Below are 115343 nucleotides of genomic sequence, written 5' to 3'. Positions count from 1 at the left end.
AAAGCCAATAAGCCGGCTACAGCGAAATGGTATCAAGATTCCATTAATGCTTTCACACAATTCAACAATGGTAAACCGGTAAAGCTTTATCAGATAACGGTTTCCTTTCTTAAAGAATTTGAAATGGAACATGTTTCAAGAGGAAACTCCAACAATGGAATAAGTTCCTACATTCGAGCTGCTCGTGCAATTTATAATAGTGCCATCAAGGAAGATAGGTTTATACCAATAAAAAGCCCATTTTTTAATTATAAAATTCCAACTACTGGTAGGACTAAAAAGAAAGCTTTATCAAAAGAAAAGATTATTGCTATAAGAAATTTGCGATATAAAGAAAACTCTAATCTTTGGCATACAAAAAACTATCTTCTGAGTATGTTTAATGGTAGAGGGATGAATCTTATAGATTTAGCAAAATTGAGAGTGAAAAATATTACTAATAAGAGGATATTTTACGGTCGAAGTAAAACAGGCGATCCGTTATCGGTTAAGATAACTACCGAATTTGCTGAAATACTCAGTTATTATATTAAAGGTAAAGATAAAGATGATTTTATTTTTCCAATAGGTTATGATGGTTCAGTAAACAATTTTACAAAATACAAATCTGATAGAAGATTGGTGAATAAATTGCTTAAAAAAATTGCTGAAGATGCAGGAATTGAAGAAAAAATCACTTCATATTACATCCGGCATTCATGGGCTACTATTGCTAAGAACATGGGTGTTTCGACTGAAATAATCAGTGAGGGCTTAGGCCACCATTCCTTGAAGACCACTGAAATTTACCTTAAAAGTTTTGATAATTCTGTTTTAGATGATGCTAATGATCTAATTGTGGGGTAAAAGCTCTTTATTCTTAGAGGTTTTTAGCACGATATAGATTCTTTTTAAAGAATACTATTATTCTTTTTTAAACTTATGATATAGTATTCACTTTTTTTATAAATTTGATAGTTATCAAATTATTTACAAAGCTACATACTTTAAGTATATTTCCTTTCTCCCCCAAAATAACATCTATTTTCCCCAATAGATAGATACATAAATTTTAGTTGAATTTACCGTCATTTATAAATGGATAGTTAGTTCGTCTACAGATATCATTTTTCTAAATTAATTTAGTGTTCTGACTTTCAATTTTATAATATGTTTGGAGCTAATAATTTTCCCGTTTATCGCCAGCTCGATCAGATGGACTGCGGTCCAACCTGCCTAAAGATAATTACAGATTTTTATGGTGGAAATTATAATTTGAATTATCTCAGAGAAATATCTTGTCTTCAAAAAGGAGGTGTGTCCTTGGCGGGTCTTTCAGATGCCTTAAAAAGAATAGGGATGGATTCCATAGGGATTAAGGCAACTGTTCAGGAGCTTCTTCATGAAGTCCCGCTTCCTGCAATCGCTCATTGGTCAAACAATCATTTTCTGGTAGTTTATAGAACAGATAAAAGGAATGTTTTTGTATCAGATCCTGCTCTAGGACGAATGAAATACTCTCATACTGAATTTCGGAATAGCTGGGTTGAAAAAAATAATGAAGGCGTATTGCTCTTGGCCGAACCTAATCAAAATTTTGGCGCTCTAGATTTAGAAGAAAACAAAGCACAGGGTTTAGGATTTCTAATCGATTATCTGAAACCGTATAAGAAAAATATCTATCAGGTTTTTTTAGGATTGTTCATCGCTTCTGTTGTTCAGTTAATCCTACCTTTTCTAACTCAAAGTATCGTTGATTACGGTATTAATTACGAGAATATTGATTTTATATCCCTCATCGTTATAGCGCAACTTTTTTTATTTCTTGTAAGATCTGCTTCAGGAATTATAAGGGATTGGATATTATTACATATTGGAACTAAGGTTACAATCGCAATGATTTCCGATTACCTTGATAAGATTCTAAAACTTCCCATAACCTTTTTCGATTCTAAAACTACCGGGGATTTTATGCAGCGTATTTATGATCATCAAAGAATAGAGGAATTTTTAAGTGGAAGATCACTTACAATTCTATTTGATCTACTCACAATTTTCATTTTTGCTATTATCCTGGGAATTTTTAATACTTCCATTTTAATGATTTTTATTACCGGAACCATTTTGTTTATGGGATGGTCATTGTTATTTATGAAGAAAAAGGAGGTGCTGGATCATCAGCTATTCGATTTAAATCGAAAAGACCAGTCCTTATTCCTTCAAATAATATTAAGTGTTTTGGAAATCAAACTAAATAATTCTGAGGAAAGAAGAAAATCTGAATGGAGAATCAACCAAACCCAGCTTTTTGGGCTGCAGTCAAGTATTTTGAGAGTAGATCAGGCACAAATCAATGGAGGTAAATTTATTAATGAATTTACGAGTATCCTTATAATATTCTGGTCTGCAAAGGCTGTAATAACAGGAGAAATTAGCTTAGGTACTATGCTTGCGATTCAATTTATCGTTGGAAGTTTATATGTTCCCATTTCAAACAGCATGGATTTCCTTGTAGGTTATCAAAGAGCCAGACTTTCTTTAGATAGGTTATCCGAAATTCATAATCAAGAACCTGAAGTTAAAAATGCTTATAGCGGATTTTATATGGATCCTGGTGACATAGTGTTTAAAAACGTAAGTTTTAAATTCAATCCCATAAGTTCAAGATCTATACTTCATAATATTTCTATAACCATAGCTCAAGGTAAAGTTACTGCCATTGTCGGTGCCAGTGGTTCGGGTAAAACAACACTTCTGAAATTATTACTAAAAATTTATAACCCCATTGAAGGAAAAATTAGCATTGGAGATCAAAATCTTGAGAATATTAAAGCAGACAAATGGAGACAGGTTTGTGGCGCGGTATTACAAGATGGAATACTTTTCAATGATACCATAGAAAGAAACATTACAGAATCTAAATCCCAAGAGCCTGTGAACCAACACGAAATTGAAAAAGCAGTGAAACTGGCAAATTTGTCGAATTTCATTGATGAACTGCCATTTAAATATCAGACTAAAATTGGGGAGCAAGGCCAGCTATTAAGCGGAGGAGAAAAGCAAAGATTACTTATTGCAAGAGCAATTTATAAGAATCCTGATTATCTGTTCTTCGATGAAGCAACTAGTTCTCTGGATGCGGAAAATGAAAAAGTAATTACTGAAAATTTAAATCAGTTTTATAAAAACAAAACTGTAGTCATAATAGCTCATCGATTGTCCACGGTAAAAAATGCTGATCAAATTCTAGTCATGCATAAAGGTAAGGTAGTCGAAGAAGGTAATCATCAGGAACTGCTATCACGGCAAGGTTTTTATTACCAATTAATACAGAATCAACTTTAAAATAAATACTATAAAATGTTTAATTCAAATAAAGATAGTAAGCTTGAAAAGGAGCCTGGATGGATATTACGCTACGGTACTATCTTTATTTTTGTAATGTTAATTCTTATACTCCTTTTTGCTTCCTTCTTCCCATTTAATGAAGTGGTTGAAGGAAATGTCATGGTTACTTCAGATAATCCACCAGCACATATTAAGGCAAAAAATACTGGAAAGATCTTGGCAATTAATTATAAAGCTGGAGATACGGTTATTAAAGGTGATATTTTAGGTGAATTAGAAAATAACGGAAATAGAGAGGATATTCTTTATCTTAAAAATCAACTAAAGAGTTACTTAGATGAAATTTACTCTCTTGAAGTTTTATCAAAAACTTTTTCACCACAATTGCATTTAGGAAGCGATATCCAATTGTATTATAATACTTTTTGGAATAATTATCAGCAATTGATATTAGATGAATCTCTTCAGGATTTTAATATTTATGATGAACAGATCAAAGCAGAATTATTCAATCAGAAAAATTCAATTCAGAACAAAAAAGAGGAATTAATTACTATGGAAAGAAACCTGGATGTTTCTCAAAATAATTATAGTAGATATAAGCAGTTGTTTCAAAAGGGTGTGATATCTCAACTGGACCTGGAAACAACAGAAAAAGAACTTTTAAGTGTACAACGGCAATTTTATTTATTAAAACAAGAATTTAACCAGTTGAAGTTAGAGAATAGCGGATTTCAAAACAAACAAAAACTGACCATACACAGTTCTGTTAGGAATAAAAATAAATTAGAAATGGATTTAGAGCTATCCAGGCAAAATTTACTTAATTCCATTACAGAATGGGAAGATAAATATCTTCTAAAAAGCCCTATTGAGGGACGGCTTTCATTTTTCGAAGTTTGGGGAGAGTATCAGAATATTACCGAAGGCGAAAATATTTTCACGGTGGTTCCTTTAATTCAGCAAAACCTAATCGGGAAATGTGAAGTACCATTACGAAATTCTGGTAAGCTTAAAGCCGGCCAAAAGGTAAATTTGAAACTTGAAAATTATCCATACCGTGAATGGGGCATGGTAAGAGCGAAGGTAAGATCGATATCTGAAGTACCGAAAATAGGTGAAAATCCTGCTTATATTGTTTATCTAGATATTGGTAACCTTAGGACATCGTATGGTAAAAATTTGCAATTTCATCAAGAGTTGAAAGGTACTGCTGAAATTTTGCTTAATGAAGTAACGCTTATGGACCGGGTCTTTTTTCAAGTTCGGCATTTATGGTCAAATCAGGAATTTTAAATGATAAAGAATGATCTTCTCTTCTCTAATACAATATTTTCGATTCCAGGCCCTGATCTGCCTAGCACTCGTATTTTGTGTAACTCAGATCGGGTTTTCACAAACTATAAACACTAAGTCACCTGCTGACTATTCAATTACTACCTCTTATGAGCAACTGCATATTATAGAAGCAGATGCTGCGGAAGCATCAGAATTTGATAAACTTCGAAATATAATCAGAATTCATGTAAGCAAGTCAAAAAAAGAAAACAATCCTATAGAACTTGCAAGGGCATTCTATCATTTAATTTTTATTGAAGAGTCGCAGCTCGCTTTAGCTTATGCAGATTCTATTATTTTAATTACAGAAAATAGTGATCATAAAAGTTATCCTACGTTAGGATACACCCTTAAAGCAAATTTGTTTTATGATCAGGGAAAATTCCAACCGGCACTTGATAATTTTTTAAAAGCGTATAATCTGGCCTTAGAAAAAGAAAACAAAGAAGACCAAGGGGAAATATCACTGGCAATCGCAGCAATTCGAAATATAAATGGTCAGCATTATGCCGCCGCCGATCTATATAAACGGTCCCTAAACTTATTAAAGCAGAATGAAAATTTTCCTGATGCGTATTATGAAGATTACTCCACCTTGTTATATAATCTTTCCCTTACTTACTTAAGATTATCACAAATAGACACTGCAAAATTTTATGTGCGAAAAGGTCTAAAACTGGCGCAATCTCTCAAAAAAACTGATGATTTCAGGGATTTCGTACTTGTTGATGCCCAGATAAATTACTATCAGAAAGATTACAAAAAATCAAAAGATAGCTTGTTGAAATATATTAATAAGTTAGAGGGTACCGAGAGAGCAATTAAACTTTATTACCTAGGAAAAATCGAAAAATTTTTAAAAAATGATAAGCTTGCAATGGCTTATTTTAAAGAAATAGATTCTATTGTTTCCTTATCTGGGGATCCTTTTGGAGAAGTTAAAGATGTTTATCAGCAGCTTATTATCTATTCTGTTCTTGAGGATAACGAAAAAGAGCAAATTGAATACATAGAAAAATTGATTCATAATGACAGCATATTATCATCTGCTCAGGAAAATGTGAATAATCAGGTCGTAATAGCATATGATATACCCGATCTTAAACGGCAAAAACTGAAAGCTGAAAAACAATTAGAAGCAAAAACTTTTTATATAATTGGAATAGCTGTGTTTGCAGGGATTGCTATTTTAATCGGTATTTACTTTTTCCTCCGTTCAAGAAACATAAGAAAAAGATTAAATATTTTAATGGAAGGTGGTGAAGTTCAAATATATGAAACGAAGCAAGTTACTGAGCACCCATCTTCGGTACCAATAGAAATTAGAAAAGAGATCTTATCAAAACTTAATGCCTTTGAAAATTCAGACCGATATTTAAATAAAGATCTTGATTTGTCCAATCTAGCCAATGATCTAGGCACTAACACAACATACCTTTCAACCATTATTAACCATTACAAAAAAGTGAATTTCCCCAATTATCTTAAGGATCTGAGGATAAGAGCCGCCATCAATCGCCTTAGCAAGGATCCAGATTTATTAAAATACAATCATCAGGGCTTGGCAGAAATTTTCGGATTTAAGACAGGAGAATCTTTTTCCAAAGCTTTTTATAAGAAAACTGGAGTTTCTCCTTCAATGTTTTTAAATGAACTAAAATCGAGGGAAACTAGTCGCCATTTATAAATGACGGTTTAAATTTTTTGCTGATTGTGTTCATTTGTGATTACTTAGTGAGTGTAAATTTTTATTAATCAAATACTTAAATTATGAAAAAAGTACTAAAAGATTTCAAAGGAAGAGAACTGAAGAATTTGGATAAAATTCGAGGTGGGGGAGAGGATGGACCTATAGATAGGGACAAAATTAAAAGACCCAAGGCAGGAGTATAAATTTAATCGTGTCATTTTCCTAAATTCCCGAGTCAAATTTAATGGCTCGGGAATTTTTAAAACTACAGTTATGAAGACATTTAAGAAACTTTTTCTGACCAATTACCTGATCCTGTTACCAATATTTTGTTATTCTCAGGAAAAACAAATTAACCAGTTGATATATCCCAATATTAATGGGGAGATTAAACATGAGATAAAATTTGGCGTAAAAGTTACAGATGATTTTTATAACCTAAACGATATTGAAAATGAGAAAATTAAAGAGTGGTTCAAATTACAGGATTCTTTGGCAGAAGCATATTTTGATACCATTGAATCAATGCAGAAATACCTGGAAAGATTTAAACAACTTCAAAATATTACTCAATCTAAAGTGAGTATGATTACTGTAAACGAGACTGGAAATTATTTCTACTTGAAAAAAGATGACAGTCTAGGAATGGAAAAATTATTTTATAAACAGAAACTTGATGCCGAGGAAAAAGAATTATTCGATCCTAACCATTATGCTATTGGGGATAAAGAGATCAGCTACCTTAAACCTTCTTTCGATGGAAAAAAAATAGCCATTGGATTTAATGAAAATAATGATTTTTCCAGTAAGATTAAAATATACGATTTGGAAGCAGGCAAATTCCTAAATGATGAAATAACAAATATAAATCCTGATTTTGGCGGAATAGAATGGCTACCAGATAACTCTGGTTTTATCTATTTATATTTTCCAGAGGTTGACACATCTAAGCCAGATTTCAAAAAAAAATCGTTTTCAGTACTACATAAAATAGGGGAGGATAGTATAAATGTTACACCAATTTTTGGATCTGATACAAATTTAGAAATTTCAGCAGATTTTTATCCTAAAGTAAAGATTGGCTCGAGCAAGGATAAGTTTATTATTGGATATGTGGCCAGCTCAGATGATTATTATGACAGTTTTATCGCTGAAATGAGTGATGTTATTAATGGAAAACCAGATTGGAAACCTTTTTTTAAAAAGGATGATAAAATATACTATGACCAAGGCGAACTGCGCGGGGAAGAGTTTATTTTCCGCCAAGGAAAATTGAAGGGAAATAGCTTAGCAAAGATAAATATTTCAAGACCAGATTTTAATAATCCCATTATCTTAGTAGAAGGAACCAAAGACGATCCAATCACGAATTTTGGATTAACTAGGGATCATATATTTTTCACAAGATCTTTGTACGGTGCAAATGTTTCCTTATTTAAAATAAGTTCTGGGAATCAGCTTACCCAATTCGACCTTCCTTTTACGCCCGGCTATATTTCTTTTTTTGGAGAATCTCTTTCTCATAATAACATAGGAGTAGGATTGGATGGTTGGACTTCGAATTATACTCGCTATATAATAGATAAAAAAGATAATGTTCAAAAAGAGAAACTTTCAAATGAAAGTGAATACCATGACTTTGCAAATGTTATTTCTGAGCAAGTAATGGTCACCTCGCATGACGGAATAAAAGTTCCTATGTCATTGGTCTATAAGAAAGGGATTAAGAAGAATTCAGATAATGAAGTCTTCATTTTTGTTTATGGAGCTTATGGTGAAAGCCTGAGTCCATTTTTCTCTCCTATTTTCTTAGACTGGGCGGCACAGGGAGGAATTCTGGCATTTCCGCATGTTAGAGGTGGAGGGGAGAAAGGAAAGGAGTGGCATGAACAGGGCATGAAAAATCTTAAATATAATTCATGGAAGGACCTTATAGCCTGTACGGAAGCTTTAATAGACATGAATCTTACTAAAGAAGGTTTGATTTCTTTATATACAAACAGCGCGGGAGGTGTTACAGCAGCAATGGCAGTTAATGAACGACCTGATCTTTATTCATCTTTTATTGCCGAAGTGCCCCGATTAAACCCTTTCGGTCTAGAATCTTCCAATACTGCTAGCAGCACAAGTTATCTAGAATATGGAACTGTAAAGGACAGTGCGGAATATGTGGGACTAATAAAAATGGACCCCTATTTAAATATTAAACCTAACACCAACTATCCAGCTACTCTTATAATGCCAAGCTACAATGATGACCGGATTCCTTTGTGGGATAACGGTAAGTATATCGCCAAGCTTCAGAAATACAATACAGCAAATACAGCCATTTTAATGGATATAGATTATGATTCTGGCCATGAAACTTTTGGTGATTATAATGAAACGATAAGACTGTATAGCAAGATTTTCAGTTTTGCCAAATCCAACATGAAGAATTAAAATAATCCTTTCCAGTTAAAATTCAGATTTCCATAATTAATTTTCCTATTCTTTATAAATGACTCCCCTTCTTTATAAATGGAATGTTTATCTATTTTTTGAATTTATGAAATAGACGGATATTTAAGATGACATTCTTAATATCAATAAAATGGACTTTCAGATTACAAAAGAAGAAATAGAGGCTGAAATTTGGAGAATCGAACGAACTTTTCTCAACAAGCTTGTTGTCTGCAGAGAAATTATTAATTATTGTCGTATGATATTGGAATCTTATAGAAAAGAGATCAATTCTGGAGGTTTCCAGGATATCTCTTCAGAAATCCTTTTTTTTAAAACACAGAAACAACTTCCCTTAAGCCAATTAATTTACTATTCGAAGCTGCATTCCTTTTATGTTCAAGCGCCAAAAGGCGGAAAGAAATTTTTGACAGAATTTATTAATACAAAACTTAAGAAATTGAACAAATTCTTTTTGATCAATTCAGAATTTGGAGAATATATAGAGACTAATCAAAGCTATCTAGATGCGTTTTATTTTACTCGTGAATTTAACAATATAGTGATTACAGAAGCTTTGCTCCATTTTAGAAATCCTGATTTTAATACGTCCCATGATTTCCTGTTGGGGGAAGTAAAAGCAAATAAACTTTTCATAAAATTTCTTAAACAACAGTTACAGAGGTTGGATTCTGATTATTCAGATACTTCCGAAAGCAAGAATGAACTTAAGTGGACAGGGTCTAAAGCAGGTTTAACAGAACTTATATATGCACTTCATGAACAAAAGGTTTTTAATAATGGAAATACTGATTTAAAAGATATTGCGGCATTTTTCAAAGAGGCATTTCATTTTGATACAGGTGATATATATAGGACCTTTTCAGAATTAAAATCTAGAAAAAAAAGCCGCACTCCATTCTTAGAGGAATTATCTATCAATCTACTTACTAAGATGAGGGATTCCGACTATTGAACCTTTCAAAAAATTGCTATTTTATTATTTAAGATGTTAAAAAACTACTCAACCAGGATGATCTTGGGTATTCATCATTGTAAATAAAATTCATGTTTTTTGAAGGGTTTTGGGTTATAAAATTATTCAACTTTCTTCTAAATATATCCAATTATATTCATATTAGGAATGTTAAATTTTCACCGGAGTCCGTTGATATGGTGATTTTAAATCATTTATCCGCTGCAATTTTGTAATAATAAATTAAACCAGAGCAATCCCATCGCTTTAAACCTTTTAACCTGCGGTGGGATTGTTTTAAAATCATTTAATTATGCCAGCATCAATTGTAACCACAGAAGATTTAATGGATTTCAAGGTGGAACTTCTGGAAGAGATTCAAAAACTACTCGAAAAGGAATCGAGACATGTATCAACAAAATGGCTGAAATCTACAGAGGTCAGGGAAATGTTGAAAATTAGCGCCGGAACACTTAATAATTTTAGGGTTAATGGCACACTGCCATTTAGTAAGATAGGAGGGATTATTTATTACGATTCCGCCGCAATTCATAAAGTACTTGCAAATAACCTTAATATAAATGATTGAGCTATGAATTATATCACGCATCTGAATGCTGTATTCCAGCAATTTTCAAAGGATTCCAGTCTTAATGCCACTCACATAAGTTTGTATATGGCTTTATTCCAGACCTGGAATATTCATCGATTCCAAAATATTTTCTATATCCACAGAGAAGAAATTATGAGAATGGGAAAAATTGGTTCCAACCCAACCTATCATCGCTGTTTGAAAAAATTGCATGAACAAAAATATATTCAATATCTGCCGTCCCATAATCCCTATAAGGGCAGTAGGGTTAACATGCTCATTTTTGATACAAGTGCTAAACAAGCTGTAAACAAGTCCGAAACAAGTAGTAAACAAGCATTAACCCCTTTAATAAACAATAATAAACAAAAAATAAACTTTAATAAACGAGAGCACCCGCAAAATGAAAATGAAGTTTTAAACCATTTTAAAAATAAAAATTGGTCTGCTAATGAAGGAAAAAAATTCTTCAATCATTACAGCTCTATTGGATGGAAGCTTAGGAATGAACTTAATATCATTGACTGGCATGCAACCGCTGAAAACTGGATGCTAAAAGCAAACGAATTTGAAAAGGTTCCGGCAGCATTTCAAAATCGGGATAACCTGAAAACAAGTAAAAACAAGAACTATGGCGAACCCCTCTAGTATTATAGAAGATGGAATTGAGTATTCCCTGGGGAATTTTGACGGAACTAAAATAGTCTATGACTTCCCAAAGATCCTGGTGTTTCTTGAAGCAAAAGGTAAAATCCTATTCGGCCAACATTTTAAAATTTATGAAGAGGATAAAAATGTTTTATTCAAGCTATGTAATTATTATATAAAGGATCAGAATTACTGCGAGAAATTTGAAATGGATCCTGAAAAAGGAATTTTGCTTTCTGGACCTGTGGGATGCGGCAAAACCAGCATGATGAAACTTTTAAGGTATTTAGTTCCACATCAGCGTAATTATGTCGTAATGCCATGCAGGAATATCGTTTTTGCATTTAACCATCTGGGTTACAAAACTATTGAAGATTACGGGGACAGTAGTAATTTTTGTTTTGATGATATGGGGGTGGAGCCTATAGGTAGGCATTACGGTCGGGATTGTAATGTGATTGGTGAAATCCTACTTTCGAGATATGAATTATTCCTACAAACTAATTTAAAAACTCATGCTACCACAAATTTAAGTGCCTATGAACTTGAAGATTTATATGGCTTACGTGTAAGGAGCAGAATGAAAAATATGTTTAACCTGGTAGCCTTCGATGAAAAAATTAAAGACAAGAGAAAATAATATGAAAATAGCCACATTTAATATTCAGAATTTATTTCATCGAGACAGAAGTTTTTTGGAAAAGCCTTTCAGCAAATGTTATAATGATTGGTTAATGGAGATAGATCAATTGATGGGAAAATTCAAAAAAACCAATCAGGAAAATGAACGTTTGAGGGAGTTATCCTTTTTACTGGGTATGGATAATAGCTTTCAGCTACCATACGCAGTTTTAAGGAGAAAAGCCGGATTCCTTTTTTTGAAAGGCATGAATTATTCAAAGGAGTTAAAGGCCGGGGATTTAACCGACTGGAATGGCTGGATAGCACTTCAGAATTATCCATTAGATCCTGTAGCTGTGGAAAATAAGGCCCGGGTAATCGCCGATGTGAATCCAGATGTTTTGATTCTTCAGGAAATTGAAGACCGTGCATCCCTAGCAGAATTTAATCAGGAGTTTCTCCCTAGGTTTCATTGTAAGTCTTTTGAACAAACTTTTGTGGTGCAGGGAAACGACAAACGAGGCCAGGAAATAGGAATTCTTACCCGGAACGGTTTTGAGATCCGATCGGTGCGGAGCCACAGTTATGATTTAAATTTCTTAGGACAACTAGTTTTCAACAAAGATTTTATGGAATATGAAATCCGTACCCCTAAAGGAAATACAATTTGGATTCTGGCAACACATTTACAGCATCAAACAGAAGATAAAGACATTTCCGATGATACCAGAGAAAAACAGACCGAGAGAATTGCCGCGGTTTATAATCAATTATATTCTGAAGGCAAAAAGCATATTGCAGTAGTGGGTACTCTAAATGCCGTATCCTATTGTTATTCTCTTACGCCCTTACTGCTGAAAACTAATCTGAAGGATGTTACCAAACACCCATCTTTTAATGTAGATTTCGATAAAGGAAAGGATGCTGGATACCACAGTCTTGGCGCTTACAGAATGGGAGTAAATATTAAACAAAAGGATTACCTTTTATTGTCCCCAGAACTTTTTTCCAAAGTAAAAAGCTGCGGATTAAACAGGAAAGGTATGTGGCCGGAGAAGCAGCCTAAGTGGACTACCTATCCAAGCATGAATCAAAAAAATCATGCGGCTAGTGAACATCCTGCGATTTGGGGGGATTTCACTTTTTAAGTGATTCAGGCTTTACTATTTTGATAGTTTTTTATAGATTGAGTTAAAAATCTAATAATAAGAGGAATATAGATAAGACTCCTTGTGAAAAAGGAAGTCATTATTTCCAGATAGTTGAACTCTTCCGTATAGATTTCCATGAGCAGGTCATAATTTTCGGGATCTACCCTTTTCCCTGCGAAAGCCTGAATGAAACATTGCAGGGCTTTTGCAAGTTCCTCGTTATCGGTGTCAAATTGTTAAAGAAATAGGCAGGCAAAGGCCGGATCTGGTTTCAACATCAATGAATTAATTGCAAATCCTTTGGGTGTTAAAACATTGATTAAAAATCTAAGAGGATTAATAAAAAGTGGAGATCAAACGGAATTCTCCCTCTCATTACCAATAATATTAATGTGTAGAAATAAAAACTAAAGTTAAAAGATTGTTATTGTTATACTTAGACTTCTTAAGTTAAGGATACAGTAATATACCTTGAAGCTAGTAGATGGAGCAACTATTTCGGAAAAGAAAGGAGGGTTATACCAAAAAATAATGTTTTAGAGGCCACGAAACAAACAACTAACACGACAAAAACGAGATTATTATTCATCTGAATTCATCCTTGCTTAAAAAGATTAACTTATATGATTTACATCATATTTTAAGAATAGATACAGGTTTATTTTTATAGTCATTTCAAAATGAAATTCTTGATTATTTAATTAAATACGAATCAATATGTCTATTCACACAATTAATCCGAACACAAATAAGACAGTAAAGTCATTCGAAGAAATGACGGATAAAACGGTTGATGCTAAAGTGGCGAAAGCTCAACTGGCTTTTACTAACTGGAAAAAAACGAGCTACCAGCAACGGGCTGATTTGCTACATAAAGTAGCTACACTCATGCGAAATAAAAAATCTGAACTTGCCAAAACCATCACCTTAGAAATGGGCAAACTCCTTGCCCAAGCGGAAGGTGAAATTGACTTGAGTGCAGATATCTTTGATTACTATGCCGATCACGGAGAAACTTTTCTTGCCGATAAAGTTCTTGACCCGGAATATGGAGAGGCTATAATTCGAAATAGTCCCATTGGCGTATTGTTGGGTGTGATGCCCTGGAATTTTCCTTACTATCAAGTAGCTCGTTTTGCAGCTCCCAACATTATGGTGGGTAATACAATATTGCTTAAGCATGCCTCCATTGTTCCACAATGTGCTGCTGCTATAGAAAAACTATTCCAAGAAGCAGAAGCTCCAGAAGGATTGTACACCAATTTATTCATCACCGGCAACCATGCATCAAAATTGGTTTCTGATAAAAGGATAAAAGGTGTTTCCTTAACAGGAAGTGAAGAAGCAGGTGCAAGTATTGCTAAGGAAGCCGGAAAACATTTAAAAAAGGTTGTACTGGAACTTGGCGGTAATGATGTGTTTATCATATTGGAGGATGCGGACATGGAAAAAACGGTTGAGTGGGCAGTTGTAGGCAGGATGAATAACAACGGTCAATGTTGTGTAGCCTCCAAGCGATTTATCGCAGTGGAAGCAATAGCAGATGAATTTATTAAAAAGTTTAAGGAAAAATTATCAAAAATGAAAGTGGGTGATCCAATGGATGCAGAAACAGAATTAGGCCCTTTAAGTAGTGAAGAAGCCGCAGTCCATTTAGCCGATCAAGTGAAACGTTCCGTTGATGAAGGTGCAAAAATACTATTGGGCGGCAAACGTGCCGATCGTGAAGGTGCCTTTATGGAACCTACCATACTCACCGATTTAAAACCTGGAATTGCTGCTTATCATGAAGAATTATTTGGCCCGGTTGCCTCTTTCTATGTGGTAAAAGACGAACAAGCTGCCATTGATCTGGCTAATGATTCTGATTATGGCCTGGGAGGTTCTGTATTTACACAGGATATAGAACGCGGAAAGAGAGTTGCCGATCAAATTGATACCGGAATGGTCTTTATCAATCACCCTACCTGGACACAAGCTGATCTTCCTTTTGGTGGAACAAAGCGTTCAGGCTTCGGTCGTGAATTATCAGAGTTGGGGATTCAGGAGTTTGTAAATAAGAAACTGATAAGAGTAAGCGGACTGAATGATCCGTTTTAAAATATTAAAAATCCAACAAAATTTATTAATCATGGAAAATTCAATCAAACATACTTATCACATCAGTGGTATGAGTTGTGGCGGATGCGTTACGGCCGTTAAAAATAAATTATCTACTGTCAATGGTGTAACATCCGTGCAAGTTGACTTAGCAAAGAAGGAAGCAGAAATTACTTCAACTGAAAAAATTAAAGCAGATGCACTTCAAGATGCATTAAAGAATACGCATTATACCATTTCGGAACATAGCGCAGCTTAATTAAACTTTTAAAAATGAAAATCTTAGAAAACAAAGTGGCCATTGTTACAGGAGCAGGTTCTGGCATTGGCAAAGCAATAGCAACACTGTACGCATCAGAAGGTGCAAAAGTTGTTGTGTCCGACATAGATGAAAAGGGTGGAAATGAGACGGTGTCCGTAATTAAATCAAAAGGCGGAGAAGCTTTTTTTATAAAAGCTGATACTTCAAAACCAAGTGATCACCAATCACTCGTAGAGCAAACCATAAAAAAATATGGTGGTTTGCATATTGCATGCAATAATGCGGGCATTGGTGGAGATTTAGCTCCAGTAGGTGAATATCCTATTGATGGTTGGGACAAAATTATCAGTATCAATCTTTCGGGTGTGTTTTATGGCTTGCATTACCAGCTTCCTGCTATGTTAGCAACTGGCGAAGGTGGAAGTATTGTAAATATGGCATCCATTCTTGGTATGGTGGGTTCCAAAAATTCGGGTGGCTATGTTGCGGCAAAACATGGTGTGGTAGGACTTACTAAAACCGCTGCTTTGGAATATGCTGAGAAACAAATTCGTGTTAATTCTGTTGGACCGGGATATATCGATACTCCTTTACTGTCCGATACACTCGATGAAGATACTATTCAATCATTAGCCGGGCTTCATCCAGTTGGCAGATTAGGTACTGCCGAAGAGGTTGCCGAATTAGTGCTTTGGTTAAGTTCTTCAAAATCTTCTTTTGTAACAGGTTCTTATTACACAGTAGATGGTGGCTATACTGCTCAATAAAGTATTTGGTACCGATTAGAACTCAAATATTCAATTCCGATTTTTAATAAAATAAAGCAATGGAAACAAGCAACAAAAATTTACAGAATCAGAATTTACAAATGGATATAGGCGCCCAAAAACCTAACAAGGAAGTAGTAATTGTGACAGGAAGCAGTGGAATGATAGGCTCAGCCTTAATCCATAAGCTTTCTGAAAAATACCATGTGGTTGGATTTGATCAGGATGGCTATCCTTTTCCACCGGTAGAGGCAGAATGTGTATGTGTAGACCTCACCAGCGATTCACGAATGGACTTTGCCTTTAAAAGAATTCGTTATGCCTATGGCAATAAAATAGCTTCGGTTGTGCATCTGGCTGCTTATTATGATTTTCTGGGGGAGCCCTCTGATCTCTATGATAAAGTGACAGTAAAAGGCACAGAACGTATGCTGAAATACTTGCAAGATTTCAAAGTAGAGCAATTCATTTTTTCAAGCAGTATGCTTGTGTACAAACCTTCTTCACCAGGTGTGCTGATTACAGAAGAATCACCTTTGGAACCCAAATGGGATTATCCGAAATCTAAAGTAACCACAGAAAAAGTAATGCATGAGCAGCGGGGTGAAATTCCTGTAGTGATTATGCGCATAGCTGGGGTATATAGTGAAGATGGCAATTCAATTCCCATCACCAATCAGGTTCAGCGTATTTATGAAAAGCAACTTTCAGCACGGCTTTATCCAGCCAACACCGCCCATGGGAGCACCTATGTACACCGGGATGATGTTATCAATGCGATAGCCTTAGCCATAGATAATCGGAAAGACCTACAAGCGGAAGTTGTCATTAATATTGGTGATGATGAGACCTTATCGTATAAGGAATTGCAAGATATTATAAGTACAGAAATTCATGACGAGAAAACGCCCATCATCGCCATACCAAAGTGGTTTGCTAAAGCCGGTGCATTTATGCAAAACCTATTTGGAAAAGCCTTTATAAAACCCTGGATGATAGATCTGGCCAATGATCATTTTGAAATGGACAGTTCCAAGGCTAAAAATTTGTTAGGATGGAAACCCAAACACGGTTTGCGAGATACTTTGCCTAAAATGATTGACAATTTAAAGGCCAATCCAGAGAAATTTTACAAAGAAAATAAACTAGGCTAGGCCCAAAAAATTATGACAGATCAACCACACAATATGGAAGGCATGGGCTCACGAGGTGTAACCAGGCCGATGATGGATATGAAAAGCCACGAACACAAAAAAGATCATGAGCACATGGATACGGACATGGGTGACATGAAAATGAGTGCAGATGATCGTATGATAATGTTGAAAGATCATCACAAACAAACCCTTTGGGTGTATTGGGTAATTGTATTGCTGGGTTTTTGGATGATCGCTTCTCCGCTCACTTTTGATTATGGAAAGAATGTGGTAGAACCTGCAGGCGGAAGACCCATCTGGTTGTCGCTCGGAGATCGTATTGCCGCCATGTATTGGAGTGATATCATCAGTGGATTATTACTGGTTGTTTTTGGTTGGAGATCCCTGAAGCCTAACCGTCCTTATAGTGTTTGGATCATTTGTTTTATCGGGATATGGATCAGCATGGCTCCACTAATTTTTTGGGCGCCAACTGCTATAGCCTATTATAACGGCACCTTGGTGGGGGTCTTAATTATTGCCTTGTCTATTCTCATTCCTGGAATGCCTAATATGATCACCTTTATGAAAATGGGGGGCAATGTGCCAACGGGCTGGAGTTATAACCCCTCCAGCTGGCCACAGCGCGCTATTATGATTGGCCTGGCATTTATAGGGTGGCTGGCATCACGCTATTTGGGAGCATTTCAATTGGGCTATATAGATACAGCCTGGGATCCATTTTTTGGGGAAGGTACCTTAAACGTTTTGAACTCCGATATGTCGCATAGCTTGCCCATTTCAGATGCGGCACTAGGCACGCTCGCCTACACCATAGAATTTCTGATGGGATTTATGGGCGGTACTTCCCGATGGCGAACTATGCCGTGGATGGTCACCTTTTTTGGTATCTTGGTTATTCCACTAGGTTTAGTGAGTATATTCTTAGTGATTTCTCAGCCACTTACCGTAGGCGCCTGGTGTGCCCTTTGCCTGTTTTCTGCTATTATTATGCTTCCCATGATCCCTTTACAAATTGATGAGGTTATTGCCATGTGGCAACACATGATGCAACGAAAACAAAAAGGAGATTCTTTATGGACAGTGTTTTGGAAAGGAGGCGAGGCACTTTCTACTGAAAACGATGAACGTACCCCTGAATTGGTAACGTTTGTGGACAAGCCTTGGAAGGTTTTAAAATCATCCATATGGGGAATGACTGCCCCTTGGCAATTAACAGTTTCAGTAGTCATTGGGCTTTGGTTGATGATTTCTCCCAAGGTTTTCGGGTTGGGAATTCAAACATCTGCTGCAAATTTGAACCATCTAGGAGGAGCACTAGTAATCGTTTTTGCAGTAGTGGCTATGGCTGAAGTGCTCAGAAGTTTTCGCTATTTCAACATATTATTAGGCCTGGCACTGGCAGTGCTGCCCTGGTTAATAGAAGATACCAATATGACACTCAATCTAACCACTAGTCTTGCCGGGCTTATCATTATAGCACTTTCCTTTGCAAAAGGAAAAATCAAAGAAACCTATGGGCTTTGGGATAAATATGTAGTGTGATAAATAGTCGTGGCGAATACTGTAGAGCATGCTCATGCACGAATAAAGGATAAAACAGGTTTTGGTTCAATTAAAAACACAATGCTTACACTAAACAAAATCTAAAAAAGGACGCATTGAATATCTTGACTACATCAAACATTCATAGAATTTGATTCATTTGAATTCCTCCATGCTTAAAAAGGTTAGCATAAATGTTTAACGTCATATTTTAAGAATATACGCGAGTGTATTTTTATGATCAATTAAAAATTGAAAATCATGCCTGTATTATGAAAAACGAATCAATATGTCCATACAAACAATTAATCCAATCACAAATTAGATAGTAAAGTCATTCTAAGAAATGACGGAGAAAATGGTTGATGCTAAAGTGGTGAAAGCTAAAATAACTTTTACTAATCGGAAAGAAACGATCTACCCGGAATGGGCTGATTTAATACATAAAATAGCTAAAATCAAGCGAATCTAGAAATCTGTATTTACCAAAAACAGCATCTTAGAAATGGGAAAACTCCCTTCTCTAGCTGAAGTTGAAAAAAGCGAAAGCTATGAGACTTTTGATCGTTTCCTCATCTAAAAAAAATGTTGAGTACAGTAAGTATTAAAAATGAAAATATCAGTTTAAATGAATATTTAACATCTAAAAATGAAAATATGAATACAGTAGTAAAAATTTTTATGACAGTTGGGTTAATTGGAACAATTCTTAGTTGCAAATCATCCTTCAATGCAACCGAAACTATGCAGATAGAAGAAAATAGAAGTGCTATTTATCAAGAAATCATTTCAAACCCTGTTCAGTTGACCAATTTACTCAGTGAGGCGCAAAAAAATGAAGAGGCCAAAAAGATGTTGATGAAAGCTCATATGGAACAGATGGAATCTGGAAATATGAAAATGATGATGGAAAAAAATCCCGAAATGAAAGAAAAAATGCAATCCCATATGCAGAAGATGATGGAAAAAAATCCAGAAATGATGGAAAACATGCAATCCAAAATGCTCGCTAAAATGATGGAGAGTGAAAAGGGTCGTAAAATGCTGATGGATGAAATCCATAACAACAAAACGATGAAAAAAGAAATGAAAGAAAAGATGATGCAAATGATGAATGAAAACCCTGAAATGATGGAAGATATGATGCAGAAAATGATGGAAAAAAATCCTGAGATGAAGAAGAAGATGCAAGAAAAAATGAAAAATGAAGGAAAATAAATTCCTGCCCTAAGATTGGGATAATTACAAATTAAACATTTAGTTAACTATTAAAACTATACAATTATGATGATGTGGTGGTGGTGGATACTGATACCTGTCGTTCTTGTATTGGTCATATTTCCGTACAATAGAAGAAATAGGCGAAATACAGCGAAGAGGGGAAATCCTATGGATATTCTGGACAACCGGTTTGCCAAGGGCGAAATGTCCAAAGAAGAATATGAAGAACAAAAACGAACGTTGAACACTAAAAATTAAACCGATGAAATATTATTTCAATAAAACCCTTCACGAAGATTTTGAAAAAGTAATCGATAAGGTAACGGATGAGTTAAAAAAGGAAGGATTCGGCATATTGACCGATATAGATATCAAAGAAACATTGAAAGAGAAACTTGATGTAGACTTCAAAAAATATCGAATTCTAGGTGCCTGTAATCCGTCCTATGCACATAAGGCATTGGAAGCCGAAGATAAGATAGGCACCATGTTGCCCTGTAACGTAATTGTCCAGGAAGTATCAAAAGGGGTCATAGAAGTAGCAGCGGTAAATCCGATGGCATCCATGCAAGCGGTCGATAATGAAATACTGGCAGAAATAGCAAGTGACATTACCACTAAATTGGAAAATGTAATCGAGAAACTTTAAAAGCGACATGATGGAAAATGACAAGGGAAAAAACAAACAGGTTTCGCAACAAAATTATTCAGAAAGTCGAAATACCACTTACTGTATCACTAGGAGGTTTGGCAGTATAACCTTTGAGGAAGCAGTACAAAACGTAAAAAATAACCTTGAAAAACTAGGTCTTGACCTTGTTGGCGAATTTGACGTTAAACAGTATCTAGACTCTAGCTTTGAAAAGATGCCAAGGCATCTCATTCTAATGGTATGTGAAATAGAAACCGCATCAAAATTAATAGCTAGCGACATTCAAATGAGCATTCTTTTTCCGTGCCATGTAACTATTAAAGAAGTGGAAGATAATTCTATTATAGAAGTGTCAATAGAAAATACCGATACTACTTGGTCGTCCTCCATGAAAAAAGACGTAATGGATGTGGCAAAAAACACGAAGAACACCTTGATAAAGGTGCTTGACAATATCGAACAACTTCACGTAAAATTATAATTAAAATGAAACAAAGAGAAAATAGCAAAGGGAGTTTTAGTAATCGTACTGTTAACCTTTACGGCAACATCATAATTGTATAGTTTTAATTTAAAAAGATTTGTTGATGAAAGATAGTAATAAGTACAATAGAAGAAGTTTCATTGAAACAGCTAGCCTGTTTGCTGCGGGGTTTTATGTGATGCCATTATTTAGTTCTTGTAAAATGGACACGTCTTCTGCTCATCCCAATGTTGGAACTACTATCAATAGCGATTTTAATGCCGACGTGGATATTCAATTAAAGGCAGTACAATCAAGTACTACAATTCTGTCCGTCAAAAATACGGATACCTATTCGTATAAGGGTTCTTTAATAAAGGGGGTTAAACAAACTTTACAACAGTTAGAAGGAAGTGCTCTTGGACCCATAATACGGGTAAAGAAAGGAGATAGGGTACGGATACGGTTTGAAAATGAGATTTCTGAAAAATCAATTATCCACTGGCATGGCTTGCACGTATCGCACGAAAATGACGGGCATCCAGAACACGTAATAGACAAAGGGGAAACTTATATCTATGAGTTTGAAGTTATGAACAGGGCAGGCACCTACTGGTTTCACCCACATCCCCACGGGCATACTGGAGAACAGGTTTATAAAGGGCTGGCAGGTTTGTTTATAGTTACCGATGAAGAGGAAAAAGCCTTGAACCTGCCAACTGGGGATTATGATATTCCTGTTGTTATTCAGGACAGAACTTTTGATGAAAGTAACCAATTGCTCTATCTGCCGAATGGAAGAATGGACCAAATGCAGGGCTTTTTGGGGAATCGAATACTTATAAATGGAAAAGTGGATAATACTCTATCCCTAAACAAAGACGGAAAATATCGGTTACGACTGCTAAATGGTTCAAACTCCCGCGCCTACAAATTGGCCTGGAATACTAAAGAACCCATTACGGTTTTTGGGGTTGATGGTGGGCTTTTGGAAAGTCCTAAAAAATTACCCTATTTATTATTAGGTCCCGCGCAACGGGTCGACGTTTGGCTAGATTTATCCAAGAAATCGGAAAACGAGGAGTTAAAATTAATTCACCTGCCTATACCATTGGATAATATGATGAGCGGTGGAATGATGGGTGGTGGAATGATGGGGAACAAAAGTGATAATTCACTGCCTTACAATAGTCAATTTGATATTATCAACATCAATGTAGGAGCATCAAGGAAGAATGATGCGCAACTGCCGGAGAGGTTGTCGGTTTCCCAGGCTTTAGACCCGGCCGATGCCGAGAACAGGAATTCTCCAAGAACATTCAATTTTGCAATGGAGGGAATGATGAAATGGACAATAAACGGAAGAACTTACAATGGGATGGAGGTGACGGAAGATGAAATTGTGAAGCTTAATACCACCGAGGTCTGGCGAATAAACAATGGAGGAAACATTTCTACTAAAAATCAAAAGGATGGACGGGGTATGATGGGAAATAACAGGGGTATGATGGGCAATGGTAGCGGTATGGGAAATATGATGCAAATGCCACACCCTGTACACATTCATCAATTGCAGTTCAATATTATAAACAGAAATCATGAAAACGTTGACCAAAACTTATGGAATGCTGTTAAAGACGGGTTCATAGATGAAGGACGTCAAGATAGCGTGTATCTACTACCTGGAATGTACATGGATCTCGTAATGCGTTTTGAGGATTTTAAAGGATTGTTCCTCTACCATTGTCATAACCTGGAACACGAGGATATGGGTATGATGAGGAATTTTAAAATTGAATAATAGCGAAATAAATTTATAATCATTTTACTAATATCTAATATTAAATCAAAAAAGATTCGTTTCTCCCAAAATTCATCTTAGGGATAGGACTGTATTTAGCTTTGAAAGTAAAATTGAAATCCTGAAATTATATATATTGAAGTGGATGTATACCTGAATCTTCCTTACATTAACCTAAATCACCAAGATACTCTTAGCTGACCCTAGGTTCTCAATCAACGTTATTTGCTCCTCAAAAGCTAACATTAGATTACTATTGCTTACTTTTTTATTCAAAAATGGCTTCGCATATGCATATCCAGTAGTGAGTTCATTTTTATCTGGGAATGTATTAATTTGCAGATAAAATTCCACTAAAAGACACGTTTTTAAGTTTATATTATCTAATTTTACATTTATGAAGAACAACTTTCATAGAGTATTGTCTGTTTGTATGGCGCTTGGAGTACTATTCACTACCACGTCATTCACAGTTGATATGCACTTCTGCGGAAAGGCACTGGTTGATTTTTCTTTAGTTCAAAATGTCCAGACCTGTGGTATGGAAAAAGAACAATCCAAAAAAAGTTGCGAAAAGGGTTTTTCTAAAAAGGCCTGTTGTACGGATAAACAAATATCGGTTGATGGTCACGATGATTTGAAGTCATCATTCAATAAATTAACTTTTGAGCAACAAACATTTGTTGCTACTTTCTTCTATACATATATCAATCTATTTGAGGGACTTGATGAAAATGTCATCCCTTTCAAAAATTACTCGCCGCCCTTTCTCATACGGGATGTGCAAAAACTACACGAGACGTATTTAATTTGATCTAACACAGCAGTACCCCCTCTCAAAGGTTCGAATATGGGAAATTCTGCCCTGTGAAATCTCCGGTTTTGGATTCACTTTATAAAATAAAGAGATTATCTATATCAAATTATATAAATATGATCCATAATTATTAAAAGATTTCTTTAGCATTCTCCCTAAATTTCGATTTAAGTTCTTAACCATCCTATTTCGTTAAAATATTTTTCGGGACATAGACCTTCATTTTGGGTTTTCGAAAGGTTTTAAAAATGAAATAGTATGATAAACGAATGGAATTGGTTGAATTTAAAGGGGGAGTTATAGTCCCGGGTTTTTTTTTATACCCGGGAAAGAAATGCAAAGAGCTATAAAAGCGCAAAGAAGCAATGAAAACCTGGAGGATGTGCCAAAGGTGAAATAACAGAAGGAGAATATTTAGAACGAAAGCTTACAATATCTTCTGATTAATATTAAAGTTCCCATAGAAGGAACAATTTTAAAATAAACAATAATTAATTCAAAATAGATCAAAAATGAAAAAAGCGAGAACAACAATGGGTGCCTTGATAATGACTTTGGTAACCATTACAGCAATATCCTGTAAGGACGCCAACCAGGATAACGGTGCCGCAGAACCAATGTCCAATGAAATGTATCAGGAAGATGGAACTAAAAATGCTGATTCAGAAAGATTGATGGCAAACGATTCAGGCAACACTGCTTCTGACGCTATTATTGATAATTACCTCAAAATTAAAAATGCCCTGGTTGCAGATAATCAAGAGGAAGCTGCCAAGGCAGGAGGTATGTTGGTCGCCAATTTTGATGATTTTGATACGAGCGGTTATTCTTCCGAAGAACAACAGGAATTAAAAGATATTATTGAAGATGCTAAAGAACACGCTGAACATATTTCAGAAAGTCCAATGGAACACCAACGGGAGCATTTTGGTATTTTAAGCAAGGATGTTATCGATATGATTGCTATTACGGGAACCGATAAGAAGTTGTACCAGGATTTTTGCCCTATGTACAATGACAAGAAAGGGGCTCAATGGCTGAGCAGTTCTGAAGAAATTAAAAATCCTTACTTCGGAAGCAAAATGATGAATTGTGGAGAAGTTCAGAAACAGATAAACTAATTGAAAGTAATTAAAATCATAGCACTGGTTTTGTTGGTTGCTTTTATTGGCATACAATTCATACCTACAGATCGCAACCAAAGCAGTGTTGTCCTTGACACCGATTTTATGGTTGTTAATAATGTGCCAGCCAGCATAGAGAACAAAATTCAGGTCTCATGTTATGACTGTCATAGCAACAATACAGCTTATCCTTGGTACAATAAAATACAACCAGTTGCCTGGTTTCTGGGAGATCATATAAAAGAAGGAAAGGCTGAATTAAATTTTAATGAATGGGATGAATATTCTGACCGAAGAAAAAACAGCAAACTAAGGTCAATTATCAGTCAAATTGAAGATGATGAAATGCCACTGGACTCTTATACAATTATTCATGCGGATGCAAAATTTTCCGAAGATGAAAAATCTGAAATTATTGAGTATATGGCCCAGCTGAAAAATAGTTTATAACATTAAAAAATCTAAAAATGAAAAATCTAAAAATGAGTATAGTAGCAATACTATTTATGGCAGTTTCTTTTACCAATGCACAGGAAAAAGAAAAAATGAGCCAAGAACACGGAGATATGCAAATGGATCATAGTAAAATGACGAATATGAAAAGTGATGCAAAAGCAGAGGCTATTTTAGGTGATTACTTCAACTTAAAAGATGCTTTGGTGGGAGACGATACTAAAAAAGCTGCCCAGTTTGGATCCAAATTGGTAGCTTCCCTAAAGGCTTTTGATGCCAGTAGTTATTCAAAAGAAAACCAAAAAGAGTTGGCCGATATCATTGAAGATGCTACCGAGCATGCCGAGCATATCATTAAAAGTGCGATAGATCACCAACGTGAGCATTTTAAGATCTTAAGTAAGGACATAACAGATATGGTTGCAATTACAGGTACAAAAATCACACTTTACGAACAGTTCTGCCCAATGTATGATAAAGGAAGTACTTGGTTGAGCACAAGCAATGAAGTTAAAAACCCATATTACGGAAGCAAAATGCCTAAATGCGGGAAAGTCCAAAAGACTATTAATTAGATAATCCCTTCCTTAATAATCTTTTCAATGTTCTGGTTAATTAGTTAACAGAAGGTCATAAGATGATAAGGATATATGAATAGTTTTAAAGCCCTGTCGTGGGAAGGAAAACAATATTCAAGGTTAGTGTTAATTCCTTCCCGTGCCAGGCACAAATTAAAGTCCTAATAGAGAGAAAGGGAAACTTTTTTCATTGTTTGGTTAGTAAAGACCTTTCTCTTGCTTAGGCACTAAAAAAAAAGTAAAAAAAGTATCCGATGAAAGATTGTTGCAAAACAGGTATCGAAAAGGATCAAAAGCAAGGAGGCTTCAAAAAATGGTTTAATTACATTTTGTATGCAATTATAGCCGCAGTAATTATTGGGACTTTAGTGTTTCAAATATTTAGTTGAAATAATAAGATAAAATGGTTATCGAAAATAATGACGATACCTCTAAAATAGCAGGTTTTTATAAACAACTGTTTAAAAAGGTATTACTTACTGTAAGCACAGTTATTGCGCTATCCTTAAGTTATACACTATGGGTTGATGCGAATTCCGATAGCCTTGTTCTATCTCTTTTAATTGTTTGTTTGGCTTTGATTAAAACATTTTTTATCGTTAGACTTACTTTAATACAGTTAAGTAAAATAATAGGGGAAAGTCATCAGCTTACCCACGTGCTCACTTTATTTAGTGTATTAATTTTTATGATTATCCTATCTTTTTCAGCAGATTATCAAGCATTATATGTTTTGAATTCAGAAAATTTTAAAACCGCTACATTAATTAGTGGTCCGGTTTTATTGCAATTCTTTGATTTTTCGTATTTCAGTTTGATCACTTTTTCGTCCGTTGGTTATGGCGATATGGTTCCAGTATCCATTGCGGGCAAACTTTTGGTGATGATGGAGATTTTTTTAAGCTTTTTGGTGCTGGTCTTTGGCATTGCCAATATTAATAGAATACACGTCAATAATTAAACCTCTAAAGACTGAAATTATAAAGACACTATGGAGTTTCTTCGATTTATTGAAATAGACTAATTGTAGGGAAATCAAAATATTGTTAGAAATCGACTTAGTTCTGCCACCCCAACTAAAAAAGCCTTGAGCAATATGTTCAAGGCTTTTTATTTTAAAAACACTCCATTATTGTAAGTATAAATCTTCCCAGTAATATTTAAAAATTAGTTTCGTCACAAACATCCAAATGTTTTATTAGGATGTGAGCATTTTTTCTAAAATGTTTAAAGGACGTTTTTCTACAAAATTTTTAGTGATTAATCAATTGAAATGAGTTTAGGTCTATGGGAAATGAACCATAACAAGGGTATATACTATTCCTATTCCAAACCCTTGATAAAGCAAACTCTCAAAAATTTAAATAATTGAATAATGCAGTTGGGTAATTCTAGTAAATCATTAAATGCCTGACTTTTATCATGTTTAATAGTCTCATTTTTCGCTAATTTGAAATTTTTAATTAAACTTTTAAAAATGAAAAATATGAAAGCAACAGTAAAAATTTTAATGATGGTTGGATTAGTTGGGACAATGCTTAGTTGCAAATCATCCTTCAATGCTACCGAAACAATGCAGGTTGAGCAAAATAGAAGTGCTATTTATCAAGAAATCATTTCAAACCCTGTTCAGATGACTGATTTCATCAGCGAGGCACAAAAAAATGAAGAAGCCAAAAAGATATTGATGAAGGCACATATGGAACAGATGGAATCTGGAAATATGAAAATGATGATGGACAAAAACCCCGAAATGAAGGAAAGAATGCAATCCCATATGCAGAAAATGATGGATAAAAATCCGGAAATGATGCAAAAGATGCAATCCAAAATGCTCGAAAAAATGATGGAGAGTGAAATGGGACGTAAAATGCTGATGAATGAAATCCATAACAACAAAACGATGAAAAAAGAGATGAAAGAAAAGATGATGCAAATGATGGATGATAACCCTGAAATGATGGAAGAATTGATGCAGAAAATGATGGATAAAAACCCTGAGATGATGAAGAAGATGAAAGGAAAAATGAAATAGGCATGATGAAACACACTAATGGTAGCAATACTAGTGATATAAAATTTAAAACAGTTTTTAATTCTAAAATTAATTAAAGAAAATTTTTATGGAAATTATAATAGCAGCAACCAAAACTTGTCCTCATAGACCATCGCTTGAGAAATTATTTCAAGAAGCTTGGTTGCCCTACAGAATAAATTATTTCGAGGATCATCCAGAAATATTTGAAAAATATCAATTGAAGCACTCACCATTATTAATTGTAGATGGAAAAGTAGAATCTGTTGGTATGCCTGAAATAGATATAGTAAACGATCTAAAGGCAAGAAATAGAGATTTTTCAGAGATTAGAATCTCTAAAAGGGATAAGAATCATATGATTCCTAAAAATATAGGAACAGAACCTGGCGTAGTGGAAGTTGATGTAACATGGGGCAGTATTCAATCGATAAAGGCTGCACAATCCGTGCAGACAATTGGTGAGTTAGAAGTTTATCAGCACCACATGAAGGGTTATTCCATTATCGATGCGCGAAAACCTGATACCTCAGATGGAGTAACTATTCCAGGCTCAAAAAATATTCCTTATGAAGAATTGATTGAAAGAATGGATGAATTGGACGAGAACAACCCCAGTATATTTTTTTGCAATGGTCCTCAATGCCCACAGTCATCAACAGCTATAAAGAATCTCTTGGATGCAGGTTATCCGGCTGATAGAATTTTATATTACCGGGGAGGAATGCATGACTGGATTACGTTAGGTCTTCCAGTACAAAAATTATAAAAGTAGCAATGACTTATTTTAATTAGGCAATGAATTTAATGGCTATTTGAAATTGGTTGAAATACCCTAAGAATTAGAAATAATTAAATAGTATGAAAACACTAATAATAATTTTATCGGCAATTGGGCTTTTAAGCCTAAACAGTTGCAAACAAGAAACAGATCCCCAAGCATTGATGGAAAACCCTGAAACCCGCACAGAGGTTTTTAATACCATTATGGAAAATCAGAATTATATGACCGAGTTAATGAGCCAAATGCAAAACAGCGAACAGGCAATGCAAATGATGCAGGGCAATAAAAAAATGATGGGTTATATGATGCAAGGAGAAGGGATGCAAATGATGATGATGGACAACAAACAAATGAGGCACTCAATGATGTCTCAAATGATGTCTCAAATGATGTCTCAAATGATGAATGAGGAAAAAATGATGGGACCTATCATGATAATGATGCAGGAAAAAGGGATAATGAGCGAAGATTGTATGCAGTCCAGCATGAAGATGATGAGCGATAAGGGAATGGATATGCAGGGAATGAACAAGATGGACGATGTGGATAGCCGGACCTAAGCAAAACAGATCGAGCATCGTTAATTTATGACAACATAAAAAACTAAAATCATGAAAAATCACTGGTTATGGATGGTTATCGGTTGCGGACTACCACTTTTGTTCATCTTTTTAGCACCTTCAATAGGGATTGGAGGTGGGACTGGGCTATTTACATTTATCATAATATTATTCGTTATCCACTTGCTAATGCCAATGGGGCATGGGAACCATACTCACGGATTATCTGATGAGAACTTAAATAAGAAGGATAAAAAAGAAAATCAAGAAGGGAATCATCATCACTAACTTTAAGATAAGATATGAAACAAAAATATCAAATAGACGGGATTGGTTGTGGAGGCTGTGTCACTAAGGTAAAAGAAACTTTGGAAAAGCATCCAGCAATAGAAAATACTGAAATATTCTTAAACCCAATAGGTGCTACATTTATCACGATGAATAAAACACTTACAGTTGCTGAATTACAAAAGCAACTCAATATACTTAAGTGGTATACAATCACAGAAATAAATTAACAAATTAAAAACTAAAAATCATGCACTATTACGATGGAAGTTTTGGAGGAATGCACCTAATATGGTGGTTTATATGGATCATTTTTATTGTTTGGATATTCTTAATTCCTATTGATATTCCATACCAAAAATCAAAGAGAGAAAGTCCACAGGATATTTTGAACAAGCGTTTTGCCAAAGGCGAAATATCCAAGGAAGAATTAGAAGAGTCAAAAAATATTTTGAACTCAGACAGTCCTAAAAATATAAATTCTTAAAAACTAATATTATGAATCACTACGGCGGTATGCATTTTATATGGTGGATTGTCTGGTTTCTTTTCTTGGCCTGGATATTTTTCATTCCCACAGACATACCTTATCAAAAAACCAAGAAAGAAAGCCCGCTGGATGTTTTGAAAGAGCAATTTGCCAAAGGCGAATTATCCAAGGATGAATTTGTAGCATCAAGAAAGATTTTAAACTCAAAAAATTAATTTAAAAACTAAAAAATCATGTATCGATTAAACGTTAAAAAACTCGGTTTTGCTTTGGGTCTTACAGGAGCCTTAATTTATTTGGGCTGTATGATCGTAATGGCAACGGCAGGACAAGAAGGTTCAATCACCTTTTTTAATAGTCTTTTACATGGCTTAGATGTCTCAAGTATCATCAGGATGGATGTACCTTTATTGGAAGCACTATTTGGTATTGTTCAAACCTTTATTTTAGGTTGGCTTATTGGTGCATGTATTGGAGCTTTTTATAATGCTCAAATAAAATCCAAATAATTTAAGGCAAGAAGAAAATTTATAGCCACGGGGGTTGTTTCGACTGCTGGAATGTTATTCTTCCTAGGAAATTTTTTGGATGCAATCTATTTAGTAAAAAAAGTAGCTAAAGCTTCGCTTTTTATTATTCAAGATAAAAGCAGCGGAATTGTTTTTTACTTCGCTTCTAAAGAAGATGCACAAGCATTTATGAATAAGAATAAAGCATAAGAGATCGCAATCGATAAAATATTCAAATCATGAAAATAGTATTAGCAATAGATGGATCTCATTACAGTAAAGCAGCTGTTAAGGAACTTACAAAAATACCTTTGCCAAATGATAGTGAAGTTAATATTATAAACATTTATGAGCATCGCGCAATGCCAATGCCTGGTTTAGTTTCAACAAAAGCAACACTTTACAAATACCCTGAGGATGCTATAAAAAATGCACAAATAATAGGAAAATCAATTGTTTCCAAAGCTGTTGAAGTATTAAAAAGAAAAAATGATTCGCTTAACATCACAACAACTGTTGTTAACGGCCTTCCTAAAAAAGAAATTTTAGAAAAAGCGGAATCTTTTGACGCTGATTTAATTGTAGTCGGTTCACAAGGGCAAGGGGCATTTTCACGATTTTTATTGGGTTCTGTTTCACAATATCTAGCAACCCACGCCAAATGCTCGGTATTGATTGTGAAAGAAAAAGAAGATGCACAATAATAAGGCATTAATCAATCTAATCTATAAAATAATCAATTATGAAAATAATACTTGCAGTAGATGGTTCAGAGTTTAGCAAAGTTGCTGTAAGTGAACTTGCAAAAATTCCATTACCAAATGATAGTGAAGTTAGTATTATAAACGTATATGAGAATCCCAATGTGTGGGCACCAGATCTACTTACGGTGGACAGCGTTCGCTCCTACTATCAAGAGGTCATATCCAATGCAGAAGAATTTGCAGAAAAATCTGCAGAAAAAATTGTTTCCGTAGCTGCAGATTCATTGAAAAATAAAAATAGCACGCTTAAAATAACCACCGCTGTTGTTATTGGTCTTCCAAAAAAAGAAATTTTAGAAAAAGCAGAAGCCTTTAATGCAGATTTAATTATACTCGGTTCCCAAGGCCACGGGGCATTTTCACGTTTATTGTTGGGTTCTGTTTCACAATATATCGCAACACACGCGAAGTGTTCGGTAATGATTGCAAGAAACAAAGATGAGAAGTAAAGGCGATTTTGAAAAAAACGTGAATAAGTAAGTTTAAATGAAACACGCGCAAAACAAAATAAAGGAATCGGATTGCAAATTAACAGATATTATCTGTCTACCAGATTCCTCGTTGCCACGTGTGGTAATTATAGGTGGCGGATTTCAGAATTGTCTTTGTTAGAAAAAGTCAGACACAAAGGGTTACAGATGGTTTTATTCAATAGAGATGTTTTCCATCAGGTTCAGCCATTATTTTGTCAACTGGTGAAAAGTTCTTTACGACTCCCTAATGTACGCCAACGGTTTTCGAAATAAAGTATTGGTTGGCCTTAACTGAGCCATTAGTTATTTCAGCTATGAAAAGAGTATGCTACTGATTATTAGAAATTTTAATCCAAAGCCATCAGTCAACAACGCAAAGAAATCGTTTAAATATGAAAAACACCACAGGCAAAAATAATAAGCTTTCCTTAATAGGTTCCATATCTCTTGGCACTGGCGTAATGATTGGTGCCGGCATATTTGTCCTTATGGGGCAAATAGCAGAGTTGGTGGGCGATTTATTCCCGATTGCTTTTATTGCTGGTGCTGTTGTAGTAGGTTTCAGCTCATATTCCTATGTAAAGTTCTCAAACGCCTTTCCTTCCTCTGGAGGTGTCGTCAAATTTTTAAGTAAATCCTACGGGCCTGGAACAACAACAGGTGTCTTTTCTTTGTTGATGTATTTGTCAATGGTGGTTTCAGAAAGTTTGGTAGCAGGCACTTTCGGAGCCTATACGCTTCGCTTGTTCCCAGATAGTTTTGCTGGTTACGCGTCCATTCTTGGTATTCTGCTTTTGGTAACAGCATATATAGTGAATATTCTAGGAAACAAAGTAATTGGCGCAACAGCCACCTTTACAGCAATTATAAAGGTGGTTGGTATCGCATTGCTCGCTATTGCAGGTCTAATAGTTTCTGGGTTTGCAAATATTACCGGAAACTATATTCCAAAAAACACCGAAGCCTTACCACCGGGATTAGGTTTTGTTGCTGCCTTGGCTTTAGCAATTCTTGCCTATAAAGGGTTCACGACTATTACAAATCAGGGTGGAGATATCAAAAATCCTCACAAAAACCTCGGGCGATCTATTGTGTTTTCTATACTTATCTGCACTTTCATATATGTAGCCTTGGCACTTGCCGTAGCAGGAGGTTTAAGCATCCCTGAAATAATCGAAGCAAAGGACTATGCTTTGGCTGCTGCTGCAAAACCAGTTTTTGGGGAATGGGGTTCCTGGATTACCATCGCAATAGCTATTGTTGCAACTTTTTCAGGCGTTATAGCAAGTGTGTTTTCGGCATCACGCTTGTTGGCTATGCTGAGCAATATGAAACAGGTACCATCTTTAAAAAGAATAGGCAAACTTAAAAATCCCGCGCTCATTTTCACGGTTGCACTCGCTATTTTATTGACCGTTCTATTCGATCTAACAAGAATTGCTTCTATTGGGGCTATTTTTTATCTCATTATGGATATTGCAATCCATTGGGGACTTTTTAGACATCTTAGAAAAGAAGTTGATTTTCAACCTATAATCCCCTTAATCGCCATCATACTTGATATTGGGGTACTCTCTGCCTTTCTATACATAAAATACCTGAGTGATCCTTTAGTCCTTATTGTAGCTGCAATTGGGATTGTTTTAATAATTGTTTCGGAACGTGTTTTTATGATTTCACATACAGACGATGAAGGTAATATGCCGATGGGAATGGAAACTTAAAGCAAAGCAAAAATAAAACAGAGTTAATTAGAAAACCAATTTATATGAAAAATATAGCAGTTATAGGATATGGAGTCATTGGTAAGAGGGTGGCGGATGCCATTAATCTACAAAACGATATGAAGCTTGTGGGAGTGTGTGATATCATAAGTGATTGGCGCATTCAAAATGCCGTAAGAAAGGAGTATGACATCTATGCAGCTACCGAAGAAGCAGCTGATAAAATGAAATCCGAAGGGATTTCAATTAAAGGCAATATGCAGGAACTTCTAAAAAAATCAGATCTCGTCGTGGACTGTACGCCTAAAAAAATTGCAGCTCAAAATGTAGAAATCTATAAAGAGAGAGGTGTCAAATTTATTGTTCAGGGTGGCGAAAAACACGAAACCACAGGCCATTCCTTTAGTGCCGAAAATAATTACAAATCGGCTATAAACCTAAATGCCACAAGGGTTGTTTCCTGCAATACCACCTCGATTTTAAGAACGCTGACTGCCCTAAAAAGAGCCGATTTATTGGATTATGCCAGGGGTACACTTTTAAGAAGAGCGACAGATCCTTGGGAAAGCCATTTAGGTGGTATTATGAACACAATGGTTCCCGAAAAAGATATTCCAAGCCATCAAGGCCCTGACGCTAAAAGTGTTGATCCTGATTTGGACGTAATCACTTCCGCAGTAAAAGTGCCTGAAACCTTAAGCCATATGCACTACTGGAATGTAAAATTGAAAAAGCAGGCCACGAAGGAAGAAGTGCTTAATGCTTTTAAAACGTCCAGCCGTATTAAACTAATTCAATATGACCAAGGTTTAGTTTCCAACAATACCATTAAGGAAATGTTCTTGGATATGGGAAGGCCTTGGGGCGATATGTATGAAGTAGCCCTTTGGGAAGATATGCTAAAAGTAGTGGGCGATGAACTGTTCTATGCCTATGTAGTGGATAACCAAGCCATTGTTATACCTGAAACTATCGATGCCATTCGGGCACTTACTGGAATTGAAATGGATGGGGCAAAATCCATTTCTAAAACCAATGAAAGTTTAGGAATTCATTAATTCTTATTAAAATGAAAACAGAGAAAAATATCACAGAAATTTTAGGAGAAAAAGCATCCTTCTATTTGGATCACGTTTGCGAAAAAATAACAAAGGATGAACTACAGGCTCCGAGCAAAGATAACATTGATAAGGTGTTTGCCAATAGCAACAGAAATCCTCAGGTACTGCGAAGTCTTGCCCAATTATACAATCATGGAAATTTAGGAGGTACTGGATATTTAAGTATCCTACCTGTAGATCAAGGTATTGAGCATAGCGCAGCCTTTTCATTCTATAAAAACCCCGATTATTTTGACCCGGAGAATATTATAAAACTTGCGATCGAAGCTGGTTGTAATGGTGTGGCATCTACGTTTGGTGTATTGGGATTGAACGCCCGAAAATATGCCCATAAAATTCCGTTTATCGTCAAGATTAACCATAATGAACTACTTACCTACCCTAACACCTATGACCAAACATTATTTGGCAAGGTAAAAGCGGCTTGGGACATGGGAGCTGTTGCCATAGGAGCCACCATTTATTTTGGCTCAGAAGAAAGCAACAGGCAACTCAAGGAAATTGCCGAAGCATTTGAAGAAGCACATAATCTGGGTATGGTAACCATCTTGTGGTGCTATTTGCGCAATGAAGCCTTTAAGACCGAAAAAGAAGATTATCACGCGGCAGCTGATTTAACAGGACAGGCTAATCATCTGGGTGTAACCATTCAAGCAGATATTATCAAACAAAAATTACCAACAAATAATTATGGCTTTAAAGATATAGGATTTGGAAAATATGATGATGCTATGTATAAAACACTTACCACAGATCATCCAATTGACCTTTGTCGATTACAAGTAGCCAATTGCTATATGGGAAAAATAGGATTGATAAATTCAGGAGGAGGTTCCAAAGGGAAATCAGATCTAACTGAAGCTGTGACAACTGCTGTCATCAATAAAAGAGCTGGTGGTTCTGGATTGATTATGGGAAGAAAGGCATTTCAAAAGCCTTTTAAAGAAGGTTTGGAATTACTCAATTTAGTACAAAGTGTATATCTGGAAGACAAAATTAATATTGCTTAAATTATAGGGTAATTTAAAAAATAGAAAACGATCCTTTGTTGGTATAAAACTGTGGGTTTAAAATCCGCAAAAATAGGTCTTTTACGAGATTTTAAGAATATCTCAAAAACAGACCATCTTTTTTACTTCAATTATATGAAGGATCCCATTATGATATTACGAAGCGAAAGGGTTCATAGAGATTTGTATAAATATTTAGCATGTATTGGTTTTTCTTTTGGCTGAACTATAAAATGCCAAATTATGACGAACAAACGTTGTTGTAACCGGAGCAGAAATTTGTGATTTTAAATGGAAACAAAATAATTAAAATTTAATGAAATGAATAACATACTCGTACCTACAGACTTTTCAGAAAACTGCAATAAAGCGGCAGAACTCGGAATTAAATTGGCGAAGCTTTATAATTCTGAAATCCATTTTTTCCACTTGATAAAAACCCCTGTCGATTGGGTAAAGTTGGATAAACAAAAGGAAATGCGGTATCCAGAAACAGTGAAACAAATAGGGAGTATAAAAGCCGACCTGAGGGAACTGCAGAAAAAAGCAGAACGACAAGGAATTGAATGCAGTACCTTTTTGGAATTTGATGGCGGACAAGCAAATATCCTTAAACATTCTGGTCATTTTCATCACGATTTTATAGTTACGGGAAGCAGCGGCACACGCGGCGGAGTGCGTGAATTAATGGGAAGCAATGTAGAAAAAATTGTGAGAAAAGCTGATGTCCCAGTAATCGTGGTTAAGGACCAGGAAGTATCCTTTCCTTTCAAAGATATCATTTTTGTTTCAGATTTTCTTCAAGATGTGAACGAAGCATTTGAGCAGGTTATTTCGATTGCTGAAAAATGCGGAGCGAATATCCATTTATTAAGAATCAATACTCAGACTGATTTTAACAATATTGAGCAGGGGCTAAACCCTATTAAGGAGTTCTTGAAAAAATTTCCGGATCTGGAAAAGTATACCTTGAATGTATATAACGAACCTGACGTAGAAACAGGAATAAACAATTTTTTAAAATATAAAGATGCCGATTTGATCGCTATGTGTACCTCCGGACGTACAGGTTTTTTAAGCCTGTTCTCCAAAAGTATCGCTGAAGGTATAACCAATCATTCCGAATTGCCTGTGATGACCATTAAAGTGTAACGATGAATAAATCAGTTTTAATAAAAAAATACTCTGGTGAGTACCAAGCTTTTGATGTAAACAAACTCATCAACTCCCTACGGCGTTCAGGGGCAGATGAAGATATTATTCAGAATATAGCCCGTAAGGTACAGGAGCAGATTGAAGAAGGAATGACCACTAAAAAAATTTACCAATTAGCATTCAATATGCTAAAGGGTAAATCAAGGCTAAGTGCATCAAAGTACAAACTCAAAAAAGCCTTGATGGAATTGGGTCCCTCTGGCTTTCCTTTTGAAAAGCTGGTGGGTAAATTATTTACGCACGAAGGTTATGATGCAAAAGTTGGTGAGATTGTTCAAGGTAATTGTGTGCAGCATGAAGTGGATGTGATAGCGCAAAAAGATAATAACCATTATATGATTGAGTGTAAATTCCACAGCGACCAAGGACGATTTTGCAATGTGAAAATTCCATTATATATACAATCAAGATTTTTGGATGTAAAAGCGAAGTGGGAGCATCAAAAAGGCCACGAAACTATACTTCATAAAGGAGGTTTGTACACCAATACTCGATTTACAAGTGACGCTATAAAATATGGTAAATGTGTAGGATTACTATTGACAAGTTGGGATTACCCTATGGGAAACGGATTAAAGGATAGAATAGACAAGTCAGGCTTACACCCGCTTACCGCCTTAACAACGATAACCAAAGCTGAAAAAACAAAATTATTGGATAAAGGTATTGTGCTCTGTGATGAGCTTCAGGAAAACCCTGCGCTATTGGAGCAGATAGGAATTGATAAGAAAAGACACAAGAAAATTTTAGAAGATGCAGAAGCGCTATGTAAAAGCACTTAATGATAAAAAGTTTAACAATCTTAAATACAAAACTTATGAAAACTGAAGAACCGCAACAACAGTGCAAAATAGATTTCGAACCATTTTACCAAGCATTGGAAGATGACCCAAAGCTTCTTGAAGAAGCCTTAGAAATATTATTGGAAATGGTAAACTCCGAGCAAAAATCCATAAAGAAGCTGGCTCTACTTATTAAAGTCGATTCTCGCAATTTATTTAATGAGATAGTGGAGTTATATACGTTGAACCAAGATATAGGAAACACATCTTCCTGTTGTGGCGGTCACTAAACTAATATTATAAAAATGAGAAACAATAAAATTAATATCCACTTTTTGGGCGCAGCAGGTACAGTAACTGGCTCAAAATATTTGTTGGACACGGGAGATAGAAAAATACTGGTAGACTGTGGCCTTTTTCAGGGACTTAAGGAGTTACGTCTCAAAAACTGGGAACATCCACCTGTTGAAGTTTCAGATATTGATGTTGTATTGCTTACCCACGGCCATTTAGATCATACTGGATACTTGCCAAGGTTAGTAAAACAAGGATTTAAGGGTCCTATCTATGGTACAAATCCAACCTTGGACATCGCAAAAATTATACTTAATGATAGTGCGAAAATACAGGAACAGGAAGCCGAACGTGCTAATAAGGAAGGTTATTCAAAGCATAGCCCAGCAGAACCATTATACGATTTAAACGATGTAGAAAAAACAATTCCGCATTTTAAGGGCGTTCCGCAAGCACAATGGATTTCATTGTTTGAAGGTATCAAGGCTCGATTTCAATATAACGGACACATTCTTGGTGCTACCTATATCGAGTTGGATTTACACGGAAAACGCTTTGTTTTTTCAGGCGATATTGGAAGAACTAATGATTTACTATTGTTTCCACCTTTAAAACCAAAAAAGGCAGATGTGCTATTCATAGAATCTACTTACGGCGGAAGGTTTCATCCTGATGAAGTGGAAGCCATTCCGCAGATTGAAAAATTAGTCAAGGATACAGTCAATAAAGGTGGTAGTCTATTTGTTCCGAGCTTTTCGGTAGAACGTGCACAATTAATGATGCTTATTTTTTGGAAATTAATAAAAGAGAACAAAATACCCAAAGTACAAATGATTATGGACAGCCCAATGGGAGCTAGTGTATTGGAACTGTTCCACCGCACTAGGGATTGGCACAGGTTAGAAGACAATGAATGTGATGAAATGTGTTCACATTTCACGGTCGTAAAAAGTTATCGTGAAACTATGGAATTACGAACTGATAACAAACCCAAAATCGTTATTGCAGGAAGTGGTATGCTTACAGGTGGTAGAATGCTCAACTATCTTGAAACACAGGCGCAAAATCCTAATAACACTTTACTTTTCGTGGGTTATCAAGCTGAAGGAACCCGTGGAAGAAAATTATTGGAAGGCGAAAAAGAACTGAAAGTTTATGGTAAATGGGTTCCTTTCAAAATGCAGGTAGCTGAAATTGAAGGCCTTTCGGCACACGCCGACCACGCAGAGCTTATAGGTTGGATGAGTAAGATAAAAGACAAACCTGAACGGATTTTCATAGTTCACGGTGAAAAGGAAAGCGCGGAAGCATTACAAAAAGGTATCAAAGAAACCTATTCTTGGGATGCTATAATACCACAATTATATACTATTGAAGAATTAGAATAGATCATAAAATCTTTTCAATTAAGATAAATATGGAACAACACTCAAATATATTGAAATACAAACATCTCGGAATCTACACACAAAACGAGAATGTCGTGTATATGCGGGAAGATTGTCACGTGTGTGTTTCGGAAGGATTTGAAGCCCTTACCAGAATTCGTATTTCAAATCTAGATATTTCCATTGTGGCAAGCCTCAATATTATAAATTCAGATATTCTGTTGCCTAATGAAATTGGACTATCGGATGCAGCGGAAAAAAAACTGAACCTTTCCCATAATGAAACCCTCTATGTTTCACATTTGGAACCTATTGAATCTTTGAGCCACGTTCGGGCAAAAATCTATAATCAAAAACTGGATTATAACGCTTATAGCGAAATTATAACCGATATCGTTGAAGGCGATTATTCCAACATACATCTTTCTGCATTCATTACAGCCTGTGCAGGAGGAAGGATGGATATTGAAGAAATATCAAACCTCACAAAAGCAATGATTGTATCTGGAAAACAGATGGACTGGCGCAAAGAAATCGTTGTGGACAAACACTGTATTGGAGGTTTGCCTGGTAACAGAACCACACCTATCGTGGTGGCTATCGTTACTGCTTATGGCCTTACGATGCCCAAAACGTCATCCCGGGCAATTACATCTCCAGCGGGAACGGCTGACACTATGGAAGTATTAACCAATGTTGCACTTTCTATAGAAGAAATAAAAGAAGTGGTTAAAAAGGAAGGTGGCTGCTTAGTATGGGGAGGCACGGCACAATTGAGCCCTGCGGATGATGTGCTCATAAAAATAGAAAAAGCCTTAGATATTGATAGCGAAGGCCAGCTTATAGCCTCTGTGCTTTCAAAGAAAGCTGCAGCAGGATCCACACACGTTTTAATTGATATTCCTGTGGGAGAAACCGCCAAAGTACGCAGTACAGAAATGGCAGAGCAATTAAAAGGACATATGGAAACCGTGGGGAAAGCTGTTGGTTTAGAAGTAAAAGTTATTATTACAGATGGTACGCAGCCTGTTGGAAATGGTATTGGTCCTACTTTAGAAGCTATCGATATATTAAAGGTTTTGAAGAATGAATCTGATGCACCAAATGACCTAGCGGAAAGAGCCTTGCTTTTAGCAGGGGAACTATTGGAACTTTCTGGAAAAGTTAAATCGGGAATGGGAAACCAGATTGCAAGACAAATTTTAGAATCTGGCAAAGCTTATGAAAAATTTATTGCCATTTGTAAAGCTCAAGGTCGCTTTACACTACCTGTTTTAGCACCCTATAAAATCAAAATTAAGGCAGAAAAGTCAGGAGTTTTAGAAAGAATCGATAACAGAAAGATTGCCAAACTTGCAAAGCTTTCGGGTGCGCCACAATCTAAATCCGCAGGGATTCTTCTTAATGTTCATTTGAAAGATATTATTGAAAAGAACCAATTGCTATATACTATATATGCAGAATCCAAAGGCGAACTTGATTATGCCTTGGAATATAAAAATAGCCACGACGACATCATAACCATTATTTAAAAAATATATTATGAAATCAATATTATTCAGTCTTCCCGGAAATGAAAAGCTCACAGAACTTTTGGCCACAAAAATGGATGCCGAAATAGGCAAAGCCACGTTACGCAGTTTTCCCGATGGAGAATCCTATACACGTATATTATCCGATGTAAAGGATAAATGTGTAGTACTGGTCTGCACGCTGCACGAAACAGACGAAAAACTATTACCACTCTACTTTTTGAGCCATACTGCAAAATCTCTCGGAGCGATGTGTACCTGTTTGGTAGCGCCATACCTTGCCTATATGCGTCAGGACAAAGTATTTAATGAAGGTGAAGGTGTAACCTCCGCTTACTTCGGGAAATTGATTTCTGGTTTTGCCGATAGTATTACCACTGTAGATCCCCACTTACACAGGATAAGCTCTTTGGGTGAAGTCTATCACATCCCAAACAAAGTCATTCACGCTGCTGATGCTATTTCAGAATGGATTAAGGAAAACGTCGAAAATCCTGTTCTTATCGGTCCCGACTCTGAAAGCGAACAATGGGTTTCCGAGGTTGCCAAAAATGCAGGGGTACCTTTTACAGTATTACAGAAAGTACGTTACGGCGACCGTGATGTGGAAGTCTCGGTTCCTGATGTAGATAAATACAAAGAGGCCACACCTATTTTGGTGGATGATATTATCTCGACTGCACGAACAATGATTGAAACTGTGAAACATTTGAAAAAAGCAGGCATGAAACCACCAATATGTATTGGCATTCACGCAGTTTTTTCGGGTAATGCCTATCAAGATCTGTTGGATTCAGGAGTCGAAAAAATAGTAACCTGCAATACCATTCCACATCCTTCAAATGCTATTGACTTGAGCGATGTAATGGCAAAAGAAGTTAAAAAATTAATGCACCATATATGAGAAAGCAAAGTTTCATTCTACTTTTTATCCTATTCAACCTTACGATGAATGGACAAACCGAAATGCTCATTGGGCAGATTTCAGGTAGAGTTGTAATTCGGGAAAATTTTGATGAAGAAAGTGCTTTTTTAAACAAACAAACTTTTGAAGCTGCCCAAGCTATAAAGAAGAATGGATATTATGAAATTATGGTGATCACCGAACTGTTTGACAAGGACAAACAATCTACCGACAAATACACAACGACCTATCGCTGTAAACCAGATGAAGCTAGTATAATGGTTATGGCATTTCCGTTTTCAAACCCAAAATCTAAGGAAACCGAAATCAATACCACCTCCAAAAAGTTTAAAAATCTATACGATTTGGATAACCTAGAGGACATTGAACTGGAAATAAGTTTTGACTCGGGCTTGTTGAATTTCTTTGGTTCTAAAAGCATAATAAAGATCTACGACCGAAAATTAGACCGTAACAATATTAAATCAAAAATTAATATTAAGGCCTATGCTTGGGGAATTCGCATTAAGCAACTCAACTATATCGTTAACGAGAAATTAAATGGAAAAGGTTTATTGACCTTTCAGAAATTTACCGAAGACGATGGTAGTTATTTTACTATGAACTATAAATAAAAAAAAATGAAAAATTACGATACACTTTCAGAAGCAATAAACGATTTACAGGCAAACGAATATCCCTATGACTTCAACTTAACGCCTGAATGTTTGAAATGTGCTTCACTCAAAATTGAGATCCATCCTGAAGATTTTAAAGTGGATGAAACCTATCGCTTTGAAGGAATGAGTAGTACAGATGATAATAGTATTCTATATGCTATATCTTCCAAAGACGGAATAAAAGGTCTCTTGGTAGATGCCTACGGTGTATATGCCGAAAATATTTCAGAAGCTATGAGAAAGAAATTACGATAACTAGCAAACTAAAAACTATGGAAAATCACGAACATCATCCCGGTCATAAGGGTAAAGGTAAGGATCCCGCAAAGGAAGAAGGGAAGGAAAAAGAAACTGAAATTAAAGATAATTTCACCGAAAAGACCAAGCACGGCCAAGATGCGGCAATGGATCATTCCAAGATGAAAAATAAAAAAGAAGATCATTCTAAAATGAACCATGGAAAAGATGACCATTCAGGACATAACCCAGGTCATGGGAAAATGGGTCACGATCATCATAAAATGATGATTGCCGACTTCAAGAAACGTTTTTGGGTAACGCTTGTACTTACATTTCCCATACTGTTCTTCTCACCGATGATTCAGGACTTTATCGGCTATGAGTTTCTGCTTCCGGGAAACCAATATATCTTATTTGCCCTTTCCTCTGTGGTTTATTTCTATGGTGGCTGGCCGTTTCTAAAAGGATTCTGGTCCGAAATCAAAAAGGGTGCTCCTGGTATGATGACACTTATAGCAATGGCAATTACCGTGGCTTATGTGTATAGTTCGGCCACGGTGTTCGGTCTAGAAGGTGTCGATTTTTTCTGGGAATTGGCTACGCTTATCGCTATTATGCTTATAGGTCACTGGATAGAGATGAAAAGTGTACTTGGAGCGTCCAAAGCATTGCAATTGTTAGTAAGTATGATGCCCGCCGAAGCCCATCGGGTAAAAGACGATACTATAGAAGATATAAAACTGGAAGACCTTTTAAAGGATGACCTAATTCTAGTAAAGCCGGGAGAAAAAGTTCCCGCTGATGGAATTATTATTGAAGGTTCCAGTTACCTGAATGAATCTATGCTTACAGGAGAATCGAAACCAGTAAAAAAAGAAGAAAAAGATAAAGTTATTGGAGGTTCAGTAAATGGTAATGGAAGTATCCAAGTAAAAGTAGAACATACAGGAAAAGACAGCTACCTCAACAAGGTCATTACGATGGTAGAGGAAGCACAAAAGACCAAGTCCAAAATGCAAAACCTTTCTGATAGAGCTGCAAAGTGGTTGACTTATATTGCTCTGGCAATTGGTTTTGGAACACTGGCAGTTTGGTTGATTTTAGGATTTCCTTTTGTATATGCATTGGAACGAATGGTTACCGTTATGGTTATTGCCTGTCCACACGCTTTAGGTCTTGCAATTCCTTTAGTAGTTGCCATTTCTACCGCAGTTTCTGCCCAAAATGGATTGTTAATCCGAAATAGAACTGCGTTTGAAGAATCGCGTAAAATATCTGTTTTATTGTTTGACAAAACAGGAACATTGACCAAAGGGGATTTTGGCGTTACCCGAATTGAATCTGTAAATGAAACGTATTCATCAGAAGAAATTTTGAGGCTTTCTAGCGCATTAGAACAAAGTTCAGAACATCCTATTGCTGTAGGTGTTATCAAAAAAGTTAAAGAAGACAATATTACCATTCCAAAACTTGAAAACTTTAATGCGATTACGGGCAAAGGTGTAGAGGCAAATGTAGAAGGTAAGCAAATAAAAGTGGTGAGTCCTGGTTATTTAAAAGACGAAAAGATCACCATTCCTGAAGATGCCTATAGCGATGCCGCGGAAACTGTGGTATTTGTGTTGATTGATGGTCAATTGGCGGGATATATAGCTCTTGCTGATGAGATAAGACCAGAATCTGCTGAGGCTATCAAAATATTTAAAAAGAATAACATTAAAGTCCTGATGGCAACCGGAGATAATGAAATTACGGCAAAAGCGGTTAGCGATAAACTTGGATTGGACGGTTACTATGCTGAAGTATTACCACATCAAAAAGTAGAAATCGTTAAAGAATTGCAAGTAAAAGGGGAATTTGTGGCAATGACGGGCGATGGCGTAAATGACGCACCTGCTTTGGCACAAGCAAACGTTGGTATTGCAGTTGGGTCGGGAACCGATGTGGCAGCTGAAACAGCCGATATTATATTGGTAAACAGTAATCCACAGGATATTGCGAACCTAATTTTATTTGGTAAAGCTACTTACAACAAAATGATTCAGAATCTAATATGGGCAACTGGATATAATGTCGTAGCCATTCCACTAGCCGCTGGTGTACTCTATTCTTCTGGTTTCGTTTTGGGACCAGCCGTTGGAGCTGTTTTTATGAGTTTAAGTACCGTTATTGTGGCTATTAATGCGCAATTATTAAAGCGAAAAATCGGTAAAAAATAGATGAATAAGAAAGAAAAACTCAACAAGATATTTTTAATCCTATTGAGTTTATTTGTAGTGATGTTGGGATACGGTATTTTATTGCCAACCCTTCCATACTATACCGAAAGGCTTGCATTAGAAGATAACCTGGACCCTGATTCGATCAACTTTCATATCGGTTTATTGACCAGTATTTATCCTTTTTTCCAGCTTCTTTTCGTTGTACTTTGGGGCAGGCTATCCGATAAATACGGGCGTAAGCCTATTATCATTGTTGGATTGATAGGGTTTATAGTAATGCAACTGCTAACAGGGTTGGCAACTTCCCTTACAATGCTTTATATAGCGCGTATCCTTGGAGGTATATTCACATCGGCGGTAATTCCTGTCAGTAACGCATACCTTAGTGATATTACTTCTATAAAGCATAGGACCAAGATTATGGCCTGGTCTGGGGTAGCTATAAGCTCAGGGGTCATTTTCGGGCCTGTTTTAGGCAGCTTTCTTTCCCAAACCAATCTACACTTTAAATATTCACTGGGGATATTACATCTGGATCGTTTTTCAATCCCTTTTCTTCTGGTGGCCTTTTTGGGTTTTATTGTATTGGGCATACTGATTAAATGGCTTAGAAATACAACCCCTGTAAGCAGACTTGTATCAGGAAAACAAAAAATATTTAACTTCAGTCGGTTCTTAATTGTATTGTTACTACTCTCTTTTGTAATGCAGTTCGTCGTTACCCTATTTGAAACGGTTTTTTCAATCTATGGAAAAGATGAATTATTATTTTCCAGTAATCAGATAGGTATTGGTTTTATGCTTTGTGGAGCTGTAATGGCGGTATTACAGCCCGTATTTGCGACCTACGGTGAAAAATTATTAACTGCAAAGCAACAAATTGGAGCCGGATTATTTATTTCAGGAATATCAATGATCGCGTTTCCCTTTTTTAATAATGAATTTTATGTATATGTACTAATCATCACATTTGCCGCAGGGGGTGCTATGGTGACCCCGAACCTGCTTTCAGCCATTTCCTTACTTTCAAAAGAAAATGCGGGCAGTAATATTTCTCTCCAAACCTCGGCAAATAGTATAGGACAGATTTTAGGGCCAGTTTTAGGAACTTGGCTGATTGCAGGTGGTTTTTACTATCCTTTCATAATTGCTGGAAGCATTGTTTTGGTTGCTATAGGATTACTGCATTATTTTAAAAGCAATTCGCTTCTTACATCAAAAGATGGGAAGACTCTAAAATAATCTAATGTTCAAGGAATAACTTAAATTTTGGATATTCAACTTATAATTTATAAAAATCCAAAACGCATAAAAAAAACAAATGTTAATCCAATAATCGGTATCATTCCTCAAATGAAGTTTAAGAGCGATTGATTAATACAAGCATACTTATATAGCAATATTCATTTAAAAAATCAAAAAACAAAAAAGATCAGTTTTTTAAATTGATACCTTATAGTTATCAATTATTCATAATATTAGTCCTATAACGTATGGAAAAATTGAATTACTTTGCTGTAAATTAATTTTGATATGATATGTTTAAATATGGAGTTGATCAACTAACTATAAAAAAAGTAAAAGACATAGCCAATGGGACTTTGAAAGGGAGTTTAACAAATACTGCTATAGATAGAGTAAATTCATGTAGAAAAAAAGTAGAAGTAATGGCCAAGGGCAATAAAGCAGTATATGGTATTAATACTGGATTTGGTCCATTGTGTGATAAACAAATAGCCCCAGAAAAAACCCAAAAGTTACAAGAAAATTTATTGATTAGTCATGCAGTTGGGGTAGGAAAGCCAATTGAAAAAGAATTATCAAAAATCATGATGATTTGTAAAGTACATGCTTTATGTCAGGGGTACTCTGGAGTACGGCTTAGCTTGATTGAGCGAATTATATATTTTATAGAAAATGATTTATTACCAGTAGTACCAGAACAAGGCTCCGTAGGTGCTTCAGGAGATTTGGCTCCACTATCTCACTTATTTTTGCCTTTAATAGGAGAAGGTGATTTTTGGATTGAGGATGCTATTTGTTCAGCCAAAGAAGTCTTATCGTCTCACGGATTGATACCATTACAATTAGAAGCTAAAGAAGGTCTAGGGCTAATAAACGGAACACAATTTATTTTGGCGCATGCTATCAAAGGGCTTGATAAAATGGAATACTTATTAGATTTAGCAGATGTATCAGGGACTATGAGTTTAGAAGGGTTTCAGGGAAGCGCTGCTCCGTTTAAAAAAGCTTTGCATGAAATACGTCCTTTTCCAGGGAATTTAAAAGTAGCCAAGAGAATTCGAAAATTGCTTAAAGATTCCCAGAATATAGAAAGCCATTTGGAGTGCAACCGTGTACAAGATCCTTATTCAATTCGTTGTATGCCCCAAGTACATGGTGCCTCTAGAAATGCTTATTATCACTTAAAAGAATTGACAGGAATAGAAATGAATTCTGTTACAGATAACCCGATTGTGTTAAGTGAAACCGAAGCTATTTCTGGTGGTAATTTTCATGGACAATCTTTGGGAATGGCTATTGATTATGTTGCCTTAGCTGCTTCAGAATTAGGAAATATTTCTGATAGACGGTGTTATTTATTATTAGAAGGCAAGTATGGTTTGCCAAGATTGCTTACGGAAAATGAAGGCTTAAATTCAGGTTATATGATTCCGCAATATACGACAGCTGCATTGGCCTCAGAAAATAAATCATTGTGTTTTCCGTCTTCTGCTGATAGTATTCCAACATCTTTGGGGCAAGAAGATTTTGTATCCATGGGAAGTATTTCAGGTCGTAAACTAAATCAGATTTTAGAAAATATAGAAAAGATACTAGCTATAGAATTGATGTTTGCTGTACAGGCTATGGAATTTAGAAGACCCAATACATTTTCGAAAATTATAGAGGAAAATTTTGTAATTGTACGAAGTAGAGTAAATAAGTTAGAGGATGATAGAATATTAAAATATGACATCGACAATATGATTGATTTGGTTAAAAATCGATCTTTTATTGTAAGATAAATTACCTAAAATATGACATTTCAAGAAAAAATTCTGCAAGGAATACCAAATAGTCTTCCTGCAAAAAATGCATACGCTAAGAATATTAATAGAGCACCCAGGCGAAAAGATATTTTATCAGCTAATGAAAAACAATTAGCAATTAGAAATGCTTTGAGATACTTTCCTAAAGATTGGCATCAAGAATTAGCTGTTGAATTTGCTCAAGAATTGATCAATTTTGGTCGTATTTATATGTATAGATTTAAACCGGATTATCAAATTTATGCAAGGGATATTGCTGAATATCCCGGGAAATCTTTACAAGCCAGAGCAATTATATTAATGATTCATAACAATCTTGATCCAGAAGTGGCACAGCACCCTGAAGAATTGATTACATACGGAGGTAATGGTTCGGTTTTTCAAAATTGGGCACAATATCTTTTGACAGTTCAGTATTTAGCTACTATGACCGACGAACAGACATTGCACTTATATTCTGGACATCCAATGGGATTATTTCCCTCATCGAAAAGTGCTCCTAAAGTTATTGTTACTAATGGTATGGTGATACCCAATCATTCGCAACCAGATGACTGGGAAAAATTCAATGCGTTGGGCGTTTCTCAATACGGACAAATGACTGCAGGCTCATTTATGTATATTGGTCCACAAGGAATTGTTCATGGAACCACAATTACTGTAATAAATGCATTTCGACAAATCTTGCCAAAAGGTGAAAAGCCAAATGGAAAAATATTCTTAACCTCCGGATTAGGTGGAATGAGCGGTGCACAACCAAAAGCAGGAAACATTGCCAATTGTATTACAATTTGTGCAGAAGTTAATCCAAATGCAGCAATCAAAAGACATGAACAAGGTTGGGTAGATGTCCTAATTGATGATATGGATAAACTAGTTGAAAAAGCAAAACAAGCGCAAACGGATAGCCAAGTTGTTTCCATTGCCTATATAGGTAATGTAGTTGAGATCTGGGAACGTTTTTATGAAGAAAACATTTATATTCATATTGGTTCAGATCAAACCTCGTTGCATATTCCATGGACAGGAGGATATTATCCTGTAGGTATTTCTTATGAAGAATCTAATCGATTGATTCGTGAAGAACCAGTTTTGTTTAAAGATAAAGTGCAGGCATCTCTAAGAAGACATGCAGCCGCAATAGACAAACATACTGCAAGAGGCACCTATTTCTTCGATTACGGAAATGCGTTTCTATTAGAAGCTTCCAGAGCAGGTGCAGATGTAATGGCAGAGAATAATATCGATTTTAGATATCCATCATATGTACAAGACATACTAGGACCAATGTTTTTTGACTATGGTTTTGGGCCATTCCGTTGGGTTTGTACTTCAGGAAAACCTGAAGATTTAGACGCTACAGATGAAATAGCTGCAACCGTATTGCAAGAAATCATGGAGAATTCTCCAGAAGAGATTCAATTGCAAATGCAAGATAATATTATATGGATCAAAAACGCAAAAAAAAATAAAATGGTTGTTGGTTCACAAGCACGTATATTATATGCAGACGCAGAAGGTCGATTAAGAATTGCAGAAGCATTTAATAATGCCATAGCAGCTGGAAAAATGGGACCTGTAGTTATAGGAAGAGATCATCATGATGTAAGTGGAACTGATTCACCCTATCGTGAAACCTCTAATATTTATGATGGTAGTAAATTTACTGCAGATATGGCCATTCATAATGTGATTGGCGATAGCTTTAGAGGCGCAACCTGGGTGTCTATTCACAACGGCGGTGGAGTAGGTTGGGGAGAAGTAATAAATGGGGGATTCGGAATGGTATTAGATGGTACACAAGAGGCTGAAGCAAATTTAAGGAATATGTTATTTTATGATGTTAACAATGGAATTGCACGTAGAAGTTGGGCCAGAAATAAGGAAGCTACCTTTGCTATTAAAAGGGAAATGAAAAGATCGCCAAATCTAAAAGTTACACTTCCAAATTTAGTTGAAGATACTATTTTAAATAATTTATTTTAATGGTTATCTTATTCAAGAACCTTAATGAAATAATCCAAGTTTTACAAATTCAATTCTACTAGTTTCTGGAAAAGATATAAATGAATTGACTACAGTTACTTTTTGAAAAAAGTTCGATTTCTGGCTTCGGTAAAATGGATGAATGCCCAAAAAAGTAATTAATTCAGGCTTGCTGTTAGCTCTGGCTAAAGATTACAACCTTGGTTTTGCACCTTCTGGAAATATAAATTTAGTAGTTTCCCCGATCTGTATTAAATTGAAAATCGGTCCTGAAGAGGCAGTAAATGGGGCCAAAATTAATGGTGCTAATGCCGTGGATTTAGAACATAAAGTTGGCTTAATAACTATTGGTAAGAATGTCATTTTAATACTTATAAAGGCAATTAATTCCTATGCAACCATCCCATAATCTTTTAGTATTAACCAAATAGAGAAAGCTTTTTCAAGAGGATTGAAGATTAAATAAATGTTTGAATGAAGATGCGTGAATTAAATAATATAAATACAGATTATGAATCTGCACAGAGAGTATGCTGGACAGGAAGAAAGTCAAACCCAGATATAGGAAATCAATATTGGTATCAAAAAATTGAATTATACGATATTTCTGATTTAAAAAATAAAGAAAAGCTTGATATCGCCATATTGGGTTATGTTTGTGATGAAGGTGTACGTAGAAATTTAGGAAGAGTAGGGTCGGCACAAGGCCCCAGAGTTCTTAGAGAACGATTGGCAAAATTACCAGTGCATTTTGATAATAAGCATGTTGCAGATGTTGGGGATATTATTTGCATTGACAAAGACATGGAATCATGTCAACTTGCTTTTTCTAAAGTCATAGGTTTGTTAATTTCTAAACGAATTTTTCCCATAGCTATTGGTGGTGGGCACGATATGGCATATGGTCATTTTATGGGAATTCGTGATGCTATTAAAAATAGACCTAAAAGAAAAATTGGCATCATAAATTTTGATGCTCATTTTGACTTACGTTCTATAGAAAGAAAATCGAATTCGGGAACCCCTTTTAATCAAATCATTACAGAATTAGAAAAAAGTAATGAAACTGTCGATTATTTTATTATTGGCATTCAGCGGCAATCTAATACCAAGAAACTATTTGAAATCGCAAAAGAATATCAGGTAGATTATGCAATTAACTTCGAATGCGAATCATCTAATGAAGAAATGAAATTACTCCAACAACGTTTAATTCCATTTATTGAATCAAATGATTATTTATACATCACAATAGATTTAGACGGGTTTTCGTCTGCTTACGCTCCAGGAGTAAGTGCACCATCTTCCTTAGGTTTTACACCTTATTTTGTGTTTAAAATGCTACTTTTTTTATTTAATTCTAAGAAAGTAATATCCTGCGATATTGCAGAATTAAACCCAATATATGATAGAGATGATCTTACTGCGAATTTAGCAGCTAAACTAGTAGATTTTATAGTTATGAATAACACTAACTAGAATGAAATTAGAGAAATGAATACAATAAAAATTAATGATAATAAATCTACGAAATGAAACTTTCATTTCGTAGATATTACCCTAAAGTAATTTCAAAAAATCATCTAAAGCAGGATTTGTATTTTTCCTATCCCATACCACCGATAAAGTTGTTCGCTGTGGAATATCTATTAATTCAATAAACTTGATATTTTCATAATATGGCATTTGTAAAGATTTGGGCACAATAGAAATGCCAAAATTATTTTCAATTAGCTTGAAAATAGAATTAGCATGTATAGTGCTGTGAGATACTTTTGGAGTAAAATCATTATCGTCAAAAATTCGCATTACTTTTTCATAATATGGCGGACTAAATTTGGGGTCAAACAATATGAAAAATTCATCTTTAAATTGAGATAAGCTCTTGAAATTAGAGCTATCGATTGGATGATCTTTAGGTAAAACTAAACAGAAAGTTTCTATTAAAACAGATCGAATACTCAAACCTACCGGTACCCTATCTAGTCTAACAAAGCCTATATCAATATTTTGTAAAAGTAAATTTTTTACTTGTTTTTGGTTATCCATTTCTTTCAGAACGAAAATAATGTTTGGGGATCTCTCCTCAAATTTTAATAATAATTCTGGAATGATTTTCTGTATCGCAGACCCCACATAACCAATAGTCAAACTACCTTCCTTACCATTTTGGAGTAATTTGGCATGGTTAATTATTTGATTTAAATTTTTTAAATTTTTTGTTATTTCAAATTTAAGATATTCTCCCACATGTGTCAATTTCACTTTTCTATTGTGTCGTTCAAATAATTGGATTCCCAGATCAATTTCCATTTGTTTTATTTGTCTACTCAGCCCAGGCTGAGAAATGTATAATCGCTCCGCAGCTTTTCTAAAATGTAAATCTTCAGCAACTGCTAAAAAATATCTAAGATGTCTAATTTCTATTTGATCACTCATAAGTATCAATAATTAACTAAGTTGGTCTTATTTGGTATCAAAAATAACGCTAAGTTTGAATTGTACAAAGTTTGGAGAGTGATTATTATGAATTTAGTGTTCAATACATTGGAAAAGCCAGTACATATTCCCCTCAGAAACATTATTATCTAAAAATCAAATATTTATGAAAAATAAATTTCAAACAGTTTTTACACTATTCTTAGTGTTAGTTGTGCAGTTGACCATTGCACAGGAAAAAACGATTTCAGGTACTGTTACAGATGTAAACGGAATGACAATGCCAGGCGTGAATGTTAGTATTGAAAATACCAGAACAGGAACTCAAACCGATTTTGACGGATTATATTCAATAAAAGCTAATGTTGGGGATGTGCTTAACTTTAGTTATATAGGTATGAAAGTTGTAAACCGTACTGTTGGCGCTGAAGATGTTATTGATGTGAAAATGGAGAATAGCGCACAATCTCTTGATGAAGTGATGGTTGTTGCATATGGAGTTTCTAATAAAAGAAGTTTTACCGGTGCAGCAGAGACTGTTCAATCCGAGGCACTTACACGTGGATCAACAGCTAGTTTTGAAACTGCTCTTCAAGGAAAGGTTTCCGGGATTAATGTTTCTACTTCAGGACAGCCGGGAGGAAGATCAAATGTTCAGATAAGGGGTATTGGTTCTATTAACGGTAATACTCAGCCTTTGTATGTTTTGGATGGTGTTGTTATTAATACCAATTCAAATTTAAGAGCTGGGGATAATATGGTAGGTTCTACCTCGTATAACCCATTATCGACAATTAATTCAGAAGATATAAAAAGCATCACTGTTTTAAAAGATGCAGCGGCTTCATCTCTTTATGGATCCAGAGCTGCAAATGGAGTTATTATTATAACTACCAAAGATGGAAAAAAAGGAGAAACGGAAATTACATTAGGTGTTGAAACAGGTTGGAGTCAGAATCTTACTGAAGAAAAGTTAATCAACAATGATCAGTTTAAAGGCCTTTGGATTGAAGGACAAGTAAACCAATACATCCAAAATACTGAAAATGCTGAATTCACGAGAGTGTATGGAGATAATGGTCTTTATAGTAATTATGAGAATCAGGCCAGGAGTGATTACGAAGGAATATATGGAACCACAAATGCCAATTCAGATTGGCTTGATGCTATTTATCAAGATGGTTTAATTAGAAAATATAATTTATCTGCAAGAGGAGGGGGTGAGAATACTTCTTTCTATGTTTCAGGTAATTACCTTGATCAAACAGGAACGATGATAGAAACAGGGCTGAAACGTTACTCCGGTAGAGTAAATCTTGAAAATCAGGCTAAGGACTGGCTTAAATTAGGAGTAAATCTTTCTGTAGCTAAGTCTGAAAGAGATGCAGCGATCATCGATGGCTCCTATGCAGGCGGTTTAAACCCACTATATATGGCCCGTGTATTACCACCGGCCGCCCCCATTTATGATCCGGAAGGTTTCGGAGGTTTTGCAAATCTGCCGAATGATATTGAGAAAAATGCTAACCCGATTGGGCTGCTGACAGTGGGAGAATATAAAAATACTGAATTTAGGGTAAGAGGAAATGCCTATGCTGAATTTCAAATCATAGACCCGCTTAGCTTCAAGACCACCTTTGGTGTAGATCAACAGGCAATAGATGAAACCTTATATGACAATAAAGTATTTGGTGCAGGTGGAGGAATTTGGAATGGTGTTCTTAATCGTGTGAAAAGTGAAGTATTTCAATATACCGTTACGAATATTTTAAATTACAATAACGACTTCGGAAAACATGGTTTTGATGTTTTGTTAGGGCAGGAATCTCAGGTTTCAAAAATGAATTCTATTAATGTCTACGGTTATGATGTTTTAGATAGTGAATTGTTATCTGCAAGCAGTATTGGTACTCTCTGGTCCCATACCGGTTTTTCAGAAAATTATTCACTACTATCTTATTTTTCTCAGGTGTCTTATAATTTTGATCAAAAATATTATTTATCATCAAGCTTTAGGCGTGATGGTTCTTCAAGATTTGGAAAAGATTCTCGTTGGGGAACATTTTGGTCTCTCTCGGGAGCCTGGGTAGCGACCGAAGAAGATTTCTTGGATATAGATGGATTGGATTATCTGAAATTTAGAGGGAGCTACGGAACAAATGGGAATTTGCCTCCTCAATATTATGCCGCTCTGGCGTTTTTTGAAACCGATAGAAAAGGCTATGGTGGAGAATCCGGCCTGTCTTATGGGCAACTTCAAAACCCCGATCTTTCCTGGGAATTAAGTAAAAATTTTAATGTAGGAATGGACGTTAATTTATTTGGCGAACTAAATATGACAATTAATTACTTCCATAAAAAAACTGAAGATTTATTACTAAACGTCCCTGTTTCTAATACTACTGGATTTATCACCCAATTGCAGAACTTCGGTGAAATGATCAATAAAGGATGGGAGTTTGAAATTGGATATAATCCTATATCAACAGAAGATTTTTCTTGGAGTACCAGTGCTAATCTAACCATTCTTGACAACAAGATTACAAAGTTAAGGAATGATATAGTTCCTACATATAGTTCAAGATATGGTCAGGATCCTTTAATTATTAAGGAAGGAGAAAGTATTTATTCCTTTTATTTAAGGGATTATGCTGGTGTGGACCCTTCAAATGGATATGCGCAATATCATGTTTTAGAGAATGGAGAAAGGACTGGAGAGATAACAACAGATGCCCAGGAAGCCGGATTTGGGATTTTTGGCGATGCGTTGCAGGATTTTCAGGGAGGTATCTTCAACCAGTTGTTCTATAAAGATTTTACACTGGATTTCCTATTTACTTTTGGCTTAGGAGGAAAGGTATATGATCGAACCGCATTTATGCGTGATGATGATGGATTTGCTCCGCAGTACACCAACACAGTTGCTCAATTGAGTCCATGGAACCCAAATAATACAGATGCTACTGTGCCTATCAGGATTAACGGTAACCCAACATTCTCAAATGATGTTTCCACAAGACATTTATATGATTCAGATTATCTGAAGTTGAAGAACGTCAAACTGAGTTATAATCTTCCGGCCTTAGGGAATACTATAAAGGGAGGATCTGTATACCTACAGGGGGATAATTTATTTCTGTTAACCGAGCTGGATGGGTATGATCCCGAAGCTATTGCTGACGGAGTAAACTTCTTCCAGGTACCAACAGCCAAGACTGTACTGTTAGGAATTCAATTACAATTTTAGAACTCATTTAGAACTTAAAAAGCATTAAAATGAAAATATTTAAAAATAGCATTCTCATCTTAGGATTAGTATTTCTTCAAGGTTGCAGCGAGGATCTGCTGGACCAAACACCAGATCATGTTATCTCAGAGAACCTGGTGCTTAATTCAGTAGAAAAACTTGATAAACTATTGACGGGGACGTACAACGAAATATCCCGAAATACATACTTAGGAAGGATTTTATATAAAAGGGCGGCCGTTAAAGGTACCGACTTTAGATTTATTAAAACCACCTATAACCCCAGGGATTATGAAATCATAGCCTATAAATATGAAGAAAACAGTAATAGCAGTGGAAGCTGCGAAGACTTGTGGATTCAGTCTTTTAAGGCAATAAATAATTTGAACCTTATCATAAACAATATCGACGCAGCTGAAGGTAATTCTGCAGAAAAGCAGGAGATACTTGGAGAAGCTTTAGGTCTAAGAGGAATGATTTATTTTGACTTGGCCAGGACCTTTGCATATCCGTGGATAAAGTCAGGAGCATCTTCACAGGGATTACCTTTAAAGCTTTCTTCTGACGAGATTGTGATAGAGAGAAGTAGTCTTGGAGCAACATATGATCAAATTATACTTGATATGCAAAGCTCTCTTGATTTGTTAGAGGAAAACAGCTGGGATCAAGGAAGCACCAAACATCTGACTAAAAACGGAGTTAAGGCTTTGTTAGCCCGTGTTTACCTCTATAAACAAGATTGGGAGAACGCTCTTAAATATGCAGAAGAAGTGATCGCCACCAGAGGTGAGGATAAACTTATGGGGGTTAATTCTTACGTTTTTGAAGATTATAATTCTGAATCTCTTTTTGAATTGAGTATCTCAGATGAGAACTCTCTTGGTAGTAATGGACTGGGGGCTCAATTTGATTTTAAAAATGGAGCTCAGGGAGATATAATAGCTACCCAAACTTTTGTGAACTTATTGAGTGCATATGAAGGAGACCCAAGAGCTGCATTGCTTGAGGAGGATAGAGAAGGCACTCAGCTAGCTTTCATAAAATATATAAACCGTAGTGATGGAGGTGGCTTAAGTGCTCATAACATTCCAGTACTAAGACTTTCCGAAATGTATTTAATAGCTGCAGAAGCTGCTGCCAACGGTGCTGGTGGCGGAGAATCAGAAGCATTAAGTTACCTGAATACTCTTATTGAAAAAAGAACTACGAACTTCGCTGCTAATCAGGTTACAGAAACCGGAGAAGCACTACAAGAAAGAATAGCGAAAGAGAGAAGAAGGGAGCTTGCTTTGGAAGGGCATGGTGTATATGACTATATACGAAGAGGGAAAGATATTAACCGTCCTGTTTCTGAACACGTAAACACTGGGGTAAATGTATCTAATTTGGATATTCAGGCTACAGATAATAGGACTATTTGTCCAATTCCAGCCAGCGAAATTGAGGCATCTGGAATGGAACAAACGGAAGGCTACTAAGAAGGTTAATAAAAAACAGATAAGGGGAAGGTTGTTGATTATATCAACCGTCCCCTTCCAATTTAAAAATTATGGTAAATAGACACACAGCAAAAAAAATCAGGAAAACTCACAGGTATTTAGGCTTATTTCTTGGTATTCAATTCATCATGTGGACTGTTAGCGGGCTTTATTTTAGCTGGACAGATATAGATGAAATTCATGGGGACCAATTTCTTAATCAAACGATGATAAAAACATCGTTCAATAATTTGATTAGCCCAGCCGAAATAGAATCAAATGAAGATATCACATCATTAGAATTGTTAAATATTGCAGATAAGCCCTATTATTGGCTGAATGATAGCAAACTCTTTGATGCTAAGACAGGTGATGCAAAAATTGGAATTACTCAAGATGAAGCACTTTATATTGCAAAAAAAAATGTGAGGGATGATTTAAAAGTGGCTTCAATTGACGTACTAACAGAGACTGGAGGACATCATGAATTTCGCCAAAGAAAGGATGTAGGAAAATTGCCGGCATATGTAGTTTCTTATACAAATGATGAAGCATTAAAAGCATATATATCGGTTAATAATGGCCAATTTCAAACTGTAAGACATCGCGACTGGCGTATTTTTGATTTTTTATGGATGACACATACGATGGATTATGAAGGCAGAGATGATTTTAACAATATAATTCTGCGAGTGTTTTCTATTCTTGGGTTAATAACAGTATTAAGCGGATTTACGCTATGGTTTACTACCTCTCCTACTATTAGAAAGATTTTTAAAAAAAAGAAAAAGAAAAAAACATAAATCACCTAAGTTCCATTTGATAGGTTTTCATTAGAACCGTTGATTAAATTTTATTAGCAAGATATTAGAAAATATAAGTCTTAATTCTTAATCTTAATAATTCATTGAATTTGGCCGATATAATCCGCAATTTCTCCTATAAATTTTGAGTACGTTTAATTATTTGAATTAGCAAATGTTGTTTTAAAGCTAGGGGGTTGGAAAGATTAAGGTTAAGGTTAAGGCTTTTTTAGTAGTGTTTAATGTTTTGATAAATATTTGTAAATCAATTGTGATTTTACCTTATTAGTAGGGAGTTAAAGTTGAAAAGCCTCCGAATAAAAACAAAAATATGTCTAAATTTTACCAACTCAAGATAAAGAAAATCAATAAAAATACGAATAATGCCGTTATCATTGATTTTAATATACCTCAAGACTTAAAGGTTTTTTTTAAATTTAAAGCAGGACAATATATAACGCTTAAAACAGAAATTAACAGCAAAGAAATCCGTAGAGATTATTCAATATGCGCTTCTCCTATAAGTGGAGAACTCAAAGTTGCTGTTAAAATGATTAAAGGAGGTAGTTTTTCGGTTTATGCCAATAACTTTTTAAAAGCTAATACTGTTTTAGAAGTAGCTCCGCCAAAAGGTCGTTTTGTATTTGAACCGATTAGATCTATTAAAAGAACAATTGTAGCTTTTGCTGCTGGAAGTGGTATAACACCTATTATAAGTATTTTAAAAACCGTTTTAGAAGAGGAACCTCTTAGCACATTTATCCTTGTTTACGGTAATAAAACCCCTAGAGATACCATTTTTTATTCCGAATTACTTGTACTTAAAAGCAAATATCCTATCCGATTTAAATTAGAGTTTGTTTTTAGTCAGTCCGATGAAGAAAATACTTTATTTGGTCGTATTGATAAAAATACAGTTGAATATATCGTGAAGGATAAACATAAAAATCTTGAACTTGATCTCTTTTATCTTTGTGGTCCAGAAACAATGACAGCAGCCACTTCAGAAGCATTACAAAAACATGGTATTGAAAAAGACAATATTCATTTTGAATTGTTTACCACATCGACGACTCCTATTGAAGCATTAAAAACAACAACAGCTAACGGAAATGCAGAAATCACTCTTTTATTAGATGAGAAAAATTATTCTTTTAATATGCCTCAAAAGAAAAACATACTGGAAGCTGCATTAGATGAAGATATTGATGTTCCTTATTCTTGCCAAGCAGGCGTGTGTAGTAGTTGCATTGCGATACTTTCTGAAGGGAAAATAAATATGCTCCAAAATAATATTTTAACTGACAGTGATATAGATAATGGCCTGATTTTAACCTGCCAAGCACAACCCATTACCTCGAAAGTTATTTTAAGTTATGACAATGTGTAAATCACATTAAAAGTTATAGAGCTCAGTATTTATATCTTTAAGATCCATAATATTATGGATATATTTAAGGTGCAAAACCTTCTAGAGTTTTCTGATCGGTTCCAAATCGACGAGGATTGCAAGAAACATTTAGCTGGGATTAACTGGCAGGACGGTTTGAAATGCCTCAAATGTGGTCATAAGAAATCACAGGTCAGGAAAGGTTTCTCACGTACATGCAATATATGCTCGCACCACGAATCGGCAACTGCGAACACACTTTTTCACAAAGCAAAGGTTGCTTAAAAATTAATTATAATCAAACTAATATACATTTTCACCCAGAAATATCACCGGATATGCCAGAATGTGAAATCACTTTACTAAAGATCCAAACTTTTCCGAATAGCAACCAAAATTAAAGAAGCCAAATAATTTAAATTTTCCGGATTGCTCAACCAAATTTCTTCCTCCCAATTACTTAAAAACCCCAATTCTATCAGCACAGCCGGATGGTACGCAATAGATTCCCGAAGCACCTTAAAATTGGCAAATTTTACACCCCTGCTTTTGAAACCCAATTCTTTACTGATTTCTTTTTGGATTCGGTAAGCTAATAGGATCGACTCTTTGGACTGCTGGGATTTGATGTTGGATACATAAACTTCAAGCCCTTGCGCATCGGGATTATCAGAGTGATTGCAGTGCAGCGAGATAAAAACATCAGCTTTTAATCCTTTTGCGAGTTTCGCCCTGTCCCCTAAAGAAATTAAGGAGTCTTTATATCTAGTGAGATAGATCTTAAATTCATCTTCGAGAGATAACTTGCTTATTCTAATCATCTCCTGAGCTATTTTCAAGACCACTTCTTTTTCCAAATTTCCATTGATTCCAACAGCACCGGGGTCACTTCCTCCATGTCCGGGATCAACAACAATAACAAACTGATTAGCTTTCTCAGTCTGAGAGTAATTTTCAAGTGGGAAAATAGCTATAGTGCTGAAGAAAAAGATGCTAAAAATTGACTTCCTGAGTTCCATAAATTATTCTTTGTTTCAACAAAATTCAAAGAATCAATCTGTTTTTTGAGAATCTTCCAGAGTTTAACATGAACTGGCGTTAAAGTTTGAACATTTAGTGCACCTCTTTCCTTTTCACAATAAATTTCATAAAAATTAATCATCAAGTGGTCATCATCAACCACTCTGCGAGAGCAGATCAAAAAACGTTCATTATGAAAAAATCAATTTACCTAACACTTTTTTTATCTCTTTTTTCTATTCCGCTTTTCGCACAGATTGGCGGAATAGAAAATTCTGTATCGGATATTTCTGATACCGTTAGAACAATTTTCCCCATCCTTTTAGGAGTGATATTTCTTGTAGGATTCCTTTTTAACGCCGGACATTTCTTTGGTGAAAACGCGGATTTAAAAAAAGGTATTACCAGGGTTTTAGTATTCGTGCTAATTGCTGGAGCAGTAGTGGGCATTTTTACCTACCTCATTTCAATCACAGTATAATCAAGCCGTGCGAAGCTTTTAAATATCTAAACACTATGAAGAAATTCGAAATTTATAAAAACATCAGGAAAAGAGCAGTGATATGGGGGTTGCCCATCTCGCTCTTCGCACTAATGATGATTTCCGTAGTAGGAGCGTTGCTGATGATTATTTTTTCATTCAGTTTCTCGGTGATGGTCGGAGTATTCATTTTTAATGCCGCACTTTATATCGCGCTAACCAGAATATCAGCTTCTCCTCAACTATTTCACTTCTCAAAGGTATTTCCTGAGATCATCAGCAATAAGAAATCAAATCATTTCAATTATGAGCAGGATTAATCTGGCATCTCATCCACCAATAGCCAATATTCAGGAGAATATTGTATTTGCCGGAAATGGTAATGTGGCCCTTTGCTATGAAATCAAATTACCGGAGATCTATTCTTTATCTGAAAAGGATTTTGAGGATTTACATACTACCTGGTTTCAGGCTCTAAAGTCTTTGCCTGTTGGTTGCATCGTTCATAAACAGGATGTCTATCAAAAACTGAAATATTCCGCGGCTGACTTACCCAATAGCACTTTTCTTGAAAAAGCTACCTATCAACATTTTAGGGGACGTGATTTTATCCAGCACGATTGTTACCTGTTTTTTATCCTGACCAGAAACAGGACTTTAAATAATTCGAAATTTGTAAATCCTTTCCGAAATATCTCAAAGCAGATCTCTCAGCAGTTGGATGAGAACGTCCATAGTTTTATTGGAGCTGTAAGCGATTCGGTTTCCTATATAAATAATAGCCGTAAGCTTCAACTTTTACCTCTTCCTTCCGAAGAAATCAATGAAATCTGTAACACTTATTTCAACGGGTTTAATCAGGATTTTGATACTGATATTCTGTTAGATAAATCCCACATTCATATTGGGGAAAATTACTTTGATGTTCTGGCTGTGAATAGCGAACTCTGTTTTGGAGAAAACGTTCAAAGCAGTAAGATTAATGAGCATTTTACTTCAGATGATTTCAAGTTTCACCAGGGATTTGTTGATGGTCTTGGGCTGACTTTAAATGAAAACCATATTGTAAACCAGCTAATTTATTTGGATGATAAACAGAAATGGCGCAAGCTTCTGGATAAGAAAATTGAAGAACTTAGTAAAAGCTCCAATTTTGGATCGCAGAACAAAGTAGTACTCAAAAAGATCCAGCATATTCTGGAACAGATAAATGCTGATGACAGCTCAAGGATCATCCGCGGACAATTAAATGTAATTTATTGGTCTGCGGAATCTAAAGAGCTCCAAAAGATAGCTTCCAGGATAAAGACCGAATTCAAGGAACTGGATATCATTCCTTACTCTCCGGGTGGGGAAGAGCGTAAGAATTATTTTCTGAATAGCTTTTTCTGCTTTTCCCCAAACTTTTCAAATGAAGACCTGTATGTAACCGATCTTAAACATGCACTCTGCCTGTTCATCAATAATACCAACTATAAATCTGATTCCACAGGTGTTATTTTCAATGACCGGGAGTTTAATATTCCTGTGCTTAAAGACGTTTGGGATGAGAAGAAAAACCGGATTAAAGCAAGGAACTTTGCCATTTTCGCGCCCACGGGTGAAGGGAAGTCTTTCCTGGCCAATAACATCCTTCGCCAGTATTTTGAAGCCGGAGTGCGTCTGGTAATCATCGACCTTGGTGGTTCCTATACCAAATTTGCCAAATTATATCCCGGCCAATACACCATCCTGCGTTATGAGAGCGGTAAAAATCTGGGAATAAATCCTTTTTATATCAGTAGTCTGGACGATCTGAGCCCGGAGAGGCTAGAAGATCTATCGGTATTTGTTTTCGAACTCTTTGCATCAGATGTAAAAATTAGCCGAAGTCAGTCGGTTTCAGCAAAAAAGATTCTGCTTCATTATTATCAGACTGTGCCAAGGCAGCATTCACTGGAGAGTTTTTATCGGTTTATAGAAAACAACCAGAAAACTCTGCTTAAAGATCTAAGTATCCATCCAGATTATTTCAACATTCAAAATTTCCTGCACATCATGTCAGAATATGTGGGAGATGGTCTTTACAGCTTTCTTTTTGAAGCAGGGGAAGATCAGACTTATAAAATTGAAGATAAACGGCTGATTGTTTTTGAACTGGATGAAGTAAAGGATAATAAAGAGATCCTTTCTGTTATGCTGAAATTGATAAAATCTGCCATTCAGCGTACCATCTGGAAAAACAGGGCAGAGAAGGGGATCATCCTTTTTGATGAGTTCGCCAAGCAGCTGAAGTTCGAGAATGTATTGGAAAGTGTAGAGTTCTACTATCAGGCAATCCGGAAACAGAATGGAGCTATTGGAATTATCCTTCAGTCTATAAACCAACTACCAAATAATTCTGTTTCAGCAAGCATCTTGGAGAACACTCAGGTGATCTACAGCCTTCATAATGAAAAAGGATATGATGAGCTGAAGAAACGGCTTAACCTCTCTAGCCATGATTTAAACCAGCTTAAATCGATAAAAAACAACCTTTCCGGCCAAAGAAAATACACCGAAATATTTATCAAGATAGGAAAGCAGAGCAATGTGTTCCGCCTGGAAGTTCCGAAAGAAGTTTATGCTGCCTACCTGACTGATGGTGCCGAAAATGAAGAAATAATGGCGCTTTATGAAAAGCATCAAAATATGGAAAAAGCAATCACAGAATTTAGTAACCCAAAAAACAAGTAGTATGAAAATTTCAAAGAAAATTCACGAATACTTAAACATTAAGAGTGTCGTGAGCAAAACTAAAATCAAGACCTTTTTAGTCTTAATAACCATTGTCTTATTAATGCCTGGCCGTGCTACGGCCCAGGGAATGCCGGTTTATGATAATACGAATTTTATAAGCTTGGCTAAATCGCTGATAGAATCTGCGAAACAGACTTCGCAATTGCTTAAAACGGTAGAATTTCTAAAACAACAGAAGGAAAATCTGGAAAAAGTAAACAGTGTTATCAAGCAGTTGAAAGCTGTGCGGGAGATCGCTGAAAATAATCAGCGACTTTTCAATGTGGTACGTGATGACCTTCGGAAAATTCTCAACTCTCCGTATATCAAAACGGAAGAGGTTTCCCGAATCTCTGAATCGTTCAATGCCATCATCAACAATTCCCTTGAAGACCTCGATTTTATTGATGAGGTGCTTTCCAGTAACTATTTAAAAATGACGGATGCGGAAAGAGCGGTTATTCTTAAAGAAAAAGAATTGAGCTCGAAAGAGATGGTAGCAGAGATCAATCAGAAGATTCAAAGGTATCAGGATATAATCTCATTCAGGGAAATGCAGGACAAGATCAATAACAGGGAAACAAATTTCTAACCCATGACTGCAGGTATTTTTTTAGGAATTGGACTCGAATATGTGGATGCTGTTTTTCAAACCATAAAAAGCAGTGATTTCTCCCAATATACCATTGCGGGGATGAAAAGCCTTGGTGTACTATTTTTCCTGGTGAATATCCTGAAAAAATACAACGAAGGTATTGCTGAAAATTCTGGGTATACCTGGGGATTGAGTCCCGGGGAACTGGCGAAAAACTTTGCGATTGTTCTGCTGGTTATTTTTTCCACCCAGGTGCTTGGGTTTTTTGACGCGATCCTGGTGGCCATAGAATCGAATTATCGGGGTACGGCACCCGCGCTCATCCCTCTCCAACTTCAGGATATAGATATTGAACAGGACGTAGGTGCGCTGGAAGCTGCTAAGAAAGCGATGGCCTTATTATATGAAGCCCTGGTAACGCCATTATACCCGGTAAAGGTTATCTCTTTTGTTCTGGGTCTGTTTTTATGGGTTGTGGATCTTTTTATCTACCCGTTGTTTTTAGCGGAACGGTATTTTTTGCTGGGGATCATGCAGGCTTTTTTTCCTTTGGTGATCAGCCTAGCGGTATTTGAAAAATTCCGCACGATGGCCTATAATTTTTTTAGGTTGTATGCGGGGATTTATATGCTTGTTCCGGCATTTTTCCTGGTGAACATTTTCGTGAATACGCTTTATTCAGAGATCAACGCCAATTTTTGGTCCAACCTTCTGGGGTCATCAACAGATAACAGCATTATAAGAATCATTGTGGAAGCCGGGTCTATTGCTTTTATCGTATTTCTAAAATTCAAGCTTTATACCCGTGCAACTTCATTCACCCTTAAACTCTTTACATCCTAAAAGAAGATTAATAATTTAGAAATGGAAACACCTTATAAAAATATTTACTCGGTACTTAAAATCAATCGGTTTGTAGTGATTAGCGTTGTTCTGATGGCATTTTTCTCCACCTCGATTTCTGCATGGATTGTTTTTCAAATAAATAAGGAGGCCTTAAATAATGCCTTTGCCATAAACTCGGACGGTGCTGTAATTCCGTTAAAATGGGTGAGCCAGAAAGAAAATCTCAAGGTGGAAGCATTAGCGCATCTGGAATTATTCCACAGCTATTTTTATGATATCGATGCGAGCAATTATGAACGCAACCTGGAAAAAGCACTATGGCTTGGCAATAGCTCGGTAGATAATTTATACCGGCAGAAAAAGGCAGATGGAGTTTATAACCGTTTGCTTCAGTATTCTTTGGTACAGAATGTCCTAAGCATAGAATCTGAAGTAGATCTTGAGGTGCAACCTAACCAATTCAGGACTACCACAGTTTTTGAAATCAATAGGGGTTCTATTGTCGATACCTATGAACTGGTTTCCACCGGAAACCTGATTAAAGTTGATAGGAACTTCCCAAATAATACCCACGGACTGCTGATAACAAATTATTTTGAAAACACTTTAAAAAAGATAACTAATGAAAATTGAGAAAAACAAAATCGTATTCGGGAGTGTGCTGGCATTGATCCTCATATTCATCATTTCATATTCTGTTCTTGTGATGGGAGATGGGGATGATGAATCTGAAACCCTCGAACAAACTGAAGTTCCTGAACTGAAACAGGATCAGAAGGAATACAAATCGAAACTGGACGCGGTCAATGCTCTCAAGGAGGTAAGGGAAACCAATGCGCCAAGCATCTATGATGAAAAGCTGATAGATTCGCTTGGTTTCTATGATCCAGATTTAAGGGAAAAGGAAAAAGAGCGGATTGTGGACAGCATCTATAATTCCGGACGGATTAATTATACTGAAAACCGCTACAGGAATAGTGAAGCTGAAAAGGCCAATTATTCTGAAGTAATTGCAGATACCTCTTTTATTCTGAATAAAGAAAATAAGATTGCCAACAAGGAAATTGGCCTGGAACATCAGTTGTTTTTTAGTTCAAATCCGCTGAAGAATACTGCCGCAATCACCGCACTGAAAACTGAAGAATCTATTTATGCAAAAGTGGATGGGGAGCAAGTGGTTATGGTGAATAGCCGATTGCGTATGAGATTGATCAAAGAGGCAGAAATCGATGGGGTTGCTATTAAAAAGAACACTCTTATTTACGGGTTTATTCGCTTTCAGCCTAATCGTGCGATCATCGAAATGGAGAATATCAATCAGCACCCTGTAAAACTGAAAGCTTACGATCTTCAGGATGGCAGTGAGGGAATTTATGTGGAAAATAGCTTCCGTGCCGATGCCACTAGGGAGGTAATTGGCGATGTGGTAGATGATATTAATATTGCGGGAGTACCGCAGGTTGGAGGGATCAAAAAGATTTTTCAGAGAAATAACAAAAATATCAAAGTGACCATTACCAATAACTACAAGCTTATTTTAAAGCAGGCTAATTAAAACTTCTAAAAACACTAAAATTTTAAAAAAATGAAAAATTCAATTTTAATAATATTCATGGTTCTGTTCTCGTTGAAATTATGCAGCCAGAGTATAAAGCTTGACACCATTTACGCTAATGACCAAAAGAATGTAGCCTTGTTTTTTCCTTCTCCTATTCAGCAGGGGATTACAGGTTCAGAAAATTTTGTTTTCACCTATAATAGGGAGAAAGAACAACATTTCGGATTGCTTCAGGCAACACCCGGAAAGGAAAGTAATTTGCTGGTTATCAGTGATTCAGGAGCTATTTTTTCGTATATTGTAAAGTATTCCGAAGATCTTAAAAAACTGAATTATTTTATTGCTGAAACCAATAGTATAGGCAATGTTTTTCCGGCTTCTGACGGGATTAAAGACCTCAGGAATGACCTAGGTTTAAAGGATGATTCAGATAAGAGTATATCCGTTTCAAATAAAAATTATTTCAGAAAATTTTGTTCTTATTTAATTGGGAAGAAGCAAGGTATTGGAAGTATTAAAAAGCGAAAAAATGATATCATTCTAAGAGTAGAAAACATTGTATTCGATAAGGAGCATCTGTTTTTTGTGCTGGAAATTCAAAATAGATCTACTATAGATTATGAAGTGAGCTTCCTGGAATTGTCGGTTCAAACCACGAAGAAAGGAAAAAGAAAATCTATGCAAAAACTGGTTCAAGAGCCATCCCTGAAATATCAAATGCCCGGGATAATCAAGGAAGGTCAATCTGCCAGATTTATTTATGTAATGCCAAAATTTTCCATTGCTGCTGATAAAGAGGTAGTATTAGATCTCAACGAAAAAAATGGCGAACGCGATTTGAAACTGAAAGTTAAACAGCGTTTTATCAATAACCCTAATTAGCATTTTATCATGAAAAACACATTTTTAATTTTAATCCTGGTAGTTATTTTTTCCTGTGCGGAGTCTCAAATGAGCCCTACTGAAACAGCTGAAACGGTAGTGGAGAGTTTTTACAGTAAGGATCTGCCAACATTAGAAAAATACACCACCCCAGAGAGTTATGAATCTTTCGTTAGTGTGCAGGAACTATTTACTCAGGAGGATAATGCCAAAGATTCAAATTTTAAGCTGATTAGCGACAGCATTAATGGAAACAATGCCTGGGTGAAATTCACGACCGCTTATGAGGAAAAACCGGAGACCTTTAAATTGGTTAAGGATGAAGGTGAGTGGAAGGTAACAGAAAGTGGAGTTAGGGAGAAATTGTTTTAAAATTCTTCTTACAGAAACAATATTTATTTGAATATTAGAATCCTCCGCAATGTCAGATGAGAATCAGCTAGTTATGAGTTTGAAACCCGAAATTACACCCAATTCTACTTGAATTGGGTGTTTTTTTTTGTCATTAATTATTTTTAGTTTCCAGCATTATTAACACATACTATAAAAAAATTTTATTTACAATATATTAGAAATTTTGTTCTGCAAATTTAGTAGAGCGGATTGAAGTTAAGCAAATAATAGAACCAATCACAATAGTTCATAAATCTTGTTACTAATTTCAGAATTTGATATCTTAGGGATTTAAAATTAAACTCCGATCTCATCTATGAATACCGTCACAGCCGAACAAATCAAACAACTGGATGCCTCTCAGCTACCCCATCTGTTATTGAAATTATTATACAATGAGCATTTGAGATATGACTTTCCAAATATTTATATAAGCGTTCCGGAAAATATTAACAGGGCAGACGGTGGTGAAGATGGTCGATTGCAAACAACCGATCCCAAAAACTCTCAATGGATTAAAAATACTGATACCTTAATTCAGAGTAAGGCCGCTAAAATGGAGGTTAACAAATGCAAAAATGAAGTTCTTAATAAAAAGAAAGTCCTTAAACCTCGGGTTCGCGAAATTCTTGACAAAAAAGGGATTTATGTCCTCTTCACGAATGATTTATTAGTCCCTAATGATATCATCCCAAGAATAGCAGCTTTACGCCAAGGAATTATAGAAGGAAAAATAAATGAAGGATTATCTAAGGATGATGCTGATAATTATGCTGAGGAGGCAAAGTTAGAAATTTTTGATGCCAATCTGATCCGAGACTGGACTAATCAATATATTGCAGCGGTATCTTATGTCCAAAAATGCACACATCAAACCAAGCCTTTAGGTCTATTTACCTACGAAGAATTAAATTCATATCCTCATGAGGAGTTCAAGTCCAACGATGAAATTAATTTAATCATTCAGAACTTACGTAAAATAATATATGAGGGGAAGCATGTGCGTATTGAAGGGGCGTCAGGAATCGGTAAAACCCGGTTAATCAACGAGGTATTCAATCCAGGAGAATTGAAAAATGGATCTTTTGACCTAATGCGTAAAGCCATTTCTGAACAAATGGTCTATTTTGATATTTCCGAAAATGCTAATGAAGTTTTAAATTATGTAAGGAGTCATGCTCAGAATCTTCAGGCTATTCTAGTATTGGATAATTGCTCTCCTGATTTACATGTTAAATTTCAGGCAGAATGTGATCGTAATGATAGTCAACTAAAAATAGTAACTCTAGACTTTGATCAACTCTCTAAACGATATTGTAATACGGTTTCCAAAATCGAACTAAAAGATGAGTTTTATAAATCAATTACCGAGCAGATATTAACAGAAAAATATCATGGCATACTTACCGATGGGGCTATTCGTTACCTTATCGATTTCTCTGAAGGAAATATGAAAATGGCCATTGATTTTGCCAATGCTACGATCCTGGATCAGAATCTTCATGAAATGGTGGATATTGATCTGATCAAAAAACTACTTTTTGGTCGGAATGAGATGGTTGAGGAGGAATTCAGGATTCTTAAGATCCTAGCCATTTTTAAAGTGTTTGAATATCCAGGAATTGAATTATTTGAAATAGATCGATCTCGGTATGATCAGCTACTGGAAGGGGTTGAATTTATATCAACTTTTTTCAAAATATCCAGAGAACATATTGAAAAGACAATCAAAAAATTTTTATTACGTCGGAATATTGAGCGGCGAGGAAATAAAATTATGATCAGACCCAATGCATTAGCATTGAAATTGGCTATTATTTTTTGGGAGGAAACTAGTCTTTCTGGAGGAGAGGATTTTATAAATTCTATCCCAAAATCATATCAAATTCCGATCGCAGAGCAGTTGCAAAAATTGAAAGGCGCCCAACATGCCAAAACCTTAGTAGGTAAATTATGGGGTTATAACGGAAATTTTTCAACTGCGGAACTTTTAAATTCTAGAATGGGTTCACATCTTTTCCGCTCTGTTGTTATTGTGAATCCAGAAGCGACTACTAAAACCATGGTTAAACATTATCTGGATAAGTCCAAAACCTACCTAGAGTCTGTGAATGAAGGTAGACAAAACCTGATTTGGGCTCTTGAGCGACTTTGTTTCAGAAAGGCTGTGTTTTATGATGCCGCAAGAGTATTGATGTCCTTTGCAGTTGCCGAAAATGAATTCTTCTATAGTAACAATGCGACAAGTTACTTCAAACAGCTCTTTAGCTTTCAGCTAGCTGGAACCCAGGTAGCCTATAAGGATCGCATTCCAGTTTTAAAATGGGCTTTAAGAAAAAAAGATTTTGATTACTATAAATTAACGCTGGAAACCTGTTCTTCAGCCTTAAATAAAACAATAAATCATCGAATGATTGGTGCAGAAGATGAGGGCGGGTCGGCACCTTTGCAAGATTATCAACCTGAAACTATAGAAGATGTATATCTCTATATCGATGAGTTATTGAATATTTTAAAAGCCTTTTTAGACTCGACCGATCTAGTATTAAAACATATTAGTCAGAAGGCACTTGTCGATAGTTTAAACGATTTGGACCAATTAGGATATGATATTACTCAGTTACGGCCGAGTCTTGAAAATATCGTCGCGGATTCAATTGAAAAAAAGGAAATTTTAGGCTCATTAAATATAAATCTACATTCCCCAAGCTCTTCTAACTCCCTTAAGACACTGGTCACAGATTTGATCGGTGTACTGGCACCACAAACTATTCCTGATAAAATTGCGCAAATAGTTTCCGAACCTTATGCATATAATCGAGGAGAGGATCATAAGGAGCAGAAAATTAAAACGAATGAATTTGCAAAAGAGATTCATCAAGAGAGAATCTCGCTTGTGCCCTATTTGAAAAATTTAATGACAGGAACCCAGTACCAGGGGCTAGAATTTGGAGAATCCTATGGGGATGTCCACGGATATGACCAGAAATTACTAACCGCTATCGAGGATTTTCTGATAGGTGATGAAATAACAGCCTCTTGGAATACAGCTTTTCTAACGGGGTATTTGAACAGCTTGCAAAAGTCTGAAGTGCAAAAGATTTTTAATCGATTTATTGATCAGAAATCAGCTTTTGCATTTGTAATTTTTCAAACGATGTCTCCGGTGCTTCACAATGCCAAGCAACTTTTGGATTTAATCGATGAGGGTATAGATCCAGAGATGTATCGATTTGCTCGTCGTGAACTTGCCAAGTTATCGCTCGATGAACTTATTGAATACTTTCAAAACATGGAGGAACGAGATGACTCAACAAAAGCACAAATTATTAAGATTGTTTATTGGTATATCAAGGATCATCAGAGGGAGGAATTAATGGAGGATACCGAACTGGTAGAATATTTAAAAGGCTTTGTCAGCCGCTCCAACCTGCTTGAATTGGTATTAAATTCGAAGTTTACAGATCTTTATGAGTGGGAAGAATTAATGATGTATCTTTTAACGGTGGATGAGACTATAGCAATGTTTGTGGCCCTCAATATCACCGAGACTTTTAAAAACCGGGGGATGAACCAAGGAAGCGGTTATCATATAGCTAATGTGGCCAATGGTTCCTTAGTAGCTGATTGGGATGCTGCATGGCCGGTCTATGGGGAGCTGTTAATTCAAGAAGGAGAGGCTCTGTTTTTTTCAGAGATTTTTGATATGAATTGGGTGACGGGAACTGAAAATTCTCATCCTTTTTTCAAGAATAAGAAACACCTTGACAAACTCGAAAAATGGCTATTTGACCACCCTAGAGCAGCCAAATGGATGTTGCGCTATTTACCATTATATGGTGATGCTAATGGCTGGTTTTCATTGACAAGAAAACTTATAGACGCGTTTGGAAAAGATCCTGATTTTTTGAGTATTCTATCAAGTAATTTACATTCTATGATGACCTCTGGTTCCCGCGTACCCTATTTACAATCGAGAATAACTATTCTTAAGGATCTAAAAGATCATCATCTTGAAAATATACAATCCTGGGCAGCATTGGAAATTGAACACTTTGAAAAGGAAATTAAAATGGAAAAAATTCGGGATGAAGAAACCGGATTATAATTTCTGACATACCTTTCAATATCAAATTATTGCCCGTTACTTGCCAAAAATCAAGTTATTGACATATCTATGGTTTATTCTCGACATAATTCAATGTGTTTTAAATCTGTTGTAATAATGCAATTTTAACTGTACTGCGACATATACTTCAAATAGGTAGAGTTCTGTTGAACCTTTTATAGGTAGCAGTGATACCTGGCATTCTTTTCTTAATATTTTTTTGAAAGGTCCTGAAAACTTATCAAAATCAAGTTCCTTTCTGGTACCAGTATGCTTTATACTTTCTATCTCATTGTGAAATTCTTTACCCATCGTGTAACTCAAAGAAGATGAAAAATGATTTGATCCTTTTACGTGTTGATGAATACGCTTAATAACGCCCCGTGAGATACCTGTATAAAATGGCTCATCATGTACCCAAAACAAATAAACTCCTGTAAAATCTTCTTCTTGCTCTAATTGAGGAATTAAGGATTTTAAAGATTTACGAGAAGTTACTTTTCCTACTCCTTCTTTGCCAAAGTTTTTATAAATACTTATAACTCTCGACTTGTCTGTAAGCTTAGCCAGCATTGTAGGAAAACTTTCCGTTATTTCCTCAAATTCCCGAGTTTCATCAGGTAAGAAATTTGATGGCCAGTGATCTTTCAGTTTTATTTTTGCGCTTTTACTCTGCATCTATTTAGATAGCTTGATTATTTTTGGTTTCTCTCCATCCCAGTATCTCATTTCCATTGGATATTCTTTAGGATCCCGAATAATATTTTCTACCATAGAGATAAATTCTTCTCCTTTAAAGTCTTTATAATCTTCTAAATTAATCAGACGATCTAAAGCTTTCAAAAAATCATTGCGACAGTAGAAAAATGCTGTATTTACTATATCGAATAGGATATTGTTTTCCATTTCTTGATACGTACATAGAATGCTAACAAATGCCCAGATTGTCGGGTTGTTTTGAACAACAACCGCTTGAAAAAGAATGCTTAAAAAATAGCCTTGTGGATTATCATTCTTTAAATAATACTCTGTCAACAAATACCAAGCTGTTGGATAAATAGCATCGAGAGATAATACTTCGAAAATTTTGTCAAACTGCCCTAGTTCACTTTCATTTAATCTTTTAAGCTTCTCATTTGCTGCAAATTCTTTTCGTACTTGATGTTCAATACCAATAATATTTATTAAGAAGTGTAATAACGTGAACTTAATGTTAAATTCATATTTATCGTGTTTTTCGTTGTCCTCAAGCCTATCATTTGCCGTGAGAAATTTGTCAAAATATTCAAAAGCTAATTTATACTCCCCAGAATACATCAAAGCATCTCCATAAGTGGCAAAAAGAAAAATATTTTCCTTTTCTAATGGTATAGCTTCCTTGTATAATGATACGCTACATTTATATCTCCCAATTTGAAATAATATACCAGCTAATTCCCTTTTGAAATAAAAACGATCCAAATAAGAATTATCTGTTTTGCTAGCTTTATTATAGTAATGAAGAGCTTTGTCTAAAATGTAGTAGGATTTATAATAACTACCATAATTATAATATGCCGTACTTAAAAAGCTTTGATTATTATGCTTTATACAAAGTAAAATTAATCTGTTGTAAAATTCTTCAACCTTTGGTCTGTCTATAAAATTATTATTACCTAAAAAGACTATTACTTGTAAGAAGCTTTGATTTATCAAATCATCTGACAAATAAATCGAATCAATTATTTTGGGTAGAAAAATATTGTCGGTATCACAAGCAATTAATTCAGGAAGGATATATGTTAGAATTGGACTGTGCATTAAAAAACTATCCAATAAATCGTATTCACTTATTAGTTGCCTTAAATCTTTCCGTTTTCCGGTGTTAGCTAAAAACAGAACTAAGGCTTTATGAAAAACGTCTAAAAGAAAATCTTCATCAATAGTTTCTAATTTTTCATCCCAGCCTATCGAACTACCGAAAGCTGATTTTAAATTTAAAACCAATTGTCCTTCTAACAGATTTATTTCAAGTGGTGCTGTTGACTTGTGTCTTGATAAATTTATCAATAAATGTTTCTCTCCAATCGCGGCGGATAGAATTCTTTTATACTTTGTAGGTCCAGAAATGTGATTTATGAAACCTACTAAGGGAAAGCTAAATGATTTACTGGTGTATTGAGATAAATTTTTTAAATCACAATGAATTTTTTCTGAACTTTCAGTATTCCAGCACTCGGCATCATTAAATTTTAGAGTATAAGATTTATTCTTTGAGTTGGACGATAAAAATGCAAAACGCTTAATCCAATCAAAGAAGTATTGGTTGTCATCAGCGTTATATCTAAATATAGCTACTGGTAAATCATAATTAGCCAGTTGCCTGATCTTTTTGATAGGCATATTTATTGACCTTTTTATTGATTTTGATTTACTATCTGTTGCTTTTAATTGTATCCAAAAAACTAATCCTGTAGGTTGCTCATTATCATCAAATATCTCCACTTCAATATCAATACCGTAATCTCTTCCCTTCTCCCTTATAACCCATTTAGCTGGAAAGATATTTCTTAATTGGTGGACGCTTTTCTCTTCTAAAATATGGGTTTTACTTCTCATTTAACTATTTTCAACAATCGCAATTTCTTCAACTGAAAGCCCATATAGCTCAAAAACCATCTGGTCTATTTCTTTTTCTGTGCTAGCAATTTGGCATTGAAGTTCTTGTGCTTTTTTCTTGTTTTCCTCAAAAAGTTCCATCCACTCGAATTCGTCTTTTTTGGTGAGCGTATCGATAGGAGCAAGATTTTCTTTTGCTCTTAATTTATTGGTAGCCTTTATTGCTTTGTTGAGTTCTTTAATAAATTTGGTAAAATCAAGCTCATACCAATATTCAAGAGTTCTTGTAACTTTCAAAAGACTATATTGACCAGAGAAATATGTTTTGAAATAAGATTTTAATTTTGTGAGATTTGTATTATAATAAATTGCTTTATTAACAGGATTAGAAAAATCCATTGCTTCATCAAAGTTGACGGGAAAATCTAATATATATGTTCCTTTAAATTGGGCAAATGCTTTATTTTCAGCACTTGTCATTGATTTGTGATAAAAGGCGAATAGGGATGAATTGAGTTGTGCCAACAACTGATCTAATTTATAAATCTCATCGGGTATGATCAAATAAGAATTTTTCAGTACCATTAAATTATCTTCATCCTTTGTAGCGATAATTGACGAACCAGTCCGACGCATAAGTATTTTCGGTTGCAAATACATATCAAGATTTGCATTACTTTTCATTTCATTTTGGATGAAATTCACATAAGTACCTGTGTATTCTATATCATATCTGTTCACATCTCTACCCAAAAGAATAGGTAAATGATTTTCATCTTTTTTTTCTTCTGATAGCCATAATTTATTATTTCTTGTTTCTAAACCACGATATACAATACCGTGTTCTTTCAATTTTTCAAAATCATTATCTAATTTTTCTAATAATGGATTTGAAGAGTATATAAATGGATTGTGGCCTTTGATAAAACGATCTTTCTCAAAAGTTACAGGACTAAAAATATTTTCTTTTATATCTGTTGTGAGTTTTATTGAATTTGGGGTTATATCACTGTTTTTAATATGTATTACTACTGTTTCAACAACTTCATCAAATGCAGTATTCTTTAAATAAACAATTTCTTCGATTAAAGTATTGTAGACATCCTTCCTCATATTGGAAAAATATTGACCATCCATCCAACTGTTAGGAATAATAAAACCTAAATAACCATCTGCCTTTAAAAGTGTATTTAAAGCTAAATCGGTAAATAATGCATATGTGTTTGGATTATATTCAGAATACTTATAATTCTTGTTTATGTAATCTAATGTAGATTTTCCAAAAATCGATTTGATGTAAACTACATAAGGTGGATTACCAATCACTACATCAAAACCACCTTTTATAAAGACAGCAGGAAATTCATTTTCCCATATAAATGCTTTGTCTCCAGCAACTTTTTTATCATGGATCAAACTGTTTCCACATTTGATATTACTGCTTAAATCGTTGAGTTTTCGACGTGGCTGAGCTGTACGTAACCAAAGGGAAAGTTTGGCAATTTCTATACTTTCTTCGTTGAGATCAACCCCATAAATATTATTTTCTAATATGGTATTTTCTATATCCGGAAATTGTAATCCACCGCCTAAAATTTTTGTTTTCAGTTCGTCAATATAAGTATGTTCTTTAATTAGAAAATCAAGTGCTTGATTTAAAAATGCTCCTGAGCCACAGGCAGGATCACAAATTGTTAGTTGTAATAACCACTCACGATATTTATCAAGAATAGTTACCAGGTTTTCAATGGTATTTTTACTTCGGTTTTTACGACCTTTAAAATATTGTTCTTCATCGAAACCCAATTCCTGTTTTTTCTCATTACACAATTTGCCTACCGTATTTTCAACAATATATTTGGTAATATACTTTGGAGTATAAAAAACACCATCCTTTTTTCGCTTACTGGTCTGCTTATCAAAAGCTGCACCTTCAATCTCTGCATTTACACTTTCAATTTCGTTGAGTGAGTTTTCAAATATGTGTCCAAGGATATTTACATCTACTTGACTTTCAAAATCGTAATTTGATAGTTTTAAAGCGTATTTATATAAAAGATCATTATCTATTTCCAGTGCATTAAGAATGGAATCTGGTTTAAACAGTCCGCCATTATATGCATAGATTTCAGCACGTTTCTCTGTTCCCTTACGACCATTGTCCAAATAATTAAAATACTGCTTAAAAAGTCCGTATAGAGGTCGTTCATCTCCAAAATCCCAATCATCCTTCCATTTGTTAAGAATTTGAAGAGTAGAATTAGAGGGTAGTAACATTCTATCTTCAGCAAAGAAGATAAAAAGGAAACGGTCTATTAGCTTTTGAGACTTTTGGAATAGGGTTAGTTTTATATTTTTTTCAAGTCGAACAATATCCTCCTGGTTCTCACTGTTTGCAGATATGTTTAATTTTTCTTTAACCGTTTTAGAATTCTTTTTTATCAAATCCCGATACAGCTCACGCTTAAAGTTTGAGTAATCTTTATAAAATGCTTTAGTGATCTGCTCTTCTTCAGCTATAGATGCTTCCTTAATTTTAAGAGGTGTATTATTGAGAACCTTTTCTATATGTAGACATAGGTAAAGAAGATCAAATCGCTTTCGTGAAAGCGTAAACAAATCGAATTCTTCAAACTCAGTTGCATCATTGATATAGAACCGCAGCTTTTCAAAATTGGAAGTAATCACATATACGCAACCTTTTTGGTTCGCTTTGTAATCAAAGGCTTGGCGTCGAATACTTTCAAGATCTTTAGTGTTCGTGCCCTTTAATTCAATCACGCATATAGCGCTACCATCTTTAACTATTGCCCCGTCTGCTTTGCGGGCATTTTTCTCGTTTTTAAACTCCGTGGTTAGATTTGAATTAGGATTTGGAAATAGCGTGTAGCCTAAAATATTTACGAATAGTTCGTTTAGAAACGTCGCTTGATATTGCTCTTCTTTGGCACTTTTAATATTTTCCTGTATCGTCGTATTCCAGAAATATTTTTGATATTTTTTATATGCCTTTTCGATCACTGTTTCATCGAGTAGTGCGAGATGTGATTTAAGTACCGAAGCTTGAAATAATGCCATTAAGTAGTATAGAGTATTATTAAACCTCTAAAATAGCAAAAGTTAATTAGCATTAACGGTTTGGGCACCTAATTCGCGTTTTTTACATCCACTAAGACCTTTAAATGCAATCTGGTTAATTAGATTTGATCTGTAAAAGTATTGACATAAACGAAAACCTATTTTGATGAAATTTATAGCGTATTTAATACTATTGATTCTTTTTTCCTGTAATAATCAGCACGAAAAAGATGAAGAATTAAAAGACAATGATTTAGTGATTTCCGGCGATTCAACTCAAATAGATAAGCCTATAAAAACCAACAACGAAATTGCGAAGGAATATGCTAACCAAAGATTTCGCAAAGTTATAGTTGAAAAAATAGCATCCGACAAATTCCGCATTCAAGGGGAAGCTCAAATTTTTGAAGCAAATTTTAACTGGGTAATAGAAGATGGTCATAACGAGTTGAAAAAAGGTTACGAAATGACTGATGCTGGAGCTCCTGAATGGGGTAGATTTGACTTTACAATTGAAGCTCACAAAAAAAGAGAAAATTCAACTTTAAATATTATTCTGTTTGAAATTAGCGCAAAAGATGGAAGTCGTCAATATGAATTACATATACCTTTGAAATAATTAACCGCACGGCAGCTTTAATAAAAGTATAAAATTCGAAGATTAAGTCAGCCCATTACTACGGTTCCCAGTAATTAGCTTAGAAATGAAATAAAAGCGATATTTTAGAGACTAGTTACCAAACAAAAACGCCGTTAATACCGATGGCAATCATGACATGTCGCTATTCCACACTTCTTATATTAATCAAGACTATTGGCAGTAACTCTCAAAATGACAATATGATTAACAATAAATTTAATTTAGGGTTTTTTCCTACTCCACTTCAAGAATTAAGAAAATTATCAAAAAAATATCCTGATTATACTATTTTCATTAAAAGAGATGATAATACTGGACTAGCCTCTGGTGGAAATAAAACTAGAAAATTAGAATACCTTATTAAACAAGCTCTTGATGAAGGTTGCGATACAATTATTACAGCCGGAGCACAACAATCTAATCATTGTAGACAAACTGCAGCAGCATGCTCTATAGCCGGACTAAAATGTCATTTACTTTTAGGAGGCGAAAAACCGGAAGTTTATGATGGAAACTTATTGCTTTCGTCAATTCTAGGAGCTAACATACATTTTACGGGCAAGAACCGAAAAGGAGAGGACAGAGTAATATTAAAAAATAAGCTTGAAAAGGAAGGAAACAAATGTTTTGTAATCCCATATGGAGGTTCGAATTTCACAGGTGCTTTAGGATTCGTTAATGCTGTTAAGGAACTAAAGGAGCAATTGATGGAACAAAAATTAAAAATCGATTATATCTTTTTTGCTTCAAGTTCTGGTGGTATGCAAGCAGGACTCACCCTTGGAAAAGAAATCTATGAATTAAATTCAGAGTTGATTCCAATAAGTATTGATAAAGATGAAACAAATGGTCTTTCTCTCGAAGAAGTTGTTTTTAACATTATTAAAGAAGGAATAAAAAAATTAAATATCAATAAAAATATTCAACTTTCAGATATTCAATTAAATAGAGATTATGATAAAGATGGCTATGGTGTTGTCACTAACAATGAAATTAGTGCCATACATGAATTAGCAAAAAATGAAGGTATTCTATTAGATCCTGTTTATACAGGAAGAGCTTTTTATGGAATGTTAGATTTCCTTGAAGAAAAAAGAATCCCTGCTAATTCTAATGTATTGTTTTGGCATACAGGTGGATTCCCGGCTATTTTTAAATATTCAACTGAACTAAAAAATAATACCTTTGCGAGGTGAAATATGAGAGTAAAATAGAATGAACTTAACGATTGAAAATATTTTATTGATTGGCTCTATATTACTTCTTATAAGTATTCTTGCCGGTAAAACTTCTTATAAATTTGGCGTTCCTACGTTATTGCTCTTTTTAGCGATTGGAATGTTGGCGGGCTCTGATGGAATTGGAGGTATCCGTTTTGATGATCCAAAACTTGCTCAGTTTATTGGCATAGTATCTCTTAACTTTATTTTGTTTTCGGGAGGACTTGATACCAATTGGACAACCGTGAAACCCATTCTTTGGGAAGGAATAGCATTATCTACATTAGGTGTTTTATTAACAGCAATTTCTCTTGGTACATTTGTATGGCTTGTTACTGACTTTACCATTTATGAGAGTCTGTTATTAGGTTCTATAGTATCTTCAACAGATGCAGCAGCGGTATTTTCAATTCTACGCTCAAAAAGTCTTGCATTAAAAACTAACCTAAGACCTACTTTAGAGTTGGAAAGCGGAAGTAATGACCCAATGGCGTATGTGCTGACTATTGCATTTTTAACTTTGGTAATCCATCAAGACCAAAGTTTTATCTCCATAATCCCTATGTTTTTACAACAAATGATTTTGGGTGGCATTGCAGGTATTTCCTTCGGTATGCTTAGTAAATTCATTATTAATAAAATCAAACTTGACTTTGAAGGGCTTTACCCTGTTTTAGTTATCGCTCTGATGTTTATTACATTTTCTGCCTCCGATTTTGTTGGTGGTAACGGGTTTCTTGCAATTTACATTTGTGCGGTCTACTTAGGCAACCAAGACCTGATACACAAAAAAACCATTTTGAGAATGTTTGATGGTTTGGCCTGGTTAATGCAAATTGTTCTGTTCCTCACTTTAGGCCTACTTGTTTTTCCTTCTCAAATCGTTCCATATTTAGGTATTGGATTACTCATTTCATTGTTCCTGATATTGATTGCACGGCCAATAGCCGTATTTCTCAGTCTGATGTTTTTCAAGATGAAATTGAGAAGAAGATTTTATATTTCTTGGGTTGGCTTGCGAGGTGCTGTTCCTATTGTTTTTGCTACTTATCCGCTTTTGGCAGGAATTGATAAGGCAAACATGATTTTTAACATCGTGTTTTTCATTTCAGTTACATCCATATTAATTCAGGGTACTACACTTTCCATTGTTGCAAAATGGTTGAATGTAGGATTACCAGAAAAAGCAAAGAAAATGACCGCAACTGATTTGCTTTTAGCAGAAAATCCCAAAGCGGAAATGAAAGAACTCTTAATAACTTCAGACTGCTTTGCAGTAGATAAGAAAGTTGTAGAATTGGGTTTTCCAAAGAATGCTATAATAGCAATGATAAAGAGAGATGATAGCTATATAATTCCAAACGGTTTAACAAAAATAGAATCAAAAGACACACTAATTGTTCTTGCTGACAGACCTGAAATTTTTGATGAAGTGTATAAAACACTTAAAAACGCATAAAATTTAATAGATCCAAGTTAACATATTTCTCCTCAGGCATTTATTTTTTTGCCACTTGGTCTACAACTTTTTGCAGAAAATCGGAAAAATTAAATAATTACCATAAAATACGTGGTATTGATAAAATAAAGCAGTCCAACGATCAAATAGGCTTATTTATTAAAAAAATCGAGATAACACAAGGAGCAATAACTATAACCCCTGTGGACAAATCCATATAGCTTTTTGAAACCAACGACTGAAAAACAAAGCACAACAGCTAATTCAGTTACAAGCATATAGCGAGTATTCTAGTGAAAAGTAATGTTTTATAGACCGAGTAGCAGAGAAACTAAACTGACAAATTCGTGTTTTAATTTATCCTACTTACTTTCGCTAAGACATTTAGGCCCAAGAAAAAAAACTAACTTCAATTAAAATCCTAACCAAAAAAAGTATTCCCCACATACAGCACATTTATTCTTCCCAATCCAAAACGCCAACTCAAAAAAAAAACAAATGAGCTATTTATTGACTTTGCACACGGGAATAGCTTCTATTGAAAAAAATGAAATTCGAAAACCAATTTTAAATAATTACATTTGTAACTGATGCAGAAATACAATCACATAAAAGCACTTTTCTTTTTAGGCATATTTTGCCTATTGTTTTTGCATCAGGTTGTACCTCATAGCCATCATCAGCACGAAGTTGAGCACTCGCATAAAATTGTTGCACATCACGAAAGTCATAGTCATCATCAAGACGTTCCTGAAAAGGAAAATTCTAAAAATGGACTTTTAAATTTGTTTTTGGAGGTTCACATACATTCAGTTGTTTCTAATGAGATATTAGTGACACACGAAAGTAGTGTCAAGCAATTAAACGTTAAAAAGCATATAAATGCTCCTATTTCGTTAAATCAATATAGCATTTCTTTAAATTATGTTGATGCTGAAAAGGTTAGGGTGTATATTCCACCCAATATCTATTTTGACCAATATCGCTCTTCTCTCGATTCGCGAGGCCCACCAACTTTAGGTTAATCATTTAGGAATATTTTACCTCTACGGTATTATTCCATATATAAATTAAGATTAAACCTAAAATTTCAAACAATGAATAAATACATCGTATTCGCAATTTGCGGATGCCTGTTCTTTGTTACTGGTTTCTCACAGACTAAGAATATTGAGGAACTACTAAATGAAATAGAACAGAATAATACAGAGTTAAAGGGTTATCAATCTTATATTGAAAGCCAACAACTCGAACACAAAAGCACTAACAATTTGCCCGACCCACAGCTTTCTGGCTTTTATTTGCCTTTTGGCGATAATGCAACTGGAAATTATACCGAATATCAAATATCACAATCTTTTGAATTTCCTTCGGTATATGCTGCACGGGGTAAATGGAATGACTCTAAATCACAACTGCTAGAATCCGGGTATGAAAAAAGAAGGCAGGAAGTGTTACTTAATGCCAAGGAACTTTTAATAGAACTTTCTTTCTTTCAAAAGCAAAAAGCGATTGAAACCCAAAGGAGAACCCAAAGCAAGCAGGTTTTTGAACAAATTCAGGAGCTTTTTAATAAAGAGCAAGTTGGTATCTTAGATTTGAACAAGGCTAAAATTGCCTGGATTCAAGAGCAATTTGTAGTTCAACAGATTGACAGCGACATCCAAATCTTAATGTCCAAACTAAAAACATTGAATGGTGGAAATCCTATTGACGGCATTTCCTCACAATTAGTTTTGTCTTTTGAAATTCGTACAATGGAAAATCTTTGGCAAGGAAAATTATCGAATGAACCTCGATTGCAGGAATTGAAGGCTATTGAAGCTGCTTCAATTCAAAAAGTAAAATTGGAGAAAAACAAAGTATTGCCAAATTTAGCCCTTGGCTATAATTATCAAGGTTTCAGTGGTAACAATAATTCTGGATTTTATGGTGGTATTTCTATTCCGCTTTGGAATAGCAAGAACAAAGTAAAAGCTGCCGAAGCAAATTATGAATATCAGCAATCTAATACCGAAGTAATCACTACCTCGCTTTACGCACAATTTCAGGAAATCTATAATCGATACGAGTTGATGCTCGAAAAATACAATGAGTATCAATTCGCAATGGGCAATTTAAATAGTGAGCAATTGCTTTTAAAAGCCTATATGTTGGGCGAATATTCGTTTATGGATTATTATGTGGAGCTTCAGTTTTACCGTAATGCATCCGACAAAATGCTGAAAATGGAAAGGGAATTACAACTGCTTCAAGCACAATTATTAAAACATCAATTATAAATTTTAAAATATACAATTATGAAAATTTCAAAAATAATATTCGCAATAGCTATAGTTTCAATGGTCACACTAACCTCCTGTAGAGATACAAAGAAAGAAACTACAGAAGAACACGGTCATGAGCACGATGCAGATGGTGGTCATATGGATGAAGAAGCTGTGGAACAGGAAGAATTTCAAGTAGGAAAAGATTCTATGGAGATGAAAACTGAAACTCACAAACACGATGATGGCGCTGACCACCACGACCACTAAAAAAATAAAAATATAAAAGATGAAACATCCATGACTAAAATCTTTATCTCACGAAGTAATGATTTTATGGATGTTAAATGTGACCGATTGAAAAACAATAAATATTTACACATGAAATATATACTAATAGTGCTCGCCTTTTTGGCACTGGCTTGTAATAACAAGACAGAAGACGCACACGCACATAATGAAGATGGTAGTCATCTTGGAGAAGATATTCCACGATTGGATCATACCATTTGGACAGAGAAAACTGAATTATTTGTAGAATTTCCTGCATTAATTGTTGGTAATTCTAGCAGATTTGCAGCCCACTTTACGGTATTGGATAAGCACCAACCCGTGCGTGATGGTTCGGTTACAGTTAGTCTGATAAAAGGCGATAAAGGATTACGGAATACTGTTGATGCACCATCCTCACCAGGGATATTTTCGCCTACAATTCAACCTAAAGAAGCAGGGACTTACCAACTTATTTTTGAATTGAAAACACCTGAATATTCAGATAAAATTACGATTGATGATGTAATTGTTTATGCCAATGCCGACGATGCTATAAAAGCATTAGGTGCTGCCGAAGAAGATGGGAGCATTTCGTTCTTAAAAGAGCAAGCTTGGAAAATCGATTTTCAAACCGCACCCGTAGTTTCGGGTAAAATTTACGATGTCATCAATACTTCTGGCGTTTGGATGCCATCACCAGGTTCTGTAAAATCCTTGGCAGCAAAATCTAATGGCGTGGTGGATTTCAAAGTAAATAATCTCACGGAAGGTACAGCTGTAAAACAAGGCCAACTGTTAATGAGTTTAAACAGTCAAGGCCTGTCATCTAATAATTTGAGTAATGAAATTGCCAATGCACGTGCCAATTTTGAACAGGCTAAAGCAGAATACGAACGTAAAAAGGAATTGTACGAATCTAAAATTGTCCCAAAAGCTGAATTTGAAAAAGTGGAAAGCAATTTTTTAATAGCTAAATCCAATTATCAATCGTTAGCATCAGGAGTTTCAGGCGGAAGCAAACAAATCCGTGCACCTTTCGACGGTTTTATCAAATCAATTACGGTTTCCAATGGCGATTATGTAGAACAAGGCAGAGGATTATTATCTATTGGTACACACCAATCCAAAGTACTAAAAACACAATTAGCACCTAATTATGGACTTACAATGGAGAATGTACAAGGTATTTGGTATCAAACCACAGATGGCCATTGGGCAAACATAACCGATGGCGATGGCGAAATTCTTTCTATCGGTAAAGATGTAGAGCGGGAAAATCCATTGATTTCAGTTTTTGCTCAAGTAAATGTAGAGATCGATATGCCAGAAGGAAGCTTAACGCCAGTTCAAATAGCGATGGGAAGTGCTACCCAAAACACAATGATTCCTGTTAATGCCTTATTGGAAGACTATGGAAGTTATTCGGTTATTGTTCAACTTTCAGGTGAAAGTTTTGAAAGGCGACCTGTGAAAATCGGAAAAAGAAATGGAGAAAATGTAGAAATACTACAAGGTCTAGAAGTAGGTGAAGTGGTTGTAATAACTGGTGCATACCAAGTTAAAATGGCTTCAATGTCGGGTTCTACACCTGCTCACGGTCATGAACATTAAAAACAGAAGAGAATGTTAAATAAAATATTATCAATTTCACTTCATAACAGACTACTCATTCTGTTGGGAGCAGTTGCGTTGAGCGTGTTGGGTATTTACTATACTCAAACAATGAACGTAGATGTATTCCCAGACCTTACTGCGCCAACGGTAACAATACTTACAGAAGCGCACGGAATGGAATCTGAAGAAGTAGAAAAATTAGTAACCTATCAATTGGAAACAGCCTTAAACGGTTCGCCTAATGTGAGAAGAATCCGTTCTTCATCGGCAGCAGGAGTCTCCATTGTTTGGGTAGAATTTGAATGGGGAACCGATATTTATCGTGCAAGGCAAATTGTAAGTGAACGCATCCCGATGGTTCGTGAAAATTTACCCGAAGGCATTGGCGCACCGACTATGGCGCCTATTTCATCCATTATGGGCGAGATAATGTTATTAGGTGTAACTTCGGATAGCCTGTCTCCAATGGAATTAAGAACCTTATCAGATTGGTCAATCAGACCACGTATAAAAGCCATTGGTGGTATCGCCAATGTAGTGGTAATTGGAGGTGATTATAAACAATACCAGGTCTTTGCCAATCCTGAAAAGATGAAGTATTACAACGTGAGTCTTTCTGAATTGGTAGAGCACGTTAAGGAAGCTAACACCAATGCACCTGGAGGCGTTATCAATCAATATGGGAATCAATACATCATAAAAGGTAGCGGTAGAGCTTATGCTTTGGAAGATTTACAAGAAGCTGTTTTAAAAGAAGTGAATGGGCAAACCGTCAAAATAAAAGATGTCGCAACTGTTCAAATTGGTGCTGCCGATAAAATTGGCGACGGTTCTTTAAATGCAAAACCAGCAGTTATTTTGACTATTTCAAAACAACCCGATGTAAACACCTTGGAACTGACAGACCGATTGGATGAAGCCATTGCCGATTTACAAAAAACCTTGCCTAAAGGCGTCAACATCAAAAGTCAAATCTTTAGACAGTCAGATTTTATTGATGCTTCCATCAGTAACTTAAATCAAACCTTATTGGAAGGTGCATTCTTCGTAATGATTATTTTATTCATCTTTTTAATGAATTGGAGAACGACACTTATTTCATTATTAGCAATTCCTATTTCATTGTTGGTGTCTATCATTATTTTAAAATGGTTGGGTTATACAATTAATACAATGAGTTTAGGGGGGATGGCAATCGCTATTGGTGCATTGGTTGATGATGCTATTATCGATGTAGAAAACGTATATAAACGCTTGCGCGAAAACATTAGAAAACCAAAAGAAGAACGTCAATCAACTCTAACAGTTGTACGTGATGCTTCCGTAGAAATAAGAAGTTCTATCATTATTGCAACCTTGATTATTATTGTGTCCTTTATTCCATTATTCTTTTTAAGCGGTATGGAAGGACGCTTATTACAGCCATTAGGAATAGCATTTGTAACTTCAGTTTTAACATCACTAATCGTTGCAGTAACCGTTACACCAATTTTATGCTCCTATTTATTAGATAATGAAAAGCTTTTAAAAAAGCAAGCAGAAGGAACAAAAGTAGAACGTTGGTTACAAAAGTATTATGGCAACCTCTTGGAACGTGCCACTAAAATACCTAAAACTATTATTGGTGTAACAGTTATTGCTTTCATCATTAGTATGTTGGCATTAACACAATTAGGAAGAAGTTTTTTACCTGAATTTAATGAAGGCTCTATGGTAATTAGTGTCGTTGGCCCACCCGGAATGTCTTTAGAAGAGAGCAACAAAACAGGAAATTTAATAGAGACAATTTTACTGGATTTACCTGAAGTGGAAGTTGTAACACGAAGACAAGGGCGTGCCGAATTAGACGAACACGCGCAAGGTGTAAATGCTTCTGAAATTGACGTTCCCTTTATTTTGGAGGACAAGACCAAAGAAGAGTTTTTTGAGGAAGTTCGAAATAAATTAAGTATTGCTCCAGGTGTCAATATAACACTGGGACAGCCTATTGCACATCGTATAGACCATATGCTCTCAGGTACGCGAGCCAATATTGCCATTAAAATATTTGGTTCAGATTTGCAGCAGCTTTTTGAAGTTGGGAAAAGCGTGGAACAAAATATCAAAGAAATCGATGGTTTAGTAGATGTAGCAGTTGATCAACAAGTTGAAGTGCCGCAAATACGCATTCAGCCAAAACGCCAAATTCTTTCGGCTTATGGAATGACGGTAGGTAATTTAATGGAACAAGTAGATATTGCCTTTGCAGGTGAAGAAGCTGGCGAGATTTATGAAGGACAGAAGTATTTTGATTTGGTAGTTCGCTACGAAAAATCATTTAGGGATGACATAGAAAATATAGGAAACACCTTAATTAGTCTGCCTAATGGGGGTCAAACCACTTTGGGCGAATTGGCAACGATTTCTTCGGTAAGCAGTCCAAATACCATTAATCGCGAAGATGTACAACGCAAAATCGTAGTAGCTGCCAACGTTCAAGGTAGAGATTTACGTGGTGCAGTAAACGAAATAAAGGAAGTTGTTGCCACGAATGTAAAAATGCCAGAAGGTTACCGTGTGCAATATGGCGGTCAGTTTGAAAGCGAATCAAAGGCCTCGAAATTGCTTTTGGTAACCGCAATCATTGCCATAGCTATTATTTTTCTGTTACTGTATTATGAATTTAAAGATGTGAAATTGGCATTTGTAGTATTAATCAATCTGCCTTTAGCATTAATTGGGGGAATCTTAATTGTGTATTTCACCTCAGGCATTATAAGTATTGCAGCTACTATTGGTTTTATCAGTTTGTTTGGAATAGCCACTCGTAACGGTATCTTATTGGTGTCTCGATATGAGGATTTGAGAAAAGAAGGTATGAAAGGCTTTCAATTAATAAAAACAGGAGCATTAGATAGATTGAATCCTATTCTTATGACAGCTTTTACAACAGGATTAGCATTGATACCTTTAGCCTTAAAAGGAGACGAACCCGGAAGTGAAATACAAAGCCCAATGGCTGTAGTAATTTTGGGTGGTTTGTTATCAGCCACGGTTTTAAATCTGGTTGTAATTCCTTGTGTGTATCAGTTAGTAATTCGTAAACGAAAAATCTAAGAAGAAAACCCTGATTAGTTTGAGAAATGGCTGTGTGAATATACACAGCCATTTTTTTATAAATTGTTGTTTAAGGATACTTTCTAAAAATAGTCTTTCGTACAATGATTTTTTTAATATAAGCGAATGTCAAAACTCAGATACATTTGCTATTTTTCAAGAATTCAATATTGGTTTTGTTATTCGTGAATTCAGATCTACATTCCTACTCGCTACTTCTCTTATTGTGAACCGCCGTTGTAAGCAATATGGACTCGTCCTGAATAAGGGCTACATAATTCTAAACAGTTACGTATGAAAATGACAGAGTAACCAGACTTTACAGGGCACGAGATAAAACTAAACTAAATCATAGTATTTATTTTAGTTTTATTTCTATATTCGATATATGGCTCAAGTAATTACTAAAGACTTGGTTTCAGAATATATTAATTAATTACTAGTCGTAGAATATTAGGGACTTATTTTAAACGGGGGCGCGAGGGTGAAAGCTATCAAGCCCCCTCCTTTTTTGCTTTTTTACCTTTACAAATGGAACGAACTTCCCGGTATATCTTTTTATAGTTTTCATTAACTTCTTCCTCTGAAAAAAATTGGTTCATTTCAGGTAAAGCCCTTTCAATTTTCTGCTGTTTAAATTGAACTTTTTTATCTTTTCCATCAGCATAAGTAACAAATTCTCCTTGTTTTAAACTAAAAAACACATTTGCTCTAACCTTAGAAATCTCTTTTTCCCCCGTGGATATTCTAGTATCAAAATCTAAACCTGTCCCGCGCATCACTGTTTTGGTTTCATCTTTTATAATTTCAAAAAATCTTTCATAGTACCTAGCTGTATCAGGATCATTCACTTTTCCGAAGAACTGATAGGACAGATTACTTAAAATTGCCTTGCTGGCTTTATCTCCGTACATCATATCGTTCTGAATCTTATCTTGCATCACATATACCGTGGCTATATCATAACTCCTAAGAGTGGCTGGGATGCGATGCATATTTAATAATCTAATTGTTGGAGCTTCTTCAATTAGAAGAAAAGATGATCTGGAATGCCGCACGCTCATTTGCTTTACAATGGTATGCATTACCGTGGCAATGACAGGGGAATATGCGGAATCGTATTTCGGATTATTTACTAAAGAAATCACAGCCGGGTTCTCTGGGTTATTTATATTCAGAGGAATATCATCAGCTGCCAGTGCCATAAAAATACGTTTACTGCTTATCTTCATTAGTGCAGTAGAAAGTGTGCTTTTTACTCCAGCGGTTTGTCTTTCGGAATCTTTTCCGCTTATAAAAGCATCTGCAAAAGCACGAGAAGTCTGATTGGATTTCAAGAAATCTATGAGTTCATCAGTGTCTAAATATTGGTAGATTGCAATCAAGTGAGGGAGCGTACAATACTCCGGAAAAGAAACTTTCAGTTTCCATATAAGACCAGATATTAACCCCTGTGCGGCATCATTAAAAAATTTACCTACTCCAGTGGCACCAGACTCTTTTTGTTCTAGCAGGTTCTCTATAAGAACCCTTGACACCTCATTAATATCTTCTTCATTCTCCATATATCTCGGGGCAATAGGATTTACCCGATGGATAATTTTATCAAATGATAGAATATAGAATGGCAAATTCGGGTTTTGGAATAGGGGATAGGCCATTTCGGTAATCTCATAATCCTTATAATCGTGTATTAGTCCGCAGAAAGAATTTTTGCTAAAATGCTCCAGAATGTTATAAACTACACTTTCTGTTTTTCCACTTCCTGCAGCGCCAATAATGGAAACTCCTCGCTTAATGTTAGCGATCTTAAATTTGCCGTTTTCGGCTTTAAAATGCACCTGGTATTTAGTCTCAGTATTTGATATATCTTTTTTAGGTATAAATACATAGAAAACGGTATTACTCAAAATAAGGGGACAACCTAAATAGAGGAATATAGTTGCTATTTCTTCCAGAGATGGGTTCGTGGGTAAAATAGCCCAAAACAGCAAACCGCAAAGGAGTAAATTAATAAGGAATGGATAGGCTGCTATTTTATATATTCTATAAAAAATAGCACTTACGGTTACAATACAGATTATAATATTAATGACATTAGTTTCCATAGTAGTTCAATTTAAATTCCAATTGATCCAGATCTTAAGGCAGCATGAATTCCTTTCTGAATGGATTTAATAAGTTTCACTGTTAGTTGCGCTTTGGAGAAAGGAACCACTGGAATCATCGGCATTCCCGTTTCCCGAAGCATCTTTATGGCCAGAGCTTTTTCTGAGGCGGGAAGCCCCATAATGGCAGAAAAATATAGTTTCGGATTTTTAATAAAGTCTTTCCGTGCTTGATAGGTTTCAACGAAATTGCGTTGGTATTGAAAGTTTTTATCAAATGTTTTTTCTGCTTTCTGAAAAAAGTCATCCCTGTTAAATCCTCTTTTTACCATTTTACCATTCATTTCAACTTCGGAGGCTTTGTATTTACTCCCAGGAGATAAACTGAAGGAATTAGAAACATCTTTACGGCTCACTATAATATGAATATGGCTTTGGTTTCCTTCCTTGAGCATTCCCTGTGTGATCCGTTTTCCATTTTGCTGATGAGGAGCATTTGTCTCCAAGCTTTTAATTTCACCTTCTATCTTTCTGACACTTCCTTCTATTATTCCCCTGTTTATTTTTTGGATCTCATTCTTTAGCTGAAGTATTTTTGTGGCATAAACCTGGTTTTCCTTCACTTGAATATCAGTTCCTTTAAATGCCCTCTGGTGCTCAATTTTTGCAAAATATTTAATATCACTTACATCAACAGGCCGGCCATTGATTTCCCTGTTAAAGCAGGAAGCATAATTTTTCATGAGTTCCCTGGTATATTGTTTTAGAGCTTCTGTGCTGTTTTGAAGTTTTTTCAATTCGTACTGTGAGGGATTTACAGTAATGGAATAAAATTTCGGTTCAATTTTTTTTAGCTTGGTGGTATTAGCATCTATTTCTTTTATTACGACTTCCGGAGAAATATCATCCTCCTTCTGATTGAAGAAAAATTCGTGATCACTTTCAATGTCGGGAAGCTGGTTTTCCTTTTCCAAGTAATCTACATAGTCTGCAACGCTTTGTGAATAATTTGCTCCCAGTTTCTGGGCTGTGATTGTGATATACATAGTGAGTTATTTATAAAAATCAGGATGAGTGTCATCTTCTTCATAATCCCTTTTTTTAGGCTGTTTGTTTTTTGGATCAGTCGCTTCCATAAGCGATTGTAAAATTGCCAAAGTGGGATTAGCTTTATTCTTTTCTACATCTTTCATAATTGCGATCACTGCATTTATTCTTTTCTTCAAACTGTTTTCAATACGCCTTCCGGTAGGCCCAAAATTCTCCTTTGGAGAAATCTCATTGTAGAAGAAAAAATCCAACATACCTGCCATAGTCTCCGTATGAGATTTGTAATGAGTTTTAGAAAATTGCTGAAAACGTTCAGCAATTTTCTTTTTGAAACGAATGTTGATATACACTTTCATTTTCTGTTCAATTTTTGTTTTTGCCGCAAAATCAAACCATTTTACTGGGGTTACAAGGCTATTTGCCGCAAATCAATAATTTTATGATTTTTTTATAAATCTTAAACCGCTAATAATCAGTTAATTGAATCGAAAAGGAATAACTTAACATCGCTCTGCGTGTTACCCTCTTGCTATTCCTTTTCGTCCCGTAGGGACAAAAATTTCAACTATTAAAATGAATTTAATAGCCTTTTTTTTGATTGAAAAATGAAACCTATTTTTTAAGATGAATAAGTCAAACCTTTCAAATTAACTTCAGTTAATAGATGGAATAATTGAGAATTCTGTAAATAGAAAAACGGGTAATGAAAATCATCACCCGTTTTAAATCATATTATAAATGTTCTTATAAAATCCCTTCATCAGCAAAAGAGAAGTAATCCCCATCTGGAATAATAATGAGATGATCCAATAATTTTATATCTAAAAACTCACCTGCATTTTTAATTTTATTCGTCAGTTGTTTATCTGCTTCGCTGGGTTTTAAATTTCCCGAGGGATGGTTATGGGCTAAAATTATAGATGTCGTAAGTGATTTTAAAATTACTGCAAATAAGATTCGTACATCCACAAGCGTTCCTGTGATTCCTCCGGTGGAAACTTCAAAAATTCCTTTAACTTTATTAGAATTGTTTAAAAGCATTACCTTAAAGCATTCTTGTAGACCAATGCGGTCTTTATCCCATGATTCAAATAATAATTCTACTGCACTATTTGAAGAAGTAATCTTAGGAGCCTGTTTCATTTTAAAATTTCCCTGATATTTTATCGAAATTTCATTAACTTTAGTTTTCATATTGATCTGTATTATAAGGGTTAATATTAAAAAGAGGGCGCAACTATCAAGGGAACGCCCTCTTTTATTTTAAATGCTATTCGTCAGCATTGTTTCCATTTTTACTACCTAGCAACAGGATTTCACTCGCTATCACTTCGGTAACATACCTTTTCTCGCCTTCGCTTGTTTCATAGGAGCGGGAAGACAGTTTACCTTCGAGGGCAATTTCTTTTCCTTTTCCTACATAACTTTCAACGATATCTGCGATTTTTCCCCAGGCTACAATATTGTGCCATTGGGTGTCCTGTACTTTTTCACCATTTGAATCTTTATAAAATTCATTGGTAGCGATTGAAAAGTTGGCTACTTTTTTACCGCTTTCTAGGTTCTTGATTTCAGGGGCATTCCCCACATTTCCGATTAATTGAACTTTGTTTCTAAGTGTACTCATGATTGAAAAAATTAAATGAATTGTTAAGTTTCCTGCTAGAACCCACAGGTAGGTTCAAAAAATTTACTTATTGTATCCTGAGCGTTTTCCTTTTTTGATTTTTTAACTCTTTTTCCGCTTCAGTTTTATGGATTTGATAAGATTTCATGGTTTCTGTTTTAAAATTTACTTTCCGTAGAGCCTTCACTGTTACCTTTTTTGATGCTGATACAGTTTCAGGATTTAGAATTAGGGAGGACTTATAAAAAGGGAGCGCAGTGACCGGCTTTATGCAGTCTGGACTAACTTCTAAATCATGGTATTTTGCATTACAAAAAAGGTAAAGACAGTGGAGGTCGGGGAGTGGGTTTAAATAAACATGGGAAGTATTAAAGGAATTTGAAGAGGAAAAAAGAATAATAAATTGAATTCCATACTGGCGGACTCAACCCAAAAATTATAAGTTGTAATGAAGTGTTCCGATTTTTTATCGGGGTAGCGAAATGGAAATGTGTAATTTTTGGATTGTGTCCAAGACTTTTTGTAGTGAAGCTCTTTACCCGGAAAGGAGCTTTTCGCGGAATGCTGGGGAATGTGCTGAAATGGATATGAAAACAAACTGCTCTTGTTTAGATGAATTTAAAGCGGACTTGACTTCAAGGATGTAGATGGGAATGGAGTTTGGCCGCTTCCCGATTTTTCTCGGGAATGAGTGGGCAAGTGGAATGGAAATCGGAAGCTTTGGAGTTGTGTCCAAGGCTACTATAATGAAGCGCTTTTTCCAAAATGAAGCTTTTCGCGGAATGTAGGGGAATGTGCTGAATGGATAAGGAACAAACTCCACAACTTATTAAAAGTCAAAAAGCCTTCTTAATGAAAAGCTCAATGAACTTAATTCAGATATTGATTAATGGCAAAATTAATTAGAGAACTTATTTGAAAGTGGATTTTATACAGAAGTATAATAACATCGGCAAATCTTCCAACGCAAAAATAAAAGCCTTTAGAGCACAGTTCAGGGGAGTAAAAAATGTAGAATTCTTCCTTTTTACAGATTAACCACAATTTTTGCAAAAACACAACAATTAGTCATGATCCAATAAAATTCACTAAAAACCATATCTGAGGAATTAATAATATTCCATTCTTCTTGCAAAATTAAAAAAGATTTGCGCATAGTCCATAATAACAGAGCTAGACCCAAGAATAAATGATCCCGCAATCTATAAAAATAATCATCAAATTTATTTTGGATATGGAAATTTCAGACAGGATACATCAGAAAGACATCAATTATACTAAAGTATTGTTAAATATCGATTTGTGTGCGTAAAGTGTGCGTTTTCAACAAAATTTTTCAGGCAATAATTCTCTTAAAATAAAAAAACCCCGTAAGTACGGGGTTTTTGAGCGTGATCGCGCCAGGATTCGAACCTGGGACCGCCTGCTTAGAAGGCAGGTGCTCTATCCAACTGAGCTACGCGACCGTTTTCGCGGTGCAAATATAACTTACTTTATATTTAAAACAAGGTTTTTTTAATCAAAAATAAAAAATAAAAAAGCAGCTATTGCTAACTGCTTAAAATTCAGCTTAAAACTGAAAATAAAATTTATTTAAATTCCTTGATAAGATTGCGTTCTAGGTGCTGAGTTATGGATAATAATTGATTTAAAGCAAAAGGAGTTGCATCAGTTAGCTTTTCTATTAGTGTATAGAGATTGAAATATTATGGTAAGCTCTAAAGTTTCTAATGAGAGTCCGAAAATTTCTTGTTTATCATACAATTCATCCACGTGCATTTTTACAGCAGTGATATAGGAAAGTGATTCCTGAGTTGATACTTCTGGTTCTAAAATAGTATTCATAACGTCAATTTTATTCTAAAATTTAATTATGCCAATACCTGCATTTAGAAGCAGTTAAGTTTATTGTAAGTAGTATTTGGGATGATAAAAGTAGAGTTAAAAAATAAAATATCACAGGAATAAGTAATATCCTCTACGAAAATTATTTTATAATCGATAAAGAGTAAAACCAAAAGCTATTTCAACTCTGAAAGTATTAAATGCGTGGTGGGTTCCCCGTAATTTATAAGCTTGTCTATAAATTGTTGAAGATGTAATTGATCCTTTAATACTACCTTCATATGTATATTATGGGAACCAGTTATTCTTGAAGCTCTTTTTACCTCAGGAAAAGAATCTATCGCTCCCATAAAACTTTTTAGTTTTCCACTAAATAATTTTATCATGATAAAGACCTCTAAGCCAAAACCCATTTTAGCATGATCTACTTTTAAGCTATAAGCCTTTATTATTTCTAAGTCTTCCAATTTTTGAATGCGTTCCCTTGCAGAAGAAGCTGAAAGTGGAATTTGTTTTCCAATTTCCACAAAAGATGCTCTGGAATTTTGTTGCAATACCTCTATAATCTTTCGGTCTATTCTATCTAACATTGAATAATTGATTTATTACCTAAATTTACATTTATTAATTGGTATTATATTGATTATACCATTTTTTCAGTTTCATAATCAAAGCTTGACCATGTAATTTTGTTTGAAATTATATGATTATTATGGAAATAGATCTCTATTTGATTGTTTCAGTAGCTATTTTTTTTGGTTTTTTCGTGCAGACTGTAGTAGGTTTTGCGGGGTCTTTAATTGCCTTGCCCATATTGCTGCTTAGTGTTGGCCTTCCAGATGCAATTGCCTATATTTCTATATTCTATATTTTTTCAAGTGTTTTCCTTATAAATAAGGAATGGAATAACATAGACTTTTCTATTTTATATAAATTGGCTTTTCCCACTTTAATTGGAGTTGTATTAGGAATTTTAGTTCTTGCTTTCACAAATCCTATTCTTCTTAAGAAAGCCCTAGGCATCTTTATAATTTTATATGTTATCTATGTTTCTTTAATAAAAGCTGATTTTCAAGTAGGGAGAAAATTAGTTACGATGTTAGGAATTTTAGGAGGTTTCTTTTCAGGGGTGTTTTCTACAGGTGGTCCGTTATATGTGATTTCTGTAAAGAATATGTCGATAGATGTTACAACCTTTCGAGCCACTATGATAGGAATTATGGGGTTAATTACCTTAGTACGAATTCCCATGCTAAGTGTAAATGGGATTTTAACCTTTGATCATTGGAAAGTAGCTTTGATTATCTTTCCAGTATTTCTTTTGGCCCAGTACATAGGGAAAGTGGTATACTCCAAAATAGATGAATTCTACTTTAAAAAAGTACTATTGGTTTTGCTTTTTTTCTCTGGAACGGTACTTATTATAAATTAAAACTACAGCAGAAATAAATTAAAGCGAACAGTTTGTTCTATTGATTACTGCACCTATTCCAACACCATTTTTGTCATCAGAAATAATAACAGAATCTTCGTTTAATTTAATAACGATAGGTATGGTTTGTTCTTTTCCTTCTTGAATGAATTGGTATTTTCCCTTGATAATGTTTTTTTCTATAAGCCCGGTTATTGTTCCTTCTCTTCTGTCCTTAAATTTGGGAAGCCAATTATAGATCCCAGATACGGAGTTCCCAATAACATCTAGTTTTAATTCAAGGATATCAATATCTTCAGAATTATCTTTGAAGGGAATCTCATTTCTAAAACAATAGGATCTCTTTAGGTCTATTTCTTTCTCTAACTCACTTTTTTTTATAGCTTTCACCAAAACCGGCTCAGGCAAGGTTTCTACAGATGCAGTTTTATTACAACTCATGATAAATGCGCTAATAGCAACAATAATTAGAATCTTAAAATTGAATATTGGCATGAGTTCTTAAATAAATAATGGCTTTAAAACAGGTACTCAAGTTAACTATATTTCCTTTTAAACTGGATTATTTATTTTTTAGATAAGATTATATAAATCCTGATGAATTTTAAAAATTAGGTTAAATGGTTAAAACACTCAATATTAAAGCTTAAATAATCCCGCTGTTGAGCATATATCAAAGAAAAGCTAGATAGTCTTTATCTCTTCATTGTATTGTTAAGTAGCTATACATTATCTATATATCAATAGAGCATAGTATCCAGAAGTCTATCTAGATTCCGCTCTTTCAGATTGTATTGTTTATCTGATAAAAATAATTCATGTATTTCTTTTCTAAGTCCCTTAAGTTCTTTGTTGGAATATTCGTGTTTTGCAACTGCAGACTGAATTTTATCCAGACAAAGATCTTCATCGTCACAGGAAAACTCTTTATATAATCTATCAAAGGTTTTTGAATCTATTTTAGATTTTATCATATTGATTTCTACATCAGATTCAATAGAGTCTGCTTTTGCACACAGTAATAAGATATAGATCTTTAATTCTTGTTTAGACCAGTATTTTGATTCATTTTTCATCATAATAAAATTTAATTAGCCATCAATATTTTCACCTTTTGATAATCATAAAGTTGCGAGGATATAATAAACCACAACTACAAGCAATAAAAAAAGACTCAATGCTAGCAGGTGAATTGACCTTTTAACATTTCTGAATTTCCAAGCGGCAATTTTCGAAATAATATAAATTTGCTCACCTAATTGCTCAAAAAGCTGATCCTCATCAAGACTTATATCATAAAAGGTTTTACTGAATTGCTTAATATTTCCAAACTTAGAAATCACATCTCCAAAAAAGAAAATGTTCTTATCATAATTACCTTCTATTTTTGGCATAAAACAGCGCACACTAAAAAATATGGATGCTGCAGTACAAAAAAACCAAAAACCAGCCAGTACATCAAACAGTAAATCGCTGAAAACCTCTTGTATAAGCATCCCCCAGCTTTGGTAAATAAAATTTAATAAGATTCCATAGAAGGTAAGTATAAGCCCCGCCTTTAATTCTGAAGCTTTAATAAGACTCGTAACATAGTTAATGCTGCCCCAGTAATGATCTATTAGATCATCGGTGTGCTTGTTCTTTATTCTTGGTTCTTCTATTAAAGCTGCTGTTTGCTCCATAAATATTAAGTTATTCAAAACTGTTATTTTGAACTTATCAATTCTTAAATTTTGGGGAGGTGAAATTTGTAAGAATAAGAGAATAAAGTTACTTAAAATGTAGCAATTCTTAATTTTTTTTCAAAAATTATTTTATTTAAGTATTGAATAAGAGTGGATTAGTAGCTCGCAATTGTTGAGATATCTTCTAGAATCAACGAGAATTCAAAGAATTTTAAACCGAAAGCTTGATCGTTCGGTTTAGGCGGAATCAATAAAAACACCATTACATCTTGATCTTATTATAGAGAAATTGATAATCGACTTTAGGCAAAGTTGAAATAGAATTTAATTTTTCAGCATATGTAAAATTTATCTTCAATAATATTTCCGTCTTTTGCAGGAAAAAAAAGGCTATGAATTGGATTTTTTTAATTATTGCAGGCTTATTTGAAGTAGCTTTTGCTTTCTGTTTGGGAAAAACAAAAGAAGCTACAGGAACTGAAATGTATTTATGGTATGCGGGCTTTGTGGTTGCTCTTATGATTAGTATGGGGCTTCTAATTAAAGTAACTCAAACAATGCCAATCGGAACCGTGTACGTAGTATGGACGGGAATTGGAGCTATAGGAACTGTTTTAGTAGGTATTCTGGTCTTTAAAGAACCTGCAAGCTTTATGAGATTGTTTTTTCTTACCACTTTAATTGGATCTATAATAGGGCTGAAGGCAGTAACACACTAAAATTTTATAAAAGAGTACAGATACTTTACAAAATTTGTTGATGGGATTTAAATTTGGTTATCAAGTTTTCCAAAAACAGTAAATTAGAGCTAAAATTTAAACTTGGCTATTGCTGCTATCTTTGTTCTAAATCGAAAAGTATGAAATATTTTCTATTCCTTCACTTTGGTATACTTCTCATTTTTAATTAAAATCTTTAAATGATGAAAATAAGTCTTTTAATCGCCCTCATTTTTTGCTCGGCATCTTTTGCTTATGGAAAGGATAATGAAGACAAGTTTATTTTCTTTCTTCACAACAGGTTTTTAGAGGAACACGAATTGGACGAGCTGCATCCAGAATTTGGACGCTCAGCATTTTTAGAAATTATTAATGAATTTAAAAAAAGTGGCTTTAATGTTATAAGCGAAAAAAGAAACAAAAATGTAAACATACGAGCTTATGCTTTAAGAGTTAAAACTCAAATTGACAGCTTACTAAATAGTGGAATTGAACCTAGAAAAATTACTGTAGTTGGAACTTCAAAAGGTGGTTATATTGCTCAGTATGTTTCTACGTTTGTAAATAATCCAAAGTTGAATTTTGTATTTATTGGAAGTTTTAGAGTTAGTGACATGGAAAATCTGGCGGATATTAATTATTGCGGAAATATCCTAAATATTTATGAACGTACAGATTCATTTGGTGTTTCTGCATTAGAGCGCCAAAAAAAATCTGATTGCAAAATTGGTCACTTTAAGGAAATTGAACTGAATACCGGAATGGGACACGGATTTTTATTTAAACCGCTCTCGGCTTGGCTGAAGCCCACAATAAAATGGGCCAACGGAAATTATAATCTGTAAATAGCTATACGTAATATCTGTTATTTCAAATAGTAATTTTTATAGCCGACTTCCCCATTTTGATTTGATTTTTACTCAATACTTCAATAAAAATTTTAATCAGAAGACATTTCTTTACCCCACGCGTCCAAACTTCTTAAAATTTGTTCTAGAGACCTGCCTCTATCTGTGAGTTCATATTCCACTTTAGGAGGAACAACGGGAAACACTTTTCTGCTTATAAGTCCATCTTTTTCTAATTCCCGAACGGTTTGAGTAAACATCTTATTGGAAATATCTGGAACTTTTTTCTTTAATATTCCAGAACGAACACATCCATCTAATAAATGAAATAAGACCAAAGGCTTCCATTTTGTACCTATTAGATTCATAGTGAGATTGAGAGGACAAAAATCTTTAATCATTATAAAGTTTTAAATTGTTCATTATCAGCAATTCACTCTTTTAGTAACCTATATAACTTTTAGGTAACTTATTGCTTAAGAGGCAAATATATCTTTATTTAGCGCTATAAAAATTAAATTAAGATGAAAACTAAAGAGAATTATCCAAAATCCTTTTCACATATTGGAATTACAGTTCCGAATATAAAAGAGGCTGTAAAATTTTATTCAGATGTTATGGGCTGGTATATTATTATGGAACCTTCAACAGTGAAAAAAGAAAAAGAAACTGCTATTGGGCAAATGTGTATTGATGTTTTTGGAGAAGATTGGGAAGAATTTGAGATCGCTCATATGTCTACTTCAGACGGTATTGGAATTGAGCTATTTTCTTTTCCTCACGCAAGTAAAGAAGCCCCGGAATTTAATCCTTTTAATACCGGACTTTTCCATTTTTGTATTCAAGATCCTAATATTGAGAATTTAGTGCAAGAAATAGTTTCTCATGGAGGTAAACAAAGAATGCCAATTAGAGAATATTATCCAAATGACAAACCTTACAAAATGTGTTATGTAGAAGATCCATTTGGAATTGTATTTGAGATTTACACCCATAGTTATGAATTAACTTATTCTTCGGGTGCTTATTCAAACTAAATATTGAAGAAAATAATCGGGCTAAAAAATCAATAATAACTCATAGCTAATTTAGCCCGATCAGCACCAGATTAAAGCGATTGACAGTTTATTATAGAAAACTTAAAAGAGTTAAGGAATGGACACTGTATCTTTGGAGGAATTGGAACTTAAATCAATTGATTGGTTACAGAACTTTATGAAATGGAATTCGAATACTTTTTTTGCTGACTCTAAGACTTTGAAATAAAAGACTATTACTTTAAAAAAACCAATAGAAAACTCAGCAAACAAAATTAATTTATGAAGATATAGTGATATGAGTGGAAGTATTCTTTTCGAGGCCATAGTTTTTCTAGCTGCGGCAATTATTTGTGTCCCTATTGTTAAAAAGTTAGGCTTGAGTTCGGTGATTGGTTATTTGCTGGCCGGAATTCTAATTGGTCCTTATATATTAGGTTTTATTGGGCATGAAGGAGAAGATATTCTAGAATTCGCAGAATTTGGCGTGGTGATGATGCTTTTTTTAATTGGACTTGAGATAGAACCCAAGAGCTTTTGGAAAATGCGGAGAGTAATTCTTGGTATGGGGTTTACCCAGGTTTTTGGGACTATGCTTCTTTCCTATTTGGTTTTCTATGCATTTGGATTAGAATGGCAGGTCTCTCTGACTATAGCTATGGCAATAGCCCTTTCTTCTACTGCAATTACGCTGCAAACAAATAAGGAGAAAGGCCTGATGAATACTACTTATGGAACTTCTTCCTTTTCCATCCTTCTTTTTCAAGATATCATTGTAATTATCATGTTGGGTATTCTCCCATTATTGTCTTCGGTTTCCAGCGCAAGCGTTGGCGAAAATGGGTTAGAAGAGGGGCATGAAAATCTCCTTGATAATTTGCCTTTGGGTCTACAGGCACTATCAATTATCTTTACAGTTATTGCAATTATTTTTGCAGGCCGTTATTTAATTGTTCCCATGTTAAGATTAGTTGCCAAAACGGGAGTAAGAGAACTTTTAGTGGCGGCTGCGCTATTAATTGTAATAAGCATTTCTTACCTCATGGGTTTGGTGGGTTTAAGCCCCGCACTTGGTGCTTTCCTTGGGGGAGTTGTTTTGGCTACCAGTGAGTTTAAACATGAACTCGATAGCACCTTAGACCCATTTAAAGGCTTGCTTTTAGGGCTGTTCTTTATGGCGGTAGGAGCATCTATTAATTTTACTGTAATAGCGGAAAAACCACTAATGATAGCAGGTCTTGTAATTGGTGTAATTATTTTAAAAGCGCTTGTTCTTTTTATTGTAGGATTGATTTTCAAATTAAAATTAGACCAAAGATTGCTATTAACCGTTGGCTTGGCTCAAATTGGGGAGTTTGCCTTTGTTTTGATCTCATTTGCTTTTCAACTCAACATCTTTACTCAGGAACAACTGGATATTTTATTGGTTGTAACGGCACTTACTATGACATTAACCCCAATTCTTTGGTTATTAAATGAGAAATTACTCTTACCCCGAATCGGCACTATTGAAGCTGATAAAAGACCCATGGATGCCATCGAAGAAACTCATAAGGTGATCTTGTTAGGCTTTGGACACTTTGGAAGTACCATTGTGAGATTTCTTCGAATTCACGGTATAAAAACTACTGTAATTGAGCAGAATTCGAATCGGGTAGATTTTTTAAGAAAAATGGGATTTGAAGTATATTATGGGGATGTGTCAAGAATTGATTTACTGGAATCTGCAGGAATCGCTGAAGCTGACTTTTTAATTTCAGCCATAGATAATCCAGACCTTACTCCAAAGCTGATGAAAAAACTGAAGGAGAAATATCCACAGGTGAAATTAATGGTTCGAGCAAGAAATCGCGAAGATGCTTATAAATTACATAATATAGGTATTGAAGATATTTATAGAGAATCGCTTGACACCTCGGTTGAAATGGCCAGTGATCTACTATTTTACATGGGCTTTGATGTAGACGCTACCAAAGCGCAAGCAAAGAAATTCATCAAACTGGATGTAGAGGGTTTAAAGCGATTAGCGGCTGCACCTAAGGATGAAAAAGAATATATTTTCAGGGCAAGGGAAGAAATAGCGCAGCAAGAAAAACTTATGATAGAAGACCTGAAAATTGGAAGTAGTGAACTTAAAAATCATAAACTCTAAGCCTCAACAAAATCTCCATTAATCCTAACATTTTTTAATAAACTGTTTAGTATCTCATTAGCGCATAAAAAGCTATCGAAAAGTCTTTTATATTGATTGCCAATAGTTTAACTTTGTATTATGATAAAAAATTAGATCAATAAGCAGTTTTTCTAAACATTTTTATGTTTGGATTGACATAGAAAACAAGAATTTTTAGTAAAACTCAATTGTGAAATTATATAGAGAACGTACTTAATAACGTCTAACATATTTTTTAACTTAAACTAAACAATTGGTTAGTTTCTAAATTTTACTATTATGAAAAATTTATTCTTAACAATAGCCATAGTATTATATTCTGTATCGATTACTGCTCAGATGAACTTTCGAGCTTATAAATTCACTTATAAAGAAGCGATAGAGACCGTACCCGAAAATAGAATTACCAGCTATTCCACGAAAGTGATCTCTAATGAAAATTTTAAGTATCGTGCTTTTTTGAGAGAATCAAGAAAGTCCAATGAAAAGTTCCAAATAGGGTTACAAAATTTAAGTAAAAAGGAGCTTACTAAACTGTTGAGAAACTGCGCTAGGAAGTCTAAAAATCCCGAAGAATTTAAAGATTATCTACTGGATTCTAACCCGGAGTTTTCAAACTATTTTTCGGATAGTCACACACCCGTGCTATATTCAAAATTCAATAAAGGCACCTTAAATCAATATGTAACTGATTTAATGGATGATTGGTGAAATTGGGATTGAAAGTTTTATTACAAAATTTTAAAATATTGGTACATAGAAGAAAACATTTTATAGCACCGAATATGGCATTGTTAAAGTGACTTTTGATTTAACTAAAAACAAGATTACTGGTAGTTATAAGCTCTTTATAAGCAAAACGTCAGTATTGATAGACAATTTCCTTTTAGACTTTTGTTGGTTTTGATGTAATAGATACTCTATAGTTGATGAAGCTTGAATATAAATAATCTATCTAGAATGCTTATGTAACCTACGAGTCATGGACAAAGGTAACCTGGTCCAATAATAAATTACAAAATAGGTTAACAGTAAAAGATTTTAAATTAGGATTATAATTGAGTCAGCATGGAAATAAAAGAAGTCAACATAGAAAATATCGCTCAGTATTGTATCGAAAATGTATTTGGGACAACTACTGATAAGTCAGGCTTCGTTCATCTGGATTTTGGGAAAGATATAGACTCCTATCAATTTAGGGGTATTATGGTTGACCTAAAGAAGGAACTATCCAAATACACTACAAAAACAATTCAATAAAAAATTGACCTATCATTGGCTTGTGCGCTTTGATCAACAAGTTAATACGCCGTACCATATAGATAATGCAGGAGATCAATCATTTTTGATGTTAGGATATGAGCCAAGCGAAATAGATAGTGAGCTGTATTTAGCAGACTATTTTAAATATGCAAATGAAGGCGAGGCTCGCCCAACAGATTATCTTAAAAATTTCTCTCCGGTATTTATAAGCGATGAATCTTTACTTGCGCCTTTTATCACCAAAGTAAAACCTTTTGAGAAAGACACTTATAAGATTGTTTTCATTAACAACAGCAACCCGAAATTAGACCGAGAAACCTTAGGTGTGTTCCATAGAGCAAGAATTGTAAAACCCGACTTAATTAAGAGTAGAATAGTAAATTCAATGATCATGAACATGTTGCCGGAAGATGAAAACAGTGAAAGTGAAATTAATGAAAAGGAGTTTATTATGACTGATGTTATAAGCAAGTAAAAGTAGTTGCTTTAGATAATAGTTTCGAAACATCTGTTAAAAACCCAATTTTTGGCAATTTTTTAAAAAAAAAGCCTCAAACTTTCGTTTAAGTCTTTTTTGTACTGGTGGCAGGGCGCACCTCCTATTTTGTTTGTGTTCTTAAAAAAGATTTTCGCGCATTGTTTACTAAATTCAATCCAAATAAAAAAGTCCATTGTTGTTAATTGTAATTATCAGATATCGCCAAACAAATAATGATGATTTTTAAAAAAAAACATTGAAAATTTCTTTCAAATCAAATTTAATCTCATTGATAGAATTATGATTAAAGTTTGTGAATATTTTAATTTTTAAATATATTATAAGATAAAGTATAAGAATAAAACATATTTTTAAGTTAAATAAAAACACAAGGACAGATAGAGATATGGATCAAAATCTTAACACCTGGCACTTAGAAAATTTTGATTGTTTTTTCGAACTCAGTGTGGCCGAAAAAAAATTTATTCATCGAAACACCGAAATGAAAACAATTGAGAAGAATGAAGTGATATATTTTCAGGATGATCTTGCTCACAGTATTTATTTTATAAAAGTGGGACGAATACGAATATCTAAATTCAATAAAAAAGGAAAAGAATTTATCTTAAACATCTTATATCCAGGTGAGATTTTTGGTGAAGCTTCGGTTATGGGAAAGGATAAAAGAAAAGAAGCAGCAATTGCTGAGGATAAGGTTTCACTATGCATCATGAAGGAAAATAAAATGAAAGAGTTATTACTTCAGGTACCCATGCTAAATTTTAAATTCAGTCAAATCCTGGAGGAAAGATTGGAAAAAACCCAGAAAAGACTGGAAGACCTAATATTCAAAAGTAATCAGCAACGGATTATCGAATTTCTCAAAGACAGTGTGAATACTTCAGAAAATAGCAATGGTATATTCAGAATAAAAAATAGTCTTACGCATGATAAAATAGCTAAACTCACTTCTACCAACAGACAGGAAGTTTCCAGTGTTTTCAGCTATTTAAAAAAGCATAATATTATAGATTATGATAGAACATATATCAGTATCCTGGATTTCAAAAAACTTGAAACCTCATAGACTTTCTGAATTCCATTTGTTTTCTTCAATAGAAACTGTTCTTGTTAGTTTAATTTGGACCTTAACACCTCATTGAAAATAGTTAAAAGATTCATTACCTCTTGTTAAATAAAAGACTAATGTCAATTTCCTGACAAATAGTGTCTAGAGCCTGCGCTACTTTTACTTGTATCCATCCCGAGTTAGGATGAAATAATAATAATAATAATCAAAATTTAAAATATTATGAAAAGTAATGAATGGGAAGTTATTAAAGCAGCGAAAGAAGCAGGAATTCCAGATCCAGGATTTGAAATTGATAAAAATACCGCGATTGTAATCACAGATCCTCAAAATGATTTCCTGAGATCCGATGGAGTGGCATGGCCGATTGTAAAAGAGAGCGTAAAGGAAAATAATACCATAGAAAATATGAGCCAAGTTTTTAAGCTGGCACAGGAAAATGGTATAAAAGTTTTTATTTCCCCACATTATTTTTTTCCTACAGACAAAGGCTGGAAATTTGGTGGGGCTCTGGAAAAATTCATGCACTCTAAAGAAATGTATATGCGAAAAGGAAGACTGAATATGGAAGGTTTTGAAAATTCTGGCGCAGATTTTTTAGATGAATTCAAACAATACTTGGAAAAAGATAATATTATTTTATGTAACCCTCATAAAATATACGGTCCCCAGAACAGTGACCTTAGCCTACAATTAAGAAAATATAAAGTTCAAAAGGTGCTTATGGCTGGAATGTCTACAAACCTTTGTCTAGAGTCACACACCCGCCAATTATTAGAAGAAGGTTTTGAAGTTGCTGTAATAGCCGATGCTAGCGGAAGTGCTAAGCTACCGGGCTTAGATACGTTTAAAGGTGCTCTAATGAATTTAAGGATGATTACTAGCCATATATTTACTACGGAAGAATTCAAAGAAGCCCTTAATGAAGCCAAACTATAATGGATAAGTTAAAATATTTACAAAAAAAGGTCTGGCTTTTCAAGTTAGACCTTTTTATTCTAGTAGGGTTTAATACCACAGATTTCTAAATATTTAAAGCGGCCTTATCTGCTCACTTTTTCTTTTTCATCTTAAGTAATATACTTCTGAAGGGCAGGATTAAAGATTGAATACATAGGTAACGAATATTAATGACAATGTTAAATTGGCAGAATTCATTAATCTTTTCAATATCATCACTCAATTTAACTTCTATAGCTCAAGCATAATTCTGAGGAACAGCTAATTTATAGTGTTTACAATTTTATAAACTTTTCGATGCGTAATCTATCCAAATCCCTGTTGTGGGAGTAAAGTTATGCCTAGCTAATTTTTAAACAAAAAAGCCCTGAACTTTCGTTCAAGGCTTCTGTTGGTCGGGGAGTGCAGTCCCGAAGTATCGGGTGAACCTGTTATATTTTCATTGATTTTCAAACAAAAAAAAGCCCTGAACTTTCATTCAAGGCTTTTTTTAGTCGGGGAGTGCAGAACCTACACCAATTGCCGAAAACATTATTAATAGTAAGCTGTCAAAACCTTCGTTTCAAAAGGTCACCAATTCGGAATCAGAATAGCAAATAATTAAATTTGAGAAATATCTAAACACACTCATAGGAAAATAATCCATTTCAAAAACGGCACCTAGTTTAAAAATTTTTCAGGTTTGAAATTAAATAAAATTCTGACTTTAGTAATATCAGGAAAAGCTTTTCTCTTTGTGATAAGCCTTATCAATTCCTCTAAGTTCGGTAACCTCATCTACTCTGGTACCTCTTGTAAGGAATCCGGTAAATTTATATAGTATAAAAGTACCTGTGAGAGAGAAAGCTATAGTCAATGCAATTACTTTAATTTGAGGAATCATTTGATAGGGATTTCCATAGAATAAACCTGCTTCTCCATTTATGGAAGGATCAGCAAAAAGGCCGGTAGCTAAAGCGCCCCAAATACCCACAAGTCCATGAATACCAAAAACATCCAGCGTATCGTCATAGTTTAAAGTTTTTTTCAAATGTACAACTCCATAGTAGCCAACAAGTCCCGAGACAAGACCAATAATTAATGCTCCGTCCATTCCTACATATCCAGCCGCAGGGGTTATTCCCACTAACCCCGATATCGCACCAGACGCCAAACCTAAAATTGAAGGTTTTTTTCTGGAGTACCATTCTATACCCATCCACGCGAGTCCACCGGCGCAGGCAGCAACATTTGTAACCAGCAAGGCATTAGCAGCAATACCGTCTGCAGCAAGCTGACTACCTGCATTAAAACCGAACCAACCAAACCACAAAATTGCAGAACCTAAAATGGTCAATTTTGAAGAAGATGGGGAAGCCTCGAACAAATTCTTCTCTTTCCTTTTTCCCAGTAAAATTGATAGTAATAAGCCAGCAACTCCGGCATTTATATGAATTACTGTACCACCTGCAAAATCGAGATCTCCAAGTCCATTTAACAATCCTTCTCCCCAAATCATCCTCACTAGAGGAGCATAAACAAATAGCACCCAAAGTATAGAAAATATGATCCAGCTTTTAAATTTTAAACGGCCAACTACCGAGCCGCAAACCAAGGCAACAGCAATAGCAGCAAAAACACCTTGAAAAGCTACAAACAACATTTCTGGAATAGATCCAACTAATTGATCTATAGGAATGTTTTTCAAAAACAGATTTTTAACCGATCCAAAAACGGGGTGTCCATCAGGTCCAAAAGCAATGCTGTAACCAGCGACTACCCAGACAATGTTGGCCAGGCAAAACGCTACATAGCTCATCCCAACCGTATTCATAACATTTTTTTTATTGGACAATCCTCCATAAAGAAGTGCTAGACCTGCTGGTGTCATTAGCATTACCATTGCCGTTGCAATTAGCACAAATGCGGTATCTCCTGAATTCATCATTTCTTTTTTATTTTTTAGAGACTAAAATTTTAGATTTATTGTAATCCTTGTTTTGAGATTTGATTGCATTTTCAAGTAGGTTTACGATGTCTTTATTTTTAAATTTTTTAGCATCCTCCAACGGAGTATTCCCCCATCGATCCTTGGGTGACAATTGAACTTCTTTCTGAATTAGATGTTTTACCACTTCAATTTGATCTTCACAGGCAGCCAGATGAAGTGGTGTACGCCCGTCATAATCTGAAATATCAGGATTCACTCCTTCAGCCTCTAATCTTAATATTTCATCTAGATCACCATGGCTAGCCGACCGTATTAACTCCATAACTTTTGAAGCCTTAAACTCATTTTCTTTCTTACGCGGATTCACTTTAGTAGAATGTCCTGTAAGCGAATCATATGGATGAAAACTAAAACGTTCTACCAGACGTTCGCAGAATTCTACACCTCTAACACTATTGCCTACCGCATCTAATCTTGGCGACCAGATACTTATTCCCATAAGATTTGGAATCACCAGCATAAGTGCTCCTGACACTCCACTTTTTGCAGGTAATCCTATTTTAAAAGCGAACTCTCCTGAGAAATCGTACATCCCGCAGCTTAACATTAGAGAAAGGCAATTTTGAACAGTAGAAGACTTGAAAATCGAGTTTCCTGTTAACGGATTTGTACCTGCGTTTGCGAGAGTCGCTGCCGCAACCGAAAGATCATAAGTACTGGATTCAATTGAACAACTTTGAAAATAAAATTCCAGCGTTTCAGTAAGATTTGTGTTTTCCGGAAAGGCATTTTTTTCCCGCATGAAGTATGCTAAGGCAAAATTTCTATCGGCTGTTTGTCTTTCAGATAAATAAACTGAGTTATTGAAACTCATCTTTTTTCCGCCACATAGTGCCTGCCATGTTTTATTTACCTTATCAAAACGATCGGCAATATTGTTTTTATTATCAATAAGCGAACAGCTCATCATAGCCCCTGCATTTATCATAGGATTATGTGGTAAACCTTTAAGATTCAAGGCCAATTCATTGAAGGATTGCCCGCTAGGCTCACGCCCTACATGTGTATGTACTTTTTCCTCTCCCAACTCTTCCAGAGCTAAACAGTAATTTATAGGCTTACACGAGGATTGAAGACAGAAATCGGTGCTGGAATCTCCAATAGAATATCGTTGACCGTCTACGGTACAAATTGAAATAGCAAACTGCTCTGGATCTACCCTCGCTAATTGAGGGATATAATCGGCTACTTTTCCTCCTTTATTTCTTTGAGTATCTAAAAAAATATCTTGTATTTGTTGACAGAAAGTTTCAAAATCAGGGATGACCAGGTTTTTGGAAAGTGATTTTTTCACCAGTGCATTCTGCTGTAGAATTTCATTAAATTCGGTTTTCGCTATTTGATTTCCTTTAGTGATCTGCTGTCTAAACTGAGGCAAGGCAAGAAGCTCCCGTATTCTGGGATCATCCTGGAGAATACCAGCTCCCGATAACTGTCTCAGGAATTTATCTGGATCTATACTGTTTTTGCCTTCATGATCCAACATTCTGAAAAGGGAATCAGCAGCATTATTATCAATTTGTGTGGTGGTAATCATATGTAGTTTTTTTAATTGAAATAAATAGGCTGCCTGAGTTATCATATTTTAGCCCTAACTAAGAATAATAGATATATCTCCAGCAGCCTATTATTTAACTAGTAATCACTGAATTTTAATAAGCCAATTCTTTTTGAGTAACAGTTTCAACGATTTTTGATGTGATTAGGTAAGGGCAGGCATTAGAAGCAGGACGTCTGTCTTCCAAATAACCTTTCCAGTCATTTTCTACTGTCGTAATAGGGATTCTTATTGATGCTCCACGATCACTTACTCCATATGAAAATTGATCTATAGATTGAGTTTCATGAAGACCTGTTAGTCTTTCATGGTTCATAGAACCGTAGTTTGCAATATGATCTTGATGAGTAGCCGATAGGTTTCTAAGGATATTTTTAAAATATGCTTCTCCACCTTCAGATCTCATTTGTTCATTAGAGAAGTTGGCGTGCATTCCGGAGCCATTCCAGTCACCTTTTACAGGTTTAGGATGTAACTCGATTTCCAAGCCATGCTTTTCAGCAATTCTGAAAAGTAAATATCTCGCCAGCCATAAATCATCTGCAGCCGTTTTAGCACTTTTACCTAATAATTGAAATTCCCATTGTCCCACCATAACCTCTGCGTTGATGCCCGTAATATTTAGACCGCAGGCCAAGCATAGGTCAAGATGTTCTTCTACAAAATCACGAGCAACCACATTCTTGACGCCAATACCGCAATAATATTTGCCCTGAGGCGCAGGGTATCCTTCTGTTGGGAAACCTAAAGGAAGCCCGTTTTTAGTAATAACGTATTCCTGTTCAAAACCGAACCAGAAATCTAAAGCCTCCTCATATTTGGATCTGTTGTTGGTTTTATGAGGGGTAAGGTCAGCATTGAAAACTTCACACATTACCAAATATCCATTTTCACGACCAGCATCTTTCCATACTTTTACCGGTTTTAAAATACAATCTGAAGAACTGCCTTCGGCCTGCTGGGTTGAACTCCCGTCATAAGACCATACTGGCATGTCTTTAAGGGTAGGTTCTTCATTTACTGAAATAATTTTTGTTTTACTTCTTAAGTTTGCTTCTGGTTTATAGCCATCGAGCCAGATGTACTCACATTTAAACGTTTTCATAATTATTGATTTTTAAAATTATACATAGTTGAGCGGTGTCTTCTTTTTGTATTCCAAGTAGTTCTTATGGATGATTTAGTTTTTATTCTTAAGTGTTCTAGAGTTCTCATGATTTTCTTTTTTTAAATGATGATCAATAAAAGTTTATAATTGAGTGAAAAAGGAAAGATCTTCCTTCTTAGTATTTGAATTTTTTAAATGCTGGTTTTTGAATTTAGGACCTTCAATAATGGTCCTTTCAAATGGCATGAAATGGTAGGTATCACAATCATCCTTCTTACCATAGCTATTTTTAGCTTTAGGCCCGGTTACAGGATTATGATCATGAATTTTAAGAATTATCTGAGTATTGAAATTATGACCTACCCAGTGTTTGCGATTTTTAGCTTTAGGCCCGGTTATATTTTTCTGTTGAGAAAAAGACAACAAACCTATTAAGCTGAATACTAAAGTTATAAGAATATATTTTTTCATACTGCCCGGTATTTTTATTATTTTACCTGGGCAAATGTAAATTGAAGAAGAGCCTTCTTGTTAGTACTAAAACGTCGAAAAAATCAACATTCCCGACATTCCTAATAACAATTCCGACAGGCTATCACATTTCCGACATTTTACGTCTTAAAACTTGAATAACAGTACATTGAGATTATATTTTCAATGCATAAGTTTATAAAAGATTGTCTTTTTTAAGGTGCGGAAAAAAAAGGTGTCCAGTAGAGGGAGATCATTTTAGAACTCCTTTTGCTGCAAAGCTGATGGAGTTATTCCGAATTCCTTTTTAAAGGATTTTGAAAAATAGGAAGGATTAGAAAAACCTGCTTGGTAAGAAATTTCAGCAATATTATATTCTCCTTTAAGAAGAAGTTCTTTTGCGCGGTGTAGGCGAACGGAAGATATTAACTGGATAGGTGACTTGTTAGTTATAGCTTTTAGCTTTCGCTGTAACTGTCTTTCACTAATTGCTAATTCATTACATAGGATTTCAACGCTAAAGAGTTCATCGCCCAGATGATCATCTATTTGCTGGAGTACATTTTCCAGGAATGAATCGTTTTTAGGAAGCTGGAATTTATAAGGAGTATCATTTTGTAAATCAAGTTTGGACTCATCTACAACTGAATACAGAATTATAGACTCACCACTGTTGGGGTCAAATACTGTTTTATGTTGAGAAAAACTTAAACCTGCTCCCGAAAGAAGATATTTTACGGTCTGGGTAACTAAGATTTGATTTGGTTGGGCCTGTTCAAAAATAGATTCTAAGGTTAGATTTGTTTCTCTACTTATAAAATGTGCTTCGTCTACAGGCGATTCCTTGATATGAACACCTAAGACAAGTTGCGCGTTTAAAGTTTTTGCTGTTTCAATTAGGCCAAGACCGCAATTTATTGCCTTACTAGGACCTTCAAAAGTAGCTATAAACGTTTGCCCGTCGCTTTCAATAACTTTTCCGCGGTACTGTTCGACATATTGTGTAAAAAATTCCTGCTGCCTTTGATTTGGCCTTTGATCTGAAATTATCTTTGCAGCTCCTATGGTAAAAAGTTGCTGCTCAGTATTTTCAACGGTATTTTCGTTTAAAATAAAGGCTTTCATATGATCCAGTACTTCCTTGGTATTACCTACCCAAAAAAGATGGTCGTCTCCTTCAAGTTCCACGAACCTAGCTCCTTCAATCCTTTCGGCAATAAATCTTCCTTCTTCAATTTTTACATCCACATCATTAGTACGCTGCATGATGAGGGTAGGCACTTTAATTGATCCCAGAATATCAACAATATCTACCTCGGTATTCATTTTGGTAAGTACCAGCGCAGCACTAGGGCTGGCACCAGATCGAAGATAATTTGCCAGCCAGTCCATAAACACTTTATCATTGGTTTTAGAAGGCGCAAGAGATTCCAAATTCATTTCTCCGCTTCCCCAACTGTTTTCAATCATATCATAAACCACTTGGCGTTCCTCATGAGTAGGTGCCCATGGATAATTTTTAGAATAAATGCGCTTGGCAAAGATTCCAAAAGTTATAAGCGAAATAGTACGTTTTGGATAGGTAGCTGCGAATAATGCAGAAACAGACCCTCCTTCTGAATGACCAAATAAAACAGCTTTTTCAGAACCTACAGCATCCATGACCGCGCGAAGATCATCCATTCTTTCTTCAAGAGTAGAAAGCTCGGTAACTCGATCTGAAAGTCCTGTACCTCGTTTATCGAATAATATAACACGAGCTATTTTTCCTAATTCAGTAAAAAAATTAACCAGTTCTGGACATGCCCACATCAAGTCTATATTAGAAACCCATCCTGGAATATATACCAGGTCTATAGAACCCGAACCAAATACCTGATAGGCGATGTTTATTCGAGCATTCTTAGTGTATTGAGTTGTGGGTTTCATTAAATTGATTTTCGTTTTTGATCAATATTATATGTAGATAATAATAAGCTTAAAATCTGCAAGTATTTCCTTTTTAAAATTTTGTAATAACTTTAATTTTACAAATGTAGTATTTAGAAAATTACATTTTTTCTATCCATTCAGTTTATATTAAAATTTTTAGTCCTTATTAATATCTAAAATCTTTTTTCAAAATTCATACGGGGTATAAACCTAAGAGGGGGAAAAGCAAGAGGGTAACGGTCAGAGTCCCCGTTACACAACTACAATTTACTGATTATCAATAAATTATATAATTTTAAATTCTTGATTTCCTTGATTTTGCGTAAAATGCTTAGCAACCCTGTCTTTTCCATTATAATTTGTATTAAATCTCAAATTCTAGCCGTTAATCAGTTCATTTAGAACTTTGATGGTCCATGCCACTTATCACTTATTCTTTCATTTCGAAAAACTCAATTTCAGAAAAAGAGGTTCGCTTTATTGGACTTAGACATGAGACATCAAAGTTGAGTTCTTTTAATTTAGTTTTGATTGCCAACTCCTTTAAATATTCATTGGTTTATTTGGTTGAAAAACACCGGCATTAAATATCCAGAACATTCTGCATACATCGAATATTTTTTAATAAGTTCGATAACTTTTGAAAGAATTGGGGATTTACCGGTTTTTCTGTTTTAACCCTTGCGGTAAATATTCATTCTCCTCTATCAATTCCAATTACAATATTCTCTGATTTTAGATTCTTAGCATCAATCGATGATATGCCCGAAATAATAAGAGGTCACCGAATCGTACTAACTTTATATGATTTAGGATTAAATACTATAAATGGCCTAAAATCAAAAAATATTGATAATCAATATATTAACAAGGTTTTAATAGCATTTAGTAATGGTCTTGGTCGGGGGAGTGCAGTCCCGAAGTATAGGGAGTACCTGCTACATTTTCTAATGATTTTCAAACAAAAAAAAGCCATGAACTTTCATTCAAATCTTCTAGTGGTCGGGGAGTGCAGTCCCGAAGCATCGGGAGAACCTACTATATTTTCTAATGATTTTCATACAAAAAAAAAGCCCTGAACTTTCGTTCAAGGCTTCTAATGGTCGGGGTGGCAGTCCCGAAGCATCGGGAGAACCTGCTCTGTTTTCTATTGATTTTTGAACAAAAAAAAGCCCTGAACTTTGGTTCAAGGCTTCTAATGGTCGGAGTGGTAGTTCCGAAGCATCGATAAAACCTGCTATATTTTCTAATGATTTTTAAACAAAAAAAAAGCCCTGAACTTTCGTTCAAGGCTTCTAATGGTCGGGGTGGCAGGATAATTTATTTTAAAACAAACGCCCTATCCACAGTACTTTCACTGAAAATCACTTTGATGTTTCACCGAATGATTCACCAAACTTCATAAAACAAAGAGCTTCATATTATTTAGTCGTCTTTGTGCTGTAAAGATATGATTTTCTTCAAAACAGACTCTCCTAAAAACTATTTTTCCACGTCGCTACTACTTTTTTATAGTAGATGCAAATGAGCAAGATTTAGAAGTTAGCCGGACTACATAAGACGGGCTTCATACTTTGCCCTTTTATAAGTCCTTTCCTAATTCTAAATCTTGAAATAAAAAGCATCAAAAAAAGGTAGTAGCGAAGGCTCTGAAAGAAGTAAATTGATTTAATAGTTAAGGAGAATTTATATTCAGAAAAATTTGAGGTCAATCAAAAAAGGAAAGTGCTCAGGATAAAAAAAGTAAATAGGTAAGCCGTATGATTAATAGTGATGTTATTTTCTATTCATATTTTGTTTTTATTTTTGTAAAAAAAAATGAAATTAGGAATAGCAAGAGGGTAACACGCAGCGCGATGTTATATATTCCTAATTCATTGATTGTAAATAAGTTATCATATTTTAGTTTATGCTTTTTTACTAAATTTGCGTCAAATGCTCTGAAAAG

At 35.0% G+C, this 115343-nt stretch carries 107 protein-coding genes, 1 tRNA gene and 1 pseudogene (1 of these 109 running past the window's edge); 87 read left to right on the top strand and 22 right to left on the bottom strand.

The window, feature by feature from the left end; translation table 11 throughout:
• The 54 genes from ES724_RS02775 to hutG all read left to right on the top strand — a co-directional run.
• On the top strand, positions 1-846 hold the 3' portion of the coding sequence (locus ES724_RS02775; protein ID WP_146929267.1) for a tyrosine-type recombinase/integrase. Its footprint begins 411 nt before the window's first position; only the last 846 of its 1257 coding nucleotides appear in the window; the start codon falls outside the window, past its left edge; it ends in the stop codon at positions 844-846.
• A gap of 303 nt (positions 847-1149) precedes the next feature.
• Positions 1150-3324: a peptidase domain-containing ABC transporter gene (locus ES724_RS02770; RefSeq protein ID WP_146929264.1), complete on the top strand. Its 2175-nt coding sequence runs from the start codon at positions 1150-1152 to the stop codon at positions 3322-3324.
• A gap of 15 nt (positions 3325-3339) precedes the next feature.
• Complete coding sequence (locus ES724_RS02765; RefSeq protein WP_146929262.1) at positions 3340-4623, top strand: HlyD family secretion protein; 1284 nt, start codon at positions 3340-3342, stop codon at positions 4621-4623.
• Between the two features lie 10 nt (positions 4624-4633).
• Positions 4634-6352: a helix-turn-helix domain-containing protein gene (locus ES724_RS02760; RefSeq protein WP_146929259.1), complete on the top strand. Its 1719-nt coding sequence runs from the start codon at positions 4634-4636 to the stop codon at positions 6350-6352.
• Positions 6353-6435: 83 nt separating this feature from the next.
• The gene (locus tag ES724_RS16870) at positions 6436-6558 is read left to right on the top strand and encodes a hypothetical protein (protein WP_006987920.1); all 123 of its coding nucleotides are present in this window, start codon (positions 6436-6438) and stop codon (positions 6556-6558) included.
• A gap of 70 nt (positions 6559-6628) precedes the next feature.
• Positions 6629-8797, top strand: a complete 2169-nt coding sequence (locus ES724_RS02755) for a prolyl oligopeptidase family serine peptidase (RefSeq protein ID WP_146929256.1) — start codon at positions 6629-6631, stop codon at positions 8795-8797.
• A 259-nt stretch (positions 8798-9056) separates the two neighbouring features.
• Positions 9057-9773 carry an RteC domain-containing protein gene (locus ES724_RS02750; protein WP_170249840.1) on the top strand — a complete coding sequence of 239 codons (717 nt, stop codon included), beginning with the start codon at positions 9057-9059 and terminating at the stop codon, positions 9771-9773.
• A gap of 313 nt (positions 9774-10086) precedes the next feature.
• Entirely contained in the window at positions 10087-10362 is a 276-nt protein-coding gene (locus ES724_RS02745) for a helix-turn-helix domain-containing protein (protein ID WP_146929250.1), read from the top strand.
• Positions 10363-10524: 162 nt separating this feature from the next.
• Positions 10525-11013 carry a hypothetical protein gene (locus ES724_RS02740; RefSeq protein WP_246136808.1) on the top strand — a complete coding sequence of 163 codons (489 nt, stop codon included), beginning with the start codon at positions 10525-10527 and terminating at the stop codon, positions 11011-11013.
• The gene (locus tag ES724_RS02735; RefSeq protein WP_146929244.1) at positions 10997-11653 is read left to right on the top strand and encodes an ATPase; all 657 of its coding nucleotides are present in this window, start codon (positions 10997-10999) and stop codon (positions 11651-11653) included. Before ES724_RS02740 ends, ES724_RS02735 begins: the two co-directional genes overlap by 17 nt.
• 1 nt (position 11654) lies before the next feature.
• Positions 11655-12782, top strand: a complete 1128-nt coding sequence (locus tag ES724_RS02730; RefSeq protein WP_146929241.1) for an exonuclease/endonuclease/phosphatase family protein — start codon at positions 11655-11657, stop codon at positions 12780-12782.
• Positions 12783-13502: 720 nt separating this feature from the next.
• A complete protein-coding gene (locus tag ES724_RS02720; RefSeq protein ID WP_146929238.1) occupies positions 13503-14885 on the top strand; it encodes an NAD-dependent succinate-semialdehyde dehydrogenase in 1383 nt (460 codons plus the stop codon).
• 31 nt (positions 14886-14916) lie between these two features.
• A complete protein-coding gene (locus ES724_RS02715) occupies positions 14917-15144 on the top strand; it encodes a heavy-metal-associated domain-containing protein (RefSeq protein ID WP_246136807.1) in 228 nt (75 codons plus the stop codon).
• A gap of 14 nt (positions 15145-15158) precedes the next feature.
• A complete protein-coding gene (locus ES724_RS02710; protein WP_146929235.1) occupies positions 15159-15914 on the top strand; it encodes an SDR family NAD(P)-dependent oxidoreductase in 756 nt (251 codons plus the stop codon).
• Positions 15915-15973: 59 nt separating this feature from the next.
• Positions 15974-17068: an NAD-dependent epimerase/dehydratase family protein gene (locus tag ES724_RS02705; protein WP_246136806.1), complete on the top strand. Its 1095-nt coding sequence runs from the start codon at positions 15974-15976 to the stop codon at positions 17066-17068.
• A gap of 12 nt (positions 17069-17080) precedes the next feature.
• On the top strand, positions 17081-18616 hold the full coding sequence (locus ES724_RS02700; RefSeq protein WP_146929232.1) for a vitamin K epoxide reductase family protein: 1536 nt from the start codon (positions 17081-17083) through the stop codon (positions 18614-18616).
• A gap of 585 nt (positions 18617-19201) precedes the next feature.
• Complete coding sequence (locus ES724_RS02695; protein WP_246136805.1) at positions 19202-19834, top strand: hypothetical protein; 633 nt, start codon at positions 19202-19204, stop codon at positions 19832-19834.
• A gap of 66 nt (positions 19835-19900) precedes the next feature.
• Positions 19901-20095 (top strand): SHOCT domain-containing protein, encoded by a 195-nt coding sequence (locus tag ES724_RS16955; protein WP_317129740.1) that lies wholly within the window; start codon positions 19901-19903, stop codon positions 20093-20095.
• A 4-nt stretch (positions 20096-20099) separates the two neighbouring features.
• Positions 20100-20486: a DUF302 domain-containing protein gene (locus ES724_RS02685; RefSeq protein WP_146929229.1), complete on the top strand. Its 387-nt coding sequence runs from the start codon at positions 20100-20102 to the stop codon at positions 20484-20486.
• Between the two features lie 10 nt (positions 20487-20496).
• Positions 20497-20970 (top strand): DUF302 domain-containing protein, encoded by a 474-nt coding sequence (locus tag ES724_RS02680; protein WP_170249839.1) that lies wholly within the window; start codon positions 20497-20499, stop codon positions 20968-20970.
• A gap of 106 nt (positions 20971-21076) precedes the next feature.
• Positions 21077-22753: a multicopper oxidase family protein gene (locus ES724_RS02675; RefSeq protein ID WP_146929224.1), complete on the top strand. Its 1677-nt coding sequence runs from the start codon at positions 21077-21079 to the stop codon at positions 22751-22753.
• A gap of 397 nt (positions 22754-23150) precedes the next feature.
• Positions 23151-23567, top strand: a complete 417-nt coding sequence (locus tag ES724_RS02670) for an HYC_CC_PP family protein (protein ID WP_146929221.1) — start codon at positions 23151-23153, stop codon at positions 23565-23567.
• 515 nt (positions 23568-24082) lie between these two features.
• Complete coding sequence (locus ES724_RS02665; protein ID WP_146929218.1) at positions 24083-24691, top strand: DUF3347 domain-containing protein; 609 nt, start codon at positions 24083-24085, stop codon at positions 24689-24691.
• Entirely contained in the window at positions 24692-25144 is a 453-nt protein-coding gene (locus tag ES724_RS02660) for a heme-binding domain-containing protein (RefSeq protein ID WP_146929216.1), read from the top strand.
• 17 nt (positions 25145-25161) lie between these two features.
• A complete protein-coding gene (locus ES724_RS02655) occupies positions 25162-25722 on the top strand; it encodes a DUF3347 domain-containing protein (RefSeq protein WP_146929213.1) in 561 nt (186 codons plus the stop codon).
• A gap of 406 nt (positions 25723-26128) precedes the next feature.
• On the top strand, positions 26129-26686 hold the full coding sequence (locus ES724_RS02650; protein ID WP_146929210.1) for a potassium channel family protein: 558 nt from the start codon (positions 26129-26131) through the stop codon (positions 26684-26686).
• A gap of 525 nt (positions 26687-27211) precedes the next feature.
• Positions 27212-27760, top strand: a complete 549-nt coding sequence (locus ES724_RS02645) for a hypothetical protein (RefSeq protein WP_246136804.1) — start codon at positions 27212-27214, stop codon at positions 27758-27760.
• Positions 27761-27848: 88 nt separating this feature from the next.
• Positions 27849-28529 carry a rhodanese-like domain-containing protein gene (locus ES724_RS02640; protein WP_146929205.1) on the top strand — a complete coding sequence of 227 codons (681 nt, stop codon included), beginning with the start codon at positions 27849-27851 and terminating at the stop codon, positions 28527-28529.
• Positions 28530-28621: 92 nt separating this feature from the next.
• Positions 28622-29104 (top strand): hypothetical protein, encoded by a 483-nt coding sequence (locus ES724_RS02635; RefSeq protein ID WP_146929202.1) that lies wholly within the window; start codon positions 28622-28624, stop codon positions 29102-29104.
• Between the two features lie 51 nt (positions 29105-29155).
• Entirely contained in the window at positions 29156-29392 is a 237-nt protein-coding gene (locus tag ES724_RS02630; protein ID WP_246136803.1) for a hypothetical protein, read from the top strand.
• Positions 29393-29406: 14 nt separating this feature from the next.
• Positions 29407-29622: a heavy-metal-associated domain-containing protein gene (locus ES724_RS02625; RefSeq protein ID WP_146929196.1), complete on the top strand. Its 216-nt coding sequence runs from the start codon at positions 29407-29409 to the stop codon at positions 29620-29622.
• Between the two features lie 20 nt (positions 29623-29642).
• Positions 29643-29879: an SHOCT domain-containing protein gene (locus ES724_RS02620; protein ID WP_146929193.1), complete on the top strand. Its 237-nt coding sequence runs from the start codon at positions 29643-29645 to the stop codon at positions 29877-29879.
• Between the two features lie 11 nt (positions 29880-29890).
• A complete protein-coding gene (locus tag ES724_RS02615) occupies positions 29891-30097 on the top strand; it encodes an SHOCT domain-containing protein (protein ID WP_146929190.1) in 207 nt (68 codons plus the stop codon).
• An 18-nt stretch (positions 30098-30115) separates the two neighbouring features.
• A complete protein-coding gene (locus ES724_RS02610; RefSeq protein WP_146929188.1) occupies positions 30116-30391 on the top strand; it encodes a DUF5676 family membrane protein in 276 nt (91 codons plus the stop codon).
• 51 nt (positions 30392-30442) lie between these two features.
• Positions 30443-30601: a hypothetical protein gene (locus ES724_RS16450; RefSeq protein WP_170249838.1), complete on the top strand. Its 159-nt coding sequence runs from the start codon at positions 30443-30445 to the stop codon at positions 30599-30601.
• A 29-nt stretch (positions 30602-30630) separates the two neighbouring features.
• On the top strand, positions 30631-31095 hold the full coding sequence (locus tag ES724_RS02605; RefSeq protein ID WP_146929185.1) for a universal stress protein: 465 nt from the start codon (positions 30631-30633) through the stop codon (positions 31093-31095).
• A gap of 38 nt (positions 31096-31133) precedes the next feature.
• Positions 31134-31604: a universal stress protein gene (locus ES724_RS02600; RefSeq protein WP_146929182.1), complete on the top strand. Its 471-nt coding sequence runs from the start codon at positions 31134-31136 to the stop codon at positions 31602-31604.
• Positions 31605-32020: 416 nt separating this feature from the next.
• Positions 32021-33352 carry an APC family permease gene (locus ES724_RS02595; RefSeq protein WP_146929179.1) on the top strand — a complete coding sequence of 444 codons (1332 nt, stop codon included), beginning with the start codon at positions 32021-32023 and terminating at the stop codon, positions 33350-33352.
• 44 nt (positions 33353-33396) lie between these two features.
• On the top strand, positions 33397-34410 hold the full coding sequence (locus tag ES724_RS02590; protein ID WP_146929176.1) for a type II glyceraldehyde-3-phosphate dehydrogenase: 1014 nt from the start codon (positions 33397-33399) through the stop codon (positions 34408-34410).
• Between the two features lie 11 nt (positions 34411-34421).
• Entirely contained in the window at positions 34422-35483 is a 1062-nt protein-coding gene (locus tag ES724_RS02585; protein WP_146929174.1) for a class I fructose-bisphosphate aldolase, read from the top strand.
• A 321-nt stretch (positions 35484-35804) separates the two neighbouring features.
• On the top strand, positions 35805-36635 hold the full coding sequence (locus ES724_RS02580) for a universal stress protein (protein ID WP_146929173.1): 831 nt from the start codon (positions 35805-35807) through the stop codon (positions 36633-36635).
• Between the two features lie 2 nt (positions 36636-36637).
• A complete protein-coding gene (locus ES724_RS02575) occupies positions 36638-37480 on the top strand; it encodes a restriction endonuclease (protein WP_146929170.1) in 843 nt (280 codons plus the stop codon).
• Positions 37481-37515: 35 nt separating this feature from the next.
• Entirely contained in the window at positions 37516-37770 is a 255-nt protein-coding gene (locus tag ES724_RS02570) for a hypothetical protein (protein WP_146929167.1), read from the top strand.
• 15 nt (positions 37771-37785) lie between these two features.
• On the top strand, positions 37786-39162 hold the full coding sequence (locus tag ES724_RS02565; RefSeq protein ID WP_146929164.1) for an MBL fold metallo-hydrolase RNA specificity domain-containing protein: 1377 nt from the start codon (positions 37786-37788) through the stop codon (positions 39160-39162).
• 29 nt (positions 39163-39191) lie between these two features.
• The gene (locus ES724_RS02560) at positions 39192-40694 is read left to right on the top strand and encodes a thymidine phosphorylase family protein (protein WP_146929161.1); all 1503 of its coding nucleotides are present in this window, start codon (positions 39192-39194) and stop codon (positions 40692-40694) included.
• Positions 40695-40704: 10 nt separating this feature from the next.
• Positions 40705-41598, top strand: a complete 894-nt coding sequence (locus ES724_RS02555) for a ribose-phosphate pyrophosphokinase (RefSeq protein WP_146929158.1) — start codon at positions 40705-40707, stop codon at positions 41596-41598.
• Positions 41595-42233, top strand: coding sequence for a hypothetical protein (locus ES724_RS02550; protein ID WP_146929155.1), 639 nt, complete (start codon positions 41595-41597; stop codon positions 42231-42233). Before ES724_RS02555 ends, ES724_RS02550 begins: the two co-directional genes overlap by 4 nt.
• Positions 42234-42239: 6 nt before the next feature.
• Positions 42240-42533: a phosphoribosylpyrophosphate synthetase gene (locus ES724_RS02545; protein WP_146929153.1), complete on the top strand. Its 294-nt coding sequence runs from the start codon at positions 42240-42242 to the stop codon at positions 42531-42533.
• A gap of 17 nt (positions 42534-42550) precedes the next feature.
• Positions 42551-44737, top strand: a complete 2187-nt coding sequence (locus ES724_RS02540; protein WP_394345064.1) for a copper-translocating P-type ATPase — start codon at positions 42551-42553, stop codon at positions 44735-44737.
• Positions 44738-45982, top strand: coding sequence for an MFS transporter (locus ES724_RS02535; RefSeq protein ID WP_146929150.1), 1245 nt, complete (start codon positions 44738-44740; stop codon positions 45980-45982).
• A gap of 296 nt (positions 45983-46278) precedes the next feature.
• On the top strand, positions 46279-47769 hold the full coding sequence (hutH, locus tag ES724_RS02530; RefSeq protein ID WP_146929147.1) for a histidine ammonia-lyase: 1491 nt from the start codon (positions 46279-46281) through the stop codon (positions 47767-47769).
• A 12-nt stretch (positions 47770-47781) separates the two neighbouring features.
• Positions 47782-49779: a urocanate hydratase gene (locus tag ES724_RS02525; protein ID WP_146929144.1), complete on the top strand. Its 1998-nt coding sequence runs from the start codon at positions 47782-47784 to the stop codon at positions 49777-49779.
• 142 nt (positions 49780-49921) lie between these two features.
• The gene (locus ES724_RS02520; RefSeq protein WP_146929141.1) at positions 49922-50188 is read left to right on the top strand and encodes an amidohydrolase family protein; all 267 of its coding nucleotides are present in this window, start codon (positions 49922-49924) and stop codon (positions 50186-50188) included.
• A gap of 71 nt (positions 50189-50259) precedes the next feature.
• Positions 50260-51258, top strand: a complete 999-nt coding sequence (hutG, locus tag ES724_RS02515) for a formimidoylglutamase (RefSeq protein ID WP_146929915.1) — start codon at positions 50260-50262, stop codon at positions 51256-51258.
• 81 nt (positions 51259-51339) lie between these two features.
• On the opposite strand, the gene ES724_RS02510 is transcribed toward hutG, so the two are convergent.
• On the bottom strand, positions 51340-52218 hold the full coding sequence (locus ES724_RS02510; RefSeq protein ID WP_146929138.1) for a LysR family transcriptional regulator: 879 nt from the start codon (positions 52216-52218) through the stop codon (positions 51340-51342).
• A gap of 166 nt (positions 52219-52384) precedes the next feature.
• On the opposite strand from ES724_RS02510, the gene ES724_RS02505 reads away from it, so the two are divergent.
• From ES724_RS02505 to ES724_RS16665, 5 genes and pseudogenes are all read left to right on the top strand, one after another.
• Entirely contained in the window at positions 52385-55465 is a 3081-nt protein-coding gene (locus ES724_RS02505; RefSeq protein WP_146929135.1) for a SusC/RagA family TonB-linked outer membrane protein, read from the top strand.
• 29 nt (positions 55466-55494) lie between these two features.
• Positions 55495-56943, top strand: a complete 1449-nt coding sequence (locus ES724_RS02500; RefSeq protein ID WP_146929132.1) for a RagB/SusD family nutrient uptake outer membrane protein — start codon at positions 55495-55497, stop codon at positions 56941-56943.
• A gap of 71 nt (positions 56944-57014) precedes the next feature.
• The gene (locus ES724_RS02495; RefSeq protein ID WP_146929129.1) at positions 57015-57746 is read left to right on the top strand and encodes a PepSY domain-containing protein; all 732 of its coding nucleotides are present in this window, start codon (positions 57015-57017) and stop codon (positions 57744-57746) included.
• Positions 57747-58077: 331 nt separating this feature from the next.
• Positions 58078-59136, top strand: a complete 1059-nt coding sequence (locus ES724_RS02490) for a ferredoxin--NADP reductase (protein WP_146929126.1) — start codon at positions 58078-58080, stop codon at positions 59134-59136.
• Positions 59137-59190: 54 nt separating this feature from the next.
• A pseudogene (locus tag ES724_RS16665) lies at positions 59191-59412 on the top strand (IS1595 family transposase); the annotation flags it as partial.
• Positions 59413-59498: 86 nt separating this feature from the next.
• Here the strand turns inward: ES724_RS16665 and ES724_RS02485 are convergent.
• The gene (locus ES724_RS02485) at positions 59499-60155 is read right to left on the bottom strand and encodes an N-acetylmuramoyl-L-alanine amidase family protein (RefSeq protein WP_146929123.1); all 657 of its coding nucleotides are present in this window, start codon (positions 60153-60155) and stop codon (positions 59499-59501) included.
• A 194-nt stretch (positions 60156-60349) separates the two neighbouring features.
• Here ES724_RS02485 and ES724_RS02480 point away from each other — a divergent pair, with 194 nt between their 5' ends.
• From ES724_RS02480 to ES724_RS02435, 10 genes are all read left to right on the top strand, one after another.
• Positions 60350-60637, top strand: a complete 288-nt coding sequence (locus ES724_RS02480; protein ID WP_146929120.1) for a hypothetical protein — start codon at positions 60350-60352, stop codon at positions 60635-60637.
• A 35-nt stretch (positions 60638-60672) separates the two neighbouring features.
• Positions 60673-60957: a hypothetical protein gene (locus ES724_RS02475; RefSeq protein ID WP_146929118.1), complete on the top strand. Its 285-nt coding sequence runs from the start codon at positions 60673-60675 to the stop codon at positions 60955-60957.
• Positions 60944-63352 (top strand): TraG family conjugative transposon ATPase, encoded by a 2409-nt coding sequence (locus ES724_RS02470; RefSeq protein ID WP_146929115.1) that lies wholly within the window; start codon positions 60944-60946, stop codon positions 63350-63352. Before ES724_RS02475 ends, ES724_RS02470 begins: the two co-directional genes overlap by 14 nt.
• Before the next feature lie 103 nt (positions 63353-63455).
• The gene (locus tag ES724_RS02465; RefSeq protein WP_146929912.1) at positions 63456-63986 is read left to right on the top strand and encodes a conjugal transfer protein; all 531 of its coding nucleotides are present in this window, start codon (positions 63456-63458) and stop codon (positions 63984-63986) included.
• Positions 63987-63989: 3 nt separating this feature from the next.
• On the top strand, positions 63990-64832 hold the full coding sequence (locus ES724_RS02460) for a hypothetical protein (protein ID WP_146929112.1): 843 nt from the start codon (positions 63990-63992) through the stop codon (positions 64830-64832).
• Between the two features lie 21 nt (positions 64833-64853).
• Positions 64854-65468 carry a conjugal transfer protein TraK gene (locus ES724_RS02455; protein WP_146929109.1) on the top strand — a complete coding sequence of 205 codons (615 nt, stop codon included), beginning with the start codon at positions 64854-64856 and terminating at the stop codon, positions 65466-65468.
• Entirely contained in the window at positions 65458-66390 is a 933-nt protein-coding gene (traM, locus tag ES724_RS02450; RefSeq protein WP_146929106.1) for a conjugative transposon protein TraM, read from the top strand. The genes ES724_RS02455 and traM overlap by 11 nt, the downstream gene beginning before the upstream one ends.
• A 30-nt stretch (positions 66391-66420) precedes the next feature.
• Complete coding sequence (locus ES724_RS02445; RefSeq protein ID WP_146929103.1) at positions 66421-67275, top strand: DUF4138 domain-containing protein; 855 nt, start codon at positions 66421-66423, stop codon at positions 67273-67275.
• 9 nt (positions 67276-67284) lie between these two features.
• The gene (locus ES724_RS02440) at positions 67285-67647 is read left to right on the top strand and encodes a nuclear transport factor 2 family protein (RefSeq protein WP_146929100.1); all 363 of its coding nucleotides are present in this window, start codon (positions 67285-67287) and stop codon (positions 67645-67647) included.
• Between the two features lie 337 nt (positions 67648-67984).
• The gene (locus ES724_RS02435; RefSeq protein ID WP_146929097.1) at positions 67985-71776 is read left to right on the top strand and encodes a hypothetical protein; all 3792 of its coding nucleotides are present in this window, start codon (positions 67985-67987) and stop codon (positions 71774-71776) included.
• Between the two features lie 90 nt (positions 71777-71866).
• On the opposite strand, the gene ES724_RS02430 is transcribed toward ES724_RS02435, so the two are convergent.
• The 3 genes from ES724_RS02430 to ES724_RS02420 are packed head-to-tail and all read right to left on the bottom strand — an operon-like array spanning position 71867 to position 77452.
• Positions 71867-72454 carry a hypothetical protein gene (locus ES724_RS02430; RefSeq protein ID WP_146929095.1) on the bottom strand — a complete coding sequence of 196 codons (588 nt, stop codon included), beginning with the start codon at positions 72452-72454 and terminating at the stop codon, positions 71867-71869.
• Positions 72455-74374, bottom strand: coding sequence for a DUF4365 domain-containing protein (locus tag ES724_RS02425; protein ID WP_146929092.1), 1920 nt, complete (start codon positions 74372-74374; stop codon positions 72455-72457).
• Positions 74375-77452: an Eco57I restriction-modification methylase domain-containing protein gene (locus ES724_RS02420; protein WP_146929089.1), complete on the bottom strand. Its 3078-nt coding sequence runs from the start codon at positions 77450-77452 to the stop codon at positions 74375-74377.
• A gap of 166 nt (positions 77453-77618) precedes the next feature.
• Between ES724_RS02420 and ES724_RS02415 the strand changes: the two genes are divergently transcribed.
• The 8 genes from ES724_RS02415 (at position 77619) to ES724_RS02380 (ending at position 88021) form a co-directional block, all read left to right on the top strand.
• Positions 77619-78071, top strand: coding sequence for a Gmad2 immunoglobulin-like domain-containing protein (locus ES724_RS02415; RefSeq protein WP_146929086.1), 453 nt, complete (start codon positions 77619-77621; stop codon positions 78069-78071).
• A gap of 221 nt (positions 78072-78292) precedes the next feature.
• Positions 78293-79288 (top strand): D-cysteine desulfhydrase family protein, encoded by a 996-nt coding sequence (locus ES724_RS02410; protein WP_146929083.1) that lies wholly within the window; start codon positions 78293-78295, stop codon positions 79286-79288.
• A 19-nt stretch (positions 79289-79307) separates the two neighbouring features.
• Positions 79308-80771: a potassium/proton antiporter gene (locus tag ES724_RS02405; protein WP_146929080.1), complete on the top strand. Its 1464-nt coding sequence runs from the start codon at positions 79308-79310 to the stop codon at positions 80769-80771.
• Between the two features lie 590 nt (positions 80772-81361).
• Positions 81362-81796: a hypothetical protein gene (locus tag ES724_RS02400; protein ID WP_146929077.1), complete on the top strand. Its 435-nt coding sequence runs from the start codon at positions 81362-81364 to the stop codon at positions 81794-81796.
• Positions 81797-81868: 72 nt separating this feature from the next.
• Positions 81869-83053 (top strand): TolC family protein, encoded by a 1185-nt coding sequence (locus ES724_RS02395; protein ID WP_146929074.1) that lies wholly within the window; start codon positions 81869-81871, stop codon positions 83051-83053.
• A 60-nt stretch (positions 83054-83113) separates the two neighbouring features.
• Positions 83114-83308, top strand: coding sequence for a hypothetical protein (locus ES724_RS02390; RefSeq protein ID WP_146929071.1), 195 nt, complete (start codon positions 83114-83116; stop codon positions 83306-83308).
• Between the two features lie 111 nt (positions 83309-83419).
• Complete coding sequence (locus tag ES724_RS02385; protein WP_146929068.1) at positions 83420-84922, top strand: efflux RND transporter periplasmic adaptor subunit; 1503 nt, start codon at positions 83420-83422, stop codon at positions 84920-84922.
• A gap of 12 nt (positions 84923-84934) precedes the next feature.
• The gene (locus ES724_RS02380; RefSeq protein ID WP_146929052.1) at positions 84935-88021 is read left to right on the top strand and encodes an efflux RND transporter permease subunit; all 3087 of its coding nucleotides are present in this window, start codon (positions 84935-84937) and stop codon (positions 88019-88021) included.
• Positions 88022-88515: 494 nt separating this feature from the next.
• Here the strand turns inward: ES724_RS02380 and ES724_RS02375 are convergent, their stop codons facing one another.
• The 8 genes from ES724_RS02375 to ES724_RS02340 all read right to left on the bottom strand — a co-directional run bounded on the left by ES724_RS02375 (position 88516) and on the right by ES724_RS02340 (position 95241).
• Entirely contained in the window at positions 88516-90129 is a 1614-nt protein-coding gene (locus tag ES724_RS02375) for a type IV secretory system conjugative DNA transfer family protein (protein WP_146929049.1), read from the bottom strand.
• Between the two features lie 11 nt (positions 90130-90140).
• The gene (gene mobB / locus ES724_RS02370; protein ID WP_146929046.1) at positions 90141-91175 is read right to left on the bottom strand and encodes a MobB family relaxase; all 1035 of its coding nucleotides are present in this window, start codon (positions 91173-91175) and stop codon (positions 90141-90143) included.
• Between the two features lie 6 nt (positions 91176-91181).
• On the bottom strand, positions 91182-91535 hold the full coding sequence (locus ES724_RS02365; protein WP_211362741.1) for a BfmA/BtgA family mobilization protein: 354 nt from the start codon (positions 91533-91535) through the stop codon (positions 91182-91184).
• A 388-nt stretch (positions 91536-91923) separates the two neighbouring features.
• Complete coding sequence (locus tag ES724_RS02360) at positions 91924-92373, bottom strand: JAB domain-containing protein (RefSeq protein WP_006987890.1); 450 nt, start codon at positions 92371-92373, stop codon at positions 91924-91926.
• Positions 92374-92449: 76 nt separating this feature from the next.
• A complete protein-coding gene (locus ES724_RS02355) occupies positions 92450-92806 on the bottom strand; it encodes a single-stranded DNA-binding protein (protein WP_146929043.1) in 357 nt (118 codons plus the stop codon).
• 1392 nt (positions 92807-94198) lie between these two features.
• Positions 94199-94272, bottom strand: a tRNA-Arg gene (locus tag ES724_RS02350).
• A gap of 202 nt (positions 94273-94474) precedes the next feature.
• Positions 94475-94651, bottom strand: coding sequence for a hypothetical protein (locus ES724_RS02345; protein ID WP_246136802.1), 177 nt, complete (start codon positions 94649-94651; stop codon positions 94475-94477).
• Positions 94652-94827: 176 nt separating this feature from the next.
• Positions 94828-95241, bottom strand: a complete 414-nt coding sequence (locus ES724_RS02340) for an Lrp/AsnC family transcriptional regulator (RefSeq protein ID WP_146929040.1) — start codon at positions 95239-95241, stop codon at positions 94828-94830.
• Positions 95242-95363: 122 nt separating this feature from the next.
• Here ES724_RS02340 and ES724_RS02335 point away from each other — a divergent pair, with 122 nt between their 5' ends.
• Positions 95364-96083, top strand: a complete 720-nt coding sequence (locus ES724_RS02335) for a sulfite exporter TauE/SafE family protein (protein ID WP_146929037.1) — start codon at positions 95364-95366, stop codon at positions 96081-96083.
• An 18-nt stretch (positions 96084-96101) separates the two neighbouring features.
• Here ES724_RS02335 and ES724_RS02330 read toward each other — a convergent pair whose 3' ends face one another.
• From ES724_RS02330 to ES724_RS02320, 3 genes are all read right to left on the bottom strand, one after another.
• A complete protein-coding gene (locus ES724_RS02330) occupies positions 96102-96578 on the bottom strand; it encodes a hypothetical protein (RefSeq protein WP_146929034.1) in 477 nt (158 codons plus the stop codon).
• A 245-nt stretch (positions 96579-96823) separates the two neighbouring features.
• Entirely contained in the window at positions 96824-97162 is a 339-nt protein-coding gene (locus ES724_RS02325; protein WP_246136801.1) for a hypothetical protein, read from the bottom strand.
• Between the two features lie 42 nt (positions 97163-97204).
• Positions 97205-97783 carry a Pycsar system effector family protein gene (locus ES724_RS02320; RefSeq protein WP_246136800.1) on the bottom strand — a complete coding sequence of 193 codons (579 nt, stop codon included), beginning with the start codon at positions 97781-97783 and terminating at the stop codon, positions 97205-97207.
• 377 nt (positions 97784-98160) lie between these two features.
• Here ES724_RS02320 and ES724_RS02315 point away from each other — a divergent pair, with 377 nt between their 5' ends.
• Complete coding sequence (locus ES724_RS02315; protein WP_146929028.1) at positions 98161-98487, top strand: DMT family transporter; 327 nt, start codon at positions 98161-98163, stop codon at positions 98485-98487.
• Between the two features lie 203 nt (positions 98488-98690).
• A complete protein-coding gene (locus ES724_RS02310) occupies positions 98691-99332 on the top strand; it encodes an alpha/beta hydrolase (RefSeq protein WP_146929903.1) in 642 nt (213 codons plus the stop codon).
• A 95-nt stretch (positions 99333-99427) separates the two neighbouring features.
• Here the strand turns inward: ES724_RS02310 and ES724_RS02305 are convergent, their stop codons facing one another.
• Positions 99428-99736, bottom strand: a complete 309-nt coding sequence (locus ES724_RS02305; protein ID WP_146929025.1) for a winged helix-turn-helix transcriptional regulator — start codon at positions 99734-99736, stop codon at positions 99428-99430.
• A 123-nt stretch (positions 99737-99859) separates the two neighbouring features.
• On the opposite strand from ES724_RS02305, the gene ES724_RS02300 reads away from it, so the two are divergent.
• The 7 genes from ES724_RS02300 (at position 99860) to ES724_RS02275 (ending at position 106315) form a co-directional block, all read left to right on the top strand.
• On the top strand, positions 99860-100372 hold the full coding sequence (locus ES724_RS02300) for a VOC family protein (RefSeq protein WP_146929023.1): 513 nt from the start codon (positions 99860-99862) through the stop codon (positions 100370-100372).
• 298 nt (positions 100373-100670) lie between these two features.
• Positions 100671-102524, top strand: a complete 1854-nt coding sequence (locus ES724_RS02295) for a monovalent cation:proton antiporter-2 (CPA2) family protein (RefSeq protein ID WP_146929021.1) — start codon at positions 100671-100673, stop codon at positions 102522-102524.
• A gap of 300 nt (positions 102525-102824) precedes the next feature.
• A complete protein-coding gene (locus ES724_RS02290; RefSeq protein WP_146929018.1) occupies positions 102825-103256 on the top strand; it encodes a hypothetical protein in 432 nt (143 codons plus the stop codon).
• 357 nt (positions 103257-103613) lie between these two features.
• Positions 103614-103805: a hypothetical protein gene (locus tag ES724_RS16660; RefSeq protein WP_246136799.1), complete on the top strand. Its 192-nt coding sequence runs from the start codon at positions 103614-103616 to the stop codon at positions 103803-103805.
• A 4-nt stretch (positions 103806-103809) separates the two neighbouring features.
• Positions 103810-104283, top strand: coding sequence for a hypothetical protein (locus ES724_RS02285; RefSeq protein ID WP_246136798.1), 474 nt, complete (start codon positions 103810-103812; stop codon positions 104281-104283).
• Between the two features lie 505 nt (positions 104284-104788).
• The gene (locus ES724_RS02280) at positions 104789-105373 is read left to right on the top strand and encodes a Crp/Fnr family transcriptional regulator (RefSeq protein ID WP_246136797.1); all 585 of its coding nucleotides are present in this window, start codon (positions 104789-104791) and stop codon (positions 105371-105373) included.
• Positions 105374-105598: 225 nt separating this feature from the next.
• Positions 105599-106315: a cysteine hydrolase gene (locus ES724_RS02275; protein ID WP_146929012.1), complete on the top strand. Its 717-nt coding sequence runs from the start codon at positions 105599-105601 to the stop codon at positions 106313-106315.
• Between the two features lie 736 nt (positions 106316-107051).
• Here the strand turns inward: ES724_RS02275 and ES724_RS02270 are convergent.
• From ES724_RS02270 to ES724_RS02250, 5 genes are all read right to left on the bottom strand, one after another.
• Positions 107052-108263 (bottom strand): ammonium transporter, encoded by a 1212-nt coding sequence (locus tag ES724_RS02270; protein WP_146929009.1) that lies wholly within the window; start codon positions 108261-108263, stop codon positions 107052-107054.
• Positions 108264-108270: 7 nt separating this feature from the next.
• Complete coding sequence (glsA, locus tag ES724_RS02265) at positions 108271-109863, bottom strand: glutaminase A (protein WP_170249835.1); 1593 nt, start codon at positions 109861-109863, stop codon at positions 108271-108273.
• Positions 109864-109978: 115 nt separating this feature from the next.
• Positions 109979-110989 (bottom strand): glutamine synthetase beta-grasp domain-containing protein, encoded by a 1011-nt coding sequence (locus tag ES724_RS02260; RefSeq protein WP_146929003.1) that lies wholly within the window; start codon positions 110987-110989, stop codon positions 109979-109981.
• A 144-nt stretch (positions 110990-111133) separates the two neighbouring features.
• Positions 111134-111463 carry a hypothetical protein gene (locus ES724_RS02255; RefSeq protein WP_146929000.1) on the bottom strand — a complete coding sequence of 110 codons (330 nt, stop codon included), beginning with the start codon at positions 111461-111463 and terminating at the stop codon, positions 111134-111136.
• Between the two features lie 258 nt (positions 111464-111721).
• On the bottom strand, positions 111722-113392 hold the full coding sequence (locus ES724_RS02250) for an alpha/beta fold hydrolase (RefSeq protein WP_146928998.1): 1671 nt from the start codon (positions 113390-113392) through the stop codon (positions 111722-111724).
• Positions 113393-115343 lie beyond the last annotated feature (1951 nt).

It is taken from the genome of Gillisia hiemivivida, from assembly GCF_007997295.1.
Lineage (GTDB): Bacteria > Bacteroidota > Bacteroidia > Flavobacteriales > Flavobacteriaceae > Gillisia > Gillisia hiemivivida.
The sequence above is the reverse complement of the archived record's forward strand: the minus strand, read 5'-3'. Positions and strand labels throughout refer to the sequence as shown.

Bases quoted from the DNA above. Each gene is read 5' to 3' on its own strand.
- ES724_RS02770 (WP_146929264.1), top strand. From the start codon at position 1,150: ATGTTTGGAGCTAATAATTTTCCCGTTTATCGCCAGCTCGATCAGATG.
- ES724_RS02765 (WP_146929262.1), top strand. From the start codon at position 3,340: ATGTTTAATTCAAATAAAGATAGTAAGCTTGAAAAGGAGCCTGGATGG.
- ES724_RS02760 (WP_146929259.1), top strand. From the start codon at position 4,634: ATGATCTTCTCTTCTCTAATACAATATTTTCGATTCCAGGCCCTGATC.
- ES724_RS16870 (WP_006987920.1), top strand. From the start codon at position 6,436: ATGAAAAAAGTACTAAAAGATTTCAAAGGAAGAGAACTGAAGAATTTG.
- ES724_RS02755 (WP_146929256.1), top strand. From the start codon at position 6,629: ATGAAGACATTTAAGAAACTTTTTCTGACCAATTACCTGATCCTGTTA.
- ES724_RS02750 (WP_170249840.1), top strand. From the start codon at position 9,057: ATGATATTGGAATCTTATAGAAAAGAGATCAATTCTGGAGGTTTCCAG.
- ES724_RS02745 (WP_146929250.1), top strand. From the start codon at position 10,087: ATGCCAGCATCAATTGTAACCACAGAAGATTTAATGGATTTCAAGGTG.
- ES724_RS02740 (WP_246136808.1), top strand. From the start codon at position 10,525: ATGGGAAAAATTGGTTCCAACCCAACCTATCATCGCTGTTTGAAAAAA.
- ES724_RS02735 (WP_146929244.1), top strand. From the start codon at position 10,997: ATGGCGAACCCCTCTAGTATTATAGAAGATGGAATTGAGTATTCCCTG.
- ES724_RS02730 (WP_146929241.1), top strand. From the start codon at position 11,655: ATGAAAATAGCCACATTTAATATTCAGAATTTATTTCATCGAGACAGA.
- ES724_RS02720 (WP_146929238.1), top strand. From the start codon at position 13,503: ATGTCTATTCACACAATTAATCCGAACACAAATAAGACAGTAAAGTCA.
- ES724_RS02715 (WP_246136807.1), top strand. From the start codon at position 14,917: ATGGAAAATTCAATCAAACATACTTATCACATCAGTGGTATGAGTTGT.
- ES724_RS02710 (WP_146929235.1), top strand. From the start codon at position 15,159: ATGAAAATCTTAGAAAACAAAGTGGCCATTGTTACAGGAGCAGGTTCT.
- ES724_RS02705 (WP_246136806.1), top strand. From the start codon at position 15,974: ATGGAAACAAGCAACAAAAATTTACAGAATCAGAATTTACAAATGGAT.
- ES724_RS02700 (WP_146929232.1), top strand. From the start codon at position 17,081: ATGACAGATCAACCACACAATATGGAAGGCATGGGCTCACGAGGTGTA.
- ES724_RS02695 (WP_246136805.1), top strand. From the start codon at position 19,202: ATGTTGAGTACAGTAAGTATTAAAAATGAAAATATCAGTTTAAATGAA.
- ES724_RS16955 (WP_317129740.1), top strand. From the start codon at position 19,901: ATGATGATGTGGTGGTGGTGGATACTGATACCTGTCGTTCTTGTATTG.
- ES724_RS02685 (WP_146929229.1), top strand. From the start codon at position 20,100: ATGAAATATTATTTCAATAAAACCCTTCACGAAGATTTTGAAAAAGTA.
- ES724_RS02680 (WP_170249839.1), top strand. From the start codon at position 20,497: ATGGAAAATGACAAGGGAAAAAACAAACAGGTTTCGCAACAAAATTAT.
- ES724_RS02675 (WP_146929224.1), top strand. From the start codon at position 21,077: ATGAAAGATAGTAATAAGTACAATAGAAGAAGTTTCATTGAAACAGCT.
- ES724_RS02670 (WP_146929221.1), top strand. From the start codon at position 23,151: ATGAAGAACAACTTTCATAGAGTATTGTCTGTTTGTATGGCGCTTGGA.
- ES724_RS02665 (WP_146929218.1), top strand. From the start codon at position 24,083: ATGAAAAAAGCGAGAACAACAATGGGTGCCTTGATAATGACTTTGGTA.
- ES724_RS02655 (WP_146929213.1), top strand. From the start codon at position 25,162: ATGAAAAATCTAAAAATGAGTATAGTAGCAATACTATTTATGGCAGTT.
- ES724_RS02650 (WP_146929210.1), top strand. From the start codon at position 26,129: ATGGTTATCGAAAATAATGACGATACCTCTAAAATAGCAGGTTTTTAT.
- ES724_RS02645 (WP_246136804.1), top strand. From the start codon at position 27,212: ATGAAAGCAACAGTAAAAATTTTAATGATGGTTGGATTAGTTGGGACA.
- ES724_RS02640 (WP_146929205.1), top strand. From the start codon at position 27,849: ATGGAAATTATAATAGCAGCAACCAAAACTTGTCCTCATAGACCATCG.
- ES724_RS02635 (WP_146929202.1), top strand. From the start codon at position 28,622: ATGAAAACACTAATAATAATTTTATCGGCAATTGGGCTTTTAAGCCTA.
- ES724_RS02630 (WP_246136803.1), top strand. From the start codon at position 29,156: ATGAAAAATCACTGGTTATGGATGGTTATCGGTTGCGGACTACCACTT.
- ES724_RS02625 (WP_146929196.1), top strand. From the start codon at position 29,407: ATGAAACAAAAATATCAAATAGACGGGATTGGTTGTGGAGGCTGTGTC.
- ES724_RS02620 (WP_146929193.1), top strand. From the start codon at position 29,643: ATGCACTATTACGATGGAAGTTTTGGAGGAATGCACCTAATATGGTGG.
- ES724_RS02615 (WP_146929190.1), top strand. From the start codon at position 29,891: ATGAATCACTACGGCGGTATGCATTTTATATGGTGGATTGTCTGGTTT.
- ES724_RS02610 (WP_146929188.1), top strand. From the start codon at position 30,116: ATGTATCGATTAAACGTTAAAAAACTCGGTTTTGCTTTGGGTCTTACA.
- ES724_RS16450 (WP_170249838.1), top strand. From the start codon at position 30,443: ATGTTATTCTTCCTAGGAAATTTTTTGGATGCAATCTATTTAGTAAAA.
- ES724_RS02605 (WP_146929185.1), top strand. From the start codon at position 30,631: ATGAAAATAGTATTAGCAATAGATGGATCTCATTACAGTAAAGCAGCT.
- ES724_RS02600 (WP_146929182.1), top strand. From the start codon at position 31,134: ATGAAAATAATACTTGCAGTAGATGGTTCAGAGTTTAGCAAAGTTGCT.
- ES724_RS02595 (WP_146929179.1), top strand. From the start codon at position 32,021: ATGAAAAACACCACAGGCAAAAATAATAAGCTTTCCTTAATAGGTTCC.
- ES724_RS02590 (WP_146929176.1), top strand. From the start codon at position 33,397: ATGAAAAATATAGCAGTTATAGGATATGGAGTCATTGGTAAGAGGGTG.
- ES724_RS02585 (WP_146929174.1), top strand. From the start codon at position 34,422: ATGAAAACAGAGAAAAATATCACAGAAATTTTAGGAGAAAAAGCATCC.
- ES724_RS02580 (WP_146929173.1), top strand. From the start codon at position 35,805: ATGAATAACATACTCGTACCTACAGACTTTTCAGAAAACTGCAATAAA.
- ES724_RS02575 (WP_146929170.1), top strand. From the start codon at position 36,638: ATGAATAAATCAGTTTTAATAAAAAAATACTCTGGTGAGTACCAAGCT.
- ES724_RS02570 (WP_146929167.1), top strand. From the start codon at position 37,516: ATGAAAACTGAAGAACCGCAACAACAGTGCAAAATAGATTTCGAACCA.
- ES724_RS02565 (WP_146929164.1), top strand. From the start codon at position 37,786: ATGAGAAACAATAAAATTAATATCCACTTTTTGGGCGCAGCAGGTACA.
- ES724_RS02560 (WP_146929161.1), top strand. From the start codon at position 39,192: ATGGAACAACACTCAAATATATTGAAATACAAACATCTCGGAATCTAC.
- ES724_RS02555 (WP_146929158.1), top strand. From the start codon at position 40,705: ATGAAATCAATATTATTCAGTCTTCCCGGAAATGAAAAGCTCACAGAA.
- ES724_RS02550 (WP_146929155.1), top strand. From the start codon at position 41,595: ATGAGAAAGCAAAGTTTCATTCTACTTTTTATCCTATTCAACCTTACG.
- ES724_RS02545 (WP_146929153.1), top strand. From the start codon at position 42,240: ATGAAAAATTACGATACACTTTCAGAAGCAATAAACGATTTACAGGCA.
- ES724_RS02540 (WP_394345064.1), top strand. From the start codon at position 42,551: ATGGAAAATCACGAACATCATCCCGGTCATAAGGGTAAAGGTAAGGAT.
- ES724_RS02535 (WP_146929150.1), top strand. From the start codon at position 44,738: ATGAATAAGAAAGAAAAACTCAACAAGATATTTTTAATCCTATTGAGT.
- hutH (WP_146929147.1), top strand. From the start codon at position 46,279: ATGTTTAAATATGGAGTTGATCAACTAACTATAAAAAAAGTAAAAGAC.
- ES724_RS02525 (WP_146929144.1), top strand. From the start codon at position 47,782: ATGACATTTCAAGAAAAAATTCTGCAAGGAATACCAAATAGTCTTCCT.
- ES724_RS02520 (WP_146929141.1), top strand. From the start codon at position 49,922: ATGCCCAAAAAAGTAATTAATTCAGGCTTGCTGTTAGCTCTGGCTAAA.
- hutG (WP_146929915.1), top strand. From the start codon at position 50,260: ATGCGTGAATTAAATAATATAAATACAGATTATGAATCTGCACAGAGA.
- ES724_RS02510 (WP_146929138.1), bottom strand. From the start codon at position 52,218: ATGAGTGATCAAATAGAAATTAGACATCTTAGATATTTTTTAGCAGTT.
- ES724_RS02505 (WP_146929135.1), top strand. From the start codon at position 52,385: ATGAAAAATAAATTTCAAACAGTTTTTACACTATTCTTAGTGTTAGTT.
- ES724_RS02500 (WP_146929132.1), top strand. From the start codon at position 55,495: ATGAAAATATTTAAAAATAGCATTCTCATCTTAGGATTAGTATTTCTT.
- ES724_RS02495 (WP_146929129.1), top strand. From the start codon at position 57,015: ATGGTAAATAGACACACAGCAAAAAAAATCAGGAAAACTCACAGGTAT.
- ES724_RS02490 (WP_146929126.1), top strand. From the start codon at position 58,078: ATGTCTAAATTTTACCAACTCAAGATAAAGAAAATCAATAAAAATACG.
- ES724_RS02485 (WP_146929123.1), bottom strand. From the start codon at position 60,155: ATGGAACTCAGGAAGTCAATTTTTAGCATCTTTTTCTTCAGCACTATA.
- ES724_RS02480 (WP_146929120.1), top strand. From the start codon at position 60,350: ATGAAAAAATCAATTTACCTAACACTTTTTTTATCTCTTTTTTCTATT.
- ES724_RS02475 (WP_146929118.1), top strand. From the start codon at position 60,673: ATGAAGAAATTCGAAATTTATAAAAACATCAGGAAAAGAGCAGTGATA.
- ES724_RS02470 (WP_146929115.1), top strand. From the start codon at position 60,944: ATGAGCAGGATTAATCTGGCATCTCATCCACCAATAGCCAATATTCAG.
- ES724_RS02465 (WP_146929912.1), top strand. From the start codon at position 63,456: ATGCCTGGCCGTGCTACGGCCCAGGGAATGCCGGTTTATGATAATACG.
- ES724_RS02460 (WP_146929112.1), top strand. From the start codon at position 63,990: ATGACTGCAGGTATTTTTTTAGGAATTGGACTCGAATATGTGGATGCT.
- ES724_RS02455 (WP_146929109.1), top strand. From the start codon at position 64,854: ATGGAAACACCTTATAAAAATATTTACTCGGTACTTAAAATCAATCGG.
- traM (WP_146929106.1), top strand. From the start codon at position 65,458: ATGAAAATTGAGAAAAACAAAATCGTATTCGGGAGTGTGCTGGCATTG.
- ES724_RS02445 (WP_146929103.1), top strand. From the start codon at position 66,421: ATGAAAAATTCAATTTTAATAATATTCATGGTTCTGTTCTCGTTGAAA.
- ES724_RS02440 (WP_146929100.1), top strand. From the start codon at position 67,285: ATGAAAAACACATTTTTAATTTTAATCCTGGTAGTTATTTTTTCCTGT.
- ES724_RS02435 (WP_146929097.1), top strand. From the start codon at position 67,985: ATGAATACCGTCACAGCCGAACAAATCAAACAACTGGATGCCTCTCAG.
- ES724_RS02430 (WP_146929095.1), bottom strand. From the start codon at position 72,454: ATGCAGAGTAAAAGCGCAAAAATAAAACTGAAAGATCACTGGCCATCA.
- ES724_RS02425 (WP_146929092.1), bottom strand. From the start codon at position 74,374: ATGAGAAGTAAAACCCATATTTTAGAAGAGAAAAGCGTCCACCAATTA.
- ES724_RS02420 (WP_146929089.1), bottom strand. From the start codon at position 77,452: ATGGCATTATTTCAAGCTTCGGTACTTAAATCACATCTCGCACTACTC.
- ES724_RS02415 (WP_146929086.1), top strand. From the start codon at position 77,619: ATGAAATTTATAGCGTATTTAATACTATTGATTCTTTTTTCCTGTAAT.
- ES724_RS02410 (WP_146929083.1), top strand. From the start codon at position 78,293: ATGATTAACAATAAATTTAATTTAGGGTTTTTTCCTACTCCACTTCAA.
- ES724_RS02405 (WP_146929080.1), top strand. From the start codon at position 79,308: ATGAACTTAACGATTGAAAATATTTTATTGATTGGCTCTATATTACTT.
- ES724_RS02400 (WP_146929077.1), top strand. From the start codon at position 81,362: ATGCAGAAATACAATCACATAAAAGCACTTTTCTTTTTAGGCATATTT.
- ES724_RS02395 (WP_146929074.1), top strand. From the start codon at position 81,869: ATGAATAAATACATCGTATTCGCAATTTGCGGATGCCTGTTCTTTGTT.
- ES724_RS02390 (WP_146929071.1), top strand. From the start codon at position 83,114: ATGGTCACACTAACCTCCTGTAGAGATACAAAGAAAGAAACTACAGAA.
- ES724_RS02385 (WP_146929068.1), top strand. From the start codon at position 83,420: ATGAAATATATACTAATAGTGCTCGCCTTTTTGGCACTGGCTTGTAAT.
- ES724_RS02380 (WP_146929052.1), top strand. From the start codon at position 84,935: ATGTTAAATAAAATATTATCAATTTCACTTCATAACAGACTACTCATT.
- ES724_RS02375 (WP_146929049.1), bottom strand. From the start codon at position 90,129: ATGGAAACTAATGTCATTAATATTATAATCTGTATTGTAACCGTAAGT.
- mobB (WP_146929046.1), bottom strand. From the start codon at position 91,175: ATGTATATCACAATCACAGCCCAGAAACTGGGAGCAAATTATTCACAA.
- ES724_RS02365 (WP_211362741.1), bottom strand. From the start codon at position 91,535: ATGAAAGTGTATATCAACATTCGTTTCAAAAAGAAAATTGCTGAACGT.
- ES724_RS02360 (WP_006987890.1), bottom strand. From the start codon at position 92,373: ATGAAAACTAAAGTTAATGAAATTTCGATAAAATATCAGGGAAATTTT.
- ES724_RS02355 (WP_146929043.1), bottom strand. From the start codon at position 92,806: ATGAGTACACTTAGAAACAAAGTTCAATTAATCGGAAATGTGGGGAAT.
- ES724_RS02345 (WP_246136802.1), bottom strand. From the start codon at position 94,651: ATGAATACTATTTTAGAACCAGAAGTATCAACTCAGGAATCACTTTCC.
- ES724_RS02340 (WP_146929040.1), bottom strand. From the start codon at position 95,241: ATGTTAGATAGAATAGACCGAAAGATTATAGAGGTATTGCAACAAAAT.
- ES724_RS02335 (WP_146929037.1), top strand. From the start codon at position 95,364: ATGGAAATAGATCTCTATTTGATTGTTTCAGTAGCTATTTTTTTTGGT.
- ES724_RS02330 (WP_146929034.1), bottom strand. From the start codon at position 96,578: ATGCCAATATTCAATTTTAAGATTCTAATTATTGTTGCTATTAGCGCA.
- ES724_RS02325 (WP_246136801.1), bottom strand. From the start codon at position 97,162: ATGATGAAAAATGAATCAAAATACTGGTCTAAACAAGAATTAAAGATC.
- ES724_RS02315 (WP_146929028.1), top strand. From the start codon at position 98,161: ATGAATTGGATTTTTTTAATTATTGCAGGCTTATTTGAAGTAGCTTTT.
- ES724_RS02310 (WP_146929903.1), top strand. From the start codon at position 98,691: ATGAAAATAAGTCTTTTAATCGCCCTCATTTTTTGCTCGGCATCTTTT.
- ES724_RS02305 (WP_146929025.1), bottom strand. From the start codon at position 99,736: ATGATTAAAGATTTTTGTCCTCTCAATCTCACTATGAATCTAATAGGT.
- ES724_RS02300 (WP_146929023.1), top strand. From the start codon at position 99,860: ATGAAAACTAAAGAGAATTATCCAAAATCCTTTTCACATATTGGAATT.
- ES724_RS02295 (WP_146929021.1), top strand. From the start codon at position 100,671: ATGAGTGGAAGTATTCTTTTCGAGGCCATAGTTTTTCTAGCTGCGGCA.
- ES724_RS02290 (WP_146929018.1), top strand. From the start codon at position 102,825: ATGAAAAATTTATTCTTAACAATAGCCATAGTATTATATTCTGTATCG.
- ES724_RS16660 (WP_246136799.1), top strand. From the start codon at position 103,614: ATGGAAATAAAAGAAGTCAACATAGAAAATATCGCTCAGTATTGTATC.
- ES724_RS02280 (WP_246136797.1), top strand. From the start codon at position 104,789: ATGAAAACAATTGAGAAGAATGAAGTGATATATTTTCAGGATGATCTT.
- ES724_RS02275 (WP_146929012.1), top strand. From the start codon at position 105,599: ATGAAAAGTAATGAATGGGAAGTTATTAAAGCAGCGAAAGAAGCAGGA.
- ES724_RS02270 (WP_146929009.1), bottom strand. From the start codon at position 108,263: ATGATGAATTCAGGAGATACCGCATTTGTGCTAATTGCAACGGCAATG.
- glsA (WP_170249835.1), bottom strand. From the start codon at position 109,863: ATGATTACCACCACACAAATTGATAATAATGCTGCTGATTCCCTTTTC.
- ES724_RS02260 (WP_146929003.1), bottom strand. From the start codon at position 110,989: ATGAAAACGTTTAAATGTGAGTACATCTGGCTCGATGGCTATAAACCA.
- ES724_RS02255 (WP_146929000.1), bottom strand. From the start codon at position 111,463: ATGAAAAAATATATTCTTATAACTTTAGTATTCAGCTTAATAGGTTTG.
- ES724_RS02250 (WP_146928998.1), bottom strand. From the start codon at position 113,392: ATGAAACCCACAACTCAATACACTAAGAATGCTCGAATAAACATCGCC.